Annotated in this window: 93 protein-coding genes; 53 read left to right on the top strand and 40 right to left on the bottom strand. The window is 58.5% G+C overall.

Going from position 1 to position 115,343, the window contains the following annotated elements; all coding sequences use genetic code 11:
- Nucleotides 1–290: 290 nt before the first annotated feature.
- The 3 genes from G5171_RS04300 to G5171_RS04290 all read right to left on the bottom strand — a co-directional run bounded on the left by G5171_RS04300 (nucleotide 291) and on the right by G5171_RS04290 (nucleotide 3,184).
- Nucleotides 291–1,031: a YebC/PmpR family DNA-binding transcriptional regulator gene (locus G5171_RS04300; protein ID WP_005337681.1), complete on the bottom strand. Its 741-nt coding sequence runs from the start codon at nucleotides 1,029–1,031 to the stop codon at nucleotides 291–293.
- 102 nt (nucleotides 1,032–1,133) lie between these two features.
- Entirely contained in the window at nucleotides 1,134–2,900 is a 1,767-nt protein-coding gene (gene aspS, locus G5171_RS04295; RefSeq protein WP_005361614.1) for an aspartate--tRNA ligase, read from the bottom strand.
- A gap of 32 nt (nucleotides 2,901–2,932) precedes the next feature.
- Nucleotides 2,933–3,184: an FmdB family zinc ribbon protein gene (locus tag G5171_RS04290; protein ID WP_005337686.1), complete on the bottom strand. Its 252-nt coding sequence runs from the start codon at nucleotides 3,182–3,184 to the stop codon at nucleotides 2,933–2,935.
- 162 nt (nucleotides 3,185–3,346) lie between these two features.
- Between G5171_RS04290 and G5171_RS04285 the strand changes: the two genes are divergently transcribed.
- The 6 genes from G5171_RS04285 to G5171_RS04260 all read left to right on the top strand — a co-directional run bounded on the left by G5171_RS04285 (nucleotide 3,347) and on the right by G5171_RS04260 (nucleotide 9,612).
- Nucleotides 3,347–4,195, top strand: a complete 849-nt coding sequence (locus G5171_RS04285; RefSeq protein ID WP_421259878.1) for a DUF72 domain-containing protein — start codon at nucleotides 3,347–3,349, stop codon at nucleotides 4,193–4,195.
- A 344-nt stretch (nucleotides 4,196–4,539) separates the two neighbouring features.
- Complete coding sequence (gene cmoA / locus G5171_RS04280) at nucleotides 4,540–5,286, top strand: carboxy-S-adenosyl-L-methionine synthase CmoA (RefSeq protein WP_216978439.1); 747 nt, start codon at nucleotides 4,540–4,542, stop codon at nucleotides 5,284–5,286.
- The gene (gene cmoB / locus G5171_RS04275; RefSeq protein WP_216978438.1) at nucleotides 5,283–6,260 is read left to right on the top strand and encodes a tRNA 5-methoxyuridine(34)/uridine 5-oxyacetic acid(34) synthase CmoB; all 978 of its coding nucleotides are present in this window, start codon (nucleotides 5,283–5,285) and stop codon (nucleotides 6,258–6,260) included. The genes cmoA and cmoB overlap by 4 nt, the downstream gene beginning before the upstream one ends.
- 52 nt (nucleotides 6,261–6,312) lie before the next feature.
- The gene (locus G5171_RS04270) at nucleotides 6,313–7,101 is read left to right on the top strand and encodes an ATP-dependent zinc protease (RefSeq protein WP_279463262.1); all 789 of its coding nucleotides are present in this window, start codon (nucleotides 6,313–6,315) and stop codon (nucleotides 7,099–7,101) included.
- A gap of 3 nt (nucleotides 7,102–7,104) precedes the next feature.
- Nucleotides 7,105–8,643, top strand: a complete 1,539-nt coding sequence (locus tag G5171_RS04265) for an inactive transglutaminase family protein (RefSeq protein WP_216978437.1) — start codon at nucleotides 7,105–7,107, stop codon at nucleotides 8,641–8,643.
- Between the two features lie 3 nt (nucleotides 8,644–8,646).
- Entirely contained in the window at nucleotides 8,647–9,612 is a 966-nt protein-coding gene (locus tag G5171_RS04260; protein ID WP_236345234.1) for an alpha-L-glutamate ligase-like protein, read from the top strand.
- A 267-nt stretch (nucleotides 9,613–9,879) separates the two neighbouring features.
- Here G5171_RS04260 and G5171_RS04255 read toward each other — a convergent pair whose 3' ends face one another.
- The gene (locus G5171_RS04255) at nucleotides 9,880–10,482 is read right to left on the bottom strand and encodes a peroxiredoxin C (protein WP_026457190.1); all 603 of its coding nucleotides are present in this window, start codon (nucleotides 10,480–10,482) and stop codon (nucleotides 9,880–9,882) included.
- A 146-nt stretch (nucleotides 10,483–10,628) separates the two neighbouring features.
- On the opposite strand from G5171_RS04255, the gene G5171_RS04250 reads away from it, so the two are divergent.
- From G5171_RS04250 to G5171_RS04235, 4 genes are all read left to right on the top strand, one after another.
- A complete protein-coding gene (locus G5171_RS04250; protein WP_216953260.1) occupies nucleotides 10,629–11,537 on the top strand; it encodes a hydrogen peroxide-inducible genes activator in 909 nt (302 codons plus the stop codon).
- Nucleotides 11,538–11,730: 193 nt separating this feature from the next.
- On the top strand, nucleotides 11,731–12,180 hold the full coding sequence (locus G5171_RS04245; protein ID WP_216978433.1) for a C40 family peptidase: 450 nt from the start codon (nucleotides 11,731–11,733) through the stop codon (nucleotides 12,178–12,180).
- Between the two features lie 281 nt (nucleotides 12,181–12,461).
- Complete coding sequence (locus tag G5171_RS04240; protein WP_005347176.1) at nucleotides 12,462–12,638, top strand: hypothetical protein; 177 nt, start codon at nucleotides 12,462–12,464, stop codon at nucleotides 12,636–12,638.
- 498 nt (nucleotides 12,639–13,136) lie between these two features.
- Nucleotides 13,137–13,313: a hypothetical protein gene (locus tag G5171_RS04235; RefSeq protein ID WP_005337712.1), complete on the top strand. Its 177-nt coding sequence runs from the start codon at nucleotides 13,137–13,139 to the stop codon at nucleotides 13,311–13,313.
- 72 nt (nucleotides 13,314–13,385) lie between these two features.
- Here the strand turns inward: G5171_RS04235 and icd are convergent, their stop codons facing one another.
- Nucleotides 13,386–14,639 (bottom strand): NADP-dependent isocitrate dehydrogenase, encoded by a 1,254-nt coding sequence (gene icd, locus G5171_RS04230; RefSeq protein WP_005347179.1) that lies wholly within the window; start codon nucleotides 14,637–14,639, stop codon nucleotides 13,386–13,388.
- Between the two features lie 156 nt (nucleotides 14,640–14,795).
- Nucleotides 14,796–15,671 (bottom strand): AraC family transcriptional regulator, encoded by an 876-nt coding sequence (locus G5171_RS04225; protein WP_216978431.1) that lies wholly within the window; start codon nucleotides 15,669–15,671, stop codon nucleotides 14,796–14,798.
- A 116-nt stretch (nucleotides 15,672–15,787) separates the two neighbouring features.
- On the opposite strand from G5171_RS04225, the gene manA reads away from it, so the two are divergent.
- From manA to G5171_RS04185, 8 genes are all read left to right on the top strand, one after another.
- Complete coding sequence (manA, locus tag G5171_RS04220; RefSeq protein WP_421259877.1) at nucleotides 15,788–16,978, top strand: mannose-6-phosphate isomerase, class I; 1,191 nt, start codon at nucleotides 15,788–15,790, stop codon at nucleotides 16,976–16,978.
- A gap of 638 nt (nucleotides 16,979–17,616) precedes the next feature.
- Nucleotides 17,617–20,313, top strand: a complete 2,697-nt coding sequence (locus G5171_RS04215) for a GH92 family glycosyl hydrolase (protein WP_335843681.1) — start codon at nucleotides 17,617–17,619, stop codon at nucleotides 20,311–20,313.
- A gap of 55 nt (nucleotides 20,314–20,368) precedes the next feature.
- A complete protein-coding gene (locus G5171_RS04210) occupies nucleotides 20,369–22,771 on the top strand; it encodes a GH92 family glycosyl hydrolase (RefSeq protein ID WP_421259876.1) in 2,403 nt (800 codons plus the stop codon).
- Nucleotides 22,772–22,833: 62 nt separating this feature from the next.
- Nucleotides 22,834–25,356, top strand: a complete 2,523-nt coding sequence (locus G5171_RS04205; protein ID WP_421259875.1) for a GH92 family glycosyl hydrolase — start codon at nucleotides 22,834–22,836, stop codon at nucleotides 25,354–25,356.
- A 306-nt stretch (nucleotides 25,357–25,662) separates the two neighbouring features.
- The gene (locus G5171_RS04200; protein WP_421259874.1) at nucleotides 25,663–28,101 is read left to right on the top strand and encodes a GH92 family glycosyl hydrolase; all 2,439 of its coding nucleotides are present in this window, start codon (nucleotides 25,663–25,665) and stop codon (nucleotides 28,099–28,101) included.
- Nucleotides 28,102–28,543: 442 nt separating this feature from the next.
- On the top strand, nucleotides 28,544–30,436 hold the full coding sequence (locus tag G5171_RS04195; RefSeq protein ID WP_421259873.1) for a PTS fructose transporter subunit EIIC: 1,893 nt from the start codon (nucleotides 28,544–28,546) through the stop codon (nucleotides 30,434–30,436).
- Between the two features lie 235 nt (nucleotides 30,437–30,671).
- Nucleotides 30,672–31,424: a DNA/RNA non-specific endonuclease gene (locus G5171_RS04190; protein ID WP_421211825.1), complete on the top strand. Its 753-nt coding sequence runs from the start codon at nucleotides 30,672–30,674 to the stop codon at nucleotides 31,422–31,424.
- A gap of 320 nt (nucleotides 31,425–31,744) precedes the next feature.
- A complete protein-coding gene (locus G5171_RS04185) occupies nucleotides 31,745–32,848 on the top strand; it encodes an ElyC/SanA/YdcF family protein (RefSeq protein WP_421259872.1) in 1,104 nt (367 codons plus the stop codon).
- 82 nt (nucleotides 32,849–32,930) lie between these two features.
- Here G5171_RS04185 and G5171_RS04180 read toward each other — a convergent pair whose 3' ends face one another.
- The 7 genes from G5171_RS04180 to cyoA form a co-directional block, all read right to left on the bottom strand.
- Nucleotides 32,931–33,305, bottom strand: coding sequence for a DUF805 domain-containing protein (locus tag G5171_RS04180; protein ID WP_421250403.1), 375 nt, complete (start codon nucleotides 33,303–33,305; stop codon nucleotides 32,931–32,933).
- A gap of 60 nt (nucleotides 33,306–33,365) precedes the next feature.
- A complete protein-coding gene (locus tag G5171_RS04175) occupies nucleotides 33,366–34,736 on the bottom strand; it encodes an MFS transporter (RefSeq protein WP_216978422.1) in 1,371 nt (456 codons plus the stop codon).
- 161 nt (nucleotides 34,737–34,897) lie between these two features.
- Entirely contained in the window at nucleotides 34,898–35,794 is an 897-nt protein-coding gene (gene cyoE, locus G5171_RS04170) for a heme o synthase (protein ID WP_216978421.1), read from the bottom strand.
- Between the two features lie 11 nt (nucleotides 35,795–35,805).
- Nucleotides 35,806–36,135, bottom strand: a complete 330-nt coding sequence (locus G5171_RS04165) for a cytochrome o ubiquinol oxidase subunit IV (RefSeq protein WP_216978420.1) — start codon at nucleotides 36,133–36,135, stop codon at nucleotides 35,806–35,808.
- Nucleotides 36,136–36,750, bottom strand: a complete 615-nt coding sequence (locus G5171_RS04160) for a cytochrome o ubiquinol oxidase subunit III (protein WP_421259871.1) — start codon at nucleotides 36,748–36,750, stop codon at nucleotides 36,136–36,138.
- A gap of 4 nt (nucleotides 36,751–36,754) precedes the next feature.
- Nucleotides 36,755–38,731, bottom strand: coding sequence for a cytochrome o ubiquinol oxidase subunit I (cyoB, locus tag G5171_RS04155; protein ID WP_216978418.1), 1,977 nt, complete (start codon nucleotides 38,729–38,731; stop codon nucleotides 36,755–36,757).
- A gap of 3 nt (nucleotides 38,732–38,734) precedes the next feature.
- Entirely contained in the window at nucleotides 38,735–39,778 is a 1,044-nt protein-coding gene (gene cyoA, locus G5171_RS04150; protein WP_216978417.1) for a cytochrome o ubiquinol oxidase subunit II, read from the bottom strand.
- 580 nt (nucleotides 39,779–40,358) lie between these two features.
- Here cyoA and G5171_RS04145 point away from each other — a divergent pair.
- Together G5171_RS04145 and G5171_RS04140 are read left to right on the top strand one after the other, a co-directional pair.
- Complete coding sequence (locus G5171_RS04145) at nucleotides 40,359–42,284, top strand: FAD/NAD(P)-binding protein (RefSeq protein WP_337072793.1); 1,926 nt, start codon at nucleotides 40,359–40,361, stop codon at nucleotides 42,282–42,284.
- Nucleotides 42,281–43,486 carry a cytochrome c gene (locus tag G5171_RS04140; RefSeq protein ID WP_337072794.1) on the top strand — a complete coding sequence of 402 codons (1,206 nt, stop codon included), beginning with the start codon at nucleotides 42,281–42,283 and terminating at the stop codon, nucleotides 43,484–43,486. Before G5171_RS04145 ends, G5171_RS04140 begins: the two co-directional genes overlap by 4 nt.
- 88 nt (nucleotides 43,487–43,574) lie before the next feature.
- On the opposite strand, the gene G5171_RS04135 is transcribed toward G5171_RS04140, so the two are convergent.
- The 3 genes from G5171_RS04135 to G5171_RS04125 form a co-directional block, all read right to left on the bottom strand.
- Nucleotides 43,575–43,910 (bottom strand): DUF3634 family protein, encoded by a 336-nt coding sequence (locus G5171_RS04135; protein WP_005347215.1) that lies wholly within the window; start codon nucleotides 43,908–43,910, stop codon nucleotides 43,575–43,577.
- Nucleotides 43,911–44,016: 106 nt separating this feature from the next.
- Nucleotides 44,017–44,985 (bottom strand): nucleoside hydrolase, encoded by a 969-nt coding sequence (locus G5171_RS04130; RefSeq protein WP_368171788.1) that lies wholly within the window; start codon nucleotides 44,983–44,985, stop codon nucleotides 44,017–44,019.
- A gap of 219 nt (nucleotides 44,986–45,204) precedes the next feature.
- Nucleotides 45,205–45,498: a hypothetical protein gene (locus G5171_RS04125; RefSeq protein WP_005353197.1), complete on the bottom strand. Its 294-nt coding sequence runs from the start codon at nucleotides 45,496–45,498 to the stop codon at nucleotides 45,205–45,207.
- Nucleotides 45,499–45,710: 212 nt separating this feature from the next.
- Between G5171_RS04125 and G5171_RS04120 the strand changes: the two genes are divergently transcribed.
- The 14 genes from G5171_RS04120 (at nucleotide 45,711) to G5171_RS04055 (ending at nucleotide 59,929) form a co-directional block, all read left to right on the top strand.
- The gene (locus G5171_RS04120; RefSeq protein WP_368171789.1) at nucleotides 45,711–47,156 is read left to right on the top strand and encodes a coniferyl aldehyde dehydrogenase; all 1,446 of its coding nucleotides are present in this window, start codon (nucleotides 45,711–45,713) and stop codon (nucleotides 47,154–47,156) included.
- 11 nt (nucleotides 47,157–47,167) lie between these two features.
- Complete coding sequence (locus tag G5171_RS04115; RefSeq protein ID WP_421250405.1) at nucleotides 47,168–47,788, top strand: TetR/AcrR family transcriptional regulator; 621 nt, start codon at nucleotides 47,168–47,170, stop codon at nucleotides 47,786–47,788.
- Entirely contained in the window at nucleotides 47,769–48,287 is a 519-nt protein-coding gene (locus tag G5171_RS04110) for a hypothetical protein (RefSeq protein ID WP_005361659.1), read from the top strand. Before G5171_RS04115 ends, G5171_RS04110 begins: the two co-directional genes overlap by 20 nt.
- Before the next feature lie 18 nt (nucleotides 48,288–48,305).
- The gene (locus G5171_RS04105) at nucleotides 48,306–49,490 is read left to right on the top strand and encodes an iron-containing alcohol dehydrogenase (RefSeq protein WP_421259870.1); all 1,185 of its coding nucleotides are present in this window, start codon (nucleotides 48,306–48,308) and stop codon (nucleotides 49,488–49,490) included.
- A gap of 203 nt (nucleotides 49,491–49,693) precedes the next feature.
- The gene (locus G5171_RS04100; RefSeq protein WP_005347229.1) at nucleotides 49,694–49,954 is read left to right on the top strand and encodes a GNAT family N-acetyltransferase; all 261 of its coding nucleotides are present in this window, start codon (nucleotides 49,694–49,696) and stop codon (nucleotides 49,952–49,954) included.
- Nucleotides 49,941–50,531, top strand: coding sequence for a nucleotidyltransferase family protein (locus G5171_RS04095; protein ID WP_421259869.1), 591 nt, complete (start codon nucleotides 49,941–49,943; stop codon nucleotides 50,529–50,531). The genes G5171_RS04100 and G5171_RS04095 overlap by 14 nt, the downstream gene beginning before the upstream one ends.
- A 71-nt stretch (nucleotides 50,532–50,602) precedes the next feature.
- Complete coding sequence (locus G5171_RS04090; RefSeq protein ID WP_421243898.1) at nucleotides 50,603–52,426, top strand: SulP family inorganic anion transporter; 1,824 nt, start codon at nucleotides 50,603–50,605, stop codon at nucleotides 52,424–52,426.
- 121 nt (nucleotides 52,427–52,547) lie between these two features.
- A complete protein-coding gene (locus G5171_RS04085) occupies nucleotides 52,548–53,909 on the top strand; it encodes an MATE family efflux transporter (protein ID WP_421243899.1) in 1,362 nt (453 codons plus the stop codon).
- Nucleotides 53,906–54,496: a hypothetical protein gene (locus G5171_RS04080; RefSeq protein ID WP_204382038.1), complete on the top strand. Its 591-nt coding sequence runs from the start codon at nucleotides 53,906–53,908 to the stop codon at nucleotides 54,494–54,496. Before G5171_RS04085 ends, G5171_RS04080 begins: the two co-directional genes overlap by 4 nt.
- 285 nt (nucleotides 54,497–54,781) lie before the next feature.
- Nucleotides 54,782–54,997 carry a YdcH family protein gene (locus G5171_RS04075; RefSeq protein WP_005337763.1) on the top strand — a complete coding sequence of 72 codons (216 nt, stop codon included), beginning with the start codon at nucleotides 54,782–54,784 and terminating at the stop codon, nucleotides 54,995–54,997.
- Between the two features lie 243 nt (nucleotides 54,998–55,240).
- Nucleotides 55,241–56,353: a sugar ABC transporter substrate-binding protein gene (locus G5171_RS04070; protein ID WP_254204442.1), complete on the top strand. Its 1,113-nt coding sequence runs from the start codon at nucleotides 55,241–55,243 to the stop codon at nucleotides 56,351–56,353.
- Nucleotides 56,350–58,488 carry a diguanylate cyclase domain-containing protein gene (locus tag G5171_RS04065; protein ID WP_421259868.1) on the top strand — a complete coding sequence of 713 codons (2,139 nt, stop codon included), beginning with the start codon at nucleotides 56,350–56,352 and terminating at the stop codon, nucleotides 58,486–58,488. Before G5171_RS04070 ends, G5171_RS04065 begins: the two co-directional genes overlap by 4 nt.
- Before the next feature lie 138 nt (nucleotides 58,489–58,626).
- A complete protein-coding gene (locus G5171_RS04060; RefSeq protein ID WP_005347246.1) occupies nucleotides 58,627–59,286 on the top strand; it encodes a YceH family protein in 660 nt (219 codons plus the stop codon).
- Nucleotides 59,287–59,371: 85 nt separating this feature from the next.
- Nucleotides 59,372–59,929: a HutD family protein gene (locus G5171_RS04055; protein WP_421259867.1), complete on the top strand. Its 558-nt coding sequence runs from the start codon at nucleotides 59,372–59,374 to the stop codon at nucleotides 59,927–59,929.
- Nucleotides 59,930–60,043: 114 nt separating this feature from the next.
- Here the strand turns inward: G5171_RS04055 and azu are convergent, their stop codons facing one another.
- On the bottom strand, nucleotides 60,044–60,484 hold the full coding sequence (azu, locus tag G5171_RS04050; protein WP_005347250.1) for an azurin: 441 nt from the start codon (nucleotides 60,482–60,484) through the stop codon (nucleotides 60,044–60,046).
- Nucleotides 60,485–60,813: 329 nt separating this feature from the next.
- Here azu and G5171_RS04045 point away from each other — a divergent pair, with 329 nt between their 5' ends.
- A complete protein-coding gene (locus G5171_RS04045) occupies nucleotides 60,814–61,869 on the top strand; it encodes an FAD:protein FMN transferase (protein ID WP_421259866.1) in 1,056 nt (351 codons plus the stop codon).
- Nucleotides 61,870–61,930: 61 nt separating this feature from the next.
- Here G5171_RS04045 and G5171_RS04040 read toward each other — a convergent pair whose 3' ends face one another.
- Nucleotides 61,931–62,356, bottom strand: coding sequence for an Hsp20/alpha crystallin family protein (locus G5171_RS04040; protein WP_103250619.1), 426 nt, complete (start codon nucleotides 62,354–62,356; stop codon nucleotides 61,931–61,933).
- Between the two features lie 295 nt (nucleotides 62,357–62,651).
- Here G5171_RS04040 and G5171_RS04035 point away from each other — a divergent pair, with 295 nt between their 5' ends.
- The 9 genes from G5171_RS04035 to G5171_RS03995 all read left to right on the top strand — a co-directional run bounded on the left by G5171_RS04035 (nucleotide 62,652) and on the right by G5171_RS03995 (nucleotide 76,951).
- The gene (locus G5171_RS04035) at nucleotides 62,652–64,298 is read left to right on the top strand and encodes a tetratricopeptide repeat-containing response regulator (protein WP_216978404.1); all 1,647 of its coding nucleotides are present in this window, start codon (nucleotides 62,652–62,654) and stop codon (nucleotides 64,296–64,298) included.
- Between the two features lie 65 nt (nucleotides 64,299–64,363).
- Nucleotides 64,364–65,326, top strand: a complete 963-nt coding sequence (locus tag G5171_RS04030) for an ion channel (RefSeq protein ID WP_216978403.1) — start codon at nucleotides 64,364–64,366, stop codon at nucleotides 65,324–65,326.
- 115 nt (nucleotides 65,327–65,441) lie between these two features.
- Complete coding sequence (xthA, locus tag G5171_RS04025) at nucleotides 65,442–66,248, top strand: exodeoxyribonuclease III (RefSeq protein ID WP_216978402.1); 807 nt, start codon at nucleotides 65,442–65,444, stop codon at nucleotides 66,246–66,248.
- A 336-nt stretch (nucleotides 66,249–66,584) separates the two neighbouring features.
- Nucleotides 66,585–67,784: an efflux RND transporter periplasmic adaptor subunit gene (locus G5171_RS04020; protein ID WP_005347258.1), complete on the top strand. Its 1,200-nt coding sequence runs from the start codon at nucleotides 66,585–66,587 to the stop codon at nucleotides 67,782–67,784.
- 9 nt (nucleotides 67,785–67,793) lie between these two features.
- Nucleotides 67,794–70,904 (top strand): efflux RND transporter permease subunit, encoded by a 3,111-nt coding sequence (locus G5171_RS04015; protein ID WP_421250407.1) that lies wholly within the window; start codon nucleotides 67,794–67,796, stop codon nucleotides 70,902–70,904.
- 207 nt (nucleotides 70,905–71,111) lie between these two features.
- Complete coding sequence (locus G5171_RS04010; RefSeq protein WP_421259880.1) at nucleotides 71,112–71,555, top strand: hypothetical protein; 444 nt, start codon at nucleotides 71,112–71,114, stop codon at nucleotides 71,553–71,555.
- A 272-nt stretch (nucleotides 71,556–71,827) separates the two neighbouring features.
- A complete protein-coding gene (locus tag G5171_RS04005; protein WP_421250408.1) occupies nucleotides 71,828–73,351 on the top strand; it encodes an efflux RND transporter periplasmic adaptor subunit in 1,524 nt (507 codons plus the stop codon).
- A 73-nt stretch (nucleotides 73,352–73,424) separates the two neighbouring features.
- Nucleotides 73,425–76,553 (top strand): efflux RND transporter permease subunit, encoded by a 3,129-nt coding sequence (locus G5171_RS04000; protein WP_421259865.1) that lies wholly within the window; start codon nucleotides 73,425–73,427, stop codon nucleotides 76,551–76,553.
- Nucleotides 76,554–76,597: 44 nt separating this feature from the next.
- The gene (locus G5171_RS03995) at nucleotides 76,598–76,951 is read left to right on the top strand and encodes a copper-binding protein (RefSeq protein WP_421243908.1); all 354 of its coding nucleotides are present in this window, start codon (nucleotides 76,598–76,600) and stop codon (nucleotides 76,949–76,951) included.
- 91 nt (nucleotides 76,952–77,042) lie between these two features.
- Here G5171_RS03995 and G5171_RS03990 read toward each other — a convergent pair whose 3' ends face one another.
- The 7 genes from G5171_RS03990 to G5171_RS03960 form a co-directional block, all read right to left on the bottom strand.
- The gene (locus G5171_RS03990) at nucleotides 77,043–77,831 is read right to left on the bottom strand and encodes a hypothetical protein (RefSeq protein WP_421243909.1); all 789 of its coding nucleotides are present in this window, start codon (nucleotides 77,829–77,831) and stop codon (nucleotides 77,043–77,045) included.
- Between the two features lie 280 nt (nucleotides 77,832–78,111).
- Nucleotides 78,112–79,029, bottom strand: coding sequence for an ABC transporter substrate-binding protein (locus tag G5171_RS03985; RefSeq protein WP_421250506.1), 918 nt, complete (start codon nucleotides 79,027–79,029; stop codon nucleotides 78,112–78,114).
- A gap of 83 nt (nucleotides 79,030–79,112) precedes the next feature.
- Nucleotides 79,113–79,916 carry an ABC transporter ATP-binding protein gene (locus G5171_RS03980; protein ID WP_421259864.1) on the bottom strand — a complete coding sequence of 268 codons (804 nt, stop codon included), beginning with the start codon at nucleotides 79,914–79,916 and terminating at the stop codon, nucleotides 79,113–79,115.
- Nucleotides 79,916–80,953: a FecCD family ABC transporter permease gene (locus G5171_RS03975; protein WP_043821272.1), complete on the bottom strand. Its 1,038-nt coding sequence runs from the start codon at nucleotides 80,951–80,953 to the stop codon at nucleotides 79,916–79,918. Before G5171_RS03975 ends, G5171_RS03980 begins: the two co-directional genes overlap by 1 nt.
- Before the next feature lie 7 nt (nucleotides 80,954–80,960).
- A complete protein-coding gene (locus G5171_RS03970) occupies nucleotides 80,961–81,977 on the bottom strand; it encodes a FecCD family ABC transporter permease (RefSeq protein ID WP_421250411.1) in 1,017 nt (338 codons plus the stop codon).
- 125 nt (nucleotides 81,978–82,102) lie between these two features.
- Nucleotides 82,103–84,070: a TonB-dependent receptor domain-containing protein gene (locus G5171_RS03965; protein ID WP_421250507.1), complete on the bottom strand. Its 1,968-nt coding sequence runs from the start codon at nucleotides 84,068–84,070 to the stop codon at nucleotides 82,103–82,105.
- Nucleotides 84,071–84,348: 278 nt separating this feature from the next.
- Nucleotides 84,349–85,152, bottom strand: coding sequence for a siderophore-interacting protein (locus G5171_RS03960; protein WP_421250412.1), 804 nt, complete (start codon nucleotides 85,150–85,152; stop codon nucleotides 84,349–84,351).
- Nucleotides 85,153–85,476: 324 nt separating this feature from the next.
- On the opposite strand from G5171_RS03960, the gene G5171_RS03955 reads away from it, so the two are divergent.
- Nucleotides 85,477–86,994: an HD domain-containing phosphohydrolase gene (locus tag G5171_RS03955; protein WP_236345551.1), complete on the top strand. Its 1,518-nt coding sequence runs from the start codon at nucleotides 85,477–85,479 to the stop codon at nucleotides 86,992–86,994.
- Nucleotides 86,995–87,095: 101 nt separating this feature from the next.
- Here the strand turns inward: G5171_RS03955 and G5171_RS03950 are convergent, their stop codons facing one another.
- Both G5171_RS03950 and dnaQ read right to left on the bottom strand, forming a co-directional pair.
- Nucleotides 87,096–88,358, bottom strand: coding sequence for a TIGR03503 family protein (locus G5171_RS03950; protein WP_337072861.1), 1,263 nt, complete (start codon nucleotides 88,356–88,358; stop codon nucleotides 87,096–87,098).
- Nucleotides 88,355–89,089: a DNA polymerase III subunit epsilon gene (dnaQ, locus tag G5171_RS03945; RefSeq protein WP_421259863.1), complete on the bottom strand. Its 735-nt coding sequence runs from the start codon at nucleotides 89,087–89,089 to the stop codon at nucleotides 88,355–88,357. The genes G5171_RS03950 and dnaQ overlap by 4 nt, the downstream gene beginning before the upstream one ends.
- 75 nt (nucleotides 89,090–89,164) lie before the next feature.
- On the opposite strand from dnaQ, the gene rnhA reads away from it, so the two are divergent.
- Nucleotides 89,165–89,629, top strand: coding sequence for a ribonuclease HI (gene rnhA / locus G5171_RS03940; protein ID WP_288728516.1), 465 nt, complete (start codon nucleotides 89,165–89,167; stop codon nucleotides 89,627–89,629).
- On the opposite strand, the gene G5171_RS03935 is transcribed toward rnhA, so the two are convergent.
- Nucleotides 89,617–90,339: a methyltransferase domain-containing protein gene (locus G5171_RS03935; protein WP_337072813.1), complete on the bottom strand. Its 723-nt coding sequence runs from the start codon at nucleotides 90,337–90,339 to the stop codon at nucleotides 89,617–89,619. The two genes, rnhA and G5171_RS03935, sit on opposite strands and share 13 nt — an antisense overlap.
- A gap of 72 nt (nucleotides 90,340–90,411) precedes the next feature.
- Between G5171_RS03935 and gloB the strand changes: the two genes are divergently transcribed.
- Both gloB and G5171_RS03925 read left to right on the top strand, forming a co-directional pair.
- A complete protein-coding gene (gloB, locus tag G5171_RS03930) occupies nucleotides 90,412–91,176 on the top strand; it encodes a hydroxyacylglutathione hydrolase (RefSeq protein ID WP_421211855.1) in 765 nt (254 codons plus the stop codon).
- A 70-nt stretch (nucleotides 91,177–91,246) separates the two neighbouring features.
- Nucleotides 91,247–92,800: a lytic transglycosylase gene (locus G5171_RS03925; protein WP_216978394.1), complete on the top strand. Its 1,554-nt coding sequence runs from the start codon at nucleotides 91,247–91,249 to the stop codon at nucleotides 92,798–92,800.
- Nucleotides 92,801–92,960: 160 nt separating this feature from the next.
- Here G5171_RS03925 and astE read toward each other — a convergent pair whose 3' ends face one another.
- On the bottom strand, nucleotides 92,961–93,986 hold the full coding sequence (astE, locus tag G5171_RS03920) for a succinylglutamate desuccinylase (protein WP_421259862.1): 1,026 nt from the start codon (nucleotides 93,984–93,986) through the stop codon (nucleotides 92,961–92,963).
- A 295-nt stretch (nucleotides 93,987–94,281) separates the two neighbouring features.
- Nucleotides 94,282–94,491 carry a DUF1127 domain-containing protein gene (locus tag G5171_RS03915; protein ID WP_167573177.1) on the bottom strand — a complete coding sequence of 70 codons (210 nt, stop codon included), beginning with the start codon at nucleotides 94,489–94,491 and terminating at the stop codon, nucleotides 94,282–94,284.
- Between the two features lie 527 nt (nucleotides 94,492–95,018).
- Here G5171_RS03915 and G5171_RS03910 point away from each other — a divergent pair.
- Entirely contained in the window at nucleotides 95,019–95,912 is an 894-nt protein-coding gene (locus G5171_RS03910; RefSeq protein ID WP_421259861.1) for a DNA replication terminus site-binding protein, read from the top strand.
- A gap of 110 nt (nucleotides 95,913–96,022) precedes the next feature.
- On the opposite strand, the gene G5171_RS03905 is transcribed toward G5171_RS03910, so the two are convergent.
- Nucleotides 96,023–99,859, bottom strand: a complete 3,837-nt coding sequence (locus G5171_RS03905; RefSeq protein WP_421259860.1) for an SNF2-related protein — start codon at nucleotides 99,857–99,859, stop codon at nucleotides 96,023–96,025.
- Nucleotides 99,860–100,475: 616 nt separating this feature from the next.
- Here G5171_RS03905 and G5171_RS03900 point away from each other — a divergent pair.
- Genes G5171_RS03900 through G5171_RS03885 form a run of 4 tightly spaced genes read left to right on the top strand, consistent with a single transcriptional unit; the run spans nucleotide 100,476 to nucleotide 103,616 of the window.
- Nucleotides 100,476–100,856, top strand: a complete 381-nt coding sequence (locus G5171_RS03900) for a hypothetical protein (RefSeq protein WP_421259859.1) — start codon at nucleotides 100,476–100,478, stop codon at nucleotides 100,854–100,856.
- 50 nt (nucleotides 100,857–100,906) lie between these two features.
- The gene (locus tag G5171_RS03895) at nucleotides 100,907–102,949 is read left to right on the top strand and encodes a protein-disulfide reductase DsbD family protein (RefSeq protein WP_421259858.1); all 2,043 of its coding nucleotides are present in this window, start codon (nucleotides 100,907–100,909) and stop codon (nucleotides 102,947–102,949) included.
- Complete coding sequence (locus G5171_RS03890; protein WP_421250416.1) at nucleotides 102,946–103,095, top strand: hypothetical protein; 150 nt, start codon at nucleotides 102,946–102,948, stop codon at nucleotides 103,093–103,095. Before G5171_RS03895 ends, G5171_RS03890 begins: the two co-directional genes overlap by 4 nt.
- A complete protein-coding gene (locus tag G5171_RS03885) occupies nucleotides 103,092–103,616 on the top strand; it encodes a protein disulfide oxidoreductase (RefSeq protein WP_421211868.1) in 525 nt (174 codons plus the stop codon). The genes G5171_RS03890 and G5171_RS03885 overlap by 4 nt, the downstream gene beginning before the upstream one ends.
- Before the next feature lie 111 nt (nucleotides 103,617–103,727).
- Here G5171_RS03885 and G5171_RS03880 read toward each other — a convergent pair whose 3' ends face one another.
- The 9 genes from G5171_RS03880 to G5171_RS03840 all read right to left on the bottom strand — a co-directional run bounded on the left by G5171_RS03880 (nucleotide 103,728) and on the right by G5171_RS03840 (nucleotide 115,265).
- Nucleotides 103,728–105,095, bottom strand: coding sequence for a tetratricopeptide repeat protein (locus tag G5171_RS03880; RefSeq protein ID WP_421259857.1), 1,368 nt, complete (start codon nucleotides 105,093–105,095; stop codon nucleotides 103,728–103,730).
- Nucleotides 105,096–105,209: 114 nt separating this feature from the next.
- Complete coding sequence (locus tag G5171_RS03875) at nucleotides 105,210–105,929, bottom strand: hypothetical protein (protein ID WP_216978386.1); 720 nt, start codon at nucleotides 105,927–105,929, stop codon at nucleotides 105,210–105,212.
- A gap of 176 nt (nucleotides 105,930–106,105) precedes the next feature.
- On the bottom strand, nucleotides 106,106–106,825 hold the full coding sequence (locus tag G5171_RS03870) for a hypothetical protein (RefSeq protein WP_421250418.1): 720 nt from the start codon (nucleotides 106,823–106,825) through the stop codon (nucleotides 106,106–106,108).
- Between the two features lie 173 nt (nucleotides 106,826–106,998).
- Nucleotides 106,999–107,724 (bottom strand): hypothetical protein, encoded by a 726-nt coding sequence (locus tag G5171_RS03865; RefSeq protein ID WP_216978384.1) that lies wholly within the window; start codon nucleotides 107,722–107,724, stop codon nucleotides 106,999–107,001.
- A gap of 67 nt (nucleotides 107,725–107,791) precedes the next feature.
- The gene (locus G5171_RS03860) at nucleotides 107,792–108,520 is read right to left on the bottom strand and encodes a hypothetical protein (protein ID WP_421250419.1); all 729 of its coding nucleotides are present in this window, start codon (nucleotides 108,518–108,520) and stop codon (nucleotides 107,792–107,794) included.
- 146 nt (nucleotides 108,521–108,666) lie between these two features.
- Nucleotides 108,667–109,395, bottom strand: a complete 729-nt coding sequence (locus G5171_RS03855; protein ID WP_216978382.1) for a hypothetical protein — start codon at nucleotides 109,393–109,395, stop codon at nucleotides 108,667–108,669.
- 1 nt (nucleotide 109,396) lies between these two features.
- Nucleotides 109,397–112,387, bottom strand: coding sequence for a toxin VasX (locus tag G5171_RS03850; protein WP_421259856.1), 2,991 nt, complete (start codon nucleotides 112,385–112,387; stop codon nucleotides 109,397–109,399).
- Nucleotides 112,384–113,223 (bottom strand): DUF4123 domain-containing protein, encoded by an 840-nt coding sequence (locus tag G5171_RS03845; RefSeq protein WP_421259855.1) that lies wholly within the window; start codon nucleotides 113,221–113,223, stop codon nucleotides 112,384–112,386. The genes G5171_RS03850 and G5171_RS03845 overlap by 4 nt, the downstream gene beginning before the upstream one ends.
- Complete coding sequence (locus G5171_RS03840) at nucleotides 113,223–115,265, bottom strand: type VI secretion system tip protein VgrG (protein WP_216978379.1); 2,043 nt, start codon at nucleotides 115,263–115,265, stop codon at nucleotides 113,223–113,225. Before G5171_RS03840 ends, G5171_RS03845 begins: the two co-directional genes overlap by 1 nt.
- Nucleotides 115,266–115,343 lie beyond the last annotated feature (78 nt).

The following is a 115,343-nucleotide window of genomic DNA, read 5'->3' as shown; positions in this document are numbered from 1 at the left end:
CCCTGACGGGCAGATGCGAGCAGTGAACCCCATCTACAGAGCTAAAGGAGTGATAAACAGAATAAGCGGAGCCTCGCTAACGCAATGCAGCAGAACTGCGACTGGCATACGTACAGGGCCAACCGACTGGCAGAGACAGAGCAATGATAATTCGCAGAGAAAGCGGGAAAGATTGTCAGTGAAGAGAGTTGTTGCGCCGATTGCTCAACCGACACATCAGTAGTTGCCACGATGCAAAGATAAAAAAATGGCAGCCATCAGGCTGCCATCGGGAGAGCACGATTCAGCGATCAGAGGGTCGCAGCGACTTCATCGGAGATGGAGCCGTTGTGATACACCTCTTGCACGTCGTCCAGATCTTCCAGCATGTCGATCAGACGCATCAGCTTGGGTGCAGTCTCTGCATCCAGCTCCGCTTCGGTGGAGGGGATCATGGTCACTTCGGCGCTCTGGGCCTTGAAGCCGGCAGCTTCCAGACCGTCCAGCACGGTACCGAAGTCGTTCGGGGTGGTGTACACCTCGATAGTGCCATCCTCTTCGGTGACCACGTCATCGGCGCCCGCTTCGAGCGCGGCATCCATCAGGGCATCTTCGTCTACGCCCACGAAGGTCAGCAGACCTTTCTTGCTGAACAGATAGGCGACGGAGCCGTCGGTACCCAGGTTGCCACCGCACTTGCTGAAGGCGTGGCGCACTTCGGCTACGGTACGGTTACGGTTATCGGTCAGGCACTCTACCATCACGGCAGAGCCAGCCGGGCCGTAACCTTCGTATACGATGGTCTCGAGCTGTTCGCCATCGCCACCACCGGCGCCACGCTGAATGGCACGGTTGATGGTGTCGCGGGTCATGTTGTTGGTCAGGGCGGCAGTCACCGCAGCACGCAGACGCGGGTTGTTGGCCGGATCGGCATCACCCAGACGCGCGGAGGTAGTGATTTCGCGGATCAGTTTGGTGAAGATCTTGCCACGCTTGGCGTCCTGAGCGGCCTTGCGGTGTTTGATATTGGCCCATTTACTGTGACCTGCCATAGAGACTCTCCGTTATTTTTTAAATGTCAGTAACACTGATCATGACTAACCCAAGGGAAACACAGAGGCCGCACGGCGGCGGCCTCCGGTGCCGGTATCGGCTTACTCGTCGCCCTTGACGGTGGTTGCAATCGCCAGCTCACCCAGTTGGGCGGCATTGGCAAGGCTGGGGGCGTCTGTCATCAGACAGGCAGCCGCGGTCGTTTTCGGGAAGGCGATGACGTCCCGAATGTTTTCGGTGCCGGTCAGCAGCATGCTGAGACGGTCCAGACCGAAGGCCAGACCGGCGTGCGGCGGGGTACCGTACTTCAGCGCATCCAGCAGGAAGCCGAATTTCAGGCGCTGCTCGGCCGGGGTGATACCCAGGATATCGAACACGGTGGATTGCATCTCGCTGTTGTGGATACGGACAGAACCGCCACCCACTTCGTAGCCGTTGATCACCATGTCGTAGGCGTTGGCGTAAGCACCCACAGGGTTGGCTTTCAGCTCGGCCGGGCTCATGTTGCTCGGCGCGGTGAACGGGTGGTGCATGGCGGCCAGACCACCTTCACCATCTTCCTCGAACATCGGGAAGTCGATGACCCACAGCGGTTTCCAGCTGTTCTCCAGCAGGCCCAGATCGCGACCCACTTTCAGACGCAGGGCGCCCATGGCATCGCAGACCACTTTCTTGCTGTCAGCGCCAAAGAAGATGATGTCGCCGTCGGCAGCGCCGGTACGGGCCAGGATCTCGCGCACGATGGCGTCAGAGAGGAACTTGGCAACCGGAGACTGCACGCCTTCGATACCATTGGCCGCTTCGTTGACCTTCATCCAGGCCAGGCCCTTGGCACCGTAGATGCCGACAAACTTGGTGTATTCGTCGATCTGCTTGCGAGAGAGCTCGGCACCGCCCGGCACTTTCAGGGCAGCCACACGGCCTTTCGGATCGTTGGCGGGGCCCGCGAACACGGCGAACTCGACAGCAGTCAGCAGATCAGCCACATCAACCAGCTCCATTGGCAGACGCAGGTCCGGCTTGTCGGAGCCGTAGCGACGCATGGCTTCGTCGAAGGTCATGATCGGGAAGTCGCCCAGATCCACGTTCAGGATATGCAGCCACAGTTTGCGGATCATCTCTTCCATCACTTCACGCACTTGCGGTGCGGTCATGAAGGAGGTCTCCACGTCGATCTGGGTGAATTCCGGCTGGCGGTCGGCACGCAGGTCTTCGTCACGGAAGCACTTGACGATCTGGTAGTAGCGATCGAAGCCGGACATCATCAGCAACTGCTTGAACAGCTGGGGGGATTGCGGCAGCGCGTAGAACTTGCCCTTGTGCACGCGGCTCGGCACCAGATAGTCACGGGCACCTTCCGGGGTGGCCTTGGTCAGCATCGGGGTCTCGATATCGAGGAAGCCGTGCTCGTCCATGAAGCGGCGTACGAAGGCGCTGGCCTTGGCACGGGTCTTCAGGTACTTGGCCATCTCGGGACGACGCAGATCCAGGTAGCGATACTTGAGGCTGATCTCTTCGCTGTTGACCTGATTGAAGTCCAGCGGCAGCGGCTCGGCACGGTTGATGATGTTAAGTTCGTGGGCGAACACTTCGATGGCGCCAGTGGCCATGTCGCTGTTGCGCTGGGACTCGGGACGGGTGCGCACCACGCCGGTCACCTGGATGCAGAACTCGCCGCGCAGCTCGGAGGCCAGGGCGAACGCCTCCGGCTTGTCCGGATCGAAGAACACCTGAACGATCCCTTCCCGGTCGCGCATATCGATAAAGATCAGACCGCCGAGATCACGACGACGATGAACCCAACCGCACAATGTAATGGTCTGCCCTGCATGGGCCTCATTGACCTGTCCGCAATAGATAGAGCGCATGGACTTCTTCCTTCGAAATTGTAGAGAGACGGTTAACCTTGGGCCGCCGGGCACGACTGGCAAGCACCGTCTGTCTCACAGCTGGCCAGATTCTTTTTCTTACCCGGTTTGAAATCAGTCTCGTACCATCCGGTTCCCTTGAGCCGGAAGCCTGCCGCCGATATCAGCTTGACCAGATTCGGCTTGCTACAGGCCGGACAGTCGGTCAGGGGGGCATCGGAAAGCTTTTGCAGTTTTGCCAATTCATGGCCACAGACGTCGCAACGATATTCGTAGATAGGCATGGGTCACAAGAAATTGAAAAACAAAAGGGCTGGCATTATAGAGGAAAACCCCCTTTTGGGTAAAATGGCCAGCAGCCTCCTTTCGCCAGTTTTTTGCACTCGATGGCAAAAAGCGGGCAAAAAATCGGCACGAATGCACCAAGAGCGAAGAGAATAGCCATCATGAGCCTCTATTTGGGCCTGCCACAGTGGTCCCACCCCAGCTGGCCCGGCCAGTTGCTGGGCCTTGGCGCCAAGCCTGCCGAACACCTTGCCCACTACGCCACCGTGTTCAATTCGGTGGAGGGCAACACCACCTTCTACGCCCTGCCGACACCGGACATAGTTCAGCGCTGGGCCGATGCGGTGCCCGATCACTTTCGTTTCAACTTCAAGTTTCCGCAAACCATCAGCCACCAGAGCGATTTGGTGAGCACAGACAAACAGGTTGCCGACTTTATTCGCCTGCTTGCCCCGCTGCACGACAAGCTGGGGCTGCTCACCCTGCAGTTGCCCGCCCGTTTCGGGCCACAGGGGCTGGCCAGACTGGCGGCCTTTATCGAGCGGCTGCCACGGGCGTTTCGCTACGCCCTCGAAGTGCGTCATCCCGACTTCTTCGCCAAGGGGGAGGCCGAGCGGGCCTTGAACCGGCTGCTGATGGAACAGGGAGTGAACCGGGTGATGCTCGACAGCCGGCCACTCTTCTCGGTGCCAGCAACCACGCCATCCCTTGTCGATGCCCAGGGCAAGAAGCCACGCCTGCCGGTACATCTGCTGGCCACCGCCAACGCTCCCATGGTGCGCTTTATCGGCCTGCCGGATCCGGCGGCCAATCACCCCTTCCTGCCCAGCTGGCTCCCCCACTGGCGCCAGTGGCTTTCCGAAGGCAAGGATCTTTACCTCTACATCCACACGGCCGACAACACCCAAGCCCCCGAGCTGGCCCGTCAGGTGAGTCGTCTGCTGGGGCAGGAGATGGCCCCCTGGCGGGGTGAAAACGATCGCGCACGGCAGGGAGTGCTGCGCTTTTAACCAGTGGCACAAGCAACCCTCGCAGCCCCCCGAAAACGCAGTAAAAAAAGGGCGATTTTTGTGGTTTGGCAGGGCCCGGCGTCAAGACAAATGGCCGTCAATCCTCTACACTAGCGCCCCATGCAAGGAGCCCTGTCACCGTTACTGTTAATCAGTGGTAACAAATGACTCGGCTCTGGATAAGGGTCCGGAGATGACCCCTACGAACAGGACCGGTCACCAGGAGCTCATGACCGACTACCCCGTTCGTAAACAGGTGATGAGCCACCCCCAGACGGGTGCCCCCCAACGATTCAATTGAACAAAGCAGTCGGCCGATATGCCGGCTGTCAGGTTGCGCCAGCATGCAGACCAAAGACCAAATTTTTGCCGCCCCGATCGCCCGATTGGGCGACTTTTGTTTTGACGAACAGGTCGTCGACGTATTTCCCGATATGATCCAGCGCTCGGTGCCGGGTTACAGCAACATCATCTCAGCCATCGGCATGATGGCCGCCCGCTACGCCCAACCCGAGAGCCGTCTCTATGATCTCGGCTGTTCGCTTGGCGCCGCCACCCAGGCGATGCGTCGCCATATCAGCCAGCCCGGCTGCCGCATTACCGCGGTGGACCTCTCCCACCCGATGATCGAGCGCGCCCGCGCCCACCTCTCCGGTTTCAAATCCGAGGTGCCGGTGGAGCTGGTGGAGGCGGATATCTGCGACATCGAGATTGAGAACGCTTCCGTGGTGGTGCTCAACTTCACCCTGCAGTTTGTCGAGCCCGAGAAACGGGCAGCCCTGATCCAGCGCATTCACGACGGTTTGCGCCCGGGCGGGATCCTGATCCTGAGCGAGAAGTTCCGTTTCGAGGATGAGCCGGTCAACGAGCTGCTCATCGATCTGCACCTCGACTTCAAGCGGGCCAATGGCTATAGCGAGCTGGAGATCAGCCAGAAACGCACTGCCCTTGAGAACGTGATGCGCACCGACAGCCTGGAGACCCACCGCGCCCGCCTGCGCGACGCCGGTTTCATCCATCAGGATCTCTGGTTCCAGTGCTTCAACTTCGGCTCCATGATTGCCATCAAATCCAGCGACGCCCAGCCATGATCGACTTTGCCAATTTCTATCAACTGATTGCCAAAAACCGGCTGAGCCACTGGCTGCATACCCTGCCCGCCCAGCTGCACGCCTGGCAACATGACAACCAGCATGGCGATCTGCCGCGCTGGAACCGCGCCCTCAACAAGCTACCGGTGGTCTCCCCCGGCAACATCGAGCTGAAAAGCCGGGTCGAGATAGGCTCGGCCGAGAGCCTGGGCGAAGGGGAGCGCAAGAAGGTCGAGAGCCTACTGCGCCACTTTATGCCCTGGCGCAAGGGGCCGTTCACCGTGCATGGCATCCACATCGATACCGAATGGCGCTCCGACTGGAAGTGGGATCGGGTGCTGCCCCATATCAGCCCGCTCGAAGGCCGTTACGTGCTGGATGTGGGTTGCGGCAGCGGCTACCACCTCTGGCGTATGGTGGGTGAAGGAGCCAAGCTGGCGGTCGGCATCGATCCGAGTCCGCTGTTTCTCTGCCAGTTCGAGGCCATTCGCCACTTCGCGGGCAATGATCAACGCGCCCACCTGTTGCCGCTCGGCATTCAGGAGCTGCCGGAGCTGCGCGCTTTTGACACCGTCTTCTCCATGGGGGTGCTCTATCACCGCAAATCTCCCATCGAGCACATCGAGCAGCTGCGCAATCAATTGAAAGATGATGGCGAACTGGTGCTGGAGACCCTGGTGATCGAGGGCGGGGTCAACGACGTGCTGATGCCCACCGACCGTTACGGCAAGATGCGCAACGTCTGGTTTATTCCCTCAAGCCGCGCCCTCAAGCTGTGGGTCGAGCGCTGCGGCTTCACCGACGTGCGGATAGTAGACGAGAATATGACCAGCACCGACGAACAGCGTCGTACCGACTGGATGATTAATGAATCCCTGAGTGACTATCTGGATCCAGACAATCCGGCACTCACGGTAGAAGGACACCCGGCGCCGAAACGTGCCGTACTGATTGCCCGCAAGGCCAAAGACTAGCCGGTGGCGCTTGTGGAAGTTACACTGACCCAATTCCAGGAAGCACAGTTAAATGAATGACATGAAAAGCAAATTAAAAGGAATGACCCTGCTCTCCCTGCTCAGTCTCGGCGGGTGTGTCAATATGGAAAAAACGCCTCAGGTTCCCGCTCTGACACTGGCCGAGCTTCGTAGCGAGCTGAGCCAGAGCGAGCAGCGCCTGCAAACATCCATGGAACAGCAACAGAAGCAGTATGTGCAGCAACAGCACCTGCTGGTTCAGCTCAACACAGATGTCACCAATATGAAAGAGTCCGTCAAGCAAGTAGACCACAAGCTCGCAGCTCTCCCCTCCGAGCCGCCCAAACCGATGGCGATCCCCACCGAGAAGTGCCCGGCCCCCAATCAGGGCCACACCATCGATGGCAAGCTGATGGTCGGTGAAGCGGAGTGGATCTGGGTTGATGCCGCCAACGACGCCTTCCAGGCCCGGGTCGATACCGGTGCGACCACCTCCTCCATCAGTGCGCAGGAGATCACCATTTTCGAGCGCAACGGCAAAAACTGGGTGCGCTTCTTCCTGAGCCATCAGGATGTGGACGACAAGATCCAGATCGAAGCGCCGCTGGTACGTCACGTGCGGGTGCGTCAGGCCTCTGCCGATGATCTGGACCGCCGTCCGGTGGTGCGTCTGGCCGTGCGCATTGGCGACATGACCGAGAAAGCCGAATTTACCCTGAAAGACCGCAGCGATATGACCTTCCCGGTGCTGCTGGGTCGCGAATTTTTGAAAGACATCGCCGTGGTTGATGTGGCCCGCGAATATATCCAACCCAAACCCAAGCTCAAGGATGTGAAATAATCCATGGTTTCCCGTAAGCCGTTCTATTTGCTGGTAGCCCTGCTGTACATTGTCGGCCTGGGGATGACGATCTATCACCATATCGCGTTGGATGTGCCGCTGACGCCCGGTGAAAAGCGCCAGATCTGGTCCATCGAAGCCAAACTGGAGTTCGAAGCTACCGGTGAGCCAGTGATCGCCTCCCTGGCTATCCCGGGCACCCAGCCCGGTTTCACCCTGATGAACGAGAACGCCGCCAGCCCCGGCTACGGCCTCTCCTTCGTCGAGAAGGATGGCGATGCCCGTGCCGAATGGTCGATCCGCAGTGCTACCGGCCGTCAGGAGCTCTACTATCGCGTCGACATGATGGCGGATGCCCACGCCAAGCCGGCCGCCAACCCGCAGCCGCCCGCTATCGAAAAGCAGATCGAGAGTGAGCCCTATGCCACTGCGATGAAGCAGATCCTGGAGCGCGCCCAGGAGCGCTCTGCTGACGGCTATACCCTGACCCGCGAGATCATCAAGGAGATCGAAAAGCAGGAGCAGAACGCCGAGCTACTGAAAAAGCACAAGAGCCGCGCCAACCTGATCGCCGAGTTGCTCAACAATGCTGATGTGCCGACCCGCGTAGTGCATGCCCTGAATCTGGAAGATGGTCGCCGTCGTCAGGAGCTGGTCGATTACCTGCAGGTGTTCAACAGCCCGACCGACTACAAGCTGTTCAACCCGCAAACCGGTGAACAGGGTCGTCCTGCCAACCTGCTGCTGTGGGAGTATAACTCCGGCGCCCTGCTGGATGTGACAGGTGGTCACAACTCCCGTGTCAGCTTCTCGATGATCGAGCAGGAGCAACCGGTCAGCGTGGCACTGGCCCAGAAGTTTGAAAAATCAGAGATGATGAACTTCTCCATCCATAGCCTGCCGCTGGAAGAGCAGACCTTGTTCAAGGGCTTGCTGCTGATCCCCATCGGTGTGCTGATGGTGGTGTTCTTGCGCGTCATCGTCGGCATCAAGACCTCGGGTACCTTTATGCCGGTGCTGATCGCGGTCGCCTTTATCCAGACCCAGCTGATCACCGGTCTGGTAGGTTTCCTGCTGATCGTCGGCACCGGTCTGGTGATCCGCTCCTACCTGTCGCGGCTCAACCTGCTGCTGGTCGCCCGAATATCGGCCATCATCATCATGGTGATCTCGATGATCGGTATCTTCTCCGCCTTTGCCTTCAAGCTGGGGCTGACCGACGGTATGAAGATCACCTTCTTCCCGATGATCATCCTCTCCTGGACTATCGAGCGGATGTCCATCCTGTGGGAAGAAGAGGGCCCGAAAGAGGTATTCCGTCAGGGCGGTGGCTCCCTGCTGGTGGCCATCATCGCCTATCTGGCTATGGATAACGAATTGATCCGTCACCTCACATTCAACTTCCTCGGCCTGCAGCTGGTGCTGATGGCGACCGTGCTGTTGATGGGTAACTACACCGGCTACAAGCTGAGCGAACTCAAACGCTTCAAGCCGCTGGTGGACGAGATCAAGTCTGGCGCCACCCCGGGTAAGGACAAGTAACAGATGTGGTTCTGGGAAAAGTACACTACCCCGTGGAGCCTGTCGCAGGCAGGTATCCTCGGCATGAACAAGCGCAACCACTCCTATATCAGCCGCTACAATCCGCGCAGCCTCTATCCGCTGGTGGATGACAAGCTGCAAACCAAGCGTATCGCGCTGGATGCGGGCGTGACGGTGCCCGAGCTGATCGGCACCATCCGAGCCCAGCACGACGTGGGTCGTATCACCGAGCTGGTGAAGGATTGGCCTGGCTTCTGTATCAAGCCGGCTCGAGGCTCGGGCGGCAAGGGGATCCTGGTGATCCTGCGCCAGGAAGAGGGTCTCTTCTACAAGCCCAACGGCAGCGCCAGCAACGGCCAGGATCTGGAGCGCCATGTCTCCAACATTCTTGCTGGACTCTATTCGCTGGGGGGCAAGCCGGACGTAGCGCTGGTCGAAGGCCTCATCAACTTCGATGACGTGTTCGACGGCTACTCCTTTGAAGGGGTGCCCGATGCCCGGGTGATCATCTTCAAGGGGTTCCCGGTGATGGCGATGATGCGTCTCTCAACCTCTGCCTCCGACGGCAAGGCAAACCTGCACCAGGGCGCCGTGGGAGTGGGTCTGTGCCTACGTACTGGCCGCGCGCTGCGGGCGGTGCAGTTTGGCAATCCGTTGCGACACCATCCTGATACAGGTCTCGACCTCTATGAGCTCAAGGTGCCCCACTGGGATACTCTGCTCACCCTCGCTGCCTCCTGTTACGAGATGTCGGGTCTGGGCTATATCGGTACCGACATGGTGCTGGACAAGTTCCGCGGCCCCATGCTGCTGGAGCTCAACGCCCGCCCAGGTCTGGCCATTCAAATCGCCAACGGTCGTGGCCTGGTGCCCAACCTCAAGACCATCGAGAAGCTGGGCCAAGTGAAGATGAGTGTGGCGCAGCGGGTCAGCTTTGCCAAAGAACACTTCGGGATCTTTGAGGAATAATGCCTCTGCTTGTGAACTGAGCGCGCCGCCTATGGCGCGCTTTTTTATAGCTCTTATCTGTCTGTTGGCACATCCCGTTTCCAGCCCCAGGGTCAGCATCTCATCCCTAAACGACGAGTACGTCAGCTAACGGCAGCTTGGAACAGCGAGGGGCGAAGAGGAGAAGGGGCGAAAAGAGTGTGGCCAATATGTCAGGGGATAGATAAATCGCAGGTATAAAAAAACCGGCGCAAAGACGCCGGTTTTTCAAACAGAGTGCGACGGCCATTACAGGGCGTCAGCATTCTCTGACAGGTACTTGGCAACACCGTCCGGAGAGGCTTGCATACCTTTTTTGCCTTTTTCCCACTGAGCCGGGCACACTTCGCCGTGCTCTTCATGGAATTGCAGGGCATCGACCATGCGAAGCATCTCGTCGATGTTGCGGCCCAGCGGCAGATCGTTGACTACCTGATGACGAACGACACCATTCTTGTCGATCAGGAAGGAACCACGGAACGCCACACCGGCTTCCGGATGTTCAACGTCATAGGCCTTGCAGATTTCGTGCTTGACGTCGGCGATCAGCGGGTACTTGACCTGACCGATACCACCATCTTCAACCTTGGTGTTACGCCATGCGTTGTGGGAGAACTGGGAATCGATGGAAACACCGATCACTTCCACGCCACGTTTCTGGAACTCTTCATAGCGGTGATCAAAAGCAATAAGCTCGGACGGGCAGACGAAAGTGAAATCGAGCGGATAGAAGAAGACAACAGCAGCTTTGCCTTTGATGTGGGATGACAGGTTGAATGAATCAACAATTTCGCCATTACCCAGAACGGCTGCGGCGGTAAAATCGGGTGCGGGACGGCCTACCAATACCATATTCAATTCCTCTTTAAGTGAAGTGAACAATCCAGTCAGGATTGGGCTACCAAGAGCCTAGTCCGTCTAAATCAAGCGACAAACTATAGACCCGGTGGTAGATTAGTTAAATCAAATTAAATAGATAGCATTAATCGGGTTTTCCTATGCAACGTTGGCCCAGCCTCAAACAGCTGCAATATCTGGTCGCTCTCGACGAGCACAAAAACTTCAATCGTGCCGCCAAAGCCTGTCATGTCAGCCAGTCGACCCTGAGTACCGGGATCCAGACGCTGGAAGAGATGATGAACCTACAACTGGTGGAGCGAGATCACAAGAGCTTCATTATGACCCCGGTCGGCATGGAAATCGTCGAGCGAGCTCGCAATTTGCTCTCCGATGCGCGGGATCTGATGGAGCTAGGTCAACACCAGGGCGGTGTAATGCAGGGGACAGTGCGTCTGGGCTGTATTCCCACCATCGCCCCCTTCCTGCTCAGTAAGCTGCTGAAAGTGTGCAGCAAAACCTATCCTGACCTCGAATTGTTACTGCGGGAAGACACCACCAGCAATCTGCTCAAGCAGCTGGAACAAGGTCAACTCGATCTGCTGATCCTTGCCCTGCCCATCGAGATCGGTGGTTTTCACTGCAAGACCGTCGGTCAGGATCCGTTCCACATGGTAATGCCCGCCAGCATGGCGGCCGGTCTTCACACCCCGTTTGACTACAAGGAGCTGCCAAACCAGAGCATCTTCCTGCTGGAGCGGGAGCACTGCCTCACCGAGCACGCAGTGAGCGCTTGCCGTCTGCGGGACAAGAGCAAGATCAACCCGTTTGCCGCCACCAGCCTGCACACCTTGGTGCAGATGGTGGAAGCGGGTCTTGGCACCACCTTCCTGCCGCAAATGGCCATCGATGCCGGCATTCTTGCCAACTCCGATCTGGTGGCCATCCCGCTGCCGGGGGAAAAATCCTATCGCGAGATCGGCATGGTTTGGCGTCCCAGTACCACCCGGGTGCAAACCTTCTATAAGCTGGCAGAATTGCTTACCCCACTGATCAATCCCGCCCACTGACCCCGAATGCCAGCCGCAGGCTGGCGTTTTTCGCTCGCTTGCCGCATTTTCTCCTTTCGGGACTAGGTATCAAGCCAGCTCCCTGTTTAAGATGGAAAAGTTGTCACGCCACAGGCGGCCGTCACCACATTCTGTCCGGGGTGGCGGTTAACAGACGTCCCTATTGGTTGACCCCGTTGTGGAGAGCTCTCCGATGTACCGCAAGCTGCTGCTATCCCTGCTGACCCTGCTGCTGGCCGCCTGCTCCAGCACACCAGAGCCACCGCCGCCCCGCCAGCAGAGCAGTGCCTTTGACGGTTTCTACCAGCAGTGGCGTGGCGTCCCCTACCGGATGGGAGGCACCAACCGTGCCGGACTCGACTGCTCCGCATTCACCCAGCTCGCATACAATCAGGTGCTGGGGGTCAATTTGCCAAGAACCACCGAATCCCAGGCCAGTATCGGCAAACCGGTCGATCGCTACCGGCTGCAACACGGGGATCTGGTCTTCTTCAAAACCGGCTGGCAGCAGTACCATGTGGGGGTCTATACCGGTGCCGGCGAGTTTATCCACGCCTCCACGAGCAAGGGAGTAATCCGTTCGAGACTCGACAACGTCTACTGGAACAGCCGCTATTGGCAAGCACGTCGGGTAACCCAGTAAAGGGGTTCAAACACCTGTCCGTTATACTGCTGGACTCCGTCAATCCCTGTCGCCAGGTCGAGATAATCCCCTGCACTGAAAACTCAATTGGCCCCAAAACCTGCCTTTCATACCATTTTGTGGTAAGGTGGTGGCCACTTTTTAGCACTTTCGCGCTTTTCTCATACGCTATCTGTCCTGATTGACAATAAGCGAAGCGGCGAAAGTGGCTGTGACAACACTGCCGGACGAGTGGCCCACAGCAGCAATATCAAAGGCTAAATAGATAAGGAGATCGTGCAATGAAACAGTATCAAAACTGGCTGGGACAATACCTGATGAGTCGCCGTGACGGCGACCATGCCATGGCGTGCGAGATGGCGAGTTCCATCTGCGAGTTCTGGCAGCAACAGGGAGATGAAACCGAACTGGACAAGTGGCAACAGATTTACCAGAACCATCTGGAAAAGACCACCTGATCCCGACCGTCACCTTGCTGCCAGCCATCTGTTGGCAGCAAGGCCGCCCCCCTATTGCTTCGCGCATAGCCAGCTCCCGCATAACGCCCTTTTGCATCCCCCCTCGACCATTTCTTGAGTCCATGACACAGCTCATCCAGAACCAAGTGTCGAGCTCGTCGATGCAATCGGACACAACAGGGTTACCTACCCTGTTTCCCCGAGTTTCATCCAAACCAAGCGTGCCCTCACGGCGAGTTTTCTGTTGTGGGAACAAGGGGATGGAGCCGCTCCATTACAATCCGTGGCGACAATTTCCCCAAGTTGGTCAGTTTGTGCTAAAATGGCGCTCATTTTTTGACATCTCGCGTCATGTTCGCCGCCAGATTGCCCATCAGGCTCTCTGCCCGGGTCGTGACTTTGCACCATCATGCCTGAGGATGTTCCCCCCAAGATGAGCCGTCAGGCTCCCGTCAAGGTGGGCCCCCTCAAGGGCACATGAGATAAGGAGATCGGGTAATGAAACAATATCAAAGCTGGCTGGGAGATTATCTGATGAGTCGACGTGACGGAGATCACGCGATGGCTTCGGAACTTGCCAACACCATCTGCGCCTTCTGGAAGGCCCAGGGTGATGAAGCAGAAACCAGCAAATGGCAGCAACGCTATCAGCAACACGTAGAGCAGGCGCAATAAGCCCCTGCACTCTTTCGCGATAAAAAAACCGGCGCACATGGCGCCGGTTTTGCGTTTCTGGCAAGCAGCAGATTACATCTGGTCGATCATGTCCTGAGCAAACTGGGAGCAGGAACGCAGGGTGGCCCCTTCCATCAGACGCTCGAAGTCATAGGTGACGGTCTTGTTGCGGATCGCAGCTTCCATCCCCTTGATGATGAGATCGGCCGCTTCAACCCAGCCCATGTGGCGCAGCATCATCTCGGCGGAGAGGATCAGGGAGCCCGGGTTGACCTTGTCCTGACCGGCATATTTCGGTGCAGTACCGTGAGTTGCCTCGAACAGGGCCACGCCGTCGCCGATGTTGGCACCCGGTGCGATGCCGATACCGCCTACCTGAGCGGCCAGCGCGTCGGAGATGTAGTCACCGTTGAGGTTCATACAGGCGATGACGTCATACTCGGCCGGACGCAGCAGGATCTGCTGCAGGAAGGCATCGGCGATGACATCCTTGATGACGATAGTCTTGCCGGTTTTCGGGTTCTTGAAGGAGCACCAGGGGCCGCCGTCAATCAGCTGGGCACCGTACTCGTTCTGGGCCAGAGCATAACCCCAATCCTTGAAGGCACCTTCGGTGAACTTCATGATGTTGCCCTTGTGCACCAGAGTCACGGAGTCGCGATCATTGTCGATGGCATACTCGATGGCGGCGCGCACCAGACGCTCGGTACCGGCTTTGGACATCGGCTTGATGCCGATCCCGCAGGACTCCGGGAAGCGAATTTTCTTCACGCCCATCTCGTTTTGCAGGAAGGCGATCACCTTGTTCGCTTCGGCGCTGTCAGCCTTCCACTCGATACCGGCGTAGATGTCTTCGGCGTTTTCGCGGAAGATCACCATGTCGGTCAGATCAGGACGCTTCACCGGACTCGGGGTGCCATCGTAGTAACGTACCGGGCGCAGGCAGATGTAGAGATCCAGCTCCTGACGCAGGGCCACGTTGAGAGAGCGGATACCGCCGCCGACCGGCGTGGTCAGCGGGCCCTTGATGGCCACGCAGTATTCGCGAATGAAATCCAGGGTTTCGGCCGGCAGCCAGGCACCTTCACCATAAACATGAGTCGATTTCTCGCCGGTGTAGATCTCCATCCAGGCGATCTTGCGCTCGCCCTTGTAGGCTTTCTCGACCGCAGCATTCACCACATTCAACATGGCTGGGGTCACGTCAACACCGATGCCATCCCCTTCGATAAACGGAATGATCGGATGGTTGGGAACCTGCAGCTTGCCGTTAGCATCGACTGTGATTTTCTGGCCCTGGGTCGGGATAACTACTTTGCTTTCCATCGGCATCTCCTAACTTCCGTTTGTTATCAACTTGTTTGTTGCGCGCGGCCATCTTAGCCCATTCATTTTCATAATAAAACGACAAGAAAGCATGTCAGACCAAAGAGGTAGCCACCCGCCAGCGCGCCGTCACAACGCCTTGCCGACCCCGCCCCGTTATGCCTCCAGCTCGCTGGCCGTCGCCTGCGGCTGACTCAGGGAACGGTACTGGGAAGGGGTCAAGCCGGTCTTCTGTTTGAACACACGGCAGAAGTAGTTCACGTCGGTAAACCCGCAGCGATTGGCGACCTCTTCGAGACGGAAGCGATACTTTTTCAGCATGAACTTGGCCCGCTCCAGCCGCACCCAGCTGATGTAGTCCGCCAGCCGCATGTGCCCCTGCTGGCGGAACAGACGTGAGAGGTGGCTGGGGGAGAGATTGAAGCGGGCGGCGATGCATTCGCGACTGATGGGGCGGTGGAAATTTTCCTGAATGTAGATGCAGATGCCGTGAAAAAGATCGGAGCCACGAGGACGACCGCTCTCCGACTCCACCAGCAACTGCCGTGAGTAACTGAGCAGCGCCTGCAGCAGGTGATTGTCCATCGGTGCCCTTATCGGTTCCTGCGCCAAGGTGTTGAGGGAGAGCAGGATATGATCGAGCGCCCGTCCGGCACCGGCCTGAATACTGTGCTTCTGCACATCGAAGAAACCGGTGTCTCCCTTGTGCTTGCTCACCAGACTGAACCCTATCTGACGCTTGCCGAACAACAGGCTGAGCACGGAACAGTCATTGTCCCAATCCGGCTTGTTCCAGCCGTTGGGGGGAATGTACATCGCCTCTCGCGGCCCCATCTGTACTGACTGCACATCCCCTTCCGGGGACCAGATCTGGTTGAGATAGTGGCCGCTGAAGACCAGCTCGAGACGCGGAAAATTGACCTGATAACTGAAGCAGGGAGGCACCCCTTTGTCAGAGGCAAACAACACCTTCTCAAAGCCTCCCCCCTCACTTAGAAAGCCGTCCAACAGCTGGGTAAAGATGATACTCATGAATGATCCTGATCAAGATGCAGAGAGCAACCGATTGCGGTGCGCTGCCCCTGCCATGCTATAGTCCGCGCCAGACTGAAATTCCCAAAAAATCGTTCTGATACAAGGAGCCATCCATGAGCTACCCGCCGTTTTTCCTAATGTGCAACCCGATCCAGGATTATGTCTGGGGCAGTCGTGACTCCCTGACCACGCTGTTTGGCATCAAAAATCCCGAAGGCAAACCACAAGCTGAACTGTGGATGGGCGCTCACCCCAATGGCTGTTCCGAAGTGACCCTGGCAGGCGAGAGCGTGAAGCTATCCAGCCTGATTGACGCCAACCCCACCGCCATGTTGGGCGAAGCTACCCAGGCTCGTTTCGGCTCACTCCCCTTCCTGTTCAAGGTGCTCTGCGCCGAGCAAGCCCTCTCCATTCAGGTACACCCGAGCAAGGCACAGGCCGAAGCCGGTTTTGCCAAAGAAGAGGCCGCGGGCATCGATATCAAGGCGAGCAACCGCAACTACAAGGATCCGAACCACAAGCCGGAGCTGGTCTTTGCCCTCACCCGCTATCAGGCGATGAACGGCTTTCGCTCCATCCCGGCCATCCTGGCCCTGTTCGATCGCATGGCGCTGCCCGCACTGGTCGACCTGACCGCGGCGCTTCGCCAGTCACAGGATGAAGCTGGCCTGCAACACTTCTTCCACCAGTTGCTGATCCTCAGCGGTGATCGCAAGGACGAGGCGCTGGCTGGCCTGCTGGCCTATGCCGCCGCCCATCAGGATGAAGAGACTTTCGCCACCATCAGCAAGCTGGCCAACCAGTACCCGGGGGATGTGGGGCTCTTCTCGCCGTTGCTGCTCAACGTGGTGACACTTGAGCCGGGTCAGGCGATGTTCCTCGATGCCCAGACCCCCCACGCCTACATCCACGGCACTGGTCTGGAGATCATGGCCAACTCGGACAACGTGCTGCGTGCCGGTCTGACCCCCAAATACATGGATGTGCCGGAGCTGCTGGCCTGCACCCGCTGTGTCGCCAAACCGGACGACCAGATCCTGCTCACCCCTCGCATGGAAGGCACAGTACAGCACTTCGACGTGCCGGTACCGGACTTCACCTTCAGCGTATATGGCGCAGGCGAACATGCCCTCACCACCGGCAATGCCGAGATCCTGTTCGCCATCGATGGGCCCATCACCCTCATTGGCCAGGATGGCGAGCGTCTGACACTGACCATAGGGCAATCTGCATTTGTACCCGCCAGCACCGGCGATTATCGCGTGACGGCTGAAGGGCGTTTTGCCCGCGCCAGCAACCGCTAATCCTGGTGGGCCATCGGCTCATCACCCTCTGTTCAAAGGGCCCTGCAGGGCCCTTTTTTTCAGCTCATCTGACCATGTGGAGCCCGGTACGACTCACAAAATCGGTCATTTAACTCAACGTCGAAGAATAACACGCTGACTTATAATGATTAATATCATTTAGCCTCCGTGGTCACGCCACCCTGCGGTTATGCGAGCCAGCTCACACCCTTCCCCACACGTCATAAAAATCCAGTTAATGCCATTTTTTTCCTCTGTCCCAGGATATTAATCAACGAAATAATAGAAACCGTTAATTTACAGGCAGCAGGAAAAACATTTAAGAGCATTTATATATTCCAGATGTAACACAGCTCAGCCACTTACTTCATCAATGTAAGGGGCGATTTTTAAATCAGGCTATGGATGCCTGTTATTTCCCTGCGTTTTTATTTTTCCGCCTGTATAGCCAGATCGTTTTCACTATCCATTTTATCTGGCTGATATTCCCCCCGACACCCTCTATATCCAGTGACCGTCGGGGTAATACATGCAGATGGCTCTCTCATCCGGCAGATATTCATTGGCTGGCCCGGCGTTCTGCATTATCTGTTTTTATACGTTCGATACCCTACTTTCATTAACCTGTGGCGACAAATATGAAACTGAAACGTTCCCTGCTCGCGTGTGCCGTACTGGCTGGCCTAGTTGGTATATCCGGTTGTCAAAATGACTCGGATACCGCTGTCGATAACAATAAAGAGACTAACGTCTCCCGTTACGTCAATCCGTTCATCGGCACAGGTAATTTGGGCAACACCTATCCTGGTGCCACGACCCCGCATGGCATGGTGCAGCTGTCGCCCAATAATGGGGCCAATGGCTGGGAATATATCTCCGGCTATTACTACCACGACAACCGCCTCGCCGGGTTTTCCCACACTCACCTCTCGGGCGCCGGAGCTGGAGATCTCAACGATATTCTGGTGATGCCGATCAACTCACGCTCCAATTTCATGCTGAACGAGGGGTCGGCCTCACTGAATCTGGAGGCCTCCCGCTACAGCCACAAGGATGAAGAGGCAACGGCGGGCTACTACAAGGTCAATCTGAAGGATTACGGGATCAAGGCCGAGCTGACCGCCTCGGATCGGGTGGGGGTTCATCGCTACACCTTCCCGCAAGATAAAAAATCGGAAATCGTGGTCAACCTCGGCTTCAAGGTCAACTGGGACTACACCTCCGACTCCTATCTGAAATGGGACAAAACCCACAACCGGATCGAGGGCCATCGCTTCTCTGACGGCTGGGCCCCCAGCCAGAAAGAGTTCTTCGTGATGGAGTTCGACCAGCCCATCAAAAACATCCGCTTCGCCTACTTTGACAAAGACCAGAACCGCTATCTGGACCTGCCGGAAGGCACCACCGAGATCGGCAACGAGACCCGTGGCAAATATCAGTACGCGCGTGCCTATGTGGAATTTGATACCGCGGCGGCGGGCTTGGTCGTCGAGGCCAAGGTAGCCCTCTCCAACGTCGAGATCGGCCGGGATGGCAACGCTGGCGCCTCACTCAACATGACCGAAGTGGCCAATATGTCGTTTGACGATGTCCGGCAGGCTGCGACCCAAAAATGGGAAAAGGAGCTGGGCAAGATCCGGGTCAGTGGGGATGAGGAGTACAAACAGACCTTCTATACCGCGCTCTACCACACCTATCTGGGCCAGACCATTCACTCCGATCTGGACGGACGCTACCGCCAGGTGCATCAGGGGCGCAACGCCTATCCGGATGGCAACACACCGTGGGGCGAGCAGATCGATACCCTCAAGGAGTCGGTTCGCACCGCCGATGCCAACCGGGATGGCAAAGCGGACTTTACCCGTTACGACACCTTCTCCCTGTGGGACACCTACCGCGCAGTACAACCCCTCTCGTCACTGCTGGAGCCGGATCGCCTCGCCGATGTGGTGCTCTCCATGCTCTCCTACGCCGAGGAGGAGTGGATGGACGATCTGGGCAACCTGCGCAAGGGCAGATTGCCGGAGTGGACCTTCAAGGGTAACGAGACCGGCATGATGATGGGGATGCACTCCACGCCGGTGATCCACGACGTACTCTCCAAAGGCTCGCTGGACAGACGGATGATCGCGCTGGGCTTCAGCGATGCGGAACGTCAGGAGATCAAGGAGCGACTGGTGACCGCCATGATCACCGACGCCCGCGCAGCCACCAGCCAGGGGGTCGCCTGGATCAAGGAGTACGAGCAGCAAGGCTATGTACCTGCCCAGTTGCATGACACACCGCCGGGCAATGACTGGGAATCTCACTCCCCCTTCAAGGATGCCTGGACCTCATCCTACTCGCTGGAGTACTCCATGAATGACTGGGCGATCGCCCAATCGATCAAGGCAGTATTTGGCGAAAGTGACCCCCGCTATCAGGAGTTTGCCGATCGATCCAAGAACTGGCAGGCGCAGTTTGACTTTGGCGGCAAGCAGTACAAGGGGTGGTTCAAGGCCCGCGACTACGCTGGCAACTTCATTGATGCCGGTTGGGTAGACCCGAAAACCGGCCGGGCAGTGGGCAAGGATTGGCGCCCCGACATGTTCAACTGGTCATTCGCCGAGTCCAACGGCTGGCAATACGCCTTCAGCGTTCAACATGACATTCATGGCCTGGTCGATCTGATGACCCGCTTCGACCAGACCCAGAATCCTCAGGCCAAACGGGGCGAACTGTTTGCCAAACGGCTGGACGAGTATTGGAGTACCTATCCGGATCGCAACGCTGGCGACAACCAGTTCCCGGTATTCAACACCGGCAACGTGGGACAGCATGTGCAGGGCAACGAGCCCGATATCCATGTGCCCTACCTCTACAACTACGTAGGACAGCCCTGGAAGGGACAGGCCGCCATCGTGGCAGCCACCAACGTCTGCTACAAGAACACCCCTGACGGCATCTGTGGCAACGATGACTTTGGCACCCTCTCTGCCTGGTTCGTGTTCCGGGCGCTGGGCTTCTTCCCGGTCAATGCCTCCTCCGGCATCTACGAGATTGGCACCCCCATGTTCGAAACCGCCTCGCTCGATGTGGGTGCGGGCAAACAGTTCACCGTCACGGCCCAGAATGTCAGCCGCGACAACATCTACATCCAGTCCGCTCGCCTCAATGGCAGCGAGTTCAATCGCAGCTACCTCACCCATGAGGAAATCCTCAGTGGCGGCAAGCTTGAATTCGTGATGGGCGATAGCCCCAACCAGAATTGGGGCAGCCAGCCGGAAGATCTGCCACCCGCGCAAGGTATCGGCACCTTCCTGCACGAAGGCGACCTGCCTGCCGGTTCCCGTTAATCACCTGTTCGGGGGAGGACTTCCTCCCCCATCACCACTCAAAAATGGAATGACCATGTTCAAGTGCAATCTTCTTTCTCTTGCGGTGATTGCCGCACTGACCGGTGGCATCGCCGGTTGCAACAGTGAGAGCGAGTCTACCGCTATCGAGAAACCGGTAACTCCGGTTGTCGATCTGTCGGTACTGAAATACGTTGACCCCATGATAGGCACCGCCGCATCAGGCCACACTTTCCCCGGTGCCACCCGCCCTGCCGGCATGGTGCAGCTCTCGCCGGATACCTTTATTGGCTCCAACACCGATCATGAGAGCGGACTCAACCCCTGGCACTCAGCCTCCGGCTACTGGGACTCTTCCAATTATCTCACGGGCGAGATCGTCGCAACCGATGTTCCGCTCTACGGCTTCTCCCATACCCATCTCTCCGGCACCGGCGCCACCGATCTGGGCGACATTCTGGTACTGCCCTACGCCGAGATGGCCGACGCCCAGATAAACGCCTTTGACAAAACCAATGAGCACGCCAGCGCCGGTTATTACAAAACCAGACTGAACAAGGGGGAGATTGAGGTTGAACTGACCACCACCAAACGGGTCGGTTTGCACCGTTACACCTTCGCCAAAGGAGCGGATCGGAATGTGAAATTCGATCTGGGTCATACCCTGCTGAACAACAACGGCCAATCGCTGAAAAACAAAATCGAAGTGGTGGATGAGTACACCCTGCGTGGCCGCAAAACCTCCACTGGCTGGTTCCAGGGACAGAACCATCAGGGCCAGAACATCTTCTTCTACGCCAAATTCAACCAACCTGTGGCCAGGGCCATGCTGGGCGAGCAGGACAAGATGCCCACCCGGGAGATGCGCCCCAACAGAGTCTATCAAGGGGATGACCTGACCGCCTACCTCAATTTTGGCCAGGGTGAGCAGCCCATCGAGATCCGGGTCGGTATCTCGGCGGTGAGCTGGCAAGGAGCACAGAAGAATCTGGAGGCGGAAGCCCCCACCTTTGATTTCGCCAAGGTGAAGTCAGACGCCGAATACGCGTGGGCCGAAAAGCTGGCAACACTCAAAACCGAAGGGGGGACGGAAACCGAGAAGACCAATTTCTACACCGCCCTCTACCACATGATGATCGCCCCTATCGAGCTCTACGATGTGGATGGCAAGTATCTTGATATGCAAGGCACCCTGCGCACCCTGCAACCTGGCGATACCCCCAACTACTCCATCTACTCGACCTGGGATACCTTCCGCGCCGTTCACCCCATGTGGACCATCATGGACCCGCCACAGGCGACTCTCTACGCCAAGGATCTGATCCGCAAATCCAACGTGGAGTTCGGCCTGCTGCCCAAATGGGAAGGCCACGGCTCGGAAACCGGCACCATGATTGGCTACCCCTCGGCGGCCATCCTTGCCGATGCGGTGACCAAGGGGCTGATCGATGCGCAAGAGGCACTGGAAGCCTCGATCAAATCGGCCCACTACCGGCCTGCCGATTACCCGCAGATCCATGACGACATCCTGAGCTCGCTGATGGCCGGTCAGCTCAGCTATCACGAGAAAGAGCAGTGCGTCCGTTATCCCAACTGGAACTCGGTCTCCTACTCGCTGGAGTTCTCTTTCTACGACTGGACCATCGCCGAGATGGCGAAAGCCGCGGGCGACATGACTACCTATCAGGAGTTCAAGGCACGATCCTACAACTCGCTCAAACATTGGGATCCCCTGGCTGGCAATGCCGATGGCAAAGGCTTCTTCGTCCCGACCGAGCTGAAAAACGGTGACCCGTGCGCCCTGAAATACGCGGCGGCCGATTTCGATCCCTACAAGTCGGATGCCTTCTACTACACCGAGGGCAATGCCTGGCAGTGGCAGTGGTCCTTCATGCAGGATCTCGACAAGCTGACCGAGATCATGGGTGGCCAGCAGGGACTGAACGACAAGCTCGACAACCTGTTCAACGCCGACCCCAACGGGGGCGAAGCACATCAGGACATGACCGGTTACATCGGGCAGTACATTCATGGCAACGAGCCCTCACACCACGTCATCTATCTCTACAATCGCACCGCCCAGCCCTGGAAAGCGCAGGAGTACCTCGACCGGGTCTATAAGGAGTTCTACAAAACCACCCCGGATGGCCTGATCGGCAATGAAGACGTCGGCCAGATGTCGGCCTGGTACATCATGAGTGCCATGGGCTTCTATCAAATCTCCCCGGGCGACCCGACCTACACCATCGGTCGTCCCATCTTCGACAAGGTCACCATCAACCTGCCCGACGGTCAGTTCAACGTGGTAGCGCAGAACAACAGCCCGGACAACCTCTATGTCAAAGAGGTCACCATCAATGGCAAGCCACTCAACCAGTACAACACCTTCGCCCACAGCGAGATCCGTCCCGGTGGTGAGCTGCGTTTTGTGATGACCAACCAGCAACCGACCCAGTAACGCTACAAGCGGCAAGCCACCCGGCTTGCCGCTTGTTCATCTCCGGAATTTGAGGAACAACGATGTTCAAACCCCACATGCTGGCCATCATGGTGACAGCCCTGCTTGGCCTCTATGGCTGCAACACAAACGATGAGACTACTGACAATGGCCGCCCCGACAATGCCCTGCAGGTGCTGCAATATGTCGATCCGCTGATCGGCACCGATGGGCTGGGCAATGTCAATCCGGCCCCTGTCATGCCGGAAGGGATGATCCAGCCGGGCCCGGACAACTGGAATCCGGCCAACTGGAATGGCAAGGGATCCCCTTCCGACTATCACCACTATCTGGCCAAGCTTTCCGGCTTCAGCAGCACCCATATCTCGGGGGCAGGCAAGGGGGATCTCAATGATCTCGCCTTCTTGCCCTTCACCGGCAACAATACCGACCCGGTCACCATCAACAAGCCTGGCGAACTGTCGGAGGTGGGCTATTACAAAGCGGATCTGGTGGAGACCGGCATCAAGGCCGAACTCACTGCCACCCAGCGGGTCGCCTTCCACCGTTACAGCTATCCGGCGGGTGAAGATCGTAAAGTCCAGCTCGATCTGCAGCACGAGCTGCTGGAGCAGTATGGCAACCACTCCCGCAATATTTACTTCAAGCGGGTGAGCGACAACGCCATTGCCGGAGCCAGAACCAGCAACGAGTGGGGGCAGTGGCAGACGGTCTTTTTCTACGCCGAGTTTTCCGAACCCTTCGTGGAGCAGACCCTCTATGTCGATGGCAAATTGAGCAACGACACCGAGGTGGGGTTGGCCGATTACATCGGGTATGGCGAAACCAGACCCCGGGTACGGGATGTGGTGACCCAACTCAACTTTGCCAAAGGGGAACAGCCCATCACCATGAAGATGGCTATCTCGGGCACCGGTATAGAGGGGGCCATGGCCAACCTGCGCGCCGATGAACATGGCTACCGCTTCGATCAGGTGGTGCAGGAGAGTAAACAGGCATGGGCGAAAGTGCTCAATAAGTTCACCCTGGAGGGTGGCAGCGATGCCGACAAGACGATGTTTTATACCTCGCTCTATCGCACCTACATCGCCCCCTTCGTCTATCAGGATGTGGATGGTCAATATCGCGGAATGGATGGCAAGGTGCATCAGGCAAAGCCGGGCTTTACCAACTATTCGGTCTACTCCATGTGGGACACCTTCCGCGCCGCCCACCCATTGAAGACCATCATCGAAAAAGAGCGATCCATCGACTATGTGCACGATCTGCTCAACAAAGATAAAACTGGTGGCATCATGCCGAAGTGGGAGCTGCACTCCGACTATACCGGCGAGATGGTCGGCTACCCGGCGGTCTCCATCATCGCCGATGTCATCGTCAAATATCCGGATGCATTCACGCCGGAAGAGATAAAGCTGGCATTGCAGGCGGCCAACGTCTCCGCCAATTTTGACCTCGAGCTGACCAAAACCTGGGTGCCCTATCAGGATCCCTGGAACGGTGACAAGCGCTTCACCGTGATGACCCGTCACGGTCAGTATGCCGAGCAGCACGGCTATGTTCCGGCCAACGTCAAATACAAGCCGGAAGAGGGCGGCATGGCCCAGGACAAGTACGATGAGCTGGTCAACGAATCCGTCTCGTACGGTGTCGAGAATGCTTACTATGACTGGTGCATCGCCCAGCTGGCCCGCCTGGCTGGCGACAAATCCGCCGAGAACCGCTATCTGGCTCGGGCGACTACCTGGCGCGCCTATTTTGACTACAACCCGGCGCAATATGGCAAATATGGTTCGACCGGCTTTATGCGCCCCAAAAATTACGATGGCAGCTGGGCCAACAACTACCCCTCCTGCGCCATCGATAAAAACGGCAACCCCGTTACACCCCCACAAAACTGTGACATCAACGATCGGAGCCGTTATGACACCTTCTGGCCCTATCGGGCCGAGCACAGGGGGCAGGACTTTACCGAAGGCAACACCTGGCAGTGGAGCTGGTTTGTTCCCCACGATATCGAGGGGCTCAAAGAGGTAATGGGTGGCGAGGAGAAATTCAGGAAGAATCTGGATGCCCTCTTCACCGCCAACTCCAACGCCGATACCTCGCAGGGGGATATGACCGGCTATATCGGCCAGTTCGTGATGGGGAACGAACCGGATCACCATGTTCCCTATCTCTATAACTGGACCAAAGAGCCGTGGAAAACCCAGGAGTATGTCGATCAGGCGGTGCGCAGCTTCTTCCACCCGACCACCACCGGGCTGATTGGCAATGAGGACGTGGGGCAAATGTCCGCCTGGTACATCATGAGTGCGCTGGGCTTCTATCAGGTCACGCCGGGGCTCCCGGTCTACACCATAGGTCGGCCACTGTTTGACAAGGTGACCATGGATCTCGATGGCGGGAAATTCACCGTGCTCGCCGAAAACAATGGCCCCCAAAATATCTATGTGGAATCGGTCACCATCAACGGCAAGCCGTTAGGGGAAAATCTGACCTTCAACCACAGCGATATTCGTGCCGGTGGTGAACTGAAATTTATCATGACGGCACAGAAACCGACCGCGTCAAATAATAAATAACCATCATTCATTGCCAATATATGTTCAGGCCCAAAGCTTCCTTTGGGCCTCTTTTGGGTCGATTCACAAGAACACTCAAAAAATATGACGTGCTGCATCACATGATACGCGGATCACAAACAGACAGCCTTGTCACAAAAGTCTAGTGAATGACACTTTTTTACTCTGTCGATGAAACAGATGGCATGGGAATAATAGTGCTCGCTGGGATCAATGCCATCGAGCATCAATATTGCTCAGGGATCGCTCCGGTCTCATAAAAATAGATCATGACTGCTCACCCTTTACCCGATGGAGCCGCTCAATATGTTCAAGAAAAATATTCTGGCCATTGCCCTGACCAGCACGGTAGCCATGTTATCCGGCTGCGATTCAGATAACAGCAGCGACAATAACGACGATCAAAAGCCAACGCCAACCAATGTGTTGCAATATGTGAACCCATTCGTTGGCACTGGCTTTAACGGTCACACCTTTCCCGGCCCTGTGGTACCGGAGGGCATGGTGCAACTCTCGCCGGATACCGAGTTGATCGGCTGGCACTCCTCCTCCGGCTATCACTTTGACAAAGATACCCTGTTCGGATTTTCCCACACCCACCTCTCAGGCACCGGCATGGGGGGGCTGGGGGATATTCTGTTCCTGCCCTTTACCGAAGATAAATCCAAATACATCGAGCAAAGCGATGATTACCGCAAAGCCATCTCGGTCAAAATGGACAAAAAATCCGAGCAGGCCGAGCCAGGCTACTATGCGGTGCGCATCGCCGAGAATGGCATCAAGGCCGAGCTGACCGCCTCCGAGCGGGTGGGCTTTCACCGCTACACCTATCCGCAGGGGCAACCCCAACGGCTGAAGATCGATTTGAACTCGATCCTCAACAGCGACTGGGGATCGAGTTCGCTGCGCAACAAACTCACCGTCAGCGAAGATGGCTACACCATCACCGGCGAGCGAGATGCGACTCACTTCTCCGGCTGGGCGAAAAACCAGAAGATCTTCTTCCACGCGACCTTCGACAAGAAGATCAAAGAGGTCTACATCCTCGCTGGTGGTGTACCGGTAGAGGGCTTGAGCGCCGAGCACAAGGCAAAATCCAAAGCGGATGTCACCGCTTACGTCGAATTTGAAGAGGGCGGTTCCGCCCAACTGAACGCCAAAGTAGCCCTCTCGGCGGTCGATGCCACCGGCGCACGGAACAACTACCAGGCCGAAGGGGATGTTTCGTTTGACGAGGCCCGCGCCAACGCCCGCGAGAAGTGGGCCAACGCCCTCAATTTCACCATCGAGGGGGGCAGCAAGGAGCAACACGAGATCTTCTACACCGCCCTCTACCACACCAAGATCGCCCCCATCGTCCATCAGGATGTAGATGGCAACTACCGCGGCATGGGCAAAGGGGCGCAGGCCAAGGGGGAAGGCAGCTACTCCATCAACTATGGCCAGGCAAGCGAAGATCAGCCCAACTTCTCGGTCTACTCACTGTGGGACACCCAGCGAGCGCTGCACCCGCTCAAAACCATCACCGAACCTACCCGCGCCGTGCAATATGCCAAAAACCTGATCCAGAAGTATCTGGAGAGCGGCCTGCTACCCAAGTGGGAGCATCTGGGAGATGAGACAGGCACCATGGTGGGCTATCCGGCAGTAGTGGTGATTGCCGATGCAATCACCAAATACCCCGATGCCTTCACCGCGCAGGAGAAAAATCTGGCGCTCACGGCCGCCATCGACTCCTCCACCTATACCAACTACCCCATGCTGGCGACCGAGTGGGACAAGGCGGTGCTGGACAAGACCCTGACCAACCACATCGATTACATCGAGAAGAACGGCTTCGCCCCGGCAGTGCAGCGGATCGACGGTCAGCCCGTCTTCGCTGACTACACCCTCGAGTCAGTCTCCTACGGTCTGGAAAACGCCTTCTATGACTGGGCCATCGCCCGGATCGCCAAGGCGGCCGGCAACAAGGCCGCAGAGGCGCGCTATCTGGCCCGCTCGAACGGCTACCAGCGCTACTTCGATCACAATGCGGCCGAATACGCCCAGTACGGGGTGACCGGTTTCATGCGTCCGGTGATGATCGATGGCTCCTTCATGACGCCATTTGATCCCTATGGCACCGAGCATGAGACCGGCAACTATACCGAGGGCAACGCCTGGCAGTGGACCTGGTTTGTGCCCCATGACATCAAGGGGCTGAAAACCGCGATGGGCGGAGAAGAGGCATTCAAGCAGAATCTGGACGCCACCTTCACCGCCGAGAGTCAGGGGTCGGAGACCGCTGACATGACCGGGATGATGGGTCAGGTGGCCTTCGGCAATGAACCCTCCCACCATATTCCCTACCTCTACAACTGGACATCGGAGCCGTGGAAAACTCAGGATACGGTCGACTACATCCTCGACACCATGTACTCGAACACCCCGGCAGGCATCATAGGCAACGAGGATGTGGGCTCCATGTCTGCCTGGTATGTGATGTCAGCACTTGGCTTCTATCAGGTGAATGCGGCAGACCCCGTTTACACTATTGGCCGCCCGCTATTTGCCAAAGCGACCATCCCGGTCAAGGGGGGAACCTTCACCATCATCGCCGATAACAACAGCGCCAAGAACCGCTATGTCCAGTCGGCCACCATCAATGGCAAACCGCTCAAAGATGGTCTCTTCTTCGAGCACAAGGAGTTTGTACCGGGGGGCAACCTCCACTTCGTGATGGGCGATACCCCGCCACAAAAGTAACTAACGATAGCATTGAGGTGACATCCAGCACGCAACCCGAAAATGTCACTTTGTGATACCCGACGGCCCACGCCAGATGGATTGATAAAATCCAATCAGCGCTGGGCCATTTTATTTTCCAGTGGGAAGCCCTGGTTCAGCCATTAACCCGTTTTTCTCAAATCAGCCTTAAATCGGGCAATAAACCGCAAAAAATGGCGGTAAATCCCATTACAAGGGTTTTTCTGTCATACCTTGACCGCTGTCACATCCCGCCATGAATTAAACAAAAACAACTATTGAGTTGAAGCTCAACACTTTGCGAGCTGGATCACACCAGCAAAACCATGCAACAAAAATCCAGTTATTGCTACATTCATCGCCTGTCCAACCTTACCCGTGAGGGCAATAATGAGCCCAATTCGCAACGCATGACTTAGCCCTTACAGGGAAGGAGAGTGAGATGTTACCCACCATGACCAACGGCAGACTCATCTGCCTGGAGTTGAAAGCCACCAGTAAGGAGGCCCTGTTCGACGAGATGGCCCAGATGCTGGCGCGCGATGGCGCCGTGTCTGATCAACAACAGTTCGTCAAAGATGTCTGGGCTCGCGAGCAGCTGGACTGCACCGGCTTCGAGCAGGGTGTCGCCCTGCCCCACGCCAAGAGCAAGGCGGTCAGCCGTCCGGCCATTGCCATCGGTGTCAGCCGTCAGGGTATCGAGTACGGCGCCGAAGATGGCAAGCCAACTCAACTGATCTTCATGATCGCCTCCCCGGATGGTGGTGCCAATCACCACATCGAAGTGCTGGCGGAGCTCTCTACCCGTCTGCTGGAGCCGGGTTTTATCGAGCAGATGAAGGCGGCCACCACTGTCGAGCAAGCCCTGACTCTGCTCAAGCAAGGCCCGAAAGCGGAAAAACCGGCGCCTGCCGCCAAACCGGCTGCCACTGCACCGGCTGAGCCCGAAGAGCGCACCTTCAAGGATCGCCTCAACACCATGAAGCAGCACCTGCTGTTTGGTACTTCCCACATGATCCCCTTCATCGTGGCCGGTGGTGTGCTGCTCTCCCTGTCGGTGATGATGAGCGGCAAGGGCGCCGTGCCGGAAGCGGGCTTCCTCAAAGACATGGCCACCATGGGTATCGCCGGTCTGACCCTGTTTACCGCCGTACTGGGTGGCTACATCGCCTACTCGCTGGCTGACAAGCCGGGCCTGGCTCCGGGCATGATCGGCTCCTGGATTGCCGTTCAGCACTATCAAACCGGTTTCCTTGGCGCCATTCTGGTGGGCTTTATCGCCGGTTTCGTGGTCAATCAGCTCAAACGGATCAAGCTGCCTGACTCCATGACCTCCCTTGGTTCCATCTTCATCTATCCGCTGATCGGTACCTTCCTGGTGTGTGGCATCGTGATGTGGGGCATCGGTGCCCCGATCGCCGCAATGATGGAAGGGATGAACCACTGGCTCTCCAGCATGGCGGGCTCCGGTAAAGTGATGCTGGGTGCCATTCTCGGTGGTATGACCGCCTTCGATATGGGCGGCCCGGTCAACAAGGTTGCTACCCTGTTTGCCCAGACTCAGGTCAACACCCAGCCCTGGCTGATGGGCGGCGTCGGCATCGCCATCTGTGTACCGCCGCTGGGTATGGCACTGGCTACCCTGATGTCTCCGAAGCGTTACAAGAAAGAGGAGCGTGAATCCGGTAAAGCGGCCGCCATCATGGGCATGATCGGTATCAGTGAAGGTGCTATCCCGTTTGCTGCCGCTGACCCCATGCGTGTTATCCCGGCCATCGTCGCAGGCGGCATCGTCGGCAACATCACCGGCTTCATGATGCACAGCATCAACCACGCCCCCTGGGGTGGCTGGATTGTCCTGCCGGTTGTTGAAGGCAAGATGGGCTACATCCTGGGTACCATCCTCGGCGCCCTGACCACCGCCATCATCGTCAACCTGCTGAAGAAGCCGGTGAGCGAAGAAGATGATGTAACCACCACCCAAACCAGCTTCGAAGTCATTGAAGCGGAAGGAGAAGCGGACGTACTGGCCATCACTGCCTGCCCGTCTGGCGTGGCCCACACCTTCCTGGCCGCCAAGAGCCTGCAGAAAGCCGCCGCCAAGCAGGGGATCAAGATCAAGGTCGAGACCCAGGGCGCCAACGGCATCATCAACCGCATCACCGCCAAGGATGTCGCCAACGCCCGCTACGTCATCTTCGCCCACGATGTGGCCATCAAATACCGTGAACGCTTCACCGATATCGAAGTCATCGATGTGAAGACCAAGGAGGCGATTCACAATCCGGAAGGTCTGCTGGCCCGCACGCTGGGCAACAAGGCAAACGCCGCCTGATAGCCGTCAGACTCCACCTATCACAAGGGGCCCTTCACGGGCCCCTTTTCGTTGCCTGCCGAGCAATCGCACATCATCCCACCGACCAAGCCACTGATTTAAAACATATTAACCAGTCACATCACGGATCTTGGCGAGCCGTCACAGAACGGTGACGTGTAAAAAAACAGCAATTGAAGCGCTGGTCAGATCTCATGTCAAATGGCTCCGCCTACTAAACTGGAGCATCACAAAAATGATAAAAATCAATAAATTGGTTCTGGCTGTTACCCTCACCCTCACTGCCACCCCCTTGCTGGCCGCCCACTGGGAATGCGGCCAGCACGTGCGCTTTGGCCTCCCCTCCGAATCGGATCAGAAGCTCTGCCGTGAAGGGTATGCCGTCGGCTACAACTACGACTACAAGGTGGCGGACTGGGTCTCCTACCGAATGACCGCCCAGAGCGCACAGGGCACAGTGCCCCGCAAGGATGCCTTCGCCGAGGACAGGGAGATCCCGGTCGCCTACCGCGCCACCCTCTCCGACTACAAGGGCTCGGGCTACGACCGTGGCCATCAGGCCCCGGCGGGGGACATGAAATCGAACAAAAACACCATGAAAGAGAGCTTCCTGCTGAGCAACATGACACCGCAGATCGGGGTGCTCAACCAGAAGGCGTGGCGCGTGCTGGAGGACAAGGTGAACAAGTGGGCGGTCTCCCGCAAGGATGTGCAGGTGATCACCGGCCCCATCTTTACCGGCTCTGAAGAGTCCATCGGTCAGGGTGTGGCGATCCCGAGCGCCTACTACAAGATCGTGATGGACCCGGCCAGACTGCAGGCCATCGCCTTTATCATGCCGCAGGAAGAGGTGCCCATCAGCCAGATCGCCGACTACCGGGTCTCGGTACGTGAGGTGGAGGAGCAAACCCGGCTCAACTTCTTCAGCGATATGCCCGAAGAGCAGCAAGAGACCCTGGAAGCCCGCGTCTCCCAGATGTGGAACTGACCGCGAATACTTATCAGCAGATAGATTGACACTCCATCTCTCTTGAATCGCGATAGAGGGAGGGGCCCGCGCCCCTCCCAGCAGGGGGAGTCACGCCCCCCCTGCCCTTTTCAGATGGCAGCTGACCCTTTGCGGCCATTTTTGCGGCCACAGGTGTGGCATCCCCCGACGACCCGCCCCGACTCACAGTTTGCCGCACCGTTAGCTGCTATATTGCCCTCTCTTTAGCACTAACAGACTGAATTGACGCACATTTGCCTCGTTGTATCGGCCCGAAACCGGAGCCCACGGCGTGATTCAGCCCGACAGAGGACCTTTTGATGAAACAGACCCTTCTTGCCCTCACCCTCGGCGGCCTGCTGGCGCTCTCGCCCCTCGCCCTGCAAGCGGCCGAGAGCTCGATGCAGATGGAGCACGACCTCAATACCCTGGTCAGCAAACGCCAGGCGGTGGACATGCTGCTCGGCGAAGCGCTGCAGATCTACAAGTCGCCTGCCAAGATCTCCCACGCCGGTTTTACCGCCAAGATGCCGAGCAATATGGAGCTGGTGACCGAGCGGCTGCTGGCCGCCTACCAGCTTGAACCCTACCGCACCGACCTGCTCATCTCGGCTGCCAACGCCCAGATCTACAACGGCAACCTGAGCCGCGCCATCACCTTGCTGGAGCAGGCGCAGGCCGTCGCCCCCGATGATCTCGACACCAACAGCTATCTCGCCATCTGGCAGTTGGTGAAGGGCAACAAGGAGGCCTCCCGCAGCTATCTGGCGAAAGTGGCGGATCGCAACAGTGGCCGCGCCGCCGATCTGGAGGAGATCATCGCCCGGGTGCAGCGGATCAGCGCCGCCCCGCTGCAGACCGAACTAACCGAGGATCAGCTCAAGGCCAGCAGGGAGGGCAAACGCGCCATCGTCACCCTGGGCTACGCCCTCAATCCCGACGGCAGCATGGACAAGATCCTGCTGGGCCGCCTGCAAACCACCCTTGAGCTGGCCAAAGCCGACCCGGAAGCGCTGCTCATCCTGACCGGCGGCGTGCCCCAGAACCGCCAGACCGAGGGCAAGCTGATGGCCGACTGGCTGGCCAACCATGGCATCGACCGCAGCCGCCTGATTGAAGAGAACTACGCCACCAGCACGGTGGATAACGCCCTCTACAGCGCCTATGCCCTCGCCCGCCACCAGATTGACTATGCGGTGCTGGTGAGCTCTGCCAGCCATGTGCGCCGCGGTCAGACGGTGCTGGAAATCGCCTGCGACCAGATTGGTCCGGCCAACATCAAGGTGGCGAGCGTCAGCTACCCCGACAAGCCCCTCGAGGAGCTGGCCACCCCGAGCGAGAGCGAGCTGCTCGGCATCTACCGCGACGCCCTGCGCACCTACGGCATGTGGAGCTACCGATCCGCCCCGCTAATCGAGCGTTGATCCGCCATCAACACGAAAAAGAGAGGGAGGCGTGATGCCTCCCTCTCTTTTTATTGACCGATTATTAGCCAAGCCTCGCCCGTTAGCTGACGATAAAGCCCTGCGAGGGGGGCGCTTTGGGATCGTCACCGAAGCGGTTTGGCCCCTGCTGGCCATTGCAAACCATAAAGTAGATAAGCACCAGGGTGCCGATAACGGGGATGAGTCCGAGCAACAGCCACCAAGCGCTGTGATCGGTGTCGTGCAGGCGACGGGCCGCCACCGCCAGCGAGGGCAGCAGCACAGCCAGCGAATAGATGGAGCTTATCAGCTCCTTGTCGCCGCCAATCAGCTTGTCCACCATGCCGAGCAACAGCATGACGATGACGTTGCACAGCACAAACATCCAGTATTCGGTGCGACGGGCCCGTCCGCTGAATACCGCATATTGCTTGAGGACCGAGAGATACCAGTTCATTGCGCCTCCAGACTGTTTTCAAAAACAAGTAGTTGCAGATCCGAACCGAGCTTAGCGCGATCAGTGTCCGGCGTCGATCACCAGCTGCTCCAGATCCTGGCGACTGACCCGTTTGCTGTCCACCTTCACATAGAGCGAACGTTCCTTCCGTGCCAGCAGTACATCGTTCACCCCATCGCAGGCACGGAGTTTCTGCTCCAGTGCAGGGCTCGCCTCCACCCCTTCCGGTAACAGGATGCGCAGACTGCTCACATAGGGGGGCTCCTGCATGGTGAGGCTGACCCCGAGCCAGACAAGGGCCAGCGCAGAGCAGCCGCCAAACACCAGGGCGCCACCACCCAGACTGTAGAGCAGGCCCCCCAGGCTGCCACCGATAGCCACTCCGATAAACTGGCTGGTGGAGTAGATCCCCATGGCCGTCCCCTTGTAACCCGGTGGCGACTCCTTGCTGATCAGGGATGGCAGCAACGCCTCCATCACGTTGAAGCCGATGAAGAAGAGCTGCAGGCCGGCGAGCAGGCCCCACAACTGCAGGCCAGCCTGCCACAGCACCACTTCGGCGCTGAGCATCACCAGCACGCAGATCTGGAACACCAACTTCATCTTTCTGCGCGTCTCGGCATAGATGATGAAGGGCACAACGCTGACGAAGGCGATCAGCATGGTGACCAGATAAGCCTGCCACTGGCTGTCCCGAGGCAGACCCGCTTGCTCCAGCAGCGGCGGCAACGCCACGAAGCTCGACATCAACAGGGTATGCACGCACAAAATGCCGAGATTGAGTTTGAGCAGGCGCGGATTGGTCAGCACAGTGCGCATCCCGCCCCTGACCATGCCGGACTCTCGATTGAGCAGATGAGTTGTCGGTGTCGGCACCAGCCAGAGGGTGACGGCGATGCCCCCCAGCGCCAGCAGGGCGATGAGCCAGAACAGGCCGGAGAGTCCCAGCGCATGAGTAATCAGGGGGCCAGTCACCATGGCAATGGCGAAGGTGATACCAAAGCTCACCCCGATAAAAGCCATCGCCTTGGTGCGGTTCTGTTCGCGGGTGAGATCCGACAAGAGCGCCATCACGGCCGCCGAGATAGCGCCGCTCCCCTGCAGGGCGCGGCCGAGGATCACGCCCCAGATAGAGTGAGTCAGCGCAGCGATCACACTGCCAAGAGCAAACACCAGCAGACCGCCGATGATGAGTGGCTTGCGGCCCACCTTGTCGGAAAGCAAACCGAACGGGATCTGGAACAAAGCCTGGGTCATGCCGTAGATGCCGATGGCCAAGCCAATCAGCGCCTCGGAGGCACCGGCCAGCGACATGCCATAGGTAGTCAACACCGGCAGAACCATAAACATGCCAAGCATGCGCAGAGAGAAGACGGAGCCGAGCGCCCAGGTGGCACGGCGCTCGCCCCTCGTCATGGTGAAATCATTCATGATGGCCTCGATAGTTCAGGGAACAAGGAAGAGTCAAGGGGTGGCCGACACGCACCATGCCACACCCTACACAGGGGAAAAGTACCCGATGGGCGGCCCCATAATAACAGAGCCGGGAAGGTTCCCGGCTCTGGATCTCGTGCAATCGGAAGCAACGCACACTATCGGAGCAACATGCTCACCAGCGCCACAGGCTCGGCCTCTGGCTGGAAGTCTACCGACATCATGACACTCAGACAGGTAATGGTGACGATGGAAAACATAAACAGCTTGCGCGCCCAGAGAGCATCATCAACCAGCTGTTTGTAACCCGACAGCGCCATCCCCAGCCACCAGACACTCACCGCAGTGGCCACCACCAGATACTTGTAGCCGGCGTAACCGCCGAGGAACAGCATCAGGGTCGGCACCATAAAGGCCAGGATGTAGAGGGTAATGTGGTGCTTGGCCACCGAAATTCCCTTCACCACCGGCAACACCGGAATGTTGGCCGCCTGATAATCCTTGAAGCGGAAAATGGCGATCGCATAGGAGTGCGGCATCTGCCACAGGCTGAAGATCGCCAGCAGGATCAAGGCCCCCGAGTCGAACTGACCGCTCACCGCACAGTAGCCGATGACCGGCGGCGCGGCGCCGGAGAGGCTGCCCACCAGGGTGCCGTAGACCGAGTGACGCTTCATGTAGAGGCTGTAGACCCCCACATAGACAATGAAGCCCAGCACCGCCAGCAGAGCGGCCAACGGATTGGCCGCCCAATAGAGCAGTGCAATGCCCGCCATGCCAAGCGCGGTGGCGTACCAGAGCGATACGCCGGGGGCGATCAGCCCCTTCACCAGAGCACGGTTCTTGGTGCGCTCCATGATGCAGTCGATGTCCCGGTCGATGTAGTTGTTGAACACGCAACCGGAGGCCACCACCAGCGAAACACCCACCATGGTCAGAATGAACAGGGGCAGGTCCAGACTTCCTTTTGAAGCCAGCAGAAATCCCCCGATCACCGAGATGAGGTTGCCGAAGATGATGCCCGGCTTGGTCACTTGCAGGTATTGCTTCATCATTGCCAGCCTGCTCAGTGGACCATCATGTTGATGTTGAGGTTGTACATGATCCACAGGGAACCCACGACCACGATAGCAATGATGAGCACGGTAAAGACCAGTGCCACCAGGTTCCAGCGCTCTTCAGACGAGGTATTCATATGCAGGAAGTAGATCAGATGCACGAAGATCTGCACCACCGCCATGCCAACCACGGTGGCCAGCACGGTGGTGTGGGAGGCGGAGCCATCTATCACCATCCAGAACGGTACGGCAGTCAGGATCAGTGACAGCACGAAGCCGATCAGGTAGCTCTTGGCGCTGCCGTGGCTGGCGCCGTGAGAATCAACGGAATGACTCATTTACATTGCTCCCATCAGATAGACCACGGTAAAGACGCAGATCCACACCACGTCGAGGAAGTGCCAGAACAGGCTCAGGCACATCAGGCGGGAGCGGTTGCGATCGGTCAACCCCTTCTTGGCCACCTGCACCATCATCACGATGATCCAGAGCAGGCCACTGGTCACGTGGATACCGTGAGTACCAACCAGGGTAAAGAAGGCTGAGAGGAAGGCACTGCGATCCGGGCCGTAACCTTCTGCGATCAGGTGATGGAACTCGTAGATCTCCATCGCGATAAAACCGGCACCCAGCACAAAGGTCACCAGCAACCAGCCATTGACGGTAGACACCCGGTTCTTGTTCATCGCCAACATGGCAAAACCGAAGGTGATGGAGCTCAACAGCAGCAGCATGGTTTCGGCAAATACGAACGGCAGTTCGAAGATATCCTTGCCGCTCGGACCGCCGGCAGTGCCGTTGACCAGAACCGCATAGGTTGCAAACAGACATGCAAACAGAATGCAGTCACTCATCAGGTAGATCCAGAAACCAAACACCTTGTTGGCACCGGCATCATGGTGCCCATGGTCATGGGCACTCTCGTGAGTGTGATGTAGAACGTCGGTCGCCATAGCGTCACGCCCCCTTGTTAATGTTGGCAAAATGCTGATCTTCGATGCGCGTGATCTCGTCAACCTGGACGTAGTAGTCCACGTCATCGTTGAAGCTGTGGATGATCCAGCTGCCAATCATGGCGGCAAAGGCAAGGATGGCCATCCACCAGATATGCCAGATCATGGCAAAGCCAAAGACGGCGCTGAAGCCCGCGATGATCACCCCTGCCCCGGTGTTCTTGGGCATGTGGATCGGTGCATACTGCTTGGGCTGCTGATAGGCTGAACCGTTTTGCTTGGCCTCCCAGAAGGCATCCAGACCGGTGATCTTCGGCTCGATGGCGAAGTTGTAGAAGGGCGGCGGTGAAGAGGTCGCCCACTCCAGCGTCCGGCCACCCCAGGGGTCACCACTCACATCACGGTTCTGCTCGCGGTCACGGATGCTGACCACCAGCTGGATCACCTGGCACAAGACACCAAGGGCAATCAGGCCGGCACCACAGGCGGCTACCACCAGCCAGGGGTGGAAGGCCGGATCCAGCTGTTGACTGATGCGGCGGGTCATCCCCATGAAGCCCAGTACGTAAAGCGGCATGAAGGCAACAAAGAAGCCGATAATCCAGCACCAGAAAGCACGCTTGCCCCAGGTTTCATTCAGGGTGAAGCCGAACGCCTTGGGGAACCAGTAGGTGATTCCTGCAAAGCAGCCAAATACCACGGCACCAATGATGACGTTGTGGAAGTGAGCGATGAGGAACAGGCTGTTGTGCAACACGAAGTTGGCCGCCGGCACCGAGAGCAGTACCCCTGTCATGCCACCTATGGTGAAGGTGATGATGAAACCGACGGTCCACAGCATGGGTGAGGTGAACTCGATGCGACCACGGTACATGGTGAACAACCAGTTGAAGATCTTCACCCCGGTCGGGATGGAGATGATCATGGTGGTGATGCCGAAGAAGGCATTCACGTTTGCGCCCGAGCCCATGGTGAAGAAGTGGTGCAACCAGACAATGAAGGAGAGCACGGTAATGGCAATGGTCGCCCATACCAGCGAGGTGTAGCCGAACAGCTTCTTCTTGCTGAAGGTGGCCACCACTTCGGAGAAGATCCCGAATACCGGCAACACCAGGATATAAACCTCGGGGTGGCCCCAGGCCCAGATCAGGTTGATGTACATCATCATGTTGCCACCCATGTCATTGGTAAAGAAATGGGTACCCAGATAGCGGTCTGCGGTGAGCAGGGCGATGGTAACGGTCAGGATCGGGAAGGAGGCGATGATCAGTACGTTGGAGCACAAAGCCGTCCAGGTGAACACCGGCAGACGCATCATGGTCATGCCAGGAGCGCGCATCTTGATGATGGTGGCGAAGAAGTTGACGCCAGTCAGCAAGGTACCAAGACCCGAGATCTGCAGACTCCAGATCCAGTAATCAACCCCGACCCCCGGGCTGTACTCCAGCCCGGAGAGGGGCGGATAGGCCAGCCAGCCGGTCTGGGCGAATTCACCTACCCCGAGGGAGACGTTGATCAGCACCACGGCGGCGGCGGTGAACCAGAAGCTGATGTTGTTGAGGAAGGGAAAAGCCACATCACGGGCACCGATCTGGAGCGGCACGACGATATTCATCAGACCGATCACCAGTGGCATGGCCACGAAGAAGATCATGATGACCCCGTGGGCGGTGAAGATCTGGTCGTAGTGATGCGGCGGTAAAATGCCGTCACCACCAGCCGAAGCCATCACCTGCTGGGTACGCATCATCACCGCATCGGCGAAGCCGCGCAGCATCATGACCATACCCAGGATCAGATACATGACCCCAAGACGCTTGTGGTCGACCGAGGTAAGCCACTCTTTCCACAGATATTGCCACTTGCCGAAATAGGTGATCAGGCCGGCAACGGCCAGCCCCCCCAAAATGATACCGGCTACCGTCACCATGATGATGGGTTCATGGAACGGAATGGCATCGAGTGTTAATTTTCCAAACATCGGTTATTCCTCGGATCCTGCTTGCACAGCCTTGTTATCCAACGGCGCGTTCATATGTCCGGCATGCTCCTTCTGCCCGTCATGCGCCATAGCGGCATGGTCCATCTGCATATGTGCCATGTCATCGTGATTCATGGCGGCGCCATGCTCTGAGGGGGCTTTATGGGTCATCCCCTTGTGCTCGCCATGCCCCATGTCACCCATAAACTTGTTGATCAGCTTGACGAAAAGGGCCGGATCGGCACTTGAGAAATACTCCACCGGGTGGTTTTCGCTCTTCTTGGCCAGCGCATTGAACTCATCCATGGTGGTCAGCATCTTGGGAGAGGCCCTGACTTTGGCAACCCAGGCATCAAAACCGGCCTGATCCTGCGTGGCAATCGCCTTGAACTTCATGCCCGAGAAACCGGCTCCGCTATAACTGCTGGAGATACCGTCATACGCGCCTGCTTCATTGGCAATGAGATGCAACTTGGTCTGCATACCTGCCATGGCATAAATTTGCCCGCCCAGCTTGGGAATGAAGAAAGAGTTCATGACTGTGTCTGAAGTCACCCGGAAATTGACGGGGGTATTGACCGGGAATGCTAATTCATTGACCGAGGCAATCCCTAATTCTGGGTAGACAAACAGCCATTTCCAGTCGAGGGAAATGACATCAATCTGGATCGGCTTCACCGTAGAATCCAACGGTTTGTAAGGATCCAGTTCGTGGGACGTTTTCCAGGTAATGGTTGCCAGGATGACGATGATAATAATTGGCACGGTCCACACAACCGCTTCAATTTTATTGGAGTGAGACCAATCCGGAGTATATTTAGCGTTGGTATTTGATGCCCTGTATTTGCGGGCAAAGACCACAGCCATAATAATTACAGGGATCACCACAATTAACATCAGCCCCAAGGCGGTTAATATCAGTGATTTCTGCTCCAGACCAATCTGCCCTTTGGGGTTCATCAAGGCCATGTCGCAGCCGGTCAGCAAGCTGGCCGATGCGAGCAACAGCAAAGCACCCAAGCCCCTCTTTAATTCAAAAGGTCTCATGCAGTGTCCTTATGGTCGCAGGCTAAAGTTGTAAAAACGGGCAACATTGTGATCAGAACCAGAACATGTAAACAACATGAAAAATTAATCCCGAGATTGTGCAAAACTTGGCGAACGCATGTGAAAATTGTTAATCAACCATCCAAGTCACTATAAATAGTGCTTTTCCCTATAATTAATCAACAGAACTACCATCTCAAATTACAGTTGAACTCTGCACACTAAACTACCAACAAACCTCACATAGTATATGGATATATGAGGCTAAAATTTCGCCCTCCAGCATGAATAATAAACAGCTGCTAGCTACGATGATAAATGACCAATTAAATGCATCTGCATTTACATAGTTAAATGCACCCACAGATAGCTGCCCTATATTTCTGCTGCGTTTATTTTTAAAATCGGCTAACCAGAACAAGTCTGTCACTTGGCCCCTTGTTTGAATAATTTGTTTAATAAGTTATTATCAAACTATATAGACGCCATGCGAATATGGCGGTAGGTTGCGTCCTCTTGCTGCTGGTCAGCTACCCATTCCACTCTGTGCTTTTCCATTTTTCATACAGCAGGTATTGCCATGAGTATTACACGCAGAGATTTTCTCAACGGCGTTGCCATTACCATTGCGGCAGGCATCGCCCCCATCAATCTGCTCAAGGCTGCCGAAGGCGGCAGCGCGCTGGCGGATAAAACCTTGGCCTACCCGCCCGCCCTCACCGGCCTGCGCGGTAACCACCCGGGCTCTTTCGAACCGGCCCACAGCATCGCCCGTGACGGCAAGCAGTATGACTTTGCCAATCTCCCTCTTGAGGAAGAGTACGACCTGGTGATCGTCGGCGCTGGCATCAGCGGCCTGGCCGCCGCCTGCTTCTATCAGCAACTGCTCGGCGCAGATAAGAAGATCCTGCTGCTCGACAACCACGACGACTTTGGCGGCCACGCCAAGCGCAACGAGTTCACCACCCCCGATGGCCTGCGTCTGGGCTACGGCGGCAGTGAATCCCTGCAATCACCGCGTTCGGTATACAGCCCGGTGGCGCTTGGTCTGCTCAAGGCACTGGAGGTCAACATCGACGAGCTGGCCAAAGGGTTCCAGCAAACCTTCTATCCGGATCTGGGGCTGAGCCGCGGCGTCTATTTCGACGAGAAGCACTTTGGCGTCAACAAGATAGTGAACGGGGATCCGGGACATAACGTAGCGGATGACATCCCGCGCGATCGTCTTAACGGTCGTCCGCTGGCGGAGTTTATCGGTGACTTCCCCCTCGATGATGCCGACAAAGCAGCCCTGTTGGCCCTGCACGAATCGAAGATCGACTACCTGAGCGGCATGACCCGCGAGCAGCAGGACGAGTGGGTCACCCGCAACAGCTACACAACCTTCCTGCGCGATAAAGTGGGTCTGAGCGAGCGGGCAATCACCTACTTCCAGCAGCGTACCAACGACTTCCAGGCGGTCGGCATCGACGCCACCGCCTGCGCCGATGCGCGCCTCTGCGCCTTGCCGGGGTTCGACGGCCTAAATCTGACGCCGCTGGATGCAGAGGAGCAGGCGGAGCTGGACGATCCGTATATCTTCCACTTCCCGGATGGCAACGCCGGCCTCACCCGACTGATGGTGCGCAAGCTCATCCCGCAGGTGGCGCCGGGCCACACCATGCAGGATGTGGTGCTGGCCAAGTTTGACTACAGCAAACTCGACCTGCCCGAGCACAAGGTACGGTTGCGTCTTGGCAGCACGGCGCTACAGGCTAAAAACGTGCGCCTCGCCGATGGCAAGCTGGCGGTGGATGTCACCTACATCAAAGAGGGCAAGCTGCATCGGGTACGGGCCAAGCAGTCGATCATGGCGGGCTACAACATGATGATCCCCTATATGGTGCCCGAGATGCCGGAGCCCCAGAAGGAGGCTCTGCGCCAGAACGTCAAGGCGCCGCTGGTCTACACCAAGGTGGTGATCAAGAACTGGCAAGCATTCGTCAAGCTGGGGGTGCACGAGGTCTACTCCCCCGCAGCCCCCTACAGTCGGGTCAAACTCGACTATCCGGTCAACCTCGGTGGTTATGAGCATCCCAAAAACCCGGATCAGCCCATGTGCCTGCACATGGTCTATGTACCGACCCTGCCGGGCAGCGGCCTGTCGGCACGCGAGCAGTCCCGCAAGGGGCGCGCCATGATCCTCGGCATGCCATTCGAGCAGCACGAGCAGATGATCCGCGAGCAACTGCAGGGAATGCTCGGCAGCGCCGGTTTCAACCATGAGCAGGATATCCTCGCCATCACGGTCAACCGCTGGTCTCACGGCTACTCCTATATCACCAACACCCTGTTTGATGACGAGGAGCAGTGCGAGAAGTGGATCGAGCTGGGTCGCCAACCGATCGGCAACATCACCATCGCCAACTCGGATGCAGGCTGGAGCCCCTACGCCCACGCCGCCATCGACGAAGCGTGGCGCGCCGTCAACGAGCTGGTAGCCATGAGCAAGGGAGGTGCCCAATGAGCCGCGCCCTGTCACTGACCGCCAGCGCCCTGCTGCTGGCTCTGCCCGCCCTTGCCGCCAACGCAGCCCCCGCCATGTCGGCGGGGGAATACGTGGCCAAGCTCGGCGATTGCGCCGCCTGTCACACCAGCGAGACCAGCAAGCCGCTGGCAGGCGGCAAAGGATTCCCGACCCCTATCGGCACCGTATTTGCCACCAACATCACCCCCGACAAGACCCACGGTATCGGCAACTACAGCCTGCCGGAGTTCATCAAGGTGATGCGTGAAGGGGTGGCCCGCGACGGCCATCACCTCTATCCGGCCATGCCCTACACCGCCTACGCCAAGATGAGCGATAAGGATCTCGAAGATCTCTATCACTACCTGATGAAGGAGGTGCAACCGCTGGCCATCGCCAACAAAGAGAGCGACATCCCCTGGCCGCTCAACATGCGCTGGCCGCTGATGGGATGGAACTGGATCTACCACGACGACAGCCGCTTCACCCCGGTCGCAGGCAAGAGCGAAGAGTGGAACCGTGGCGCCTATCTGGTGCAGGGTGCCGGTCACTGCGGCAGTTGCCACACTCCGCGCGGGCTTGGCATGCAGGAGAAAGCGCTGACTGAGGCGGACCCTGTCTACCTAAGCGGGGCGGCGCTGGATGGCTGGTATGCCCCCGACATTCGCGGCAGCCGTTACAGCAAGCAGGCGCTGATCGATCTGCTGAAAACCGGCCGCAGCCAACATGAAGCGGTCGCTGGCCCCATGGGGGAAGTGATCACTCACAGCAGCCAGTATTTCAGCGACGCCGATCTGGCCAGCATCGCCACCTATCTCACCGATCTGAAAGATGAGCCGGTCGCGGAGAAAGGGGCCCGTGCCTATGCCAGTGCCAGCGGCAAGGCGGACTACGCCATGTACTGCTCCACCTGTCACGGGGTCAACGGCCAGGGCAATGACCACGTCATTCCCTCGCTGGTGAACAACCGCACCGTGCTGGCGAGCGATCCGTCGAGCCTGATCAACGTGCTGCTACACGGTGCCGAGACGCCCATTACGCAGGGGCATATCGGCTACCATATGCCGGGTTATGGCTGGGCTCTCAACGACGAACAGGTGGCCGAGCTGGTCAACACCCTGCGCGCTTCCTGGGGCAATCAAGGCACCGCCGTCAAGGCAGCGGCGGTCAAGGCCCAGCGCGAGCTGCACGGCAAGGAGTAAGGGCTGTCAGCCCTCTCTTGGCCAAGTGCCATAAAAAACGGGCCTCCACTGGAGGCCCGTTTGCTATTGATTAACCACGTTCCGGTGCTTATCCCTTGCGGGATTTTGGCCCCGGCAGTGGCGCCGTTGGCTGGCGGTAATCGCCATAGGGGAAGATATTGCGAAACCGCTGGGCCACCGGCTCGGGGATAGAGCGGGAGAAGATCAACTTCACACCATCGCCATCGCGCTGCCCCACAATGCGACCGCGTACCGTATCGTGGCGCAGGATCTGTTTGGCATGGTCAATAAAAGCGGGTGAGACCTTGCCCTGCTTGACCACCACCTTGCCGGGAGCAAGGCGGATCTCGAACAGGGCGCCACGCCCCAGCTTCATCAACCACCAGATCAGCGCAATCGCTACGATCAAGGAAATCCAGGCCATCTTCATCCCTCCCAAGCTCTTGATATCAGGCAGTATAAGCGGCCATGCGCCCCGATTGTTTGGCGCCGATCACAGCCCCCGCCTCAGCGCTATAGCGCCCCTTTGCTCAGCAATCCTTGCCCCAACCCACCAGCGTCTCGCGATAGAGAGCGAGCAGCGCCTCATCACGCACCGCCACCCCGACCTGCTGCGGACGATAGGCTGCCCAGTCATCGTGGGAGTGGCGCTTGCCATCGAACTTTTGCAGGGTGTGGCCGATGGCCGGACCGCTGGTGATAACCCGTACCGGCCCCTCGCGCAGGGTAAAGAGGGTCGGATCAATCACATAGGCGATGGCGGACGGATCGTGGACGTGGCAACCGGAGAGCCCCAGTTTCTCGGAGTAGAAGCGCAGATAGAAGCGGCTCACATCCCACAGGAAACGGCCCGGCTCTCCCGCCTTGTCCTTGAGCTCATCAAGATAGGCGCTGCTGAAGAAGCTCTGCTGGGTCACGTCCAGCCCGATGATCACCACAGGCCAATCGGCGGTAAAGACCCGGTCGGCGGCATCGGGATCATCGTGAATATTGGCCTCGGCATAGGGGGTCACGTTGCCACGATGGCCGTTGACGCCAAAGGCGCCGCCCATCACTACCACCTGTTTCACCAGCGAGACGATCTCGGGCGCCTGTTGTAGCGCCAGCGCCAGATTGGTCAGCGGGCCGATAGTGACTATGGTGATCTCCCCCGGCGCGGCTTTCACCGCCTCGACAATATATTGCCAAGCGGGGCGAGGATCCGGAGCGATAGTCACCTCCCCCGCCTCCATATCGCCAAAGCCGCTCGGGCCGTGGACTATGGTGGTGGGGCCAACCGGCTCGCGCAGCAGCGGGGCGGCAGCACCTTTGGCCACATCCGCCTTCATGCCGTACTTCTGCTTGAGCCAGAGGGCGTTGCGGGTGCCATTGTCGATGGTGGCGTTACCAAAAACAGTGGTGATGGCGAGCAGCTCGATGGCGGGGTGGGCCTCGGCAAACAGGATGGCCATGGCATCGTCGATACCCGGGTCGGTATCCAGAATGATTTTATGGGTCATGAGAAATTCCTACGGTGACAAACCCTGCGACAAAAGGGAGAGTCTACCCGGCTGACGGCCCCATATCCCGGCATGGGATCACAGAGCGGGCCTTTGCTCCCGGCAGCGGGGGCGCTGCTGGCGACAATTAGCATAAAAAACGCGGCCCTGTTGCCAGCGCCGCGCCCTTTATCGTTGTTCGTTATCTGCTATCTGGCAGTGATCTGCCTGACCGGATCCTCAGTGCTTGCGGTGCCAACGCGGTGAGGTCGCCTTCTCCCCCCAGGGGGTGACGCAGGGGAGCAGAGCCCCTTCAATCACCATCTCGCTGCCCGCCAGCGCTTCGGCGATCTTCTGGTGCAGCACCCGCAGTACCTTGCCCTCGTGCTCGGCCAGAGAGTGGCCCGCGGCAAAGAATTCCGGCTGATATTGCAGTGCCAGCTTCTGGGCGAATTCGTAGGTGTTGAAGCAATCCGGCATCCGCTCAACCACATCTTCAAGCCGGGCCAACAAGCTGTTCAGTTCCCTGGTCATAGTGCTCTCTCCGTGTAGGTTAATAGCCAAAAACTACCCCTTATTAGATAAGTCACCAACGAGCAAACCACAAAAGTGTGGGGAGACACACAGTTCTCTCTTGCGTCCGGCTCATGGTGAACGGCAGACAGCTTGCCAGCTTTACATTCCGGTAACAAACAGCTAGATTTAGACCGACTAATCAGTCGGTCATTTTTCATGCGGAGAACAACATGGGTGCGGCGCAGCTTCAACACACTCCTGAGGATATCCTCGCCATCAAGATGTCCCTGCCGGATCAGCTGGCGCGGCTCAAGCGGGCGAGTCTGGCTCACCCCATGCCTACCCTGGCCGAGCGCCGGGCGCAGCTGACCAAACTCAAACAGGCGTTGCTCGCCCACAAGGGACAGCTGTGCAAGGCGCTGGCGGCAGATTATGGTCAGCGCAGCCACTACGACAGCCTGATCGCCGATGTGCTGCCCTGCATCATGCAGATCAACTACACCCAGAAGCGGCTCAAACGCTGGATGCAGCCCCACCGCCGTCACACCGGCCTGCTGCTGGCCCCCGCCAAAGTGGAGGTGCACTTCCAGCCGCTCGGGGTAGTCGGCATTATCGTGCCGTGGAACTTTCCGGTGATGCTGAGCCTTGGCCCCCTCATCACCGCCATCGCGGCGGGCAACCGGGCGATGCTGAAACTCTCCGAGTTCACCCCTCATACCAACGCCGTGCTGCGCACCATGCTCACCAGCGTGTTTGACGAAAACGAGATCGCCATCATCGAGGGAGATGCCCAGATGGCGGCAGCGTTCAGCTCACTGCCGTTCGATCACCTGCTCTTTACCGGCTCCACCATGGTGGGCAAGCTGGTGATGGCCGCCGCCGCGCCCCAGCTCACCCCCCTCACCCTTGAGCTGGGTGGCAAGAGCCCCTGTCTCATCGCCCCCGACATGCCGGTCGCCACCGCGGTCGAGCGGATGATCTTCGGCAAGAGCCTCAACGCCGGGCAGATCTGCGTCGCCCCCGACTATGTGCTGCTGCCCCGCAGCGAGGTGGATAACTTTATCGCCGCCTATCGCCGCCACTTCAGCAAGCTCTACCCGCAGGGGCTCAATAGCGCCGACTACGGCGCCATCATCAACGACCGCCAGTATCAACGTCTCGTCAGCTGGCTCGATGAAGCCGAGCAGGCGGGTGCCCAGCTCCATCCCTGTGGCAGCCCGGCCCGCGACGACCAGCGTCGCCTGCTGGTGCCCCATCTGCTGACCGGGGTGCCGGGTCAGTGTCAGGTAATGCAGCAGGAGATCTTCGGGCCGCTGCTGCCGCTCATCCCCTACGACACCCTGGAGGAGGCGCTCGCCTATGTGGCCGAGCGGCCCCGCCCGCTGGCCCTCTATCTGATGAGCTTCGATCCCGAGTTGCAGGCGCGAGTGACCCGGGAGACCCACTCCGGCGGCATGGCGATCAACGAGAGCCTGTTTCAGGTGGCTGCCGACGATGTGCCGTTTGGCGGCATCGGCGCCTCCGGCATGGGCCACTACCACGGCCACGAGGGGTTTCTTACCTTCTCCAAGGCAAAAACCGTGCTGACCCGCGGCAAGTTCACCACCGGCTCCCTGATCCATCCCCCCTACCACAGCTGGATCCAGAAGCTGATGATGGCCTTCTTCCTGCGCTGATGGAGATGACAATGAAGCCGGCTATCCCGCAGCCACAAACCATGACCGACAAGCGCCGCCAGATCCTGGATGCCGCCCTCGCCCTCTGCGCCGAAGATGGCCTGCAGGGGGCCGCCACCGCCCGTATCGCCAAGGCGGCCGGGGTGGCCAACGGCACTCTGTTCCACCACTTTCCGAGCAAGGAGGCGCTGATCCTCGCCCTCTATCAGGATGTAAAGACCCGGATGGGGAGCGCCATCCATGAAGCAGATCCCACCCTGCCGCTGTACGACCAGACCCGCCACTACTGGCAGCTGGCGATGGGGTGGATGCTCGCGCATCCCAATGAGCTCAAATTCGTGCTGGGCTTCTTTCACTCTCCGCTGCTGGCCAGACCGGCCCGCAGCCAGATCCTGAACGATGCCCTGCGCTTTCTGCCAGCCCTGCTGGCAAAGGGGCAGGCCAGCGGCGAGCTGATGCAGGCTCCCGCGCCACTGTTGCTGGAGGTGTGTCAGGGCCAGTTCCTCGCCTGCGCATCACTGTTTGTCGATCAACCGGAGCTGGGAGAGGACGACTACTGGCAAGCCAGTGCGTTCGCCCTCTTCTGGTCAGCCATCTCAGGAGCCAATCCTCATGCAAACACGGATGTTTGAACCTGCGGCAGCCCTTGGCCGCCGCCTCTGGATCACCACTCTGCTCTGGGTGGTGGGTCGCACCCTCTGTCGCGCCGCCCGCACCGACGAGGCAGTGCGCCGTGAATTGGCGCCGTTGCCGGACGGGCTGGCTATTCGCCTCGAAGTGGGCGGCATCGGCTACGCCATGAACATGCACAAGCAGGGTGGCCGCTGGTATCCCGGCGCGCCAGTCGCCCCTCATGCCACCATCCATCCGCTACGGGTGCGCTTCAAGCATCCCAATATCGCCTTTCGCGCCCTGAGTTTTCGGCTCGGGGTCAATCAGGCATTTGGCGAAAACCGGCTGCTGGTGGAGGGAGATCTGACCGTTGCCATGCATCTGGTACGGGGGCTTGAGCAGTTGCAGTCCCTGATCCTGCCCGCCTTTATCGCGCGGCCTCTGCTGCGCCACTATCCCGCCCCGACCAACAAGATCGGCCGGGCCTGCAACATCTATCTGGGTCTGGTGACCGGCTAACGCGCAAGGAGCCTTGAAATGAGCCGCTATTACGATTTTTTCTGCCCGGTCAAACTGCTGGCCGGTGAACAGGCGCTGGAGCAACTGGCCAGCGAGCTGGCCAGCCTCGGGGCCCGTCGCCCGCTGCTGCTGACCGACAAGGGGGTCAATGCCACCGGCCTTGCCACCCTGCTGGCCAATGTGCTGGCCGAGGGGGAGCTGCCGGTTGCCGCCATCTGGGACGAGATCCCGGCTGACTCTTCCACTGCCGTGGTGGAGCGGATCGCCAAACGCTACCGCGAGCTCGACTGCGACAGTCTGGTGGCGCTGGGGGGCGGCTCGGTCATCGACACCGCCAAGGCAGTCAACATTCTCACTTCCATGGGGGGGGATCATCTGCTCGACTACTCGGGCGCCGGTTGCCTGACCCGTCCCCTCAAGCCGCTGGCGGTGGTGCCCACCACGGCGGGCACAGGATCAGAAGTGACATTGGTTGCAGTGATCAAGGATGAGGCGAGCGGGCGCAAGGTGCCCTTCACCTCCCCCTTCCTGCTGCCCCAGCTGGCGGTGCTCGACCCGCGCCTGACCCAGGGACTGCCCCTCAATATCACCGCCGCTACCGCCATGGATGCCATGACCCACGCCATCGAGGCCTTTATCGGTACCGCCAAGAACCCGGTGAGCGATGCGCTGGCCCTGATGGCAGTGGAGAAGATCGCCAGCGCCCTGCCGCAAATCATCCACGAGCCGCAAAACAAACAGCTGCGGCTGCAACTGGCGGAAGGCTCCACGCTGGCTGGCATGGCTTTTTCCAACTCCATGGTGGGGCTGGTGCACGCCCTCGGCCACAGTCTGGGAGCCCGCTGCCATCTGCCCCACGGGCTGTGCATGAACCTCTTTTTGCCGACCGTGCTCGACTACAACCGCCCCGAGGTGGATAGCGAGTTGGCCCGGCTGCTGTTGCCGCTGGTGGGGGCAGAGCGCTTTGCTGCCACCCCGGCCCATCAGCGGGCGGAGGCGACCATCACAGCTATTCGCACCCTGCGCGACACCTTGTGGCAAGCGGTCAAGCTGCCGCGCACCATGAGCGAGGCTGGGGTAAGCGATCGCTCGCTACTGACCGAGATCCGCGATCTGGCGGTCAACGACGGTGCCCTGCTGTTCAATCGCAAGGACGCCGACCGTGAGCAGTTACTCACCCTGCTGGAGCGAGCCTGGGTCTGATCCCTCCCCTTTGCCAATAATCTTGTGCTGACACTAACGCGGTGCCCGACTCACCATCGGGCACCTTGATCTACATCGCGATATCGATGCGCCCTCTGTCAAAGGGGGATGATATTGACCACGGGCTCTCATTATCTGTTCTATACCTTGGCTAACCGCTATCTTGTGCCAACAACACCATCTTGATGCCAGAGGTGCCCACCATGAGCGAGATTATTCATCAGGCCAACCAGCAACAGTTTATCTGTATGGTTGAGGGGAAAGAGTCGAGACTGCGCTACCGGCGCCTCGATGCCAAGACCATCGACGCCTACAGTACTTTCGTCCCCCCCGAGCTGCGGGTGCAGGGGATTGCCGATCAGCTGGCGCGCGCCTTCTTCAACTGGACTCAGGCGGAGGGGCTCACTATAGTGCCGAGCTGTCGCTACATTGATGTCTGGTTACGCCGCAATGCCAACAACTGAACCTCTGAACACCGTCCTCGAACAGCAATTCCAAGCCAAAACAGAAGCCCTGCTGCGGGCCGATCCGCAGCGGATGGCCTGCCTGCAAGCCGCGGCCGAGCTCAATCTGCCCGACTGGGCGCTGGGGGCCGGTTTTATCCGCAACCTCATCTGGGATCACCTTCACCACAAGGCGGTGCCCACCCCGCTCAACGATATCGACCTTATCTATCTCGATAAAACCGATCCGCAAGGGCTGGCCGAAGCGGAGCACGAAGCTTGGCTCGCCAAACGCCTGCCCGGCCAGCAGTGGGAGGTGCGCAATCAGGCCCGCATGCATACTCGCCAGCTGGTAGCGCCGTTTGCCAGCAGCCTTGAGGCGCTCAGCCATTGGGTCGAGGGGCCCACCTGCATCGGCGTACGCCTCACCCGGGATGGCGAGTTCGAGTGGCTTGCCCCCTACGGCTTTGCCATCAACTGGTCGCTGCAAGTGAGTGCCAACCCCAAATGTCGTCAGGACAAACAGATTTTTACCCGGCGCATCAAGGAGAAACGCTGGCAGGCTATCTGGCCTGACCTTCAGGTAAACTGGCCATAACCTGATTGCAATCTTTCGATAACCTTGGGCACACTAGGGGAAAAGCTGGTTGTAACTCAATGGGTTAAATAATGCGCGACTTCTTCTCTCTCGAACGCTGGCTACCGGGCCTCGCCGCCCTGCTGCATTACCAGCGCGCCTGGTTGATGCCAGATCTTCGCGCCGGACTCTCGGTGGCGGCAGTGGCGCTGCCCGTCGCCATCGCCTATGCCGAGCTTGCCGGGGTGGGTGCCATCGTCGGCCTCTACTCCTGCATCCTGCCCATGCTGGTCTATGCCCTGTTTGGCACCTCCCGCCAGCTGATCGTCGGCCCTGATGCCGCCACCTGTGCGGTCATCGCCGCCGTGGTAACGCCGCTGGCCGCAGGCGACCCCACCCGTCACTGGCAACTGGTGATGACCATGACCGCCATGACCGGCTTCTGGTGCCTGATTGCCAGCCGCTTCAAGCTGGGGGTGCTAGCGGACTTTCTCTCCCGCCCGATCCTGATGGGGCTGCTCAATGGTGTGGCCATCACCATCATGGTGGGCCAGCTCTCCAAAATCTTCGGCTTCACTTTCAGCGAACGTTACCTCATCGAGCGGATCGCCAGCGGCGCCACCTATATTACCCAGACCCATCTGCCGACCCTGGCCATGAGTCTGGTAGCCCTGCTCACCCTGCTGCTGGCCAAGCGCTACAAACCGGCATGGCCCTCCTCCATGGTGGCCATGGTGGTGACCGCTGCGCTGGTGTGGGGCTTTAATCTCGGCCAGTTTGATATCGCCACCCTGGGGGCGGTGGGTTCCGGCCTGCCCGCCTTCCAGATGCCGGAATTTCCCCCCGGCCTGATGCGGGAGCTGGTGCTGCCCGCCCTTAACCTCGCCATGGTGAGCTTCGTCTCCATGATGCTGACCGCCCGCAGCTTTGCCGCCAAAAACGGTTACGAGATAGACGCAGACAAGGAGTTCCGGGCGCTGGGCATGGCCAACCTCGCCTCCGCGGTCTCCCAAGGCTTTGCCATCAGCGGAGCGGATTCGCGCACCGCGGTCAACGATGCTAACGGCGGCAAGAGTCAGCTGGTCTCCATCATCGCCGCGGCGGTGATCGCTTTCATCACCTTCTATCTGACGGCACCGCTCAAATACATTCCCACCGCCGCCCTCGGGGTGGTGCTGGTGATGGCTTCCCTGTCGCTCACCGATTTTCGCGGCCTCTGGGCCCTGCGCCACTCCGATCGCTCCGCCTTCTGGCTGGCGCTGGTCACCTTTATCAGCGTGCTCACCATGGGGGTGATCCCGGGGATCACCCTTGCCGTGCTGCTGGGGCTGTTCCAGTTCCTGCGCAATGTGATGCGCCCCACCGACCAGCTGCTTGGCATGGATGACGAGGGGGTAGTACGTACCCTGGGGGACAACGAACAGGCCAAGGCGATCCCGGGTATTCTGGTCTATCGCTTCAACTCGCCGCTCACCTACTTCAATGCCCCCTATTTCAAGCGGCGGGTGCTGGCCCTGCTGGTGCAGGATCCCCGAGCCCCCAAGTGTCTGGTGATCGATGCGGTTGCCTGCTTCACCCATCAGGACATCAGCGTGATGAGCATGGTGGGAGAGCTGCACAAAGAGCTGAAACGGCGCGGTATCCATATGGTAATGGCGGGTCGCCACGGCCAGATGACTCACTGGCTAAAGCAGGCGGGCGTGCGGGTGGGCGATGAAGGGATCATCCTCTGCCCCGACATGTATCAGGCGCTGCGCCTGACCCGCTGCTACCGCGAGCCGGTGTTCAAGGATGATGCGGTGGTGGAGAGTACCACAGATGCCATCCGCTCGAATTGGCCGCAGGATGATGCCCTGCCCGACTCGGCTCGCCTCACCCTGCCAAGCGAACAGGAGGCGGGCGCCACACCTGCCTGATCCCTTGGCCTGCTCCCCTGGCCGGTGCAATCCTGCACAAGGATTGCACCGGCCTTGGCCTTGGTGTTAAATGCGCCCCCAGAGGGCACTCCCCCGTGCCCTCCCAGCTGTTGGACATGCCATGCAATCTCAATCCCACGCCGGCCCGGGCACCCTCTTTACGCTGACCTGGCCGCTCTTTATCGATCTCGCCCTGCACTTTCTGACCGGCGCCCTCAATACCTTCATGGTGGGTCACGTCTCCTATCAGGGAGTGGCGGCGCTGGCGGTCGGCAATCAGGTGTTCGATCTCGCCATCACATTGTTCAGCTTCGTCAGTATCGGTACCAGCGTGGTGATCACCCAGTATCTGGGGGCGGGCGATCGGGAGAAGAGTCGGGTGGTGATCCACACCGCCATCGGCTTCAACCTGCTGATCGGTCTGGTAGCGGCCATTGGCGTGATGGCGGGGGCCAGCACCATGCTGGCGCTGATGAACTTGCCTGCCAACCTGATGAGCGACGGGACGCTTTACTTGCAGATCATCGGTCTCTGCCTGTTGCCGGAAGCGGCAGCCCTCTGTCTGGCAGCCACCCTGCGCGCTCACGGCCACACCCGTCAGGCGATGTATGTGACCCTCATCGTCAACCTCATCACCTTCGTCGGCAACCTGCTGCTGCTCTACGGCTGGTTCGGTCTGCCCCAGCTGGGGGTCGCAGGCGTTGCCATCAGCACGGTCGCGGGCCGACTGGTGGGCGTGGTGCTGCTGGTGTGGCTGGTAGCCCGCAAAACCGGCATTCGCCTGGTGGTGCGCGATATCGTCCACCCCAGCCGGGAGATGCTGGGCAAGGTGCTCCATATCGGCCTGCCGGCGGCAGGAGAGAATCTCTCCTGGATGCTGCAGTTTATGGTGGTGACAGCCTTTGTCGGACTGCTGGGTGACAAGGCGCTGGCGACCCAATCCTACTTCTTCCAGATCTGCCTGTTTATCCTGCTGTTTGGCCTCTCTATCGGCCTTGGCAACGAGATCATCATCGGTCATCTGGCAGGTGCCAGGCAGTTCGATCGCGCCTATCAACAGCTGCTCAAGAGCCTCAAGCTGGGGTTGGCAGTCACCTGCGTCATCGCCGTGGCGGCTGCCCTCAATGGCCGTACCATCATCAGCCTCTTTACCGATGATGCCGACATCATCACGCAGGTGGCGCAACTGTTTCTTATCAGCCTTATCCTCGAACCCGGCCGCACCTTCAATCTGGTGGTGATCAACGCCCTGCGGGCCACCGGGGATGCCCGTTTCCCCCTCTACATGGCGTTGCTCTCCATGTGGGGAATTGCCGTGCCACTCTCCTATTTCCTCGGTATCATGCAGGGTTATGGACTGGTCGGTATCTGGCTGGCGCTGGCCTGCGACGAGTGGGTGCGCGGTCTGGCCATGTTCTGGCGCTGGCGCAGTCGTCGCTGGCAAAACAAAATTCTTGTTGAAACAAAAGCGGAATCACAATGAAGAAGATAGGACTCTTGCTGGCTGCCATCCTGCTCAGCCCCCTGGCCATGGCACAAACTGCCCCTGCCGCTCCCAAGGCTCAAGCCACCCAGACCTGGTATGTGGCCCCCATCGCCATCGATGAAACCAGCGACGCCCAGAAGGCGCTGACCAAGGACTTCATGGCCCAGATGATCAAGACCATCAAGATCAACGAGTACCAAACCGGCAAGGCGGTGGGCAACACCAAAAAGCCCAAGTGGCTGATCCGCACCAAGCTGATCCCCGCCAGCAACGAGCCGCTGGTCGGCAAGAAGCACCCGCAGGGTCTCACATACGGCAAGGGCAATCCGACCCAGGAGATCGTCGGCGAGCTGTTGATGAATGGCACCCTGGTGGCCCACATCGGCCAGGGCTGGCGCGAGCCTATCGTCCCGGGCACGCCGGTGGCTGACAAACTCTCCATCGCCAACTATCGCTACGCCATCGGGGATCAGGCCAAGTCGGCGGATCTGGAAGAGCTGGCCGCCCAGATTGGCTTTGAAGCGGGCAAGGTGATCCACCGCGACGGCAAGCCGCTGCCCGAGAAGAAAAAGAAAAAAGAGTAAATGCCATACCGGTTATATGAAGGGGCGCTATGCCCCTTTTTTGCTGCCGTTTACCGGCTCGCGACCATCATCCCGCCGTCACAACTGTGATCAGGATTCCAGTTTATCCCTCTCCCTCTGACTAATGAATATCTGATCTGCTTTTGATTCAACGAGTTAAAAACCACATTCTTTATGCAGCAAACCATTGTTGCCGAATTGGATCCGGATCACATTTATCTGGGGGGGTAAGGGGTAGTTTGGTCTCTAAGGCACAATCAAGCGAAACCAAGGAGGCTCCATTACATGTTCCCAGAGTACAGAGAACTTATCTCGAAACTGAAGAGCAGTGATGTCCATTTCCAGAAGAAGTTTGACTTGCACAACGACCTGGATGCGGAGATTAGAAAGCTGGAAAAACATCACGCCAGCGACTATAGCGCCGAGGTGAGGGATCTGAAAAAACAGAAACTCAAACTGAAAGAGGAGATATACGACATCCTCAAACAACATCCACAATAGATGCCTCGAAGATAATCCGGATAAGCAATTTATCCCTCAGCCCGGCCCAAGCGCCGGGCTTTTTATTGTTTTAGTCAATTAGTTGATCCGCCACACTACCGACAGTAGCGGTTGTTTGTTACATTTTTCATTTTGGATTCAAGGCACAGATGTGATGGTAACATGACCATAAATCGCGTTTTTTATCATCTTTTACTGCTTTGCATCTTATCTGGCCTCCAGCCACTGCGAGCCCAGGAGCCAGTGCTGGAGTTGTGGCACTCCCAGCAGGCCGGATATGTGATCGACGACGTGATCACGCGATTCAATCAGGAAGGCAATCACAAGGTTCACGTCACCCAGATCGAGCCCGGCAAGATCAAGGCAGACATCCTGCTGGCTGCGCAAGCCAGGGGGCTGCCCGACTTGATGCTGATCCCGTCCGACTTTATCGGCCTCTACCGACAGATGTCCCTCGCCCCCCTGCCAACCGGATGGTTCTCATCTGCACTGATGAGCAGTGCTCTGCAATATGTCACCCTGGATCAGCAACGCTGGGGCATGCCCATGATGCAGGGCAACCATCTGATGCTGTTTTACAATAAGGCGCTGGTCTCAACACCGGTGACCCAATGGCAGCAACTGGCAGCCATCACTCCGGCCCTCAAGGCCAAGGGGATCCAGCCCGTCAGCTGGCCCTACCACGACATGTACTACTTTGCAGCATTTCTGCTCACTTTTGGTGGCTCGCCAGTGACCGAAGGGCGCATCACACTCGACACGCCGGCCATGATTCAGGCACTGGAAGCGTACCGTACGGTCGCCAGAGAGAAGTGGGGCGATCCCGAGTGCGACTATGATACCGCTCTCGCCAATTTCAACGACGGCAAGAGTGCCTATCTTGTCAACGGGGACTGGGCCTTCAATGACCTGGTGAAAAACATGGGAGAACAGCTTGGGGTTGCCATGCTGCCTCACTGGGAAGATCGCCCGATGCACTCCATGAGCGGCGCCTACGTCCTGAGTGTATCTCGTTGGGCAATGGCAGATGAAGAACGTCAGACCGTCATCAAAGCCCTGATGGCCTTTATCCAGCGGGACGATATTCAGCAATTGATCTATCGACAGGGTTCGCTGTTACCAATCAACCAGCGGGCTTTTTCCGCTATCAACCAATACCCCGCCCTGCACGAAAAGGTGCTGCTGGAACAGTTCACCCTCAGTACACCCATGCCTTCAGAGAGCGCCATGTCCATTGCCTGGCAGGCGATGGACAAGGGGTTCGAGCGTTTCAAGGAGGGAAGCAGTGCCGCTGAAGCAGCTCGCTATATGCAGCAACTGGCCGATCAGCAATACCAGCAGGTCAAGTCAAAATGAGCCACCGCACCTTTCGTCTCGGTCCTACGCTCATCGTCATACTGTTCACCGCAGCCCTGCTGCCAGCGCTGCTGGTAAGCGGCATATTGCTGGCTCGTCAACACCAGATCATTGCCCAGAGCGAACAATCCCAACTGGAGCGAGCCCTCACCAGCATGACCCGTGAGGCACGCTTTCGCAGCGAATTGATCGGAACCCAGCTTCAACAACTCAGCAACGATCGGGTGCTTAATCAGGCACTCGAGAATTTTCTCTTCTCCAGTCATGCCCGCCTGGCGCTGGCGGCCTTTATCAAGTCCAACAGTCTGCTGACCTCAGCCTACCTGATCGATGATCAGGGTCGGGTAGTAGAGTACATCAACGGCCGAGCCTCTTACCTTGAATCGAGTACCCTGATGCCACAGCTGATGGCATGGAGCGAGACGCGGGAAGCCAAACAGGGCAAGCATTTGCTGATGCCTGTGGATGATCCCTTGCTGATCGGCGATATGGAACAGGATCGCAGTGGCGGGTTGGCGCTGGTGGCCCCCATCTATCGCAATCATCAGAGGGCCGGGGTGATGCAGACCCCAGCGGGCTTTGTGATGGCCATCCTCCCCTGGAGGCAGATGGCCCAACTGCTGGAACCCTATCTGAAGGGGAGCGAGTATCTGGTGATTTCACAAGGAGATACCCGTCTCTATGAAGGCTCACACAACAACACCAAAGATATGAACGACCGGGTACCCAGCCAGATGGCACAGCTCTTGACCATCGGCTGGCCACAACTGGAAGAGACCATCACCCCAACCATCACCCTCTACAGCTACAGCGATGACAGGGTGAGCGAGCTAAACAAATCTCAGCAGTTGTTGACCGTCAGCATCGCCGTCATGTTGCTGCTGGTGGCCATCGGCTGTATCTGGCTTACCCGCTGGCTCACCCGACCGCTGCGCTCGCTGGCAGCCCTGGTGCGCAGTTACGGCAAGGGCAACTACCAGCAACAGCAAGCACCGCTGCGCTTTGTGGAATACGATGAGGTGCGTCGGCTGCTGCAGGAGATGGCCTATACCATCTCTGCCCAGGTAAGAGCGCTCTATCAACAGAATGAACAGCTGCAGCAGGCCAACAGCGAGAAAGAGGCCTTCAATCAGCGGCTGCTCGGCTTCAACGATGAACTGGAGCAAGAGGTCGCCTCGCAAACGACCGCCCTGCGCTCGGCCCTGAGCCGGGAGGAGCGCAGCCGCCATATCCTGCAATCATGGTTGCAGTTCGGTCTGCACCAGCAGCTGGATATCGATATTGCCGAGCTGGCCAGCTCCGCCCTGTTGCAGCTCTCCCAGCTCTATCCCGGCCACCGCTGGGGGCTGGTGATCCGCCGCGATGGCGAGCCCCACTACTCCCTGACCCAGGGGGTCGATGCCCCCTTGCGTGATCCCCTGCAGGAGAAACTGACCCAACTGATGGATGAGGAGGTTAAACACTCCGAATGCCAGTGGGATAATGCCTCCTGGAAGATCATGACCCTACCCGGCAGCCAGAGTGGTGTGCTGTTTGGTTATCTCATGGTGAGCGCCGAGGGGCTGGAGTCCGAAGACAGGGCCATCTTGCGGTTGTTTGCCAAACAGCTGGCGGTAGGCATCGAGGGGCGCCTCTTCACCGACGAGCTGGCGCGGGTCGCTCGCACTGATAACCTCACCGGCCTCCCCAACCGACAGGCGTTCGAAGAGGCGTTTCATCACTATCAGACGGTGCTTGCGCGCCATCCGGAACGTCACCTCGCGCTCTTCATGCTCGACCTTAACGGCCTCAAACGCACCAACGACCAGTATGGGCACGAGGCGGGCGACGCCCTGCTGATCCAGATGGCACGACTACTGCGCACGCTGTGCCGACAGAATGAGAGCATATTCAGAATGGGAGGAGACGAATTCGTGCTACTGGCGGAGGCGGATCACCTTGCCTGCCAACAGCTGGCAGGCAGACTGGAGGCAAGCCAGCAGCACGCCATCGTGCAACATGGGGAGCACAGATTCCCGCTGCGTTTCGCCATCGGCTGGAGCAGTAGCGACCAGACCCCGTTGGCAGAGCTGAGCCGGGTGGCGGACGACGCCATGTATGCCGACAAAGCCCGCTTCTATCAGGGGCAACGCTAAAAGCGGTGACCTCCGGCGTTGGCGAGCCTTTCGCCAACCCCCTGATTAGCTCGCAAAAATGGTGCGCAACGCTAGACGCGGCGCAGACCATGACTAAGATAGGGGCTCTTGATATCGCGACTTGATAGGGAGTAGGAAATGGAGTTAGTACTTGGCCCGCTGGAGGCCCGTGTCATCGGGTGTCTGATTGAAAAAGAGATCTGCACCCCGGATCAATATCCCCTCTCCCTTAATGCACTGGTCAATGCTTGCAACCAGAAGAGTAACCGTGAGCCGGTACTGGATCTGGCCGAACTCGATATCCGCGCCGTGGTGGACGAGCTGATCCGCCGACGCCTGGTAGTCAACACGGCAGGTTTCAATGCCCGGGTACCCCGCTACCAGCACAGATTCTGCAACACCGAGTTTGGTGAACTGAAATTCGATGCGCAGGAACTCGGCATCATCTGCGAGTTGCTGCTGCGCGGCCCGCAAACCCCGGGGGAGCTGCGTTCGCGCACCAATCGCCTCTGCAGTTTTGATGACGTGACCGAGGTAGATGCCGTACTCAATCGCCTCATCGAACGTGGCCCTTACGTGGTCAAACTGCCACGTGAGCCGGGCAAGCGCGAATCCCGCTACGCCCACCTGTTCAGCGGGGAGGTGGATATCCAGGCGATGATGGATGCCACCCCTGCGGCTGCCTATGCCTCCCCGGCCGCCGACCGCCTGAGCGAGCTGGAGCAGGAAGTAAGCGAGCTCAAGAGCCGTCTCGCCGCCATAGAAGCACGACTGGCTGCACTGGATGGTCAGGGCTGATCGCCCTTACCATCGCCCATCTCTATCAGGGAGCCGGGGCTGATGTCCCCGGCTCCCTGCGTTTTTTTATCGTGAGGAAGTGCCCGTGATCACCCTGATTAAAGAGTCTGACCACCAGAAGATGCCCTGGAAGAACCAGCGGGGCACCACCAGCCAGATCCTCATCTCCCCCAAAGGGACGAGCCTCGCCAAACTCGACTTTGACTATCGACTGAGCTCGGCCCCCATCAAAAGCGCAGGTCCCTTCTCCCCCTTTCCCGGCTACCAGCGCATTTTGCTGCCGGTGAGCGGGGCAGGCTTTGTACTCAACGGCCACCCCTACGCTACCTTCGAGGCGGCGCACTTTAGCGGCGATGAGGAGATCCACTGCGAGTTGCTGAAAAAAGAGGTGACCGATCTCGGGCTTATCTACCATCCGGATCGCATCAGCGCCAACGTGCGGGTGCTGAACCTCCCCTTCCCGCTGACCCTTACCCTCGAGCCGGAGAAGACTTACCTCTGTCACCTGCTGAGCGGCCAGCTGACCGTGCAGGACAAAGAGGTGGCCATCAACGAGACGCTGGTGGTCACCGGTGAAGAGAGCATTCACTTCGAATGCCAGAAGAAGAGCGCCATCGCCTTCTTTACCCTGCAGGCCAAATAGCACGAAAGTCAGCAATGTATAGTCATGCCACACCACAACAAGCGACAGATATGAAAAAGCCGGGAAATCCCGGCTTTTTCTATTGAGGCAACCGGCTCAATGCCGGTCAGCACCTTAGTTAACCTTGAAGGCGCCCTTCATCATGGCGAAGTGGCCGGGGAAGGAGCAGAAGAAGGTGAGATCCTTGCCCGCCAGACCGTCGGTCTTGAAGGTGACGCTGCTGCTCTCGCCACCGCCGATCAGCTTGGTATGCGCCAGCACGCGGGGATCATCCTTGGGCAGATAGCCGTTCTCGGCCCCGGCGCTCATCCCCGCCGTCGCCACAGTCTGATAGTCTGCGGTGCTGGCCAGCACCCAGTTATGGCCCATGGCGGTCACAGGCAGCTTGCCGGTATGGTTCAGAGTGACCGTCACCTCCTTGCAGGTGGCCGGAACGCTCATCTCTTTGAGGTTGTACTGCATGGCATCATTGCCTTCGATGACCAGTGCGCACTCATCGGCCAGAACCGGGGCAGCCAGAGTACTCAGAAACAGCAGGGTAATCGCCTTTTTCATCATCTTCTCCTTTGATTGGCAATGGATGGCAACAGCGTGGCGTATATGCTTCGCAAAGATGCCGTCTAAATCGACCTTCATTTTACTCAATTGTTTTCAATCGGCGATGGGTTTTGGCCAAAGCTGCGGGCCAGGTCACCAGACGGTGCTCTACTCGCCACTATCTCCCATCACGGATGGACGATACGACCCGCTACAGCAACAGGTTCAAAACTGTTTAATTTTTTCTGCTCTTTTCCCCCCGATTGCCCCTATCAGGGCTCGCCCGGCGAGCGCCCCTTGGCTAAGCTAGCGCCCCGATATGAACCTTCTCCAGATGAGAGCGCCGGATGATTGCGATGACCCCCGTGGCGGCCCTGCGCGGCCTGCTGCTGACCCTGCTGCTGGCGCTGACCGGCTGCCAGCCGACCCCGCCAGCCCAGACCCGTATTCAGGGCAAGACCATGGGCACCTACTATGTGGTGACCCTGAGCGATAGCTACCCCGGTGGGGAGCCCTCCCTCAAAAGCGATGTAGAGAGTCTGCTGGCCCGGATGAACAAGGAGATCTCCACCTACGATCCCGACTCCCTCATCTCCCGATTCAATCAGGGGCCCGCCAATACTCCGTTTGCCATCCCGCCCGCCATGGCCATCATAGTCCAGCAGGGGATTGATGCCGGTAAGCTGACCGATGGCAAGCTGGATGTGACCGTGGGGCCTCTGGTCAATCTGTGGGGCTTTGGCCCGGACAAACGCCCGGTCAAGCGACCCGATGGGGCGGCCATCGCCGCCGCCCGCCACAAGGTGGGCATCGACAAGCTGACCCTGACCCCGCAAGGGGATCACTTCCTGCTCGAAAAAACGATCCCGGATCTCTATCTCGACCTCTCCACCCTGGGCGAAGGGGCTGCATCGGATGAAATCGCCGCCCTGCTCGAGGGCAAGGGGGTACACAACTACCTGATCGAAGTGGCCGGTGCGGTACGCAGCAAGGGCAACAACAGCAAGCGTTCACCGTGGAGAGTGGCCATCGTCGAACCTTCCGATCAGCCGGGAGCGTTTTCCGATATCGTCATCCCCAACGGTATGGCGCTCAGCACCGCAGGCAGCTATCGCAACTACTACGAGATAGATGGACAGCGTTACTCCCATATCATCGACCCCGCCACCGGCCAGCCGGTCACCCACAAGCTGGTCTCCGCCAGCGTGATCACCCCGACCGCGCTGGAGGCCGACGCCCTCGATACCGCGCTGATGGTGATGGGGCCCGAAGTGGGGATGGCATTTGCCAAGCAGCACCAGCTGGCGGCCTATCTCATCATCAAGACCGAGCAGGGGTTCAAGGCCAAGTACACGCCCCAATTCGCCCACTATCTGGCGAAGCAACCGACAGAAAAGCACTGATAAACAGAAGGCCCCGATAACGGGGCCTTCTCATTACGGTTGATGATGAACTTGTCACGGGCTATTCGATGGTCACCCGGTGAGGGGCTGGCGTTTCCACCTGCTTGGGCAGTTGCAACGTGAGGATACCGTTCTCGAACCTGGCGCTGACCTTGTCCAGCGCCACCTCGACCGGCAACTCCAGAGTGCGTGAAACACTGCCAAAATAGCGTTCACTGCGCAGTGTTCGCTCATCCTTGTTCTGGCTGTCAAACTGGCGGATCTCCGCTTTCAGCGTCACCTGTTTACCATGGATATCCACATGGATGTCCTCTTTGGCAACCCCCGGCAACTCGGCTTGCAGCACATAGTTGCCATCACTCTCCTTCAAATCCAGCCTGATCTGGCTCGGCAAGGGGTCCCCGTGCAAGGGGCGAATATAGAAGCCGGACGCCATATCGCGAAACAGGTCATCGAACAGACTGGTACGGCTTGGTAGCAAACTCATCTCTGATCCCTCCGTGATTCATGGACTAACAGAGGCAGGCCCTGATACCTGCCTGATGGGGCCTATATGTGACCGGGGCTTGTCGTTGCCCCCTCTATCAGTCTAAAAAGTGTGCCGCGTGCTGCCACCCCATCTGAGCTTTATTTGATATGGATCAACCACATCGCCCTGGCCACCAGGCACAGAGCGTGACATGGAAACTGAAAGTTGCGTGACAAAAGCACATTGATTGCCACTTGACACGCTTTGGTGGCACACTTTCTCCCATCAACCCGTAGCGCCTCGACCCAGAACAATGCAGACACCGGAAAACGCGTCAGAAAAGAAGAGCCCTGCCAAGCCACAACGCATTCTGATGGTCAATGAGCAGCGCTCGTTTCAGGTGATGATGAAGGCGATGCTGCTCAATCTGGGTATCAGCAACATCACCTACTCCAATACCGCCGAGGATGCGCGACGCCGCTGCCAGAAGGGCAGCTTCGATATCTATCTCATTGATTACGATCTGGGGATTGGCGAGAACGGGCGGCAGCTGCTGGAGAGCCTGCGGGATCAGAAGCTCATTCCGCCCCAGAGCGTGGTGATCATGGTGAGTGGCGACAGCTCTCGCGCCATGGTGCTGAGCGCGCTGGAAGCCGAGCCCGACGAATACCTGATGAAGCCCTTCTCCCAGGAGCAGTTCTCGTTTCGCCTCAAGCGGGCCCTCGCCCGGCGCAACGCCCTGGCCAGCGTCTTTACTGCGCTGGCTGATAACAATCTGGCGACCCTCATTACCGCCTGTGCCGAGCGGGCTGATGCTGTCCCCCGTTTTGCCAACTACTGCCGCTGCCTGCAAGCTGATACTCACCTCAAGCTGGGTCAGGCACAAGAAGCACGCGCCCTGATGCGCCAGCTGCTGGCCGGGCAGGAGAACAGCTGGGCCCGCCTGACGCTGGGCAAGGCGTGCAATACCTTGGGACTTCATGAAGAAGCGGTCAGCCATCTGCAGGCGACCCTCAAAAATACCCCGCTGATGGTGGAAGCACACCTCTGGCTGGCGGAATCCCAACTCGCCCTCGGCAACGATGAACTGGCACAACAAGAACTTAGACGAGCGGTGGATATATCCCCCCAGTCGGTGCAGCTCTCCCGTCGGCTGGCGGAAGTGTGCCTGCTACGCCACGACTACGCTCAGGCCAAGGATGTGCTGCTGTCGCTGATCGATCTGTCGCGTAACTCGATCCACCGAACCCCCCACTATCTGGGTGCCTATATCCAGACCCTGACCCTCTACGCCCTCAACAGCAACGACAGCTATCATATCGCTAACCTGCAAAAGCAGGTCAACTCGGCCCTGTCGCGCATCCGTGATTCGCTGATGATGTCGGAGTTCAACTACCCGGTATTCGAGCAAATCTGTCAGGCCCGAGTGCAAATTGCGCTGGGCGAGCTGCTCAAGGGCAAGAAGATGCTCTATCGCGCCAACCAGAACTGGCTTGATGAACCGGCCACCATGCCCCCTGCCCTGCTTGGCGAAACAATCCTCGCCCTCTACCAGCTCGGCGAGTTCGAATATGCCGAGAGCCTGCAGGGACTGCTGGCAAAGGATGAAGACCGGCTGCTTACTACCTGCATTCAGGCAACCCGTGATGATAAAACGGTGCTGGAGCGGCGTCAGCGCTACCAGCAGCTCAACGATCTGGGGATCAAGGCCTATCAGAGCGGCGAGCTGGAACAGGCGCTCGGTCACTTTCGCGAGGCGCTGCGCCGGGCCCCCGCCAATACCGGTGCCGCCCTCAACAAGATCCAGGTGTTGCTGCAACTGATGCAGAAAAACCGCAAAAGCCCGGAGTTTGGTATCGAGTGCAAAGAGACCCTGGACGTGCTCGACGGCATCCCCCTCAACCCGGCTCAGCAGGAGCGTTTTCGCAAGCTGCGTCAGGAGTTTAACCAGTTCAACTAAGACGCCGTCACGCCCCCTTTTCCCGCCTATGCTGAAACCAGTACGGTAATGCGAGGGAAGCGAAGATGGCGATGTGTCGTTATCTGGTGGCCGATGGCCGCCACTGCAGTGAAGAAGCTGGCGAGCACGATCTTTGCAAGTGGCATGATCCCCATGGACCTCATCAGGAAGCCCGCACCGCCGAGGCGCTCGAACAATACGTTCGCGCTGGCGGACTCTGCCACGGCCTGCAGCTGTCACGGGCCAATCTGGCTGGCCTCAATCTGGTCAACAAGGAGTCCGATCAGGGATTCTTGCTGGAGCAGTGCAACCTCTATCGCGCCAACCTGCGCGGGGGTCACCTCTACGGCCTGCGCATGAAAGGGGGCAGCCTGATGAAGGCCGATCTCAGTGATGCCAACCTCCAGTGCGCCACCCTCGATGACGTCAATCTGCTCGGCATCCGCTGGCACAACACCCGGCTCGACAACATGCAGACCGGCAAACGGGTGATGCAGGATCGCAAGGGGCGCCGTGAACGGGATCCCAAACAGGCGCGCATCTGGTTCAAGGAGGCGGAAGAGACCTACCGGGATCTGCGCAAAGCCTCCGAGGCGCAGGGGATCTTCACCATGTCCGGCAACTATATCCAGCAAGAGCTCACCATGCGTCGCCTGCAACTGCCGTTCTGGTCGACCCAGCGCTTCACCTCCTGGGTGGTCGATCTCTTCTGCGGCTATGGCGAGGCTCCGATGCGGGTGGTGCTCTTCTCGTTGCTGCTCATCTTTATCTGCAGCATTTTTTACTTCTTCTGCGGCCTTAACTTCGCGGGCAATCATCTGATATACCGACCAGAAGCCTCTCTTGAAGAGAACGCCATCTTCCTGCTGGAGTGCCTCTACTACAGCGTGGTCACCTTCACCACCCTGGGTTATGGCGACTTCACTCCGGTCGGGCTTTCCAGGATCTTTGCCGCCTTTGAAGCCTTCACCGGCAGCTTCACACTGGCGCTGTTTGTGGTGGTATTCGTCAAAAAGATGACCCGCTGACACCTCTGCCCACCCCGCGGTGCCTGCCACTGATGCAGGCCCGCGGCCAAACTTGCATCCACCGCCGATTCCTAGTCCAATAGCGACTTATAAAAATGACATGAGCATCCCGGACATGAAGATCATCTCTTTCAATATCAACGGCCTGCGCGCCCGTCTGCACCAGTTGCAAGCCATCATCGACAAGCACCAGCCCGATGTGATCGGCCTGCAGGAAATCAAGGTCCATGACGAGGCCTTCCCGCTGGCCGATGTGGAGGCCATGGGCTATCACGTAGCGTTTCACGGCCAGAAGGCTCACTACGGGGTCGCCATCATGAGCAAGCAGAAACCGGTCAAGGTGGAGAAAGGCTTCCCCACCGATGACGAAGAGGCCCAGCGCCGGATGATCATGGCCACCTTCGAGCGCGAAGACGGCTCCCTCATCAAGGTAATGAACGGCTACTTCCCGCAGGGTGAAAGCCAGGATCACGAGACCAAGTTCCCGGCCAAGCAGAAGTTCTACGAGGATCTGCAGCACTATCTCGAGACCAACCACACCCCGGACGACCAGCTGGTGCTGATCGGAGATATGAATATCTCCCCCACCGATCTCGACATCGGTATCGGCGAAGCGAACCGCAAGCGCTGGCTGCGGGATGGCAAGTGCTCCTTCCTGCCCATCGAGCGGGAGTGGATGGAGCGGCTGAAAGGGTTCGGTCTCACCGACACCTTCCGCGCCGCCAACCCCACCGAGTGCGAGCGATTCTCCTGGTTTGACTACCGCTCCAAGGGCTTTGACGAGAACCGTGGCCTGCGCATCGACCTCATCATGGCCTCCGATGCTCTCAAGGACAGCGTGACCGAGACCGGCATCGATTATGAGCTGCGCGGCATCGAGAAACCCTCAGATCACGCCCCCATCTGGGCCTGCTTTGCCTGACAGACCTGATAGTGGGGGCATTTGACGCCCCCACTGTGACCCAGCCCCCACTTCCCTCGCTTTTTCCTTCTTATAATTCCTTTGGGCCCCGCATCCAGCCATGACAACGCCGAAAGATACCTGCTGGCCTGTTATCGCCTGTCGCTGCCCCGTCTACAACCTGCCGTCATGTTCTGACAACTTTCACTGTCGAGCAGCTTGGGTTCAATATTCGTGCTCTATCATTAAAAACTATCAGTAATCCAATAAGTTAAATTTGTAACCATGCAGTTAACCATGTTCATGAAGAGAAAGGGTGGGCGCGGCAATCGTGCACCATCCCACAGGAGTATGATGATGAAGGTGCAATCCGTCAGGGAAGAGATGTTAAAACGCGGCTGGATCGCTCTGGCTCTAGCCAGTGCCCTGACCGCCTGTGGTGATAAACCAACTGCCGGAGCTCAGGCGCTGCCGCCGGTCCCCGTAGTGGTGGCAGAGGTCAAGCTGACCGATGTGCCGCTCACCACCGAGATGGTGGGTGAAACCGCCGGTTTTCGCGAGATCGATGTGCGATCACGAGTCAGTGGCATCCTGCTCAAGCGCACCTACATCGAAGGTCAGCCGGTTACCGCCGGCCAGGAGCTGTTTCTGATCGATCCCGAGCCCTACAAGGTGGCGCTGGAGCAGGCCAAAGGGACCCTGGCTCAGGAGCAGGCTCGCCTCAACAAGGCCCGCGCCGATCGGGATCGCATCATCCCGCTGTTCAAACGCCAAGTAGTGAGTCGCAAGGACTATGACGATACTATTGCCAACTACGAGGCTGCCATCGCCAGTCACCAGGCCGCCCAGGCCAAGGTGAAGGAGGCCGAGCTCAACCTCAGCTATACCAAGGTCACCGCCCCCATAAACGGCATGGCGAGCAAGAGCTCCCAGTCCGAGGGGAGCCTTATCTCCACCAGCGGCGACAACGGCCTGCTCACTACCATCACCCAGTTTGATCCGCTCTATGTCAACTTCTCCTACTCGGAGCAGGATCGCCTCAACTTCGAAAACTCGGTAAAGAAAGGGGTGATTGAGGCGAAGGATGCCACCACCTGGCGCACCCATATTCGTCTGGCCGATGGCTCTGTCTACCCTGAAGCGGGCAAGCTCAACTTCTCCGACAACCGGGTCGATCCCCAGACCGGCACCATCCGGGCCCGTGCCATCTTCGACAACAAGGATGGCGTGCTGCTGCCCGGCCAGTTTGTCCGCATGACCATCGATCTTGGCCTGCGCAAGAACGCCATCGTGGTACCGCCCCGCGCCATCATCCAGTCTCAGGCTGACCGCATGGTGATGGTGGTGGATGCAGAGAACAAGGTGATGCCCCGCCCGGTCAAGCTGGGCCCGGTGGTCGCCGAGGGGGTACTGATCGACAGTGGCCTCAATGCCGGTGATCGTTACATCGTCGAAGGGTTGATGAAGGCCCGCCCCGGTGCCGTGGTGAAACCTGTCTCTGCCGACGAGATGAAAGCCATCACTGCCAAGATGGTCAGCCACTCAGCGGCCAAGTAAGGAGCTCGTATGTTTTCCAGGTTTTTTATCGAGCGTCCCATCTTCGCCAGCGTGATTTCCATCATTATCGTGCTGGGTGGATTGGCGGCAATGCGATCGCTCCCCATCGAGCAGTACCCCCAGATCACCCCGCCGGTGGTCTCGGTGACAGCCTTCTATCCGGGCGCCACCCCCGAGGTGATCTCCCAGACTGTCGCCGCACCGCTGGAGCAGCAGATCAACGGCGTCGAGCGGATGATCTATATGCAGTCGGGATCGGCCTCCAACGGCCAGATGAACCTCAACGTCTACTTCGAGATCGGCACCGATCCGGATCAGGCCACTATCAACGTCAACAACCGGGTCTCGGCCGCCATGGCCCAGTTGCCGGAAGAGGTGAAAAAGCAGGGGGTCACAGTCAAGAAGAAATCGACCTCCATCCTGCAGGTGGTCACCCTCCAGTCGCCGAACGGCTCGTTTGATACCACCTATCTGTCGAACTATGCCCTGCTCAACATCATCGACGAGCTCAAGCGGATTCCCGGCATCGGTGATACCACCTTGTTTGGCGGTACCGACTATGCCATGCGTATCTGGCTGCGGCCGGATCGGCTGGCACAGCTCGAACTCACCCCGAGCGATGTGATTAGCGCCATCCGCGAGCAGAACACCCAGTTTGCGGCAGGCAAGATCGGCGCTCAGCCCACCTCGACCCCCATCGACTTCACCTACACGGTGCAGACCAAGGGTCGCCTTGAAGATGTGAAAGAGTTCCAGAACATCATCGTCCGCTCCATGCCCGATGGCTCCAAGATCCGGGTCCGCGATGTCGCCCGGGTCGAGCTGGGGGGCAAGGATTATGATCTGGTGGCCCGCGCCAACGGCAAACCGGCCATCGGTATCGCTACCTATCTGCAGCCCGGTGCCAACGCCGTAGCAGTCGCCGATGCGGTGCACACCACCATGGAGCGGCTCAAGGAGCGCTTTCCGCAGGATATCGAGTACCAGATCCCTTACGACACCACAGAGTTTGTGAAGATCTCCATCGAAGAGGTGGTACACACCCTGTTCGAGGCGATCGTGCTGGTGTTCGTGGTAGTCTACCTGTTCCTGCAGAACTTCCGCGCCACCCTGATCCCCTGTATCGCGGTGCCAGTGTCGCTCATCGGGACCTTCGCCGGCATGCTGGTGCTCGGTTTCTCCATCAACCTGCTGACCCTGTTCGGCATGGTGCTCGCCATCGGTATCGTGGTGGATGACGCCATCGTGGTGCTCGAGAACGTCGAGCGGATCATGAGCGAGAAGAAGTGCTCCGCCAAGGAAGCGGCCATCCTCGCCATGCAGGAGGTCTCCGGCCCGGTGGTCGCCATCGTGCTGGTGCTCTGCGCCGTGTTTCTGCCGGTCGCCTTTATGGGTGGTATGACGGGTGTGATGTACAAGCAGTTCGCCATCACGGTTGCGGTCTCGGTCGCCATCTCGGGTCTGGTGGCACTGACCCTGTCGCCGGCCCTGTGCGCCGTGTTGCTGAAAGAGGGACACCACAAACCGGCCCGTTTCTTCGTCTGGTTCAACGAAAAATTTGACCAGCTGACTCGCGGCTATGTACGGGGTGTTGCCTTCCTGAACCGCCGGGTGGGGGTCGCCTTTGCCATCATCGCCGTGCTGATCCTCTCCATCTACGGTCTCTTCCTGAAAGTGCCGGGCGAGCTGGTACCAAACGAAGATCAGGGCTACCTCATCTCAGCTGTCATGCTGCCGGATGCCGCCGCCATGAGCCGGACTCAGGCGGTGGCGGATCAGTTCGACAAGATCGCCATGGCCAATCCCAATGTGAAGGATGTCATCACCTTCTCGGGCTTCGACATCCTCTCCAATGCCATCATCAGCAACAGTGGCCTCACCTTCATTACCCTGAAGGACTGGAGCGAGCGCAAGGGGTCTGGTCAGGACTCTTTCGAACTGGCCAAAACCTTGCAGGGGATGAGCCTGATGGGGCTGGCTGACGGCTTCGTTGCCTCCTTCAACCCGCCCCCCATCCAGGGGATGTCCACCACCGGCGGACTGGAAGGCTACCTGCAAAACCGTGGGTCCGGCAGTGCCCAGGAGTTTTCGGGCGAAGTACAGCGCTTCCTCGCCGTAGCCAAGGAGCGCCCCGAGTTTGCCAGTGTCACATCCACATTCCGTGCCAATGTGCCGCAGGTCTATCTCGACCTGGATCGCGAGAAAGCCAAGGCGCTGGGGCTGCCGATCAATGCTGTGTTCGACACCATGCAGGCCACCTTCGGTCAGGTCTATGTCAACGACTTCAACCAGTTCGGGCGAACCTACCGGGTACAGTTGCAGTCCGAAGCAGACTACCGCGCCAAGAAGAGCGATATCCGCAACGTCTACGTGCGTTCCAACACAGGCGAGATGATCCCGCTCAGCAGCCTGGTGACGGTCCGTGATGCCACTGGCCCCGAGCTGGTAGAGCGTTTCAACATCTTCCAGGCGGCCAAGATCATGGCGCAGCCGGCACCGGGCTACAGCTCGGGTCAGGCGATCGCAGCACTGGAAGAGGTGGCCAACAGCACCCTTGGCAACGATGCCAAGCTGGAGTGGACCGGTTCCGCTTATCAGGAGAAGGCCTCTGCCGGTAGCGCAGGCATGGCGTTCGGTTTCGGTATTGTGATGATCTTCCTCATTCTGGCCGCCCAGTATGAGCGCTGGAGCCTGCCGTTTGCGGTGATAACCGCCGTGCCGTTCGCCCTGTTCGGCGCTCTGCTGGCCACCTGGCTGGTGGGTCTGACCAACAACGTCTACTTCCAGATCGGGCTGGTGACGCTCGTCGGGCTGGCGGCCAAGAACGCCATCCTGATCGTGGAATTCGCGGTGATGAAGCACGAAGAGGGGATGAGCCTCATCGAGTCGACACTGGAGGCGGCGCGTCTGCGTTTCCGTCCCATAGTCATGACCTCGCTGGCCTTTATCCTCGGCTGTGTGCCACTGGTCACCTCCAGCGGGGCTGGGGCGGCGAGCCGTCATGCCCTTGGCTGGCCGGTCATCGGCGGCATGCTGGCCGCGACCTTTATCGCCATCTTCTTTATCCCGCTCTTCTTCCGCCTCATCATGCGAGGCTCGGAAAAAGGAGCTAAGCAGTAAGGCTGAGCCTGTTCGCTGATAACCCCTACCCCCGCATCTGCGGGGGTATTTTTTATCTCTTCCCCCCTCATGATGCCTGCGAGCGCACCTTGACCTTATCCCTGTGGCAAGGTTTACAGTCCAACCATCTGATCCAGAAGGATATCCAGTTTGTCACTCATCCAGCTTGCTGCAAGATTGCCCTGCGTTGCTCTGGCCCGGCTGTTGCTGGCGCTGCTGCTCGTGTGCAATCTGACCCTCTGCATCAGCTGGCATGGTTCTCCCCTCTCCTCCGAAACGAGCCCAAACAGGGCCCTGCCAATGATGATGTTCGATTCATCGATGGTGATGGCGGATGACGAGATCTCTCATGCGATGCCCGCCATGGATCACCCAGGCGATGGCATGACCTTCTCCTGCCATCAGGGAAAAGATGGGTCAGTCATGGGTGATGAGTGCCAGATGCAAACTGGCGTCAATGCCCTCTCCTTCGGCGCGATGGCTCTGCTGGGGGTACTGGTCGCCCTGCTGATCTTCCCCCTGCTGCTTGGCAACAACTTCTCAGCGTCACTGCTTGATAACTGGTTGCGGGATCCCTTCCTGCGCTCCCGTGGTACCCATCCCCCCTCCTGGCCACGCCGACACCTGATGCTGTCGGTGCTGCGCCACTAGAAAGCGCTTCTCTTGCGGCAGTGGCAAGCCTCGGCTTGCCCGTTTCCTGCCGCCTTGCCTGACCCTGTGCCCCGGCCAAACCGGCCCGCTCACAGGGAGCCGTGCGCGCTGATACAGCTGCGCCCCGTTTGCCGCCAATACCTCGGGTGATGCCTTGTCCATCTCCCATCAGGCGGCCTGCACAAGAGAAGAGATATGATGTCACTTGTCCCTGTTACCGGCCTTATCGCCGCCAAAAACCTTGCCACCCAGCCATTAAGTGGAGGTGTGCGATGAGCCAGAAACTGCTGGTATCGGCCCTGCTGCTCGCCCTCAGCGCCGGTGGCGGCTACTGGGCCGCCAAACAGACCACAACTGGCACTGCAGCCAAGGAGAAGACGCCGCTCTACTGGGTCAACCCCATGGATCCGCGCGACAAGCGAGATGCCCCAGCCAAGGACAACATGGGGATGGACTTTATCCCCGTCTATGAGGAAAAACAGGGCGGCTCACCGGGCACAGTCACCATCAGCCCCGAGATCCAGCAGAACCTGGGGGTACGGCTCGCCAAGGTGGAGAAGCTCCCCATCCACCAGCAGATCGAGACGGTGGGCTACGTCGGCTATGACGAGGACAGGCTGGAGGCGGTCAACGCCCGCATGGCAGGCTGGATCCGCACCCTCGCTATCAAGAGCGAGGGGCAGCAGGTGAGCAAGGGGAGCCTGATTTACGAGCTCTACGCCCCGGATCTGGTCAACGCCCAGCACGAGTACCTGCTGGCCCTCAACACCGCCAACCCGCTGCTGCTGCGCGCCGCCGAGGGCAAGCTCAAGTCCCTGCAGGTGCCGGCGGATCAGATTGCGGCCCTCAAGCGCACCCGTCAGGTGCAGGAGACGGTGCGTATCTATGCCCCCAGCAGCGGCTATGTCTCCGAGCTGAAGGTGCGCGAAGGCCAGTATGTTGAGCCCGCTGCGGCGCTCTTTAACATCAGCACCCTCAAACAGGTGTGGGTGAGTGCAGAGGTGTTCGAGCGCCAGGCGGCCCAGCTGAAGGTGGGCGATCTGGTCACCATGACCCTCGACTATGCCCCCGGTCGCAGTTGGCAAGGTAAGGTGGATTACCTCTACCCGACTCTGGATGCTGCCACCCGCACTCTCAAGGTGCGGCTGCGCTTCGCCAACCCGGACGAGTTTCTGAAACCCAACATGTTCGCCAAGGTGACGATTCAGGCGGGCAAGGGAGAGCCGCAACTGGTGGTACCGAGCGAAGCGGTGATCCGCACCGGCAGTCAGGATCGGCTGGTGCTGGCGCTGGGGGATGGCAGCTTCAAGTCGGTGGCCGTCACTCTCGGCCCCCAGTTTGGCGACAAGGTCGCCATCAAGGCGGGGGTGGAAGCGGGTGACAGCATAGTCAGCTCGGCCCAGTTCCTGCTCGACTCGGAATCGGCCATCGATTCGGACTTCCAGCGTATGACGGCGGTACGCCCCGCTCAGGTGTGGACCCAGGGCGAGGTTGAAAGCATCGATCTGGCCAAACGTACCCTGATGGTCTCCCACCAGCCCATCCCCGAGTGGCAGTGGCCCGCCATGGAGATGGAGTTCACCGTCGCCGACGGGGTCGATATCAGCAAGCTGGTCGAGGGGCAGAACCTGCACCTGCAGGTGATGCAGGAGGGGGATGAGTACCGCGTCACCAACATCCATCAGGAGAAGGCAACCGCTACTGACGGTGACGCCAAGCCTGCGTCGGATGAGATGGAAGGCATGGACCATAGCCAGCATCAGATGGCGATGCCCGAGGTGGAGAAGAAGTCATGATCCCTGCCATCATTCGCTGCCTAGCAGGCAACCGCTCTCCGCTCTCTCTACTTGGTGAGAAAGGAGTTCAATCATGATTCCGTCGATTATTCGCTGGTCGGTGGGCAACCGCTTTCTGGTGCTGCTGTTGACCCTCATGCTCACCGCCTGGGGGCTCTGGTCGGTCAAACAGACCCCGGTGGACGCCCTGCCGGATCTCTCCGACGTGCAGGTGATCATCAAGACCTCCTATCCGGGCCAGGCGCCCCAAGTAGTTGAGGATCAGGTCACCTACCCGCTCACCACCGCCATGCTGGCGGTGCCGGGGGCCACCACGGTGCGCGGCTACTCCTTCTTCGGCGACTCCTTCGTCTATGTGCTGTTTGACGACAACACCGACCTCTACTGGGCCCGCGCCCGGGTGCTGGAGTATCTGAGCCAGGTTGCGCCCAACCTGCCCGCCTCAGCCCGCCCCCAGCTCGGCCCCGATGCCACCGGGGTGGGCTGGGTCTATCAGTACGCGTTGGTGGACAGAACCGGCAAGCATGACCTCAGCCAGCTCACCTCGCTGCAGAACTGGTTCCTCAAGTACGAGTTGCAGACGGTGAACGGGGTCTCCGAGGTCGCCACCGTCGGCGGCATGGTGCGCCAGTATCAGGTGCGGGTCGACCCGGACAAGCTGCGCGCCTACGGCATCCCGCTCTCCCTTATCGAGACCGCTATCAAACAGGGCAATCAGGAGACAGGCGCTTCCGTCATCGAGATGGCGGAAGCGGAGTACATGGTGCGCTCCAACGGCTATCTCAAGAGCGTCGAGGATCTGAAGCAGATCCCGCTCGGCACCACTGTGCGCGGCGCCCCGCTGCTGCTGGGGGATGTGGCAGATGTGGTCACCGGTCCCCAGATGCGGCGCGGCATCGCCGAGCTCAACGGCGAAGGGGAAGTGGTAGGCGGCATCATCGTGATGCGCTATGGCGAGAATGCCCAGCACACCATCGACGGGGTCAAGGCGCGGCTGGCTCAGCTGAAAAGCAGCCTGCCAGAGGGGGTGGAGATCGTCACCGTCTACGATCGCTCCGACCTAATCCAGCGCGCCATCGACAACCTCTCCGGCAAGCTGGTAGAGGAGTTCGCCGTGGTGGTACTGGTCTGCCTCGCCTTCCTGTTCCACCTGCGCTCCTCACTGGTGGTAGTCATCTCCTTGCCCATCGCCATCCTGACCGCCTTTATCGTGATGCACCTGCAGGGGATCAACGCCAACATTATGTCGCTCGGCGGCATCGCCATCGCCATCGGCGCCATGGTGGACGGCGCCATCGTGATGATCGAGAACGTCCACAAGCACATGGAGCGGGAGGCGCTCACCGACAAGAACCGCTGGCGGATCATCACCGAGGCGAGCATAGAAGTGGGCCCCGCCATCTTCTTCTCCCTGCTCATCATCACCATCAGCTTCCTGCCGGTGTTTGCGCTGGAGGCGCAGGAGGGGCGGATGTTCCACCCCCTCGCCTATACCAAGACCTATGCCATGGCCGCCGCCGCCGGGCTCGCCATCACGCTGGTGCCGGTGATCATGGGTTACTTTATCCGTGGCAAGGTGCTGGCGGAGCAAGCCAATCCGCTCAACCGCTGGCTAAGCCAGGGCTATGTGCCGCTGCTCAAGACCGTGCTGGCGCGCCCGAAAACCACCCTGGCCATCGCCGCCGTGGTGACTGTGGCGGGCTTCTGGCCGCTCAAGTACCTGGGCTCCGAGTTCATACCGCCGCTCGATGAGGGGGACATCATGTACATGCCCACCACTGCGGCCAATATCTCGGTGGGCAAGGCACGGGAGATTTTGCAGCAGACCGACAAGCTGATTCGTACAGTGCCCGAGGTGCAGAACGTGTTCGGCAAGGCGGGGCGCGCCGAATCGGCCACCGACCCCGCCGATCTGGTGATGATGGAGACCAGCATCCAGCTCAAGCCACGCGATCAGTGGCGCCCCGGCATGACCCCGGAGAAGCTCAAAGAAGAGCTCGACTCCCTCATCCGCTTCCCCGGCCTCACCAACGCCTGGGTGCCCCCCATCAAGACCCGCATCGACATGCTGGCCACCGGCATCAAGACCCCGGTCGGCATCAAGATTGCGGGGCCGGATCTCAAGGTGATCCAGCAGCTTGGCCAGCAGCTGGAACAAATCGTCGGCAAGGTGGAGGGCGCCTCATCGGTCTATGCCGAGCGGGTGGCCGGTGGCCGCTATGTGAAGGTGGACATCGACCGACTCAAGGCGGCCCGCTACGGCCTCAATATCGCCGACGTGCAGGCGGTGCTCGCCACCGCAGTGGGCGGCATGGAGGTGGGCCAGACCATCGAGGGGCGCGAGCGCTACCCCATCAACCTGCGCTACCCCCAGAGCTATCGCGACTCGGTAGCCAGCCTCGAGCTGCTGCCGCTGGTGACCCCGAGCGGCGCGCGCATCGCGTTGGCGGACGTGGCACGGGTCTACATCAGCGACGAAGCCCCCATGCTGCGCAGTGAGAATGCGCGGCTCAACGGCTGGGTCTACGTCGACATTCGCGGCCGCGATATCGGCTCCTTCGTCGATGAGGCCAAGGCCGAGGTGAACAAACAGCTGGTGCTGCCGGCGGGCTACGCCCTCACCTGGTCTGGCCAATACGAGTACATGGAGCGGGCCAAGGCGCGCCTCGCCTACGTGGTGCCATTAACCGTCGCCATTATCGTGCTGCTGCTCTATCTGGCTTTTCGCCGCGTTCAGGAGGTACTGCTCATTCTCACCACCTTGCCGCTGGCGGTGGTGGGGGGGATCTGGACCCTCTGGCTGCTCGACTTCAACCTGTCAGTCGCCGTAGGTGTTGGCTTTATTGCCCTGGCTGGGGTGGCGGTGGAGACCGGCGTCTTGATGCTGGTCTACCTCAACCATGCCTGGGATGACCTCGTGACCAGCGGCAAGCCGGACAAGGCGGGGCTGCACCAGGCGGTGATCCACGGCGCCGCCCTGCGCCTGCGCCCCAAGATGATGACGGTGGTGACCATTATCGCCGGCCTGTTGCCCATCATGTGGAGCCATGGCACCGGCTCCGAGGTGATGCAGCGCATCGCCGCCCCCATGATCGGCGGCATGGTGAGCGCGCTGGTGCTGACCCTACTGGTGCTGCCTGCGGCCTACTACCTGTGGCGCAGTCACAGCCTTGGCAAGGGCGCGAACCCGCAATCCGAATAACCCGATTTCACGATCCATATTGACTGAACGATAAGGAAACCATCATGAACTACAAAACGCTGACCCTGACCCTGCTGCTCGGCCTTGCCACCCACACCAACCTGCAAGCCGAAGAGATGATGCACCATGAAGGGCACGATATGAGTCAGACGGGTGAGATGAGCGAACAGGCCGCAATGGTGATGACCAAGGGGGTCATTACCCGCCTCGATGAGGGGAGCGGCAAAGTCGGCATCAAGCACGAGGCGATCGAGAACCTCAAGATGCCCCCCATGACCATGGTCTTTCGAGTGGCAGATCCGGCCCTGCTCCAGGATCTGAAGGTGGGGGATGCGGTGCGCTTTCACGCCGAGAACCCGGCCGGCAAGCTCACCGTGACCGCCATCCAGAAAGAGTAAGCGGAGTCATTTCAATAAAAGACGGCGGGATCATCCCGCCGTTTTCTTTTACTGCACCATCGGCTACTGCACCATCCGCCGAGTGGCGTCCTCAGTCGTACGGATAAGCCTGAGCGATATTCGCCTGAGCTATCCCTAGCAACTGAACAGACATGTCCTGCAACACATAGAGGTCGCGGCGACGGGTCCAGGGTTGATCGGATTGCTCGTCATACCAGACGGGCAGTTCGATACCCTCCGGGGCATGGCTCGCCACTTTGCGGGCACGGCAGGTGATGATACAGCGTTTGACGTGGTCGCGATGACCGATAACGGCCGCCGTGCCGAGGGCGGCTGCCTCTCCACCGGCATAATCCCTGACGATGGCCTCCACCACCCCGTCCGTGCTGAGGTAGACCAGCTTGCCCTCATCATCCCAGTAAGGCTCGATGGATATGACATCACGGGCCGGGATATCGGGATAGCGGGCCGAGTCGAGGAAGCGGGCGATCTCCCACTGCACGTACATGGGCACCGGCTTTTGCCGATAGAGGGCCGCGCAGCAGGCGGCCAGCGCCTCGTTCATGGGACCGGGCTCGGCCAGTTCATCCGGGTTGCCCGAGGCGTTGGGGCGGTTGCCGAAGGCAAAGGCGATGACGCAGTGGGCCTGGTCGATAGCGACCCGGGACGGGGTCATGTTGAAGCAGGCCTCCTCGATGAAGGGGGCCAGCTGGCGGGCCGTCTGCTCGTCGTGCAGCTCGGCGCTCAGCCGGTCGGTCAGGGTGGTGCGAAAATCCGCCGCACTCCCCTGGCTGTCATTGCTGCTGTTGCAGCCGGTGAGGGTGGCGACCAGGGGGGTACTCAACAGCCCCAGGGTGACTCTACGTCGACTCTCGTTCATTTAGATTCCTCTTTGGTAGCAAGCACTTAACGGGAACAAGCAGCAATTAACCCTTGACCCAATAAACGCTCATACCATACGGAAAAATGGGGGCGACAAAAGCCATACCGCGAGGCTCGTACCCAGAACGTGCAGCAATTCACACATTAATCAATAAACGAAAGCACTCTTTTGCGAATGAGCCAATAAAAGAAATTAACATCCACTTTAATGAACCACTGATAGATACTCTATCTGTGGTTCATTCGCACAGATTTCATCCCTGAGATAACGCGCTCGTTCAGCTGCGGGTGGTCAGCAACTGCTCCACATCCTCGATCACCTTGAGGGCCGCCTGCGGGCCGCCGCTGGAGGTCCAGAGCGACCCGTCCACGGCGCCAAAGCGCTTGGCCTTAATCACCGGCAGCTGCTGGAACGCCGGGGTCTGCTCCGCCTGACGCATGGCATCCACCGCATCACCGGTGGCGCTCAGGGTGCCGACAACCAGCCAGTCGGCATCCAGCAGATTGAGGGACTCCAGACTGAGCGCCGGTGAGTGGGGTGCGCCAGTACCCTGCTGCTTGCTTGGGCGTACCAGCCCCATCGACTCCACTACGCTGCTGGCAAAGGTGCCCTGATACATAAAGCTCGGCCCCTTGGGGTTCCAGCGCACTATGCTGATGCTCTCCCCCTGATGCTTGGCCAGCTTGCTGCGAGCCTGAGTCAACCGCTCGGCATACTGCAGCAAGAAAGTATCCCCTTGCTGGTCGCGGTTAAGGGTGTGGGCGGTGCGGCGGAAGCTATCCTGCCATGGCTCACCCCACTTACTGGTCACCACGGTCGGCGCGATCTCCCCCAGCAAGGTCAGCAGCTCGGGACGGGTCTGGCCGGTCAGGATAAGGTCAGGCTCCAGCGCAATCAGCGACTCCAGATTGGGGCTGTCGAGATCACCGATCACCTGGATACCCATGCCCGCCTTGTTCAGCAAATAGCGGGGCAAAGTGGGTTGACCACGGCCATTGACGGCGCCGATGGGGGTCAGCCCCAGAGTCAGGGTGCTATCGAGTTCAAGCTCGCTCAGCACCACCACCCGCGTTGGCTGGACTGGCACCTGCACCTTCTGGCCAAACGCATCAGTCACTTCACGCATATCCTGCGCCTGAACCAGCGGCGCAGCCAGCATCAGGATGGCTGCAGCCAGGGCGGCAAAACGCTTCATCATCTCACTCCTTCTCGTTGCACGGCCCGGATAATCGGCCGCGTGAATACACTCGGTGGGCCAACAGAGCAGGCCCATATGACTCAACTCGCCGAACGCAGGGCGCGGCTATGTTCGTGACGACAGGGCACGATAATGGGCGCCCCGTCGCCGGGGGCATGCAGAATGTCAACACTGGTGTGGTAGAGCCGGTCGATTAGATCCTTGGTCACCACCTCCCGGGCTGGGCCCATGGCGGCAATGGTCCCCTCGCCGATGGCGATCAGCTCGTCACAGTAGCGGGCCGCCATCGCCAGATCGTGGATCACCAGCAGCACGGTTTTGCCCTCGGCGGTGATGCGATGGATCGCCTCCATCACCTCGGTCTGGTGACCGATATCGAGGGCACTGGTGGGCTCGTCGAGCAGCACCATGTCGCTGTCCTGCGCCAGGATCATCGCCAGCCACGCCCGCTGTGCCTGCCCGCCGGAGAGGGACGCGGCGCTCTGCTGCCAGATCCCCTCAAGCTGCATTCGCTCGCAGGCAATACGCACCATGCGGGCATCCTCCTCACCCCACTGATTGAACCAGCCCTGATGGGGGTGGCGGCCATACTGCACCAGCTGCTCCACCAGAATGCCGGCAGGCAGGGTCGGCCGCTGGGGCAGATAGGCGAGCTCCCGTGCCAGCCCCTTCATGGGGTAGCTGGCAAGCGGCTTGCCTTTGAGCAGGATCTCGCCGCGTTGTGCTTTCATCTGGCCGGATAGCAGCTTGAGCAGGGTCGATTTGCCGCAGCCGTTGGGGCCGACGATCCCCACCAGCTTGCCCTTCGGCACGCTGAAGGAGATGTCCCGCAAAATGGGGGTCTGCTGATAGGCGAAATGGAGGCGATTTACGGTGAGCGTCATCAGTCAGCCCTCTGGCGATCGTTAACAAGAAGAAACAGCAGCAACAGGCCGCCGAGAATGCGGGTCATGATACCGGTCGCCACCTCGTGGGGGCTGGCCAGCACCCGGACCAGGGTATCGCTGGCAAGCAGCAGCAGGGCGCCGCTAAGTGCAGCCAGCCAGAGCGGCACCACCCGGTCTTTCACCAGCCAGGAGGCAAGAATGGGGGCCGCCATGGCGATAAAGACCACGGGGCCGCCGATGGCGGTGCCGAGCGCCGCCACCAGAATGGCCTGTGCCAGAATGCCCAGTTGCACCCTATCGCCGTTGACGCCAAGCCCTCTGGCCATCTCGGGGCCAAAGCGCAGCACCGCCAGTGAGCGGGAGAGATAGACGATCCAGGGGCAGAGCAGCAGCAACAGGATGGCGATGGGGGTGATGGTGCTGTACCCCACGGCGATAAAGCTGCCCATGTTCCACAGATAGAGGGAGCTCAGGTGCAGCAGGGCCTGGGTGGACATCACAAACTGGCCGAGCGCCTCGAACAGCTCGGAGAGGCCGATGCCGATCACCACGAACAGATAGCCCTGCTCACCCGGTTTGCGGCAGAGGGCATAGAGCACCAGCGCCGCGAAGATGGCACCGATAGGCGCAGCCCACCAGGGCCAGCTGCCTACCGTCAGGTAGAGGGAGAAGACAATGATGGCAAGGGATGCGCCGTTGTTGACCCCCACCATATCGGGGGTAGCCAGCCGATTGCGAACCAGAGTTTGCACCAGACAGCCGGAGAGCCCCATGGCCGCTCCCGCCACCACGACCCCAAGGATGCGCGGCAGCCGGATCTTGAACAGAGTGAGCTGCTCAAGCCGCGTCCCCTCCCCCAGCAGGGTGTTGACCACCCCGGCAAAACCGAGCTTGCCGCCGCCAACGCTCAGGGCCAGCAGAGCCAACGCCAGCAGCGCCATGGCCAGCAGCGCCAGCCAGCGCCAGCTCGGCAGATGGATCAGCAAAGAGCGGTTACCGGCCCGCAGGCAGAGCATATCGGTAGGTGTGCGCATCAGCCCCTCACTTGACGGTCAGCAGGGTACGAAAGCCCCCGCGATGAACAATGGCGATCAGCACTGGTGCGCCGATCAGGGCCAGAATGACGCCATTGGGCAACTCGAACGGCTGGATCAGCCAGCGCGCCAGAATGTCGGCCAACAGCAGAAACAGCATGCCGAACAGGGCGGAGAAACAGACCTGCACCGACAGCTTCACCGGCTCCACCCGTCGGCCACAGTAGGCGGCCAGAAAGCCGACAAAGCCGATGGGACCGGCAATGGCGATGGCACTGGCGGTAAACAGGGTGGCGGCCAGCAGTACGCCAATTCGCACCCGGTTGGGGCGGATCCCCAGCGCCTGGGCCTGACTGTCCCCCATCTGCATCAGGGTCAGCTGGCGACAGAGCAGCAGGGTGATGACAAACGCCGCCAGCACCAAGGGCAGCACGGCGATGATGGCATCGAGATTGGCCGCCGACAGGGAGCCGAGGTTCCAGAAGCGGTACTGCTCCAGCACCATCTTGTTGGAGAGCAGCAGAAAGCTGGAGAGACCGCCGAAGGTGGCGGAGAGCGCCACCCCGACCAGAATGAGCTTGAGGGGGTTGGAGCGGCCAATCATCATGCCGAGCCCCAACACAATCACGTTGCCGAGCAGTGCGCCGAGTCCGGCCCAGAGCAAATAGCCATAGGCAGACTCCACACCAAACCAGGTGAGCCCCACCACCAGCGCAAAGACGGCCCCGGCGTTGACTCCCAGCAGACCTGGCTCTGCCAGCGGGTTGCGGGTCGCACTCTGCAACAAGGAGGCAGCCAGAGATAAAGAGGCGCCGACCACCATGGCACAGAGGGTGCGCGGCAGTCGCAAGGTATTGAGCACCATGGCGAGCTTCTCGTCGCCAGCCCAGCGGGCATCCCCCATCAGGTAGCCGAGCACCTCGCGAGCACCATAGACACCCGCACCGGTGGCGAGCGAAAGAGAAAGCAGTACAAACAGGAGGAACAATCCCAGCCAGAACAGCGAGGTCTGGTCTCTAAACACCCTTTAACTCCTTATGGTGGCAATGCGCATGTTGTTGAAATACATGTGGTTGAAATAAAAGCCGTCACCCGAGGTGATCCCCTGACAACAGCGGAAGCCCGCCAATGCGGGCTCCCGTTCAGCCATTACAGCTTGTAGGCCACACCGGCATAGACAGTGCGCCCGTCGAGGATCTGATCGGCCTCGGTGGCAACCCAGTCACGCTTGGTATTGGTCAGGTTGTTGAGCCCGAACTTCAGATCCAGTGCCCGAGTGGCGTTCCAGACTGCCCCGATATCCAGGGTGTGGAATCCGGCGGTGGTCTCATAGGTGGTGCCGCTCATGCGCGGAACCGGAAGGATCTGGCTGCCGGTGTAGTTCCAGCCGAGCTGGGTACTCAGGCTCTCGACGACCTGCCACTCCAGCTTGGCGTTGCCGGTATGCTCCGGCGTCCGATAGAGATCCTTGCCGCTGGTCTTGTCCTCCGCGTCGATCAGGGTGACGTTGCTGGAGAGGGTCAGGGCATCGGTGATATCAAACCAGCCGCTCAGCTCCACCCCCTTGATGCGGGCCTTGCTGACGTTCTGATAGGTCATCACCGCCGGACGCCAGGTGGAGGTCCATGCCTCGCTCTGGATCTTGTCCTTGATATCGTTGTGGAAGGCGGTAACCCCGGCGCCCCAGAACGAACCATCATAGGCGGTGCCCAGCTCGTAGCTGACGGCGGTTTCCGGCTTCAGATCCGGGTTGCCCACTACGGCGCAGCGACCGCGACAGGCGGCTACGGCATAATCCGGGTTGGACTGGGCAATGGTCGGCGCCTTGAATGCCTTGCCAATGCCGCCCTTGACCACCCAGTTGTCAGTCAGGCTGTAGAGGGCATAACCGCGGGGGCTGAACTCGGTGCCATAGGTCTCGTGGTGATCGACCCGGCCACTCAGGGTCAACGCCAGATCGCCAAAGCCAAACTCATCCTGCAGATAGAGCGCGCTCTGGTTGACGCTGACATCGCCCCCCTTGAGGTTGACGTTATGCTTGAGTTCGGTGATGCGGTACTCGGCACCGCTGGTCAGCAGGTGGCTGCCCAGATTACCGCTCAGCTGGCCATCGAAGGTGTGGTTGGTCTGGCTAACATCGCCGCTGGTCTTGCTCAGCGCCGTCATCAGTTCAGAGTCATCAAACAGGTCAACCTGCTCGAAGGCATAGCCGACCCGGCTGTCGAACTTATCCCAACGGCCGACGTGGGTGGTATTGAGCCCCAGTCGCTCCATCTGCTGGATATTGCGCGGCGTCTGGCCGTAGTTGTTCCAGTGGGCCTCCCGATCATCTTTGGCGTAGTTCATCCCCACATCCAGATCCTGACGATCATCGATCAACCATTTGACGTTGGAGAGGAGCCCCAGCTTTTCACGCTGCTCGATGGCATCGGCCTTGGGGTTGATGCTCTGCTCGCTCTGCCAGGCATCCCTGTGGTTCCCTTCCACCACCAGGTTGGCCAGCAGCTTGTTGTCGATCAGCGCCCCGCCCACATAGGCACTCGCCTTGTTGATATCCCCGCCGTGACCGTCGGTGGGGTCACTGAAGGTATAGGTGGCCGCCGCTTCGGTCTTCTCCCCGGGTTGGCGCAAGATGACGTTGACCACCCCACCCAGCGCATCTGCGCCGTAGAGGGAGGAGATGGGGCCACGGATCACTTCGATACGCTCAATGGCCGCCATCGGGATGGCGGAGAGATCGAAATCATTGCCATAACCGGAGGTAAGAGCATCGCGGGAGCTGATACGCCGGCCATTGACCAGCAACAGGGTGTAATCCCCCTCCAGCCCGCGCAACTTGATCTCGCTGCGGCCGTAGCTGGTCGCAGGGCTGATATTGACCCCCGGCAACTGTTTCAGAGCGCCGGTCAGATCATTGACATTGAGCTTGTCGAGCTCGACCCGAGTCACCACAGAGACGCTGGCCGGGGCGGTCAGCTCGCTGTGCCGGGTTTTACTCGCCGTCACCACCATAGTTTCATGAGCGGCGACAGGCGCAGTCCCTTGGGCCAGAACTGGCAGGGCAAAAAGGGACAACACCAGTGGATGCACTGCAAATCGTCGGGATGATGTACGCATCATCAACACTCCACATAAAACAACCAAGGCCAACACCACCGACATCCCTGTCTGACCTCGCCAGACCCGGTGCAAAGTGATGGAGTTCATTGGCATGAACAGTCGTCCATGCCCCATCACCCCGAACATCAGTGCATTACGGCAGGCCCTGCGTTGTGCTATGCCACTCGCAGCCATCAATAACAAAAGCGCCGTACCGACTGACATCGGGACGGCGCAATACTAAATGCAAATCATTTTTATTTGCAAGAGTGAATCAGGTATTCTTTCGCATCCGCTTAATTATCCATCACATCGTGACGGGTCTGGTGATAGGCCTCTTCACTCTTGCCCCGACGCCAGTACGGCACGGCGTAGAGCGACTGGCGATCCACCTCGAGCACAGACCGAAAATGGCGGCGCAGCGGCAGCACCAGCGCCTCTTCCCCACCCAGCCAGAAGAAGCCACCATCGCGCACCAGCGGCAGAGCAATCACATGCTCCAGCAGGCCACTGGACTCGGGCTCGCCGACAAACCAGTGACAGCGAACCCCGACCGGCAGCGTCAACGGCTGAGCATCGGCCTGATCCGGCACCAGAATCGCAATTTCCCCTCTGGCATCGGCAGGCATCACCTCACACATCGCCATGATGGCGGGCAAGGCGGTGAGATCCCCCACCAGGCAGTAGTGATCGGCCGGTTGCAGCATGGGGTTGGGACCACCCGGCCCGGAGAGGATCACCTTCTCTCCCGGCTTGGCATGGGTAGCAAAGGCGCTGGCGGGCCCGCCGTCACCGTGCAGCACGAAGTCGATATCAATTTCCTGCTCATCACGGCGAAACGCGCGGATGGTGTAGGTGCGGATCACCGGCTTGTCAGCCGGGTCACTCCAGCGCGGGCCACTCGGGGTCATGGCAGGCAGCACCGGCTCTACCTGATGAGGCTGTGCCAACATCACCTTGATATGGGCCCCGCCGCAGGTAAAGGGATAATCAGCCAACTCGCTGCCACCAAAGGTGATGCGACGCAAATGGGGGGTGATCCGGGTAATGGCTTTGACGGTCAGTAGACGGGGACGATTGGGAGGCAGAGATGGGGACACGATGGGGCTCCTCGTTGAGTGTGTCGCCCATGCTACACGTAAATAGGAATCACTATCAAATAAGATTATTTCTCGCCTAATAGGTGTTAGCCGGATTCAAGCATCCCCTGCCACTACCACCAATGCCCGAACAGAAAAACGGGCTTTATGCACGCTAGCCCCATGATTGGGCAAAGAAAGCAGCCGGACAACAACACTGTCTCGAAGGGTTCCATTTGCCTATTTCGACCATAGTTTTTCGAGATCAAATTTTATTTCTCAATAAGTTTCCTATCCTTAGTGAAGCAGTTAATGTAAGCACAGGATGCCAAACAGGATTGTATGATGGATGACCAGATCCTGATTATTGATGATGACGAGCTCTCCCTCCCCGACGCACAGCAAGCGGGCTGGAAGGTAATGATCGTTGACGATGAACCCGAAGTACATCGCATCACCAAGATCACCTTGAACAAATTCGAGTTTGACAATCGTCCCATCGAGTTTCTGCATGCCTATTCGGCAGCAGAGGCAAAAAAATTGCTGGCCACCACCCCGGACATTGCACTACTACTGCTGGACGTGGTGATGGAGGTCGATCACGCTGGCCTCGATGTCGTCAAATATGTCCGGGAAGAGCTGCAAAACAAGATGGTACGCATCGTGCTGCGTACCGGCCAACCCGGCCAGGCGCCGGAAGATGACGTGGTCACCAACTACGACATCAACGACTACAAGGATAAAACCGAGCTCACCTCCCAGAAGCTGCGCACCCTGCTACGTGCCAGCCTGCGCTCCTATCGCGATATCCGTACTCTGGAGAGCAATCGGCAAGGACTGGAAAAAGTCATTGAGGCCTCCAAGGGGATCTTTGAGAAACGGGCACTGCGTCAGTTTGTCGAAGGTGCCCAGGAGCAGCTGAGCGCCCTGCTCCATCTGGGAGAGACCCAGATTTACGATGTAAAACAATATGCCTACGAGGTGAAGGATCAACTGCTGGAGCCCCTGCTGCCAGGTCATCCTCCCGTGCGGTTGACAGAGGCGCCCGAGATACTGCGTCAAGCCATGACCAGAGGCTGCAATATCTACAACACCAACCAGATGGCGCTCTACTGCCAAAATCAGCGCCACCACCTGCTGTTTCATATCGAGACCACTCGCCAGCTCAGTCAGATCGATACCAGCCTGCTTACCCTGTTTACCGAAAACATCATAGTGGCGCTGGAAAATATCCGGCTCAACGAGGTGATCGCCGACAACCAGCGGGAGATCATCTATCGCATCGGCGAACTGGTCGAAACCCGCTCCAAGGAGTCGGGTTTACACGTCAAACGGGTAGCCCTCTATACCGAGCTTTTCTGCCACCTGCTGGGGATGAGCGAAGAGCAGAGCGAGCTGGTTAAACGCGCCTCACCACTGCACGACATTGGCAAGGTAGGTATTCCCGATGCCATTTTGCACAAACCGGGCAAGCTGACCCCGGAAGAGTGGGAGATCATGAAAACCCATGCCCAACTCGGTCAGGATATGCTCTCCGGCAGCGATCTGGCGCTGTTCCAGATTGGCGCCACCATTGCAGGCAATCACCATGAGAAGTGGAATGGCAGCGGTTATCCCCGAGGTTTGAAAGGAGCCGATATTCCACTGGAAGGACGGATTGTTGCACTGGCCGATGTGTTCGATGCACTTGGTTCGGATCGTTGCTACAAAAAAGCCTGGCCGCTGGACAAGGTGCTTGGGCTGATTGAGGAGGAGAAGGGACAACATTTTGATCCCCAACTGGTCGAGTTGATGATGGCCAATCTGGACAGGTTCCTCGAAATCCGTGAGCAGAACAAGGATGTCTATATCGGCGATCACTGAGGGCGTCAGGCCCCTTATCCCAAGGGTTCGAGCTAAAAAAACCGCCCTGCATATCAAGGGCGGTTTCTTTTATTTGGTGTATTGTTTTTCCCGAGTCCGGGCTACTGCTCTGGCAAGTTGAGATCCAGCTTGGCTGTCGGTTGGCCATTTTGTTGATTTTCAGCCTGAGCGGCTGCCAGCGCACGTTTAAAGGCACGCCGTTTTTGCATCACCACAAAACCGGCGCCCCCCAGCAACACCAGTAGAACCCCGCCCCCAACCAGTAGCCAAAGCAGCCATCCCATTCCCTCTTCAGGCAAAGCCTCGACTGACTCGGCGCTGGAAATCGGAGCAGCTGCCGACGCCACCTCTGCGGGAGGCGGTGGAGGCGGGAAGATATTGAAGGTCTTTACCGGTAATTCGATTTTCAGCTCGCGCCCCAGGCGAGTGGTGCCATAGAGGGTCGCTTTCACCTCATGTTGCCCCACCTCTTTGATGACAGAGAGATCAATATCAAGCTTGGGGGCGCTGGCGGTCTCGCTGAACTCGTAGAGGCCGCCCACATTGCTGGTCACACTCCCCTTGATCACCACGGAGGCGGGATCCAGCTCATCACGGTCGATTAGCAGTGAGAGCTTGGCACCCAGCTCTTCCGAAGGCGGCGCCAGGTTATAGCTGAACGGATAGGGATAAAGCAGCACATCCTGATAGCGGGCACGAACAAACACCTGATTACCGGTGCTGAACATGGCGCGGTATTTGCCAGCGGGAATATCTTGCAGCGTCGCCTCTGCAGTCATGATACCGTCACCCGGCACCTCATCGAGCCCCTTTCCATCATCGTGGTAACGGCCAAGCTCCTGATCCAGCACCACCTGTTGCTGAGCAGCATCACTGAATGATTGCAGCTTGACCGTCATCCCCAGGTCAGAGAGGTAGTATTTATCTTGCGGTGGCTGGCCATTGATCAGCAACCATGACTTGAGCTTGACCACCTCTCCCTGATAGAGCTGCATCGGCAAGGCGGCGATATCGAGCCGGATATCGGAGAGGATACGAACCCGATTGTCGGGATCTACCTCCCCAATCGCCTGCCAGGGGCCCGGCATCGGATTGCGCAGGGTAATAAGATCATGTTCCGGCAGGGCCAGCCAACCCACATCGGCGGGTTTGGCCTTTCCCACGTAAAGCTTGCTGCCATCGGGACGCACCAGGATCACCGAAGGAGTGCCCGCTTTGCGTTTGATAATGAAGGTGATCTCCTTCACACCGTAATCGATGCGAAAGCGGTTATCGAGCATGGGAATGTCAGAAGGTGCGAACACCTCGGTCGCCATAGCCCCAAGCGACATCAACAACAACAGGGAAGCCCACCACTTGCTCATTGCCGCCACAGACAGCTCCCTCCCTTCTTCTGTACCAGGTCGAGTCGAGCCTCGTGCAGGGCCTGAACCTCGGCACTGGCACGGATCACCTTGAGCGCAGGCCGGTTGCTCTCCAGCCGGCGAATGCTGGTGTCCTGATTGCTCTCGTTTTCACTGCTTTCTGTAGCCAGATTGAGTTTGGTCTGGCCACCGGTCATCAACAGATAGACGTCAGCCAGGATCTCCGCATCAAGCAAGGCCCCGTGCAGAGTACGGTGAGAGTTGTCGATACCGTAGCGATCACACAGCACATCCAGGTTGTTGCGCTTTCCGGGGAAGAGATCCCGGGCCATCGCCAGGGTATCTGTGATAGTACAGATATCCGCCGTCTTGAAGTTGAGTCCGAGCTTGCTGAACTCGTAGTCCATAAAGCTCACGTCAAACGGTGCGTTATGGGCGATCAGTTCGGCGCCCCGGATAAACTCGAGGAACTCGTCGGCAATCTGGCTAAACGACGGCTTGTCCCGCAGAAACTCGTCGGTGATACCATGCACCTGTACCGCTTCCGGGTCGACCGGACGATCAGGTTTTATATAAACGTGATAGTGGTTACCGGTCAGCTTGCGGTTGATCACCTCCACACAGCCGATTTCGATGATGCGATGGCCAAGGTAAACGGGGCCACCACCGGTATTCATACCTGTGGTTTCGGTATCCAGAATGATCTGGCGATTCAGTTGGGGTGTGTTCATGATCCAATCTATGTCAAACTTCGGCTTTACTCGCTAGTTTACCCCAAGCCTCTGGCTAAAACAGATTGATTGCTCATGTTAAAACAGATTGATTTATTCACGGATGGCTCCTGCCTTGGCAACCCGGGCCCGGGTGGCTATGGCGCAGTCATGGTTTATGGCAAACACCGCAAGGAAATTTCAGCCGGCTTCAAACTGACCACCAATAACCGGATGGAGCTGATGGCCGCCATCATGGGGCTTCGAACCCTCAACGAACCGTGCAAGGTGCGCCTCACCACTGATAGCCAATATGTGCGCCAGGGGATCACCCAGTGGATCATCGGCTGGAAAAAGAAGGGGTGGATGACCGCCAATCGTCAACCGGTCAAAAATGTCGACCTCTGGAAAGCGCTGGATGCGGAAGTGGGTCGTCATCAGATCGAGTGGCTATGGGTCAAAGGGCATTCCGGCCACCCGGAGAACGAACGGTGCGACGAGCTGGCCAGAGATGCCGCATGCGGCAAGGATCTGGCCGAAGATACCGGCTACCAGCCCTGACGGGCCATGCCCGGTGTGGCGAGAGATTTGGGCAGTTGCCAGCGACGCCGCACCGGGATCAGTGGAAAGCGCCGTTTGCGGGCAGCAATAACGTATACCGATGCAAACGCTCTGCAATAGTCCCGCCCGATACTCTCCCGCCACCAGCTGTGCCAGCTCTGTTTACCCATAAACGAGTAACCGAAACGCTCGTCGAACATCACTTCACACCCTAGTAAATGGAGCCAGTCGATGACTCGCCCGGGGGTAAACATCCGCGCCGACCAGGGCAACTTGCGCCGTAAAAAAGGGATACAGTGGCCAATCCCCACCAAACTCACCGGATTGTAACCACTGATAATCAGCCAGCCATCATCGGTCAGTACCCTTTCGGCTTCACGCAATACCTGATGGGGATCGGCTGAAAAATCGAGGCAGTGAGCCAGCAGACAGGCATCGACGCTACCGGTTCGCACCGGCAGCTCGAGGGGATCGCCATAAATGTCCAGCAGTCGCCCCTCGGGCGAGACGCCCACCTGATGACGAATGGATGAACATTTGCAGGAGAGCTCCGCGCTCAGAGCTCCTACCTTGAGCAAGTGATATCCGAACAAGTTGGGGCACCAGCTGTCGAGCCGCTCCTGAATTTCGGCCGCCACCCAGTCACCCATAGGCAGCGCTGACCAGCTGGTCGGGATCTCGATTTGTTGTTCGGTACGTGCCACCTGCATAATAGGGTTCAACTCGCGGTTTCGAACGCCATCCTGTTATATAAGATACCCTCCCTAAAGAGAAGCAGACTCATGTATCCAGTGATCACAGTTCCAGCCTTTAATGACAACTACATCTGGTTGATCCGCCACGAAAATCACTGTCTGGTGGTCGATCCGGGTGATGCCGCCCCCGTGCTGGAGCGGCTCGAGGCATTGGGTCTGGTGCTCGACGCCATCCTGCTCACCCATCACCATCACGACCATGTCGGGGGCGTCACCGGCCTGCTCAGCCACTTTCCCCATGCCCGGCTATATGGCCCCAAACTTGACCCCATGCCGGATCATCACGGTCAGTGGCTGGAAGATGGCGATCAGATTAACTGGCACGGCCTCGCCCTCGAGGTAATCCATGTGCCCGGCCACACCCGTGGCCATATCGCTTACCATGGCAACGGCATGCTTTTTTGTGGTGACACCCTCTTCTCGGCCGGTTGTGGCCGTCTGTTCGAAGGGACACCGGAACAGATGTACCACTCGTTACAGCGCCTTGCCGCCCTGCCCGACGAGACCCTGATCTACTGCGCCCATGAGTACACACTCTCCAACCTGCGCTTTGCCTATGCAGTTGAACCGGACAATCCGGCGATCCGTGATCAGATCGGACTGATCAGCAAACTGCGGCAACAAGGGCTGCCAAGCCTGCCCACCCGGCTGGAGGATGAGCGCAAGTTTAATGTTTTTCTGCGCTGCGAGCTCGATTCGGTAAAATTTTCTGCTGAAAAGAAGGGGCTAAAATGCGTGGAAAATCCGGTAGATACCTTTACGATCTTGCGTCAATGGAAGGATGTTTTTTGAACAAACCTTGATCAGGAGGGGATTGCCCCTTATGATGCCGGCTGTTTTTCTTAAAAATGACCGGAACGAGATGAAGGTACGAACGGCCTTATTGGCAGCGCTGTTGCTCAGCGGCTGCCAAAACCTGAGCCATCAGGATGACCGGGCGCTAACGGCAATCGAGCCGATCAAGTCCCCCCAGGTCAAGAAAAAAGCGCATAAAAAACACTCTTCCCATTTCCTGTTTGGCGATGAACAGCTGGATGAAATGGAAGAGACGGACAATCTGTGGGTGCGTATCAGCGATGATATGCAACTGGAAACTCCGGACAACCCGCGCATCCGCCAGCAACGTGAGTGGCTGTTGCGCAATGATAAGCATCTGGCGACCATTGCCAGCCGGGCTGAACCCTACCTCTATCTGATGGTAGAGGAGATTGAACGGCGTGAGCTGCCAATGGAGCTTATTACTGTCCCGATGATCGAGAGCATGTTTGATCCCCATGCCCGATCCCGCAGCAATGCCGTCGGTCTGTGGCAGTTTGTGCCAGCGACAGGCAGAAACTTCGGTCTGCGCCACGACAACTGGTATGACGGACGGCGTGATGTGCTGGCCTCCACCAATGCGGCGCTCGACTATCTGGAATACCTGAACCGCTTCTTTGACGGCGACTGGCTGCAAACGCTGGCCGCCTACAATGCCGGTGAAGGACGGGTGCGCAACGCCATCCAGCGTAACCAGCGCGCAGGCAAACCGACCGACTACTGGTCACTCGATCTGCCGCGCGAAACCCGGATGTATGTGCCCAAGATCCTCGCCATGGCTGACATGATCAGCAATGCGGACAAGTACAATATCCAGTTGCCGGTGCTCGCCAACGAGCCGAAGCTGCGAGTGGTGGAGACCGGCAGCCAGATCGATCTGAACGTGGCCGCCCAACTGGCAGGTCTGCGCACGTCACAGCTCAAGGAGGTCAATCCGGCCCTGAGCCGTGGCGTGATGTCGCCCCGTGGCCCTTACCGCCTGCTGGTACCGGTAGAATATGCCGATACCCTGGAGCTGGCACTGGCCGATCTGCCCAAGAGCGAGCGTATTCGTACCCGCTCCTATCAGGTCACCAGTGGCGATACTCTGTCACGCATCGCCCAGAATCATGGCGTCAGCGTGAGTGAGCTGAAGCTGGCTAACAATCTGCGCAGCAACAACCTGCGTCGCGGTCAGCAACTGGTGATCCCGACCCACGGTCAGGTCAGCAGCAAGGCCAGTTCCGCCAGCAAACCGCAGCAGCTGGCAAGCCGTGGCAGCAGCCAGAAGGCCAAGGTCAGTTACAAGGTGCGCTCGGGTGACAACCTGTGGAGTATCAGCCAGGCACACGGCGTCTCCCACGAAGAGCTCGCCAAGTGGAATGGTCTGAATGCCAAGTCGGCGCTCAAGCCAGGCATGAAGCTGGTGGTCTATCCCAAGCAAGGGAAGAAGAGCGACAAATCGATGGTGTATCAGGTTCGCCGTGGCGACTCCATCTCCTCCATCGCGGCTCGCTTCCAGGTGGCCATCAACGATGTGATGCGCTGGAACCAGCTGGATAAAGGGGATTACCTTAAGCCCGGCCAGGAGCTGACCCTGTTTGTGAAGAACAACAGCTAAGCCTCACCGCTTGAACCCGATAAAAAACGGGGCCAGTCAGATGACTGGCCCCGTTTTTTATTACTGCGGCTAACCGCTGCTGTGTCTGAGCCACCGACTAAAACAATGACTTGGCGCCGCCTGCGGATGCATCACCGCTCTGCAGGCAAAACTATCACCGCTATTCCCAGAGCCTTGTCGGCACAACCAGCAACACAGTGCGCTGGCCGATCGCCACATTGGCATTGGGGAAAACCACCGCCTCACGCGGCTTTTCCACCATGTAGCGCAGCTCACCATCCTCGGCCAGTGCGAACCCTTGGGGGAATTCGGTGAAGTTGTCCACATCGCTGGCGAACAGGAAGCGAAAGTCCGCTGATTTTTTGGTGATCACCCGATCGATAACAAACAGGGTGAAATCATCCGCCCGCCACGGCTCCAGCACCACCTCATCCTGAGTGACCAGCTCCTGCAGCGCTTGGCGGGTTTCGATAAAGCGGGTCATGTCGTTCTCACCAAATGGCCGGACCTTGCCCAGCTCCACCGTAAAGGCGTGGGCCCCATGCTGGCGTGAGCTGTAGTAGCTGAAAGTAGTGGTCGGGCTGGCGGAAAGCAGAATGGTACGCACCCCACAGGCGCCGAGGAACTGCACCTGCTCGCGGCAGTGGGGCCGCTCGTGGGGAAAGGGGTAGACGGCGAACTTCTCGTGGCGCGAACCGCGAATGGCGGTGTGCAGATCGTAGTGGTAACGGGGACGAGCCGGATCGGCAAAGAAGCGGCTCACATACTGCTCGAGGCGCATGGCGCGGATCCGCTCCCGATTGCAGAGCCCCTCCCCCTTGCTGTGGGCGCCAGAGAAGAGCCGGTTCATGTTCTCCTCCACCTCCCGCAGCCCCAGATTCATCGCCGCCGGATTGCCAAACAGGAACAGCACCCGATGGCGGGCGCTCAGCTCGCCAGAGAGCAGACGGCTCAGCAGCTGGTTGCAGATCTCGATGGGGGCGGTCTCGTTGCCGTGAATACCGCAGGAGAGGACGATATCCTTGCGCCCCCCCGGCTGGCCGCCCGCGCCACTGGCAGGCTCCAGACAGATGACACCGGTATCCCAGACGCTGACTTGCGTGCCATCCGGCAGCGCAAAATCAAAGGGATCGAGCAGCCACTCGTGGCTGCGGGTCATGGCCAAAAAATCGTGCTGGGGAATCATCCGTCTCACCCTCTTGCGCTGGAACACTATGGCCGGATTATACGCAAGGCATCGCGGCTTAAAATCGTTTTTTAAACAAATTCAAACATTAACAACACAATTGTGATAACAATCGAGCGACGACAGCGAGGTGCTATAGCAATGTGAAATAAAGAGAAGAGGAAAGAGGATCAACGCACAACAGGGGGAAAACGAGGGGAGATAAAACAGACTATTACCCGCCTGATGGCTGGGCGCCACAGGGGCAAAGCAGAAAACGGATCAGCAGAAAAACGAGGCATCCATGCCCGGCTGATCAACCACGCCAGAACGGCTTGTTGGTCTCTTGATAACGGTCAGCTTCGTTCAGGCCGATGTCTTTGAGCAGGTACTCGGGCAGCTCGGAGAGCTGGCGACGGCTGCGGCTGCGCTCCAGCCAGGTCAGAACGGTCATTTTAACGCGAGCAACCAGATTCAATTGGCTGGAATGCTGGTAACCGGTTTCGGTATAAGTCATGTTGGCCATGATGCGGCTCCTCTGAATATTTGTTTACGCACTGGGCTTCAATTTGATGCGCAAAGCTTAGTCAGGGAGTCAGACCGACTCAATTGACGAATTTTGATACGTTACATTAGTAAATCTAATGTCTAAAAACGGCAGGATTTAATTTTAACGCTTTGATTTTAAACAACTAATTATTTTAACGGTTGGCCAGCAGAGTCGCACAGCATATTGTGCTGCATGGCACCCATCTATATATGCATTTTGCTGCTTTACATATGCAGGGACGAGCAAGGTGTGAACAGCTGGCAACAGCGGAGTTACACGAAATTGTTAATTTAATGATCTTGTGGCGATCTTTGTTTAACATACTGAAACATAAATAAAACCATCACCGTATCCCCATTCAGAGGCGCACATTACACCCTCCCCAAAGTGCCTCTTGGCACTCCAGCCGCATACTGGTATGTTTATTTATACAGTAGTTTTGCTACCCGCAGCAGATGTCATACCTGATGTCGTCAACAGCGGGTCAGACCACAGGATCATCGATGGATACCTTTACCCCTACCGCCGCCCTGCGTCAACAGATGGCCGCCATTGAAACCTCTCTCAACCAGCTGGCCGATCTGCTTGGCCAGCTCGAGCTGCAGGAGGCCCATGTCTATCCCCTCCCCCCGGTGGCGCAGGGGGAAGAGCACGACCCGATCGAGCAAATTGAGGTGGGCTATCTCAACGGTGAAGCCGCACTGGCGGCCACCCTCGCCGCTTATCGGGACCACAGCGCCCGCCCCGGCTGCTCCACCAAGGCGACTCACCGGCTGCCCGGCTGGTTGCGCTTTCCTGCCGCCGCCGCCCCGCAGCTCCAGCCGCTGGTTGAGGAGATCAACCAGCGCAAGCTTGATTTCAAGGGGCTGGTGCAACAGGCGGGGGGACGGGATGAGAAGTTCGAGCTGGTACATACCGCCCTGCCCGGGGTGATCACCCTGCAGGTCTACCGCAAGCTGACCCTGTTGGCGGGGGAGCTCCACTCCCTCGGTTTTACCTGGGCCGACAAGCAGACCATCAATCGCCTCACCCGCGAACAGGTGCTGGAGATGCTGGAGCGCAGTCGTCGCTATATACCGGCCCTCTCCAACAACGAGGAGTGGAGCAAGATGGTGGATCAGGAGGTGTACGACATTCGCCGCCTGCCCGCCGATGCCGAGCTGCGGATCCGCCGCCCGGTCAAGACCCACCCGATGATCAACCTGCTCTGGCAGGATCGCACCCCGCGCAAGCAGCAGATCAAGGCGAGCTTGCCGCTGCTGCTCTGCTCGGATACCCCGCCTGCAGTCACCCATCTGGGCAACTATCCCCCCAAGAGCCGGCAGGCGCGGCGAGATCGCAAGATTGGTGGCGAGCCCATCATCGAGCGGCTGCATCTCTACCTCTATCAGGGCTAACGCGACGAGCCAGCTAAAACCGGCACGCAGAAACGACAGAGGGGAGCACATCGGCAAGATGTGCTCCCCTCTTTCATATGGCATGGCCATGTCGCTGGTGCTACAGCGGATCAGCTCATCAGCAGGGCCCGCAGGCTCTCCACATCCAGCCCGCGCACCTCGGACTGGCCGCTCAGCAGACCATCGGCCAGCGCCCGCTTCTCGTCGTGCAGGGCGACAATCTTCTCCTCCACCGTCTGCTCGCACACCAGGCGATAGACGGTCACTGGCTGGGTCTGGCCCATCCGGTGGGCCCGATCGCTCGCCTGATCTTCCACCGCCGGGTTCCACCAGGGATCGAGGTGCAGCACGGTATCGGCCTGGGTGAGGTTGAGGCCGGTCCCCCCTGCCTTGAGGCTGATGAGGAACAACGGCACCGCCTCGTGGCGAAAACGCAGGATGGAGTCCTGACGGGACTTGGCGGAGCAGCCGCCATCCAGATAGCAGTAATCCCAGGATTTCTGCTCGATGCGGGCCCGCAGCAGGCTCAGCAGATCGACAAACTGACTGAACACCAGCACCCGATGACCACCGTCAATCGCCTCTTCCAGCAGGGCCATCGCCTCATCCAGCTTGCTGCTGGTTTGCGACCACTCGGGCATCACCAGCTCCGGCGAACAGCAAAGCCGGCGCAACCGGGTCAGGCCACTCAACACATGCATCAGGGCACGACCATCGGCACTTTGCACCTGCTGCACCACTTCACGCCGGGTCGCCTCGTAGAGCTGACGCTCTTCGGGGGAGAGGCTGATGTGGTGAATGATCTCGGTCTTGTCTGGCAGCTCGGTCAACACCTCCTGCTTGAGACGACGGAGGATGAAGGGGCTGATCACCGCCCGCAGCAACGCCATATGCTGGGGATCCTTGACCGCCTTGCCAAAGCGGCGCTTGAACTCGCCAAGGCTGCCGAGCAACCCCGGGTTGATAAAGGTAAAGAGGCTCCACAACTCCCCCAGATGGTTCTCGATGGGCGTGCCGGAGAGGGCGAGGCGAAAATCCCCTTCCAGCTGGAACAACAACTTGGCGCGCTGGGTACCGGCGTTTTTGATCTGTTGTGCCTCATCGAGCACCATGGAGGGCCAGCGACGCCCCTTGAGCGCCTCCGCCAGACTGCCGAGCATACCGTAGTTGATGATGATCACCTGCCCCGCTTTGGCATCGCGAATAATGCGCTCGCGCTCGGCGGGATTGTCAAAGATCACCACCTCCAGCTCGGGGGCGAAACGGGCCACCTCCTCCTGCCAGTTGGTGACCACTGACTTGGGCACCACTACCAGGGCTGGGCCAAGGTGCTGGCGCATCCGCAGCACGATAAGCGCCTGCAACGTCTTGCCCAGACCCATGTCATCGGCCAGACAGGCGCCAAAACCGTGATGGGCCAGGGTCGCCATCCAGCGCACCCCCTCCTTCTGGTAATCCCGCAGCGCGGTGAGCAGCTCCGGCGGGCAGGATACCTCCTGCTGCCACTCCTGCTGCAGAGATTGCCATGCCGCATCCCCCTCGGTGGTGATGACCGAGAGCAGACGGGTAAGCGGATAGGCCAGCTTGTGGTTGATCCGCTGCTCGTCGTCGAGCATGGCCCCCAGCATGGAAAGCCGCTCCACCAGCTTGTCGCTCAGCATCAGGCTGGTCTTTTCGTCGAGCTGGACGGTGCGCTGACCCGGGGTCAGCTGACGCAGGATCAGGCGCAAATCGAGGATCTGATGCTCATCGAGGGCCAGCGCCCCTTCGACCTGGAACCAGTCCTGCCGCCGCTCGATGCGCAGGCTCAGTGCCGCTTCATCGAGGCTCTTGAGGCGGGCGCTGTCCTGATGCCAGTGAATGACCACGCCGGCATCCACCAGCTCAGGCAGGGCATTGACCAATGCCAGTGCCTGCTCTCCTTCAAGGCGCCACTCGCTGCCGGGCAGATCGATGGGAAGCTGATTGCGCAGCAGTTGGGCCTGCCCCTTCTCGGCTCCGAGATCCCGCTGCCAATAGTGGTTACCCTTGATCCCTTGACGGATGATGCTCTCCCCCTTGCCCAGAGGCTGGGGAGGCAACTCGTCAAAACGGGTCACCAGCTTGACCGCCAGCTGGCCATCCTGCCAATCGAGCTGCACCGAAGGAATGCCCGGCCAGGGGGCCAGTTCGGCATTGCCGTGCAATCCCTCAACCTGGCTGTGCCAAGGCAGATCGGCGATCCCGTCCAGAGTGCGCTGCAACTCGCTCATCCCCTCGGCGGGCAGCAGCGGGATGGATTCGAGCGCTGGCAAACGGTCGAGCAGCGGCTGCGGGGTGAGGATGAGCTGCCACAGATCCTGCGCCAGCGGCATGATATGGGCCCCGCGGGCGGCTGCATCTGGGATCAGCAAGGCACTCATCTCCTCTTCGGTCGCGATAATCTGCAGCAGCGGCGCCGTGATGGCGAGCTGCAGCTTCTGCCCCTTGGCGTTGAACAGGCGGGGGTGATCGGCCAGCGGCGCCCAGACATCCCGGGGCAAGCGTCCCATCACCCGCGGCAGGGTGCGCACCACTGCCCAGTCGTGCTCATCGAGCAGCGCCGCATACTGGGTGGAGAGCAGGGTGGGATCGACCCGGCGGCCCGCCGTCCACTCCCCCTTGGTGCTGAGTTTCTGGATCTTGCACTCCAGCTCGGGGCCATCGGCGTGAAGCAGCCACACCAGCCGCTCCTGCGGCTTGCGCACACCGCTGGCACGTCCCAGCCCCTGCAGCCAGTTGAGCCAGCTGGCGGAGGCAGCCCCCTTCTCCTCGCCGCCTTCCTCTTCTGGCTCTTCGTCTTCGGCCTCGCTGTTGCGCAGCTGGCAGAGTGGCGCCCCTTTGGCCCCCTCTCCCAGCAGCAGGCGCAGCAGATCCTGACAAAACGCCATCAGCCGATGATGGGGTTCGGCGTCAAGCAGGTGGGAGAGATCCCACTTGTGCAGCATGGCCACCTGCGCGCTCTGGGCGCCGTGACGGGCCAGCGCGCAGAGATCGAGCCAGAGATAGCCCCAGTGCAGCTCCTCCACCGGCAGTTGCAGGGTATCGAACAAGCCGACCGCCTGCCCATGCCGCTCACCGGCCCACTGGCTGAGCAGATCGGCCAGCAGCGGAAATTGTCCGCCAAGGCTGCGCTGCCACTTCTTGCGCTGCTCGCTGGCAATGACGGGGTCTGCCTGCTGCAACCAGCCGAGCCAGAGCAAAGCACTGAAGGAACGCGGCCACTGCCCCTCATGACCCTCGGCCTGCCACTGGCCCAGAGCCGTGAGCAACCGCTCACCCAGAGGGCCACACTCCCCCTGCGAGGCAACCGCCTGCAGGGCAGGCCACAACAGGCTGGAATCGGTGCTTTCGCCATCCCCACAGAGCCAGCGCCACTCCGCCTCAAACGCCTTACCTTGCGCCTGCACCTCGGGGGCACAGCGCACTAGCGCATTGGCCAGCGGCCAGTGCTCTTCATAAGGGGCATCGAGAAGCAGCTGCAGCGAGAAGTGCTCCAGCAACAGTTGCTGCCAGGCGGGGCTGGAACCCGCCAGCAGCAGATGGGCATCTGCGGTATCGAGCAGTGTGAGCAGATCACCGGGAGAGAAGAAAGCCGGGATCTCGCCCGCCTTGCCCCTGCAAAGCTCGCGCACCAGCCCGTGCACCAGATCCTGGCCGGTCACCGAGGAGACCCGGCTCCAGTCAGGGGCAGCACAAAGCCCAGCCCGCACCCCCAGGATCAGCGCCAGCGTCCCCTCTGCAGTCAGGCTCCACTGCTGCTCCCCGCGCAATCTGACAAGGCCGGCGTCATGGAGCCGGGTCAGGTGGCTGGCGAGCTCATGGCCCGCCCCCAGCGTATCTTGTAACAGACGGGTACTGGCGACACGCTGCAGTTGCAAGGCACTGAGCAGCAGATAACTATCCGGGGAGAGGGTGGAGGCAGACATCAAGACTCACGGGCAGATGCAAAAGCGGAATTTTAACGGGAAAGCGTCAGCCACTCGACCCTTTACCGTGAAATAACTCAAAAAAAAACGGCCATCCGTGATGACCGTCGAAAGTAACGAAGGAAATAGCCGGATCATCCGGTTACCTCCCACAGCGGGAAAATCGGGAGCGCTAGCCCCTAATTCGTGGGGCCAATGCTAGAGGTTGGCGCCCGAAAAAGCTTTGAAGCGGATCACAGTTGAAAAGGATTTCTGAAAACGCTTTCAATATTTGGCGACCAAAAGAGATGATTTTGCGCCAAATGAACCATCTTCAGCCTGGCCTTTCTCTCGTCTCGACATGGGTCCCCATATCCCAATGTCCATTCAGTACTCGACGGGTTCTCTTTACACTGACTGCCTGCATGCGCGGAACATCACTGACTGTTGGTAGCGGAGCGATTGCCCTTGTCCGGAGCATTGGCAGACTGATCTGGCCAGCACGCTCGGTACTCGGCCAGTTACGAGGGCTGGGTGGCAACTCACCGGTTGCAAGAAACGGGGATCCATCCGACCGGCTTGCCCGGGCTGTCATTGATCGATAGGATGTGCCCCATTCCAAGAAGGCAGGAGCAACATGATTTTGCGACAACGCGTGGCGACAAGACTCCTGCTGCTGGTCTGCATTCTGCTGCTCAATTGTGCACTACAGCCACTGACCAGGCTGGCTCAGCTGGAGATAGCCGCTGGCTGCCATATGCTGACCGCCCCATCCTCCGCCATCGATGTCGATGAGGATGGCCGCGCAGCAACGCCGCAACCCGGCAGTTGCCATCTCAACGGCAAGTGGCTCAGTGCCGCCAGCCTGCAATGCGCCGAACAGATCTTCTTTGCCATCGCATTCCTGATCGCCCTGCTGGCATCACTGCCCCGTTGCTCGCCCCCACTCCCCCCACCCAGAAATATCTCTCCGCCAGAACGGCGGCTTCATCTCACCCTTTGTGTCTGGCGAGAATGAGTCAGTCGCGGCTTAAACAACCCTGACTTTCATTTTCAAGAGACAACACCATGTCAAACATCTTCAAGACTGCCCTCTTGCTGGGCAGCCTGCTGTGGCAATCCATCGGATTGGCCAGCGATACCGGCTGGCTCACCAGCCCCCGCAACGATCACGCACAAATCCGGCTGCAAGCAGATAGCCGGGATCCGGCACAGCCCCGGATGCTGCTCAGTCTGGCACTCGAGTCCGGCTGGAAAACCTATTGGCAAAACCCGGGTGAAGGGGGAATTGCCCCTGAAATTCTCTGGGATGATCCCCAACTCACTCAACAATGGCACTGGCCAGTGCCAGAGCGATTCGCGGTCAGCGGCATGTCGACCCAGGGGTATCAGCAGGCCGTTACCTTTCCCATCAGCCTTGGCCATGGCAACCGCAAAGAGTTGACCGGCACATTACGCCTTTCAACCTGCAGCAACGTCTGCATCCTGACCGACTACCCTTTTGCCCTTGCTCTGGATGGTACGGCACCGGACGGGTTCGATCTTGCCTATGCACAGGCGATGAGCAAGCTGCCACAAGCCATGCCCAAGAGCGTCAACCTCCAGGCTGGCTACCAGCAAAACCGGCTACAGCTGAGCGCTAAGCAGCAAGAGGGGTGGCGGGCTCCGCAGATTTTCCTCCAGCAGCTGGAGGGGGTCGAGTTTGGCGAGCCCAGCCTGGAGGTGCAGGGCAATACCCTGATTGCCCGCATTCCGGTCAGCGATGGCTGGCAAGGGGATGCACCGGATATCCGTCATCAGCAATTGGGCGTGGTACTGGTCAATGGTGATGAAGCCTGGCAGCGCCAGGTCACCATAGGTGATCCCCTGCCACTACCCGCTGGTGGCCACTCGCTGCGCTGGATCCTGGGGGCTGCACTGCTTGGTGGGCTTATTCTCAACCTGATGCCCTGTGTGTTGCCGGTGCTGGCCCTCAAGCTGGGATCAGTACTGCAACTGGAGACCCGTGAGCGTCGCCCGGTTCGCTTGCAGTTCCTGGCGGCAAGCGCAGGTATCCTGGTCTCCTTTTGGACGCTGGCACTGATGAGCACCCTGCTGCGCGCCACCCAGGGGGCCGTCGGCTGGGGTATCCAGTTCCAGAGCGTCTGGTTTATCGGCTTCATGGTCGTGGTGACCTTGCTGTTCTGTGCCAACCTGCTGGGGCTGTTCGAGATCAGGTTATCCAGCAATGTCAACACCCGCCTGGCAACCGCAGGTGGCAACGGCATGGCCGGTCACTTTCTGCAGGGCTGCTTTGCCACTCTGCTGGCAACACCCTGCTCCGCCCCTTTCCTTGGCACCGCAGTCGCCTTTGCGCTCGGGGCACCATCCGGTCAACTCTGGCTTGTCTTTACCGCACTGGGGATTGGCATGAGCCTGCCATGGCTGCTCATCGCCGCCCTGCCCCGTCTCGCGCTTTGGCTGCCAAAACCGGGACGCTGGATGGGGCGCCTGCGCATCCTGCTCGGCCTGATGATGCTGTGCTCCAGCCTCTGGCTGCTCAGCCTGCTTGGCAACCATATCGGCCATAACAGGGTAGTGATCCTGATGGTGCTGATATTGGTGGCCCTGCTGCTGGCGGTCGTATGGCGCCACGGTATTCGCGGTGTAACCCTGGGGCTGGCACTGGGCTGCTTGCTGGTCGCCGCCCTGCTGCTCGGCAGCGCCTTCACCATGGAGGGCAAACCACCACAGGATAACGTCAACTGGCAGCCTCTCTCGGAGCTGGCCATCCAGGACGCCCTGGCACAACACAAGCGGGTCTTCGTCGATGTGACCGCCGACTGGTGCATCACCTGCAAAGCCAACAAATTCAACGTGCTGCTGCGCGATGATGTGCAACGAGCCCTGAGTGCCCCCGATGTGGTGGCCTTGCGCGGGGATTGGAGCCGCCCCTCCGACAGCATCGCCGGCTTCTTGCGCCAACGCGGCAGTGTGGCCATTCCTTTCAACCAAATCTATGGCCCCGGGCTACCAGGTGGCGAGATCCTCTCTCCGCTGCTAGATCGTGCAACTCTGCTGGCCACTCTGGAGCAAGCTGCGCACGCCCCTGTTCAAGGAGAAACAAGATGAGATATATCCTGCTCATACAGATCCTGCCGGAAGAGCGGGGCATACCCGCAGCGCAAGGGGGAAATTATCGGCAATCGGCTGATCTCCCTCATATAGCGCTCGGGGGCAACGTCAAAAACGCACTGGTCATCAAGGGGCAGTCATGACAGCAACATCATCCCGAATCCTCCGTCTGCGCCGCTGGAGCAAGGAAGCCCTCTGGCTGCTGCTGTTGGCGGTGATTATCTCGACAGCGCTGGACCTCTGGCGCAGTCCGGCGCTGCCAGAGGGAAGCCCGCTGCCTAAACTGCTGCTGCAAGATGGCACTCTGGCCGACCTGCAGACAATGAGCCGGGACAGACCACTGCTGATCTATTACTGGGCCAGCTGGTGTGCAGTCTGCCGTGTTACCACACCGACAGTGGAGCAGCTATGGCGAGACGGCGAAAACGTGCTGACAGTGGCGCTGCGCTCCGGCGACCCAGCCAGGTTGCAGCAGGGGATAGCCAGGAAGGGGCTGACCTTCCCGACCCACAATGATGAGCATGGCGACCTTGCCGCCCGCTGGCAGGTGAGCGTCACCCCCAGCTTCCTCATCATCAAGCAGGGTAAAGTGGTGAGCACCACCACTGGCTGGAGCTCTGGCCCGGGACTGAAACTGCGGTTGGCCTGGGCCAGCCTCGGCTAACTCGGCCCGCCTAGGAACACCATTGCGGCCCCTCTTCCCGCTGAAGAGGGGCCGCAATGGTATCGTTCTGACCTCGATTCAGAAAAAGGCCGGAGCCCGCAGCTACGCTGTTTAGCTTTTCCCCACCGGTGATGGCATCTTGCCAAACCAGTGCTCCGACAGTTTCTGCGCCTGTTTGACCTCCGGCTTGGTCATCGCTGCTTCCAGCTCGTCGCGAGCCTGCACCGCCTCCGGCATCCCTTCTGTTGCTGCCAATGACAGCCAGGCATAGGCATGTACCCGGTTACGCGGAGCCCCCAGTCCCTCTTCACGCATGGTTCCCATCCGGTATTGCGCCATACGATCACCCTGTTGGGCCGCCTGCCGATACTGCTTGAGTGCCAACGCGTAATCTTCTTTACCCCCTTGCCCCAAACGCAGCATTTCACCGTAGGCATAGAGTGCAGCCCTATTCCCTTTCCGGGCGGCCTTGGCATAGCTGGCTCTGGCCTGCTCCAGTTCACCTTGCTCCTGCTGCAGTGCTGCCAGATCGAACCATGCCCTGGTCACACCACCGTCAGCAGCACGCATTAACCAGTGGATCTGCTGCTCCCGGTCTACCTGCTGCAAACTCAATTGATATTCGGCCTCATGGGAACCGTGTGCAGCGGCCAGCTCCAGCCAGTAACGGCCCAAAGCAGGGTCTGCTGATACCAACTCCCCGGCCAGATAAGCCTGGCCAAGCCAGAGCTCGGCTTCAGCAGAACCGGCATTGGCAGCCCGTTGATAGGCAGCGAACCCATGGATAGGGGCGGCCTGTCTGGCTTGCTTTAGCAAAGCGTCCGGTTGCTGCTGGGCTGCTGCCTTGTCGTTCCAGCGCTGCGCAAGATCCGGCCGTTTGGCGACCCCTTTACCTTGCGCATAGCGCTCGCCCAGCAGGTACTGGGCATCACGGTTGCCAAGCTCTGCGGACCGTTCAAGCCACTTGACGGCATCCGTATCGGCCCCCGGTTGGGTGCTGTACCAGCGGGCCAGTACCAGCTGAGCGTCAGCATGATCCCGCTTGGCGGCCTGCTCGAACCAGTCGAGGCATTCACTCACCAGTTTGCCTTGATGCTGCTCCTGGCACATCACGCCCAGTCGATAACTGGCATGGGTGTTGCCAAGCCGCGCAGAGCGTTGCCACCACTGGGTAGCGAGCGCCGGATTTTTGGGCTCACCGAGCCCGGCCTGATACCAGTCACCCACTTGCCACGCAGCGTTGGCGCGGATCTGCTGATCGGCAGCCAAGGGGCCCGACTGCTCAGCCGCTTGCTGCATCCAGTGCATGGCATTGGGGTAATCGGGTTGGGTTGCCAGCCGTCTGGCCAGCTCATATTGGGCGCGGCCATCCCCCTGCTTTGCAGCTTGGGATAGCTCGGCGTCAGTACGTGGGGCAGTGGAAGAACAGGCTGCAAGCACACTGACTGCCACTGCCAGGCATAAGACTCGATATGTCATGGGAAATCCTTCGCAGAGTGAAAAAATGAGAATAAAACAGGCGCTATTGCAAATTGCACCGTTATTGGTCAATCAAAGGGCAAAGAAGCTGAATTACAGCCTCTTCGCCCTGAATTAATAACCGAACTCTTTGCGCGTCGAAACCTCTATCAATTTATGTTCAGGTAAGAAACCAATAATATCATTCAATACGTTTTCGTATTTTTGCGCGTTAGTGAATATGGTTGCATGCCCCTCAGAGTCAAATGGCCGACCAAATATATCAATGCCATATACACCTCTATAAATGGTGATGTCAGCTTTTTTGGAAAACTTACAACCATAATGATTTATTTGAGGTTTCATATTGGTTATTTTAAAGGCCAGAAATGCACCGACACCTGCACCGGCCAGTGCCAGCGGCCCCACCAGACCCACAGCGATGATGCTGCCCACAATCAACAAACCACCAATGCCGCGAGAAATGGTATAAGCCACTTCCGGGATATTGTCCTGCTGGGTGTAGTAGATCCCCTTGGCGGTCATTCGGTAGTGATAGAGTTGATTAGGTGAAAAAATATAACGTCCTTGAAGTGCTCCTAATACACCAAACACCAGAAACATGAGGGTTATTTGCCAGTCATGCTCATTATCACCGTTAATAAAAATCATTAAACCAATAAACCAAAGTAAACCGCATAAACCCGCAGCCATCTCTCTCACCAACCTCTGCCGATGAGCAATCTGCCACTCATATAAAACCGGCTCCTTTTGCAACTCAAGGTATTGCTCGCTGTAGTAGTGGTTGGCGCCATCAGCCTCTGCGTTCTGAGACTGTTCTGTTGTTTCACTCATGTTATTGCAACCTTATGATGGTGCCTTTCACTGGCAGTGTGATATCAGATTCTACGGTCAAGACCACTCCACTGGTAAAGGTTGCTCTTGCCACAAAGCGCTGCGCCTGCAGGTGGCACCATTATTGGTCAATCAAAGGGCAGATAAGCTGAATTGCAGCCTCTCTGCCCCATGGCTTAATAACCGAACTCTTTGCGCGACTTGGCTTCGGTAATTTGATAGTCAGGGAGTGAACGAGCTAAATCATTTAGCACGCGTTCATAATCTTCCTTGTGTGTTAACACAATGCCGTACTGCCCCGTCTCTCTTGGCATCTCTATAATTTTGATCCCATAAACATCTCTAAATATGGAAAGACCACCAAAACCTTTGAACTGACAGCCACTATGAAACACTCTTGGTTTCATATTGGTAATTTTAAAGGCCAGAAATGCACCCGCACCTGCACCGGCCAATGCCAGCGGCCCCACCAAGCCGACAGCAATGATGCTACCCACAATCAACAAGCCACCAATCCCGCGTGCAATGGTGTAAGCCACTTCCGGGATCTTGTCCTGCTGGGTGTAGTAGATCCCCTTGGCAGTCATTCGGTAGTGATAGAGCTGGTTGGGGTCAGTTAAGTAGCGCGAAAAAATAACACCCCACACACCCAGTATTAAAAGCACCCAAATTAACGGCCAGGGGTTCTGACTATCGCTATTAATAAAAACCATTAATGCAATTAGCCAACACACACCACCCATTAACAGTGACGATGACCATGCTGCTCGCGGGGCATGGTCAATATGCCACTCATATAAAACAGGCTCCTTTTGCAATTCAAGGTATTGCTCGCTGTAGTAGTGGTTGGCGCCATCAGCCTCTGCGTTCTGCGGCTGTTCTGTTGTTTCACTCATGTTATTGCAACCCTATGATGGTGCCTTTCACTGGCAGCTTGATTGTTGATATAACCGGGTAACCCGATCTCAAGCTGCTGACCCTTGAGGCTGACAGGCGCTATTGCAGGTGGCACCATTATTGGTCAATCAAAGGGCAGAAAAGCTGAATTGCAGCCTCTCTGCCACATGGCTTAATAACCGAACTCTTTGCGGCTTAACACTTCCATCTCATCAAATTGAGGAAGCTGTTTTTTCATAAACGCATAAATTTCCTCAAAATTTTCAGGCATACAATGTACAACACAGAAATTTTGAACTTTAAAAGGGATGCTTTCAATTTTTATTGAGTACCCAGACCTAAATGTAGAGAATGTGCCATCACCAGAGTGAAAATAACGTCCAAAATGATTTATTTTTGGCTTCATATTGGTAATTTTAAAGGCCAGAAATGCACCCGCCCCCGCTCCGGCCAGTGCCAGAGGGCCCACCAAACCCACTGCAATAATGCTACCCACAATCAACAAACCACCAATGCCGCGAGCAATGGTGTAAGCCACTTCCGGGATCTTGTCCTGCTGGGTGTAGTAGATCCCCTTGGCTGTCATTCGGTAGTGATAGAGTTGATTGGGGGTAAAAAGATAACGTCCCTGAAGTATTGCGACAGCCCCAAAAATAAAAAGGAATATATTCCTAGGGAAAAAACCCTCACCATTCGTTAATAACAAATAGATCCCGATTGACCAAAGAAAGCCACCTATGGCAATCGGAAGTTCCCATGCAAGTCTCTGCCGATGGTCAATCTGCCACTCATATAAAACCGGCTCCTTTTGCAATTCAAGGTATTGCTCGCTGTAGTAGTGGTTGGCGCTATCAGCCTCTGGACTCTCTACGCTCTGCCGTTCTGTGGCGTCACACATCTTATTTCAACTCTTTATTTGGCCTCTGAGCAGGTTGAGGCAGCATCAACATAGCCTCTCAACCTGTTCACCCTCTGAATTCACGATACGTAAAGACTTCTCTTTCATTATGATTCGGGGTGAACTGCCTGGCTATTTTGTAAACATGATCAAAATCATCAGCATTGCAGTTAATCACTATGTGATTAACTAACTTAAAGGGTGAGCTTTCAATAATGAACGCATTATCCTTTCTATATGACTTCAATGTTCCTTCTGCGGTATAAAGTGCACCTAAATACTTTATTTCCGGCTTCATATTAGTGATTTTAAAAGCCAGAAATGCACCTGCACCTGCACCGGCAAGCGCCAGCGGGCCAACCAAGCCTACTGCGATGATGCTACCCACAATCAGCAAGCCACCAATCCCGCGTGCAATGGTGTAAGCCACTTCCGGGATTTTGTCCTGCTGGGTGTAGTAAATCCCCTTGGCAGTCATTCGGTAGTGATAGAGTTGATTGGGTGCAAATAAGTAACGCCCCTGAAGCGCAGCCAAAACACCTGAAACAAAAAAGAAAAGACTTAACTGTCTGTCAATATTATTATTACCAAATATTAAAAAACCAATACTGATGGCCCACAGCCCCCCCCCAACCACTGCAATGGCTAACCACACGCGATATTGTTGATGATCAATCTGCCACTCATATAATACCGGCTCCTTTTGCAATTCAAGGTACTGCTCGCTGTAGTAGTGGTTGGCGCCATCAGCCTCTGCACTCTCTACGTTATGATTGTGCTCTGTGGTGTCATTCATCTTATTTTAACTCTACAAGGTGCCACGGGCCATAAAGCACAGGGGTTGGCCGCTTAAACGCTCTGCCACCGGGTCGCCTATCTTGCTCTGTTATTAGTCAATCAAAGGACAAAGAAGCTTAATTACAGCTTCTTTGTCCCCATGTCTCAATAACCAAACTCCTTACGGCTCGCAGCTTCAATCACTTTATAGTGCGGCAACGCTCGCGTGATATCACCAAGTACACGTTGATATTCCTCCGGCTTGCTAAATACGAGTGCGTATTCCCCTCCACTATACGGGATCTCCATGATTTCCATACCGCACAGCTTGCCAAAAACTGATATTTCACCTGCCCCCTTAAAAATACACCCATAATGGCGGATCCTTGGCTTCATATTGGTGATTTTAAAGGCCAGAAATGCACCTGCACCTGCACCGGCCAATGCCAGCGGGCCTACCAAGCCGACTGCAATGATGCTACCCACAATCAACAAACCACCAATCCCACGCATAATGCTATAAGCCACTTCCGGGATCTTGTCTTGCTGGGTGTAGTAAATCCCCTTGGCAGTCATTCGGTAGTGATAGAGTTGATTAGGCGAAAAAAGATAACGTCCTTGAAGTGCTCCTAATACACCAAACACCAGAAACATGAGAGTTATTTGCCAGTCATGCTCATTATCACCGTTAATAAAAATCATTAAACCAATAAACCAAAGTAAACCGCATAAACCCGCAGCCATCTCTCTCACCAACCTCTGCCGATGATCAATCTGCCACTCATATAAAACCGGCTCCTTTTGCAACTCAAGGTACTGCTCGCTGTAGTAGTGGTTGGCGCCATCAGCCTCTGCACTCTCTGCGTTCTGCTTGTGCTCTGTGGTGTCACTCATCTTATTTCAACTCTATCAAGGTGCCCTGGGCGGGCAGTTTATCATCGATCTCAGCGGTCAATACCACCCCTTTGGCCAAGGTACCGCGGGCCATAAAGCGCAAGGGCTGGCCACTTAAACTCTCTTCCGCCGGGTAACCTATCTGCAACTGCAGTTCATCCCCCTGATTGGCCGCGACCACCAATGTCACCTGCCCCGCCTCTTGGCTGGTCATCTTGATGGCGGCCTCTTGCGCAGGCCCTAATACTGCGCTCACCGCGGGGTAGCTTTGGCCGGAGGGCGCATAACCGAGGCGCCTTATCGACAGCTGCAAGGTGATAGTGCGCAGGTGCGGCGGCAGCGCAACGGTCAGCGTCTCCCCCTTGAGCTCCACCGTCGGCTGGCAGGCAACCCGCTCATACTGGAGCAACTCTTCAGCCGCAGGCCACCCGGCTGGTTTGGTGCCCCAGGTGGATTGCAACAGCCAGCGCTCAATAGGCAGACGGCTGTAGCGTGCCAGTATCACGGTGGCGGCCAGATAGAGCAGGCTGCCGATACCGATAGCGGCAACCATCCAGGGAGCCCAGATTGCACCAAGTGATGCTCCAGCTATCAGATTCCCGGAAGCCCACAAGGCTGGTATACCCTGCGCGATCAGGCCACCTAGCTTGAGTTGGTAACCAAATCTCTCCATATCGGCATTGGTATCATCCTTTAGCTTGGCGCGTGTTTCCCACGCCTCCAGCCCCGCCGCCAGCAGCCCCAGCCCGGTCATCCAGCCAGTGGTGAGCGCAAAGCGGCGCACCAGGGCGGGGTTCTCCTTCATGGCAAGAGCCAAGCGTTTCTCAAGAAGATGGTCAGGCACCACCACCTGCCCTTGCTTGATGGCGACCATAGCGCTGCCGGTCCAGGCGGCGGTGTAGGCCAGGTTGCGGCTCAGCTCCTGCTGTGCAGCAGGGTTGCCATGCAGTTTGCGCGCGCTCTCGTCATACCCTTGCAGCGCCACCGTCAGGTTGGCGATGTTGAGCAGGGCCGCCAACCCGCCAAAGTTGCCCCACTCTTGCCACACCTTGGCAGCCGCTTGTGCCCCTTTCGCCCCTTGCCGCTGCAAATTGAGGTAGCTGGTCATCTTACGTTCAAAATCCTGCTGCAAACCGCCTTCCAGCAATAACAGGCGGGGCCATTTCAGCTGCGACCACTCGGCGCCTGCCGCCTTCATCCGGCCAAGGTGGCCCTCTGTTATCTTGCCGGGCGTTGCCAACTTGCCAAGCAGGTTGCCCTGCACCTGAGCCACAAAGGCTTTGCTCTCGGCCGCAAATGCGGAGTTGATGCGCACCTGCTGGCCGGTGTGAATGGATTCGAGTACCACCAGACTCAGAGTGCGGCCAAGTTTTTCACCGCTGAGCAGATGGGGATGCAGCAACTCGCTGAGCTGTTGCCATGGCTTGATGGCCGCCCCGGCGATGGCCGCTTTGAGGGCGCTCATGGTTGCCTTGGCCGCCTCATGGAACCCGCCAAACAGCTTGCTATTGCTCAGAAGATGGTTACTGGCTATCGCTTCCATCGCCGCCAGCGCATTGGCGACACCGGTGATATTGCCCACCCCAATCCAACCGGGATTGTTCTCGAGCTCTTTTTTAACTTCGATATCAAAGCCGTAGTGTGCCAGCGCGGGCAGCGCCCCCTTTTTCAATGCCTTGGTCAGCGCGGCCCCCCGTTGGGTATCGGGGGCAAAAAACAGGCTAAAGAGCCACTGGCTACTGCTGGCCAGCAAGAGGGTCTGGGTATCCTCCGTCTGGCTATCAAGCCCCAACAGCAAAGGGGAGGTCGGTAACGCCTGCAGTAACTGCAGGGCATCGTCATAGGTCGCCAGCCAGCGCGGACGCAGAGCATCCACGCCCCGCGCATATTGCTGGATAATCCCTTCCAGCCCAGACCAGTTCACTTCGTCATCAAAACGCACTCCAGGCCAGCTGGCCCACTTGTCGGGGTTGAGGCCCAGCAGCTTGAGTTCAGCATGCTGCGCCATCAGGCGCTGCTCGGCCCCCAGATCGATGTAGTGATTACCACTCCCCTTACGCTCTTTGTAGTCATGGTTGGCAACCAGATATGACTGCAACTGCTTCTTGAGCTTGAAGGTCGCCAGACGGTCGCCTCTGGCTGAGACCGGCAAACTGCTCTCATCAAGCTGTGGCAGAGCCAGCATCTCGGTGATACCGGCCATGTTCCAGCGGTGGCGGGTGTTGTCGTCATGAAAGGGATGTTCATAGCGGAGGATGATGTCGCTCAGGCGCTCGGTCACATCGTGCATATCCGAGATAAGGTCATCGAGTGCCACCACCAGAGCACTCTTAAAATCTGGTATGCCAGCCTTGCTAGCCTCCGGTGAGCCTGCGGGTTTGTCGTGCCACAGCTTGCCAGGTTTAATACCTGCGGGAGCCTTAAGGGGGGCACAACTATTGACGAATCCCTTGTTGGGCAAGCCCATGTCGGCTACGTGAGTAGAGAGCAGGTCGAGCAATCCCGCATGCTCGCCCCCCATCTTGCTGGCCAGCGAGAGCAGATTAAAAGAGCGCATCCCTTTGCTGCGCAGGCCGCTCTCTTTGCGATACGCCTTTTTCAGCCGCTCGGTCCAGCGCTGATGGGAGAAGGCCATCGCCACCTTGTGGTTGGCCGGATAAAGCAGATGCCCCTTGCTTCCCTTGCTCTCGTGAATAAATTGGCTGCCTTTAACCTCATACTCGTCGAGAATTTTTGCTTTTTCATCAAAGACATAGAGCCAGCCATCGCGCAGTTGGCGCAAAGTGTAAGGCGTTGCCTTTAGATCCAGGGCGCCCTTGAACCCTTTCGACGGTAAGGGATGAGGTTGTTTGGCTGGCACGTCAAAGAGCTCATCTAGGGCATAACGCACCGGCACCAGAGCCATCTCTTTGTTTTTAAAAGGGCAAGTGCCAACCGGACTTTTGCAATCCTTGTTGCCGGCAGCGCCAGCTGCTTGATTAGGGGTGCTCATGAGGTTCTTTCCTGTGCAATGACGTGTTGCTCTGCCCAGCTGGCAGCTTGTTCAACACGTTGTGACGGGGTCTGTGCCGAGGGGGTAGTCAATAACTTGGTCACGACCGGATAGGCATCGTCCTGCCACCACGACTCGCCCAAAAATCCCAACACATTGAAAAACAGCAGCAAGTCGCGTTCGGTCTGAAATCCAAGTTGATAAGCCTGCTCGGCCCAGCGGGCAATCCAGTTCTGCGGATCACTCTGCTGCGCCAATCGGGCAGGAAACCAGTGCGCCATGTGGTGATAAGTTGCATCCAACTGGTGTTGCCAGCTCACGTCACTCAAACGTGCCCACTGTGCATCGGTTAGTCTGCATGTATCGCCAATCGGCTCGGCAAGTGCCTCTTTGACCTGCCAATGGAGCCAACCTGTGCGGGTTGGCAGCCAGACCTGTGTGATCCCTCGCCAATACCAGGGATCCGCATCCACCAATAGACATGCCATGGTTTCCGGCGCTGCCAGTTTGAGCAGAATACGGCTACCGTAGGGACTTTCGACCTCGATAAGCTGGCGCAACTGGTCAGCCAGCGGCAAAAGGGACAAAGGGGATGAAAGCAGCCATCCGGCATTGGCGGGCAGCGTCTGAAACCGGCTGAGCAAGGGCTCGCTGGCCTCAACCAGACAGGGCGAGACCTCCCGCAAACTATCCCATGGAGCGTAGAGATAAAGTGGCTGGTAAACGGGGCTATCGGTTACCTCAAACAACTGCCGTTCAAGCTCGGGGATCTGCCCGCCATCGAGCAGCAGATAGAGTTGCTCTCCTTTGGCCAAATCAAACTCGGGCAAAACCATTACTGGCTCTCCCCCTTGGCCAGTTGTTCACAAATCTCGCAGACCGGCTCTGCCGATTTGAGCGTTGCAATCTGGCGCACCGGATCCATAGGCACAGGGGGGGCAACAACCTCAACCGCACCGGGCTGGATCGGCATCTGCCCAGCCCAACCGGAGCCAGAGCCAGGACTGCCGCCGGAGTTCATCTTGATGGAGCCACCGCTTAGCGTGACGCCACCGGCGTCGAGCTTCACAAAGCTGCCACCCACCTTGAGGGTCAACTCGGCGCCGGCCTCCATCACGATCTTCATGCCAGCCTTGTGATGCACCTCCTGACCAGCATCAACCAGCAGAGATTGACCCAGCTTCTGATGCATGGAGGTATCCACCGTCAGCGAATAGTCCCCCTTGATCTGGTCACGCTTCTCACCCTCCACCGTCAGGTGGTCGTTGGCCTTGATGCGGGTGACCCGTTCGTTGTCGATATCGCGGTGCTCGTCGTGCTTGATATGCCACGCCGCATCATTTTCGATAAGCACATTCAGGTCTTTCTGACCGTGGATATAAATCTCTTCCTGCCCCGCCTGGTCTTCAAAACGCAGCTCGTTAAAACCCTCGCCCTTGTGGGTTTCGGTGCGCAGCACGGTGCGAGTCTTGTTGGCCGGCAACTCATACGGTGGCCGGTTGGTAGCGTGGTAGGTGCGCCCCGTCACGATGGGCTGGTCAGGGTCTCCTTCCAGAAACGAGACAATCACCTCGTGGCCGATACGCGGGATGGCCATCATGCCGTACTGGCCGCCGGCCCAGCCTTGCGATACTCGCACCCAGCAGGAGCTCTGGTCGTTGGAGCTGCCATATCTGTCCCACGGGAATTGCAGCTTCACCCGGCCGTGCTCGTCGCAGTAAATCTCCTCGCCCTCGGGGCCGACTACGATGGCGATTTGCGGGCCGTCCACCATCGGCTTGTGGGGCGCCTCGGGGCTGCCGACGCGGGCCCGCCAGGTGGTGCTTGCCTTCACCACGCCAAATTCGTTGTGGTAGACGGTCGGGCCGCTGCCGCCCTCCTCCTCCAGCGCCTGGGGTTGCTCACCGGTGTGGCGGATATGGACGATTTGCCAGTCGGTGTTAAGGCTACCGTTGGGGTGTTCGGTCAATGAAAAGTGCTGGCCCGGCAACAAGGCGGCGCAGTTGGATTTGCCACTGCCTGCCACCGCGTCATTGCGCAGGGCATCGAGCCGGTGCTGGGCAAACGCCTTGCCACTCGGGTCCTGCTTGTAGCGGCCCGGGTAGTCGAAGTGCTGGTAAGTGTCCCGTTGATGCTCAAGCTCTGCGCCCAGCTTCTTGTGGGAGAGGCCATAGGCCGGGGTCTTGAAGCTGTAGTCCTTGAGCTCCACATCAGAGGGACGCACCGCCTCGCGGTAGTGGAACTGGCGCACGTAAGGACCTTGTTCCAGCGAACGGTTGCCAAGGTTGAAAAAGAGCTCGGGGCCGGCAGTCAGGGCTGCGGCATCGTCAGCAAAGACGATGCGGTGTTTGCCTTGCTCGAATTCGTGGAAGTAGAACAAGCCCTCTTCGGCTGCGAGGCGGTTCACGAAATCAAGGTCGGTCTCGCGATACTGGACGCAGTACTCGCGCTGGGCATGCTCATTTTTCAGGGCAAAGGCGTAGTCGGTGATGCCGTGCTCTTGCAGCAGGATGCTGAGGATTTCGTCGGGCTTCTGCGCCTGAAAAATGCGGGAGTTCTGGCGCAACCCCAGTCGCCACAGGGCGGGTTTGACTTGCAGCTGATAGCGGGTGCGACGAAAGCCGCTGTCCCCTTGGGCAAATTCGCTCACTACCCCGCACACCCGGCGTTGCAGCTCGCCGTTGTACCACACCATGAGCTCGCAGGGCTGGTCCAGCACGGCGCCAAAGTCGACATCAGGCTGGCTGCTGGCCACCTCCAGCTGCAGATTGAACGGCCGGTTCAGCCCCTCATCCAGCTGGAAACTGGCCACCACGAAGGTGCTCTCGGGCAGCGCCCCCACCTTGGCGGTAAATTGTAATCCTGTGCTATTGGCCATCTTGTGCCTTCTCCATAGCTACCGCACGCCCGCGGCGCGCTACTTGGTGGTTCGATGATGAGATAAAGCCATCATTGA

It is taken from the genome of Aeromonas sp. 600774 (assembly GCF_049175075.1).
Lineage (GTDB): Bacteria > Pseudomonadota > Gammaproteobacteria > Enterobacterales > Aeromonadaceae > Aeromonas > Aeromonas veronii_A.
Note: the sequence above shows the minus strand (reverse complement) of the source record. Positions and strands in the feature narration are given on the sequence as shown.

Excerpts from the sequence above, each read along its gene's own strand:
- G5171_RS04300 (WP_005337681.1), bottom strand. The coding sequence starts at position 1,031 with ATGGCAGGTCACAGTAAATGGGCCAATATCAAACACCGCAAGGCCGCT.
- aspS (WP_005361614.1), bottom strand. The coding sequence starts at position 2,900 with ATGCGCTCTATCTATTGCGGACAGGTCAATGAGGCCCATGCAGGGCAG.
- G5171_RS04290 (WP_005337686.1), bottom strand. The coding sequence starts at position 3,184 with ATGCCTATCTACGAATATCGTTGCGACGTCTGTGGCCATGAATTGGCA.
- G5171_RS04285 (WP_421259878.1), top strand. The coding sequence starts at position 3,347 with ATGAGCCTCTATTTGGGCCTGCCACAGTGGTCCCACCCCAGCTGGCCC.
- cmoA (WP_216978439.1), top strand. The coding sequence starts at position 4,540 with ATGCAGACCAAAGACCAAATTTTTGCCGCCCCGATCGCCCGATTGGGC.
- cmoB (WP_216978438.1), top strand. The coding sequence starts at position 5,283 with ATGATCGACTTTGCCAATTTCTATCAACTGATTGCCAAAAACCGGCTG.
- G5171_RS04270 (WP_279463262.1), top strand. The coding sequence starts at position 6,313 with ATGAATGACATGAAAAGCAAATTAAAAGGAATGACCCTGCTCTCCCTG.
- G5171_RS04265 (WP_216978437.1), top strand. The coding sequence starts at position 7,105 with ATGGTTTCCCGTAAGCCGTTCTATTTGCTGGTAGCCCTGCTGTACATT.
- G5171_RS04260 (WP_236345234.1), top strand. The coding sequence starts at position 8,647 with ATGTGGTTCTGGGAAAAGTACACTACCCCGTGGAGCCTGTCGCAGGCA.
- G5171_RS04255 (WP_026457190.1), bottom strand. The coding sequence starts at position 10,482 with ATGGTATTGGTAGGCCGTCCCGCACCCGATTTTACCGCCGCAGCCGTT.
- G5171_RS04250 (WP_216953260.1), top strand. The coding sequence starts at position 10,629 with ATGCAACGTTGGCCCAGCCTCAAACAGCTGCAATATCTGGTCGCTCTC.
- G5171_RS04245 (WP_216978433.1), top strand. The coding sequence starts at position 11,731 with ATGTACCGCAAGCTGCTGCTATCCCTGCTGACCCTGCTGCTGGCCGCC.
- G5171_RS04240 (WP_005347176.1), top strand. The coding sequence starts at position 12,462 with ATGAAACAGTATCAAAACTGGCTGGGACAATACCTGATGAGTCGCCGT.
- G5171_RS04235 (WP_005337712.1), top strand. The coding sequence starts at position 13,137 with ATGAAACAATATCAAAGCTGGCTGGGAGATTATCTGATGAGTCGACGT.
- icd (WP_005347179.1), bottom strand. The coding sequence starts at position 14,639 with ATGGAAAGCAAAGTAGTTATCCCGACCCAGGGCCAGAAAATCACAGTC.
- G5171_RS04225 (WP_216978431.1), bottom strand. The coding sequence starts at position 15,671 with ATGAGTATCATCTTTACCCAGCTGTTGGACGGCTTTCTAAGTGAGGGG.
- manA (WP_421259877.1), top strand. The coding sequence starts at position 15,788 with ATGAGCTACCCGCCGTTTTTCCTAATGTGCAACCCGATCCAGGATTAT.
- G5171_RS04215 (WP_335843681.1), top strand. The coding sequence starts at position 17,617 with ATGAAACTGAAACGTTCCCTGCTCGCGTGTGCCGTACTGGCTGGCCTA.
- G5171_RS04210 (WP_421259876.1), top strand. The coding sequence starts at position 20,369 with ATGTTCAAGTGCAATCTTCTTTCTCTTGCGGTGATTGCCGCACTGACC.
- G5171_RS04205 (WP_421259875.1), top strand. The coding sequence starts at position 22,834 with ATGTTCAAACCCCACATGCTGGCCATCATGGTGACAGCCCTGCTTGGC.
- G5171_RS04200 (WP_421259874.1), top strand. The coding sequence starts at position 25,663 with ATGTTCAAGAAAAATATTCTGGCCATTGCCCTGACCAGCACGGTAGCC.
- G5171_RS04195 (WP_421259873.1), top strand. The coding sequence starts at position 28,544 with ATGTTACCCACCATGACCAACGGCAGACTCATCTGCCTGGAGTTGAAA.
- G5171_RS04190 (WP_421211825.1), top strand. The coding sequence starts at position 30,672 with ATGATAAAAATCAATAAATTGGTTCTGGCTGTTACCCTCACCCTCACT.
- G5171_RS04185 (WP_421259872.1), top strand. The coding sequence starts at position 31,745 with ATGAAACAGACCCTTCTTGCCCTCACCCTCGGCGGCCTGCTGGCGCTC.
- G5171_RS04180 (WP_421250403.1), bottom strand. The coding sequence starts at position 33,305 with ATGAACTGGTATCTCTCGGTCCTCAAGCAATATGCGGTATTCAGCGGA.
- G5171_RS04175 (WP_216978422.1), bottom strand. The coding sequence starts at position 34,736 with ATGAATGATTTCACCATGACGAGGGGCGAGCGCCGTGCCACCTGGGCG.
- cyoE (WP_216978421.1), bottom strand. The coding sequence starts at position 35,794 with ATGATGAAGCAATACCTGCAAGTGACCAAGCCGGGCATCATCTTCGGC.
- G5171_RS04165 (WP_216978420.1), bottom strand. The coding sequence starts at position 36,135 with ATGAGTCATTCCGTTGATTCTCACGGCGCCAGCCACGGCAGCGCCAAG.
- G5171_RS04160 (WP_421259871.1), bottom strand. The coding sequence starts at position 36,750 with ATGGCGACCGACGTTCTACATCACACTCACGAGAGTGCCCATGACCAT.
- cyoB (WP_216978418.1), bottom strand. The coding sequence starts at position 38,731 with ATGTTTGGAAAATTAACACTCGATGCCATTCCGTTCCATGAACCCATC.
- cyoA (WP_216978417.1), bottom strand. The coding sequence starts at position 39,778 with ATGAGACCTTTTGAATTAAAGAGGGGCTTGGGTGCTTTGCTGTTGCTC.
- G5171_RS04145 (WP_337072793.1), top strand. The coding sequence starts at position 40,359 with ATGAGTATTACACGCAGAGATTTTCTCAACGGCGTTGCCATTACCATT.
- G5171_RS04140 (WP_337072794.1), top strand. The coding sequence starts at position 42,281 with ATGAGCCGCGCCCTGTCACTGACCGCCAGCGCCCTGCTGCTGGCTCTG.
- G5171_RS04135 (WP_005347215.1), bottom strand. The coding sequence starts at position 43,910 with ATGGCCTGGATTTCCTTGATCGTAGCGATTGCGCTGATCTGGTGGTTG.
- G5171_RS04130 (WP_368171788.1), bottom strand. The coding sequence starts at position 44,985 with ATGACCCATAAAATCATTCTGGATACCGACCCGGGTATCGACGATGCC.
- G5171_RS04125 (WP_005353197.1), bottom strand. The coding sequence starts at position 45,498 with ATGACCAGGGAACTGAACAGCTTGTTGGCCCGGCTTGAAGATGTGGTT.
- G5171_RS04120 (WP_368171789.1), top strand. The coding sequence starts at position 45,711 with ATGGGTGCGGCGCAGCTTCAACACACTCCTGAGGATATCCTCGCCATC.
- G5171_RS04115 (WP_421250405.1), top strand. The coding sequence starts at position 47,168 with ATGAAGCCGGCTATCCCGCAGCCACAAACCATGACCGACAAGCGCCGC.
- G5171_RS04110 (WP_005361659.1), top strand. The coding sequence starts at position 47,769 with ATGCAAACACGGATGTTTGAACCTGCGGCAGCCCTTGGCCGCCGCCTC.
- G5171_RS04105 (WP_421259870.1), top strand. The coding sequence starts at position 48,306 with ATGAGCCGCTATTACGATTTTTTCTGCCCGGTCAAACTGCTGGCCGGT.
- G5171_RS04100 (WP_005347229.1), top strand. The coding sequence starts at position 49,694 with ATGAGCGAGATTATTCATCAGGCCAACCAGCAACAGTTTATCTGTATG.
- G5171_RS04095 (WP_421259869.1), top strand. The coding sequence starts at position 49,941 with ATGCCAACAACTGAACCTCTGAACACCGTCCTCGAACAGCAATTCCAA.
- G5171_RS04090 (WP_421243898.1), top strand. The coding sequence starts at position 50,603 with ATGCGCGACTTCTTCTCTCTCGAACGCTGGCTACCGGGCCTCGCCGCC.
- G5171_RS04085 (WP_421243899.1), top strand. The coding sequence starts at position 52,548 with ATGCAATCTCAATCCCACGCCGGCCCGGGCACCCTCTTTACGCTGACC.
- G5171_RS04080 (WP_204382038.1), top strand. The coding sequence starts at position 53,906 with ATGAAGAAGATAGGACTCTTGCTGGCTGCCATCCTGCTCAGCCCCCTG.
- G5171_RS04075 (WP_005337763.1), top strand. The coding sequence starts at position 54,782 with ATGTTCCCAGAGTACAGAGAACTTATCTCGAAACTGAAGAGCAGTGAT.
- G5171_RS04065 (WP_421259868.1), top strand. The coding sequence starts at position 56,350 with ATGAGCCACCGCACCTTTCGTCTCGGTCCTACGCTCATCGTCATACTG.
- G5171_RS04060 (WP_005347246.1), top strand. The coding sequence starts at position 58,627 with ATGGAGTTAGTACTTGGCCCGCTGGAGGCCCGTGTCATCGGGTGTCTG.
- azu (WP_005347250.1), bottom strand. The coding sequence starts at position 60,484 with ATGAAAAAGGCGATTACCCTGCTGTTTCTGAGTACTCTGGCTGCCCCG.
- G5171_RS04045 (WP_421259866.1), top strand. The coding sequence starts at position 60,814 with ATGATTGCGATGACCCCCGTGGCGGCCCTGCGCGGCCTGCTGCTGACC.
- G5171_RS04040 (WP_103250619.1), bottom strand. The coding sequence starts at position 62,356 with ATGAGTTTGCTACCAAGCCGTACCAGTCTGTTCGATGACCTGTTTCGC.
- G5171_RS04035 (WP_216978404.1), top strand. The coding sequence starts at position 62,652 with ATGCAGACACCGGAAAACGCGTCAGAAAAGAAGAGCCCTGCCAAGCCA.
- G5171_RS04030 (WP_216978403.1), top strand. The coding sequence starts at position 64,364 with ATGGCGATGTGTCGTTATCTGGTGGCCGATGGCCGCCACTGCAGTGAA.
- xthA (WP_216978402.1), top strand. The coding sequence starts at position 65,442 with ATGAAGATCATCTCTTTCAATATCAACGGCCTGCGCGCCCGTCTGCAC.
- G5171_RS04020 (WP_005347258.1), top strand. The coding sequence starts at position 66,585 with ATGAAGGTGCAATCCGTCAGGGAAGAGATGTTAAAACGCGGCTGGATC.
- G5171_RS04015 (WP_421250407.1), top strand. The coding sequence starts at position 67,794 with ATGTTTTCCAGGTTTTTTATCGAGCGTCCCATCTTCGCCAGCGTGATT.
- G5171_RS04005 (WP_421250408.1), top strand. The coding sequence starts at position 71,828 with ATGAGCCAGAAACTGCTGGTATCGGCCCTGCTGCTCGCCCTCAGCGCC.
- G5171_RS04000 (WP_421259865.1), top strand. The coding sequence starts at position 73,425 with ATGATTCCGTCGATTATTCGCTGGTCGGTGGGCAACCGCTTTCTGGTG.
- G5171_RS03995 (WP_421243908.1), top strand. The coding sequence starts at position 76,598 with ATGAACTACAAAACGCTGACCCTGACCCTGCTGCTCGGCCTTGCCACC.
- G5171_RS03990 (WP_421243909.1), bottom strand. The coding sequence starts at position 77,831 with ATGAACGAGAGTCGACGTAGAGTCACCCTGGGGCTGTTGAGTACCCCC.
- G5171_RS03985 (WP_421250506.1), bottom strand. The coding sequence starts at position 79,029 with ATGAAGCGTTTTGCCGCCCTGGCTGCAGCCATCCTGATGCTGGCTGCG.
- G5171_RS03980 (WP_421259864.1), bottom strand. The coding sequence starts at position 79,916 with ATGACGCTCACCGTAAATCGCCTCCATTTCGCCTATCAGCAGACCCCC.
- G5171_RS03975 (WP_043821272.1), bottom strand. The coding sequence starts at position 80,953 with ATGCGCACACCTACCGATATGCTCTGCCTGCGGGCCGGTAACCGCTCT.
- G5171_RS03965 (WP_421250507.1), bottom strand. The coding sequence starts at position 84,070 with ATGCGTACATCATCCCGACGATTTGCAGTGCATCCACTGGTGTTGTCC.
- G5171_RS03955 (WP_236345551.1), top strand. The coding sequence starts at position 85,477 with ATGGATGACCAGATCCTGATTATTGATGATGACGAGCTCTCCCTCCCC.
- G5171_RS03950 (WP_337072861.1), bottom strand. The coding sequence starts at position 88,358 with ATGAGCAAGTGGTGGGCTTCCCTGTTGTTGTTGATGTCGCTTGGGGCT.
- dnaQ (WP_421259863.1), bottom strand. The coding sequence starts at position 89,089 with ATGAACACACCCCAACTGAATCGCCAGATCATTCTGGATACCGAAACC.
- rnhA (WP_288728516.1), top strand. The coding sequence starts at position 89,165 with ATGTTAAAACAGATTGATTTATTCACGGATGGCTCCTGCCTTGGCAAC.
- G5171_RS03935 (WP_337072813.1), bottom strand. The coding sequence starts at position 90,339 with ATGCAGGTGGCACGTACCGAACAACAAATCGAGATCCCGACCAGCTGG.
- gloB (WP_421211855.1), top strand. The coding sequence starts at position 90,412 with ATGTATCCAGTGATCACAGTTCCAGCCTTTAATGACAACTACATCTGG.
- G5171_RS03925 (WP_216978394.1), top strand. The coding sequence starts at position 91,247 with ATGAAGGTACGAACGGCCTTATTGGCAGCGCTGTTGCTCAGCGGCTGC.
- astE (WP_421259862.1), bottom strand. The coding sequence starts at position 93,986 with ATGATTCCCCAGCACGATTTTTTGGCCATGACCCGCAGCCACGAGTGG.
- G5171_RS03915 (WP_167573177.1), bottom strand. The coding sequence starts at position 94,491 with ATGGCCAACATGACTTATACCGAAACCGGTTACCAGCATTCCAGCCAA.
- G5171_RS03910 (WP_421259861.1), top strand. The coding sequence starts at position 95,019 with ATGGATACCTTTACCCCTACCGCCGCCCTGCGTCAACAGATGGCCGCC.
- G5171_RS03905 (WP_421259860.1), bottom strand. The coding sequence starts at position 99,859 with ATGTCTGCCTCCACCCTCTCCCCGGATAGTTATCTGCTGCTCAGTGCC.
- G5171_RS03900 (WP_421259859.1), top strand. The coding sequence starts at position 100,476 with ATGATTTTGCGACAACGCGTGGCGACAAGACTCCTGCTGCTGGTCTGC.
- G5171_RS03895 (WP_421259858.1), top strand. The coding sequence starts at position 100,907 with ATGTCAAACATCTTCAAGACTGCCCTCTTGCTGGGCAGCCTGCTGTGG.
- G5171_RS03890 (WP_421250416.1), top strand. The coding sequence starts at position 102,946 with ATGAGATATATCCTGCTCATACAGATCCTGCCGGAAGAGCGGGGCATA.
- G5171_RS03885 (WP_421211868.1), top strand. The coding sequence starts at position 103,092 with ATGACAGCAACATCATCCCGAATCCTCCGTCTGCGCCGCTGGAGCAAG.
- G5171_RS03880 (WP_421259857.1), bottom strand. The coding sequence starts at position 105,095 with ATGACATATCGAGTCTTATGCCTGGCAGTGGCAGTCAGTGTGCTTGCA.
- G5171_RS03875 (WP_216978386.1), bottom strand. The coding sequence starts at position 105,929 with ATGAGTGAAACAACAGAACAGTCTCAGAACGCAGAGGCTGATGGCGCC.
- G5171_RS03870 (WP_421250418.1), bottom strand. The coding sequence starts at position 106,825 with ATGAGTGAAACAACAGAACAGCCGCAGAACGCAGAGGCTGATGGCGCC.
- G5171_RS03865 (WP_216978384.1), bottom strand. The coding sequence starts at position 107,724 with ATGTGTGACGCCACAGAACGGCAGAGCGTAGAGAGTCCAGAGGCTGAT.
- G5171_RS03860 (WP_421250419.1), bottom strand. The coding sequence starts at position 108,520 with ATGAATGACACCACAGAGCACAATCATAACGTAGAGAGTGCAGAGGCT.
- G5171_RS03855 (WP_216978382.1), bottom strand. The coding sequence starts at position 109,395 with ATGAGTGACACCACAGAGCACAAGCAGAACGCAGAGAGTGCAGAGGCT.
- G5171_RS03850 (WP_421259856.1), bottom strand. The coding sequence starts at position 112,387 with ATGAGCACCCCTAATCAAGCAGCTGGCGCTGCCGGCAACAAGGATTGC.
- G5171_RS03845 (WP_421259855.1), bottom strand. The coding sequence starts at position 113,223 with ATGGTTTTGCCCGAGTTTGATTTGGCCAAAGGAGAGCAACTCTATCTG.
- G5171_RS03840 (WP_216978379.1), bottom strand. The coding sequence starts at position 115,265 with ATGGCCAATAGCACAGGATTACAATTTACCGCCAAGGTGGGGGCGCTG.